The sequence below is a fragment of the Leeuwenhoekiella obamensis genome, assembly GCF_055391795.1.
In genome coordinates this window covers 1,220,072-1,335,414 of sequence record NZ_AP029251.1, presented here as the reverse complement: position 1 = coordinate 1,335,414, position 115,343 = coordinate 1,220,072, and the positions used below count along the sequence as shown (strand labels likewise).

Sequence of the window (115,343 nt, the reverse complement as noted above, 5' to 3'; positions counted from 1 at the left end):
TGTGCCAAAACCAGATTCCATTTTACTCTTTGTAGCATTTGGCAAAGTCTGACCGCTACCTTTTGAAGCGCGAAGAGGTTTTGAGATATTCGGTTTTTTTGTCTTGTTTGAGATCTTAAGCATTTGCACCTCTTCATCATCTTCTTTTGATTGAATGCTTTCTTCTTCCTCTTGCTTTTGTATCTCTTCGTCTTCTTTAGCTTGTAGCGATTCTTCGTTTTCTTCTTTTTGCTGAATCTCTTCTTCCTGCTTCATTTGAGCAGTTTCTTCCTCTTCCTGTTTTTGAAGTTCGTCGTCCTCTTTACTTTGTACAGCTTCGTCTTCAGCCTCTTTGAGTTGTACGTGTGGAGTGATCGATTGTGCGATCGATGGTTCTTGTTGCATTTGAACCGCAGGAGCCGCAGGCGTAAAGAATGAATTACTTTCTTTACCAGTGGTTTTGTTGACGACTTTTTCGGCTACGCTGTCTGCTTCAACTTCGTATTGATCTCCTTTTTGACCTGTTTTTAATTTTGCTTGAACGCCAAAAAACGGTCCATTCTCCTGACTTTTAGCCGGAGTGGATTGAGTGTTTCTATTTTTGGCGAAAGCCTGCATATACTGATCTTAGAGAATGAAAGTAACCGCTTTTGTAACGATAAGTTTGATGGCCGCATTCTTGAACATACCTATCTTGATCTTTGAAATACCCGCTTTGTACAAGCTCTCAAAAATCAAAATATCCTTCTGACTTTGAAGTAAGATCTCAAGCTCTGCCGGCGTGATCGCGCCTTGCTCCATAAGCGATGCCCAGCGTTGCAGTTTCTCTTTAGAATTGTCTAAAAACACCTCGATCTCGCTTTTGACTTTGGCGCCTTCTTGACCAAATTTCTCTTTCACAAGACTTATAATATCTTGCTTTACTTCATTAAAAAATAATTGAAAATCCATCGTCTTAATTTATTCGGTTAGTAGGTTGAGTAATGCACTTTCAGACTCCTTACTTTTCTTTGATTCATAGTCTGCCATAAGGTCAAAAATGTGTGCTATTTGTGGTTTAAATTCTTCTGTAAAGGCAGCATTCATGGTGTTTTGTTCTTGCCATAGTTGTAAGAATTTTTGCAAGCTAGACGCATCGCTTGCGAGATATTGCCACATTTTTGCACTTATCTCATTGCGTTCTCTGGCTTGTTCATAAGCGACCATTTGTGCGAGTAGATTTTGCAAATGTTTCACCTCGGTTTCATGCTCTGTGTAAGGTGAATCTGAAACATCAATAAGGGTTATCGCTTCAGTTTTTGTCTCCAGAGTTTTTGTAAAACTGTATTGATTGTAAAGCGACGTCGCACAGCTTGTGACGGCAAACATCACAACAGTAAGTAAAAGCGTAATTTTAAAAGTTCTCATAGTTACCAGGTTATATAGATTGGTTTTTTTAGCCATTTAAATCTGCAGATCGCGATGCTCCACGGCAATTTCTCGAGCAATAGATCTACCGCTCTGCGTTGTATGTTGAGTTTGATCTTGTCTTCTTGAAACTCGATTTTTCCCTCCCGCATTAAGAATTCTACTCGCAATGCGTCTATTGAAGATGACTTTAAAGAAGCCCAGTGTGCTAATACGGCTTTAAGCAATTCGTCTGCTTCTTGTTTTTCTTTTTTAGAGAGTTTGATGTCTCTGTTTACTGGTCTGTTTACCAGTATTCCACACAAAGCTTTCTCAAAAACCAGCTCGTATTCATAGGGTTTTGTTTTGGCTGTAGACAAATAAAATAGCAGATGTAAAGCATGGTCTATTTTCTCAGTTTTGATCGTGCCGTCGCTATTGAGATATTCAACAGCACTGAATAAATTTTTAAGGAAAGGATGCAGTAAGATCAAGCCTGCATGATCAACAAGAAAAGAGGAATTTTCTTCAAATTCTTGAAGCTCAATTTCAGGTTTCTCAACTTGGTTTAAACTTTGCTTTTCTGATGATTCTTTCGGGAGAAGGGCAATAGTTTTATCATTAAAAACCAAGTTTATTTCACCGCTATTTTTATGTTCAAAATCCAGTTTGATCTTGAAAATTTCAGAAAATATTATTGATGTTTTTTTGGCTGTAGCCAAAAGTTCTTTGTCTAATTCTATAACCTCATTTTGAGATTTTTGCTTATGAAAATCTGTAAAAAGTAGATGTTTGTAAACGTCAACTATTTCTGTTTGAATATTGAGTGTATTATGATTCTCTTGGGGTTTAATTAAAATTTTTAAAATATTGTATTTTAATTGTTTGTGTGATTTTGATTTAAGTTTTACTTTATTATTTGAGACAACTTTAAATAAGTCATTGATCTTCTCAACTTCAATGTTTTTTACGCAAGCTATGATTGAAAATATCAGCTTCGTTTCAGAATAAAATTGTTTTAATAATCGTGTTGTGGCAATCTCATTTTTTAATACAGACCTTAATTGATTTACAGCTTTTTTCTCCTCAATATATTTTTTAATTAAATTGATGTCAAGCGCTTCATTTTCGCCAAAAAACCAAGGAAGATTTCCTGTTTGTAAAAAGTGTAGAAAAGCTTCAATCTGTCTTTTTTCAGGTGTTAAATGATTGTCGCTTTTTAGATTGTTATAGTTTGCTTTTTCGTCAAATGTAAACTGATTTAAAACACGACTTTTCTCTGCTTTTACACTTGCTTGTTTAGCCGTAGTTTTTAGATTTTTCTTTAGTTCTTTGATGATCTTAGATCGTATAGTCATGGCATCAAAATCACCGGTTTCATTTACTTCGATCTCAAGATTTTCAAGGTGTAAATGTTGTGAAGAATCTACTTGCAGATCATCTAGCATGGCTGAGAGCTGCGGGAATATCTCATGTTTTAAAAACAGATCAATATTATCCTTAAGCTCAAGCGCTTTGTTTACAGAATTGGTATTCACATCTACCGATACCTTATGGATGATATGTTTTCGCGGAAGCGTCATTATTTAAGTAAACTCAAGATTTTAGCCGCATGTTCTTTAAGTATTGCAGAATGCGAATTTTCTGAAAGATCTCTCATCAACATTTTTAATTTCTCGCCTGCTTCAAAGTCATCTCTGAAGTTTTTAAACGAGTCTTTAAATTCATTTTCTGGATTAAAATGATCTCTTATCTTGTTGAATTCTGGCTCAAAATTGGCTAGAGCAATATCCTCAAAGCATCTCGTGAGATTGTAGAGCAAGTCAATACTTAGGCGATAAAGATCAAAGTATGCCGTTGGCTGTTTATCGCCATGTATCATCTCTATCGCAGCGTCTTTACTTGTGCTGATTTGATCAAACATTTTTGTCGGGACCTTAAGCGTTTTATCATCCCAGAATGTTTCATCCTTGAGTACGGCATTGTAAATCTCGATCAGCCTTTTTGACTCATCTTGAAGCCAACTGTCATTGCCTGCGTTTTCAAAAATCTTCATTAATTCACGCAGATTATTTTCTGTTCTGATCTTGGATGCTTCAGGACATTTTAACTCGGTTTGAATCTCGATCTTGATAGGTTCTGCGATAATTGCAGGACATGGTTTGTTGATAATGGTTAATCCCACTTCGCCGGTTTTGGCTTCAGCCAAAGAGAAAATGATCTCAGAGCCATTTGCTCCTGCGATTTTCTCACCGTTAAACGTCCACTGGTATTCTTCACCAGTTTTAAAATCTGTTGAAACTACGAGTAAACCTTTTTCCTCATTTCTTTCTTGCGATAGTGTAGCGCTGGCAGTTCTGGGCACAACGGTTACGTCTATTTTATTGCCATCTACCAGTTGTATCTCGATATTTTTTTCTGTGGCTTTCGCCGGAATAAAGAAATACTTGCCATCTATTTTGCTCACTCCATCGCCAGTGATCTCAACCTCCTTAGTTGGCGGAACGGTTATGATCTCATACTCATTACGATCATCAGAACAGAAGATCGTTTCATCCATTTCTATAATGGTGTCGTCCTGTTTTACGATCTCAATTTCGATCATTTGATTATTGATCTCTGCGCCGCAATGCTTGCCTTCTAGATGTAATGAAACTGGGAATTCATAACTGTCTTTATCATAATCTTGATCTATTTTAATAGTATGACCAGTGCGCTCGCCAGTATAATTCTCGCCATCAATTTCCCATGAGAATTTAAATCTACTAGCGTTGAAATTGTTCTCATTTTGATACGTAAACCTCATGTCTACGCTATTACCCAAAAGGCTTGTGGGCTTCTCTGGCGAATAAATGATAGAGAGTTGAGGCTTCTTATAAACAGTAAGTTTTGCATTGGTCAATTGTCCATTTACTGTAAAAGACAAAGGCACATCATAACCATTAAAATTCTGCGGATCAATCTCAAGTTGATTATCATTAATGGTAAGTCCTTTGATCGAAGTATTTGTCAAAGCGACGATAGCATTTTCTGGGCTTACAGTCATTCCCATTGGGATGACCTCAGAAACAGTTTCATCAACGCATAATTCATCATTTTCAAGAATTATGCTGCCTTGCCCCACAAGATCAGGAACGATAAATCCTATAGGAGCACAATCTGAACAGCATTGATATGGCAGGCAAAAGTCTGCAACAACCGTATTTGCGGGTATTGATTTATCTTCAGCGCTTTTTGCAACGCCAGAATAGACTAAAACAAATGTTCCGCCCATGGGTACGCCAGCTTTGTGTTCTAATCCAGGATGCTTTCTAGCGAAATTCTCAAAGATCAGTTCATCAAGAATTTTTGTTTTGCGTTCTTCAATTTCTGTAATTAAAATTTCAAGACGTTCTGCGGCGCAACAATTCTCTTGCAAGCGGTAAAGCAGCGTCATGTAAATATTCTCATAGCCCACCCATTCGTATTCTGATTCTGGAGCGTAAAAGATCGTATTCACCGTGTCGATCGCTTCTTCTACATATTCACACAGATCTGCCATCGCAGCAGTAAAGTTTTCTTTAGTAGTTTCAGAAACCTGGTTAAGCGCTGATGGAATGTAAGAAGATGCCACCTGCAGCAGTGCGATGATCTTTGCCGGGATCGTGCGTGTTACGGTTATCGTATCATTTTTAACCTCAGGCAAAACCGGGAATTTATCTTTTACCTCACGGTCAAAATCTGTAAAAATATCCAGATAATTCCCTACATAATCTTCCTTAAGCACAACATCCATGATCGTTCCCAGGTCATCAGCTTTAGTATAAAGTTCTTCTTTCACAACTTTATTTACCGGCGTTTCCTTCTTCACAGGAGCGATATATTCTATCCCGCTGTTCATGGTGACGCGGGCTGTTTTGGCTTTCGCCGAAAAGGTGTTATCTGTGGTTTTTGCGCTTGTCGGAGAGCTTTTCGCGGAAGCGAGATCAGTAAAAAGCATTTTTTCTTTAGAACTTGAAAGTAAACTAAGTCCTGGGTTTGCGGCCTTTTTTACAAGCTCTGTGTTGATCTTAAAGTTGCCTTTTGCATAATTGTGAAGTCCGGGGATCCTAAGGCTAAATCCACTGAAAAACTTCGTGATCTCTGCATTGAGGCAATCTTGCTCAGCCGTCCAAGATTTAAGACTTGTATCTAGAAACCCAAAGTGACACGCATATTCATCAATGTCAATATCCTCAAGTTTTTGATCAATGCTCACGGCTTTGACGTCAAAAGAAAGCGCGTGCTCTCGCTTTAATTTGTCTAGTTCTTTAAAAATCTCATCGTATTTCTTGCCGTGAATTCCTTCTATGCGCAGAAAATCAAATTCTGATAGATCATACGCTAACGGATCTTGAATGCAAGCTGTTTTATTCAAAGGTTTTCTGTGATAACTTAAATTGAACTTTTCGCGATAAGCGGTTGTCATATCAAAATCCCAAAAGGGTAAGAACGAGCTGTCAACCTCATAATAAAATGGAATAGAAGCCGCTTTGTACGTCACGCCGCCCTTACTCGCTAAAAGCGAAGAATACCAAGTAGAAGGCGTTATTTTAACTTCTTCCTCTAGCTTTTTTGTATATGTTGCGGCAAGTACATTAAACCGCTGCACTAAGAATTTTGCACGCTGCAAATGCTCATTTTTGGGATGCAATTCAGAATGATAAAATGTGTGACGATAGGTTTTAAAACGGTCTTTATCGTCAAGTTTACCCAGCATTATATGCTTAGGAAACGCATTAACCTGAGGGCAACATTCTACCTGAATGCGGTACAAAAGATCTTTGATCCCGGCATAGGTTAGAACAAGATCGCGCACATGGTCGTAGGCATATTGTATATCTAGCGCGGGCAGATCATTTCTTAAGTTTTTAAAGTATGCTTGCGTTTTGTTTTTGGCTTTCGCCGAAAGGTTTAAAAGCGAAGCAAATCCTTCGTGAAGGTCTTCGTAGGCATGCTCAAGTTGATTAAGTGTCGTTAGAATTAAACTTCGATAACTGGAAGCTAAAGCCGAATACGTTTCAGTATTGATCGTGGATTGAAGATTAGGTAATGTAGCAAACTTTGATAGATCGAGAAGTCCTGCTTTATTTAATAACGTTGGTGTCTTGAAGTTTGCAATTTCGCTGACAAGCAATTTGTCTGTAACGAAAGTTGATGATTCTTTTGTTCTAAAATCTGTAAATAGAGAAGGAGCTTTGAGAGTATCTACTTTCAACGGACTTTCAAAAACGATGTCTTTTCTAAAGAGATCAAGATTGATAATTTCGGTAAGATCAATCTTCGGCGGATTTTTCTTTTGTTGTATTCCTGTGGTGAGGATCAAGCGTGGCATTTTGATCTCTGGCAAAAGACTGTAAAGCGAAAGGATATTATGTCTCGTATAAACAGCATCTAAACCAGCAATATGATCGATGTTTTTTTCGCTGACAAGCAAAACTCTAAGTTGATTTACGCGACGTTCACCTTGATTATCACAATTTGTTTCTGTGCAGATGTCATCTTCTTTTGTGTAAGAGTCTAGATAAAGCAGTACTATTTTATCATTGAGGTCTAGATCAGCAAGGGATTTGTCATTGGCGTTTTGTGTTCCTTCAGGCAGAAGTTCCCAAAGCTCAATTTGTGATTCGGAGGCAGTGTCAGCATCTTTTATAAAGTGCTTATAATTGGCAGGTTTATTCTCAAACTTCTTGAAGTGTTTGTAGTTTATTTGGCCTTGAGCCAAAACAGTTTTACCCGCATCATTTGTGGTTAGCAGTTTAAGAAGGTCGCCGTCTGTAGTGATCGCGCAACCCTGAGTGATAGAAATTGTATTTGCAGATTTGCTTACCTCAAAGCCGCAAGCCAGGCCAGCGCCGGTAAGACACACGCGGGTGAGCCTGTCTTGATCTTCAAAATAGTCTATGAACTCGTTAAGTTGACCAGCGGTAAGTACCTGATCGTCTACAAATGCTCTGTAGTCTTTTGTGATATGTCTTAATACTGCTTCCATAACCTGATGGTTTTATAGTTTGCCTAAATTGGTCCTACCCAAAATGATTTTTTGTTTTTCTGAAATGTTTTCTGGCGCGTCGCTGTTTTCTGGTCTGCATCTATGCAAGAAGCCTTGATGATAGATCGTGTGTAGTGTGCTGATGGTTTTATTTAGCTTTTTAAGCTTTTGTTCATCCTGTGAATGGCCTGCGTTAGATTTGCTTATGAGCCAATCTTTATAGGCTTCTTCAAGAATTACCATTTGATTTTCTTCTGGCGGTTGTCCGTTTTCTTTAGTGTAGTTCTTGGGATAACCTATCCAGCAGATCTTTGCCATGATATGTGCCGGCAATTCTTTGCGAATGAGATTTTCTACAAATCGTCTAAAGTCGATATTACCAAAACGCTCTGTCCATCCTGGTAAAACGATGCTTACTCTAAAGCTGTAAGGATCTACCGGCTCGCATGATTCGCAATTCTCTGTACAAATGGGTAAGAATTGATCAAATGAAACAGTATCCTTTGTCACATCTGGCCTTAGCAAAATATGCTCTATTACATACATGCCTTCATTACCTTTAAGTGTTTTTACAAATTGTAGAACTTCTAGACCGGCCTTTTGCGCAGTAGACTTTGATGCATACGTAGCGATGCGGCGTGCGATAATGTAATCCTCACTTTTCTTGTCTGTCACCTCAGGATTTGTCAAGACAAAATACCATCTGAATTTTGTGCTCTCAGTTTTACTTTTTACGCGCTTAAACTCATAGTTTTTTAAGTCTAGCGCATGCTGTTTTACCAGCGAAAGTTCTTTGTACAACGCATCAAGATCTTGATAGCTTTTTGTAGCAGAGGATAATATCGTTTTGTTGCCATCCTTAATTCTCCAGCGATATTCTAGTTTATCATCATCGTCTTTTTCTTCATAGATCTCAACATAATCTTCAGAGAGATTGCGGCGGTTTATATCTGTAATTCCCAGTAAATGGTATAGTCTTTTTTGTAGTGCAGAAACATTAGGAGTGTCCCAGAGATCTTTTGGCTTTAAGCCAAAATAATTAAAACTCTTTGCTCGCTCATAGCTGGTGCTAGCATAGTTTTTTATGAAATTCGTTTTTGTTTCTATGATCGCCTTATCGGCGAAAGAGCCATAGATATTCTTCATCAAAAACGCATAATTGCCGAAGTTCTCAGCAAATCTTGCCATGAGATGATCTAGCATTTTATTGCGCTGAAGGATATCTCTTTGTTCAAAATCTGGATAGAACATTGTAGCAAGTGATTCATCAGACATTGTGGTGATGCCGGGAAGTATCTCTTCACCATTCTTGATGTCTTTTACCGTTTGCGCACTAAAGGTTTTATCAGTCTCACCAGCAACAGAAAGCATGGTGCGTACATGATCGAGATGCGCGAAGTAATTTGCCAGGAGCTGATCAAAGAATAGGAGGTAAGCTTTAAGTTGTTTTGCATTTGCTTTTTCGGCTTCTGTGGCGGTGCTTTTTATACCATAGCGGCCTATGTTATAAACCTCGGGGAAATCATTCTGTATCGTGGTTGTTTCACCCACTTGCTTGAAGTTGCCTTCAGGAAGATCAAGATCGCGGTTTGCATTTTTGATAGACACTAAGTCAACCTCATTTTTCTGCTTTAGATCTTCAAGAATCGCAGCAACTCGGTTTTTATTAATATTTAGCGGAATAAACCCTTTTGTAAAACTCCATGAACTCTTATCGCAAAGAATTGGTTTTTTGCCTTTGTCTATGCACAACAACCATAGCGGAGTTTCATTATCTACACAATTGCCAAGCGAAATATCTTTGATCACCTTGATACCGTCAATATCCATCAAGAGATAGATAATGTCAGACTGCCTGATCTGAGCTCTTAGTTGGGTTTCTCTTAATTCTTCATTATCTAAAAATCCATTTTCAAGAACTGGCCCGTTGAAGATTTCATCTGGAGTTAAACCTTTATCAAGAAGTTGCTTTAGTGTTTTCCATTTTGCGTCAGGTGAGAAGTAGTCATCGATAACTTGTAAGATCTGCGCCATAACAAGATCTTCATCAGCTTCAGGTTCTAGATCGATCTCTGCACATATCTTCACTGGTTGAGGTTGCACTTCTGTGATATTGATCAAGTCTTCGCAGAGATTTCGGTTTTCGTGATAATGCGCTCTTATCGTTGGCTCAATATCTTCTAGCGTGTGATCTTCTTCTAGATCAACGATAAGATCGTATAATCCGTTAAGTGTAAATTCCTTTTTTTGAGATGGTAAAAGCTCTTTATGATCTTCATAATTTTCAAAAGAATCATACGACAGCAAATCATCTTTACAGTTTACAAAAACCTTTTTCTCATGCTTTGTAAGCCAAGCATTTCTCACACCTGGGATATCCATAAAGATCTTTCGGTAATCAAGCGGAGTTACAGGCTTGCAGCTTAAAATGCTCTCAGCATCATGAAACTGCGAAGCAAAGCTATTTTCTTCATCTGCGAGAAGATCTTGCATAGGCAGCTCCATACGCAAACCCAGATCAGAAATCGCATAACAAAGCATCTCTAGTATGGTGATTCCCGGATCGTGAAGGTTATAATCCGTCCACAATTTGCTGCCCATACTTTCGATATATTCTATCCCTAGTTTCTTTAAATGATCAAAATCCAGATCATCCTTACTAGACACATTTTTATCAATGCTTATATGTTCTTGCCAGTTTAACATGTTGCTTTGCTTACTGTTGAGGTTGCCGTCTCACAAGGGTCTTTTGCAATGTTCACAATGTGCTGTTTGCTCGACACAAGAATTGCCTTTGGGTTTGACGGTATAATTTGATTTTTTTGTTCACCATCATGCTGCATGATCACGTTTTCTAGATAATCCACATAATCCAGATCTTCCAGATGTTTAATAAAATGGCTTTTGTGTAGGCTTACGCCAAAAACGATCGAAGATGTTTCTTCAAAAGCCCATGGTGATAGATATTTTTTAATGTCTTCTCGCAGAAGTTCTCTGTGATAATTCTCATCTAAACCTGTTTTGAACTTCACATCGAGACTGACTTTTACTTCCTCATAATCTGGATTCTTTACCTGCGGAGTAACAAAAAAGGAAGTGCGATCATTAAGAAAAGTTGCGATCTCATTGAGTTTTGCCTGACTCACACACGGCTCAAAAACATCATAGACATTTTGATTCACGATATCAGGAATGACAACAACTGTAACTTTTCCTGGCGATTTAAAACTGCAGCAAGTATGATTAAGACATTTTGCTTTATAGATCTCAGGAAACACCTGAAGAATTAAATGCTCATAATCCCACTGCGTCACCGCTCTATCCTTATGTCGCAAGCGCTCGCTCACTCTGCGGCGATAAGAAGCTGCATCTTCTTCTGGCTTACCGCCAAAACTAGAATACGGCTGAGTTATGGACTTAATTTCTGCTTTTCTTATGATCGGTTTGCTTATCGTTTTCGCCGGAAGGCCAGTCTTTAAATGCGCTAAAGAATTACCGTTATCTTCAAATTCAGTGAGAACGACTTGCGTTTTAATATCTATGAATCTTGAGACGCTGTCGTATGCTTTATTCATTTTGGCTTTAAGCCAAATAAACCCTAGCGGCATCAACGGATTATCAGTAACAGCCTCCTGCGGAATATTCACGGCCACAATGCCGCTCTTTAAGAAATTACGCGTGCTGTCTTGAGTGATGTTAGTTTTTGTAATGTCGTTCCAGCCGGTTGCCGTTAGAATTTCCCATTGTATTCTTTCATCACCGGTAAATGTTGGGCTTTCGGTGTTTTCTGTGCCTTCCAGCAGTTGGAAGAGCATAGAGATTTTTTGCAAAGGCTGGGCATCTTCAAGCGCAATAAACATTTCACCACCTTCTGCATACGCAGGAAAAATTGTTTGATTTGCTGATGAAAACCCAAACGGATGAATATGGAAAAGCTCTAGCTTTTCAACGCCATCATCTTGTTTTTGTGTGAGATTGTTGAGGTTTTGAGAGGCGACATATTGTAAGGTGACAGCTTCTAAAAACGGAGTGTAAGGCTCATTTGGGATAATAGTTGACTCAGTATTATTTGCAATTGCCAGAGAATAAATTCTAGGATACATCTCATGATAAAAAGACTGTTGTAAACTGAGTTCTAGAGCGGCATCACCGGGTTTGGTTTTGTTATTAACGTAGCTTAAAGTCGCATTGTAATTCTCTTCACTAGCATTAAAAAGTGCAAATGAAACCGCGCTATCATTGCCGTTATCACTCTCAATTTTTGCAGTTGCTTTAAAGTGATTTGCATCTTTTACTATAAGATTTATGGGATTATTATTTAGCGTAAAATTCCCACTATCAAAGCTTAATTTTTCAAGATCTAGTTTCTCAAAAAGATCCTTAAGTTGTCCCTCATCTTCTAGTGTAAGAGAGTTCTGGATGAGGTCTTTTACATTAGTAGTTGAAGCTGTGTAGATGTTCTTTTTAAACTCTGAATACGATTTAAACTTGTCTGATCTGTAAGCAAAATACAGGTCTCTAAAATCGTCTGGTGTGTTAAGCCATTTAAAATTAAGATTAAGAAGCGACCATTTTTTCTTGAACATTTCATCATAATTCACTCTAAAATTTGAGCCTTTAAACGGTCGTGTCCCAAATGGGTAAAAAGCTTTCTCAGGATTGATCGTGCCTATATCATTTTCCAGTTTTAACGCACTGATCTCAGACACAACAGTTACAACATTTGTATTGATCAGTTTTAGTTTTTGTAACTCCGCATAGAGATTATAGGCTTCTTTTTCAGCAGTATTGAGAACGATTTTAATAATAGGTTTACCGTCATTAAATTGACCTTCATGCAATTCTGAGTTATAATCTACAACAGGTTTTATGCTTTTTTCTAGGCTTAAAGCCAAAGAAAGCTTGCTATCATCTATCTGTGTTTTTAAACCAGAATCAGTCTCGTTTGTAAGATTTAGTGGCCCTATCCAACCTTTTTCTCCCGTAAGGAATACCTGAAGATGTTCAAGAATATCACCAATGTTAATTGTCGTAACTGCATTTTGAAAAGTGAGATCTATCAGAATCTCTCGCTCACCTTCTTGAAGTCTTAATACAGGTGCTGCAATAGCAAAACCTAAGGTTGCATCCTTAAGTTCTGGGCGACCATCGTAAGTTGAAGAATATCCAAATGGCCACCAACTTTTGTTCTCTTTTAATTCAGCGCCTTCACCATCAAAGCTATTCGTTGCATTGGCGATCTTTAACTTGCCATTGTCATCACTTTTATGGTGTAAAATGCTTTTAATTTGGCTTACCTGAGCTTTGTTAATTGTAGTTAGCTCATGGTTTTTATATTCTCGTATTTTACCCGTTGTGTCTTTACCACCACTGTAGGCAGTTTCAGCTTCTATTGCTGCTTCATTTATATTTTTTGCTAGCTCTATGATGAGGTGCGCTTTATCAGCAACGGCGGCTTTATGCGGTATTTGAAGAATTTCTTGATAATAAAAATCGAGATGCTTTTCAGTAAGTGTGTTGAATCTGGATTTAGAAAGATCTAGCAGTTTTATAAAGGTGATGAAAAGCGTTAGGTGAGGAGTGAGGTCTTTGTTCTTTTCCGCATCAGCGATAAATGTCTTTACAGTATCAACTTCAGCAATTGAGAAAAACTTTTGCCAATCGCCCGAAGGATTTTTGGCATCAGCCTCATCAAAATACATAACATACTGCGCAAAGTTATTTGCCAGAACTACCCAATCTTCAACAGTAATATTTTGCAATTCTAGTTGCTGAGGGTCCAGAGCAGACAGAATTCTATCAGCTTGTGATGTGCCGTTATGCTGGGTTAAAAATGTATCGTCGCAGTTTTTTGTCATGACTTTATACTTCGCTTCCTTCTTCTTTGTAGAATGGGAAAACCATGTTACCTCTAGTGTTCGTGATCCTTACACGATAATCGAGTTCTAATAAGACTTCTCCTTCTAATTCATTGCTTTTGTCTATACAGATCTTGATGACCTCAATTCGTGGTTCATAGTAGAGTATTGCTGTTTTTACAAGTTCTTTGATGTAAGTTTTAACCGTAAGATTGAGCGGTTCAAAAAGCAATTCTTCTAGATTACAGCCATATTTTGGAGCCATTATTCGCTCGCCGATCTTAGTATTAAGAAGTATTTTAAGGCTTTCGTGAATATCCTTTACACCACTAGACAAAGACACTTTGCTAGAATCTTTATTAAACTTGGGAGGAAAACTCCATCCTGTTCCTAAAAATGGTTGTTCTGTTTTCATTTTTATCCTATTAAAACCGTGGGTTCACCGGCTACAATTGTTCCGCCGTGCGCTGTTGAATCTCCCAATCTTGCAGCTGGCATACCACCTATCAAAACTGTGGAAGATCCCAACACGATAGAATCTGGAGGTCCTGCACAAGTTGCCATATCGCCTACACGAGCAGCTGGCATACCACCGATCAATACCGTAGGTTCGCCTGCCGGCAAAATGGGTCCGCCCACATGAGGACTTCCATTTGGGTTTGGCATTGGGCAAACATGCATGTCATTTATTCTTGCTGCTGGAGGCATAATTTTCTATTGTTATTAATTAATTTGAACAAGTGAACCCTTTAAAACTGCGACAGCACTTGTGCTAAGTTCTGCTCCAGAACCGCCTTCAGCCTTAAATTCTGAGTTTGCTTTAATACTCACATTTGTACCTTCTAGATTGAGATCGCCAGTGCTTTTAATATTTATATCTCCGCTGCTTTCAATCGTGATCCCGTCAGAGTTCATCAACATTGTATTAGAATCATCTGTGATCGTGATCTCTTCTGCATCATCATCAACTACCAGAGTTCTTCCGCCGGGCGTTTTTAGCGTGTAGCTTATTTTTTCATCGTTAAAGATCATTTCGATTCCGCTGCGGGTTACGAAACCTTTTTCATGATTATCATCTGTAGCGCTTAGCGGAGCAGGTTTTGCGCTGCTATTCATCATACCTAAGATTACAGGGTAATTAGGATCGTCATTTAGAAAACCTATAATAACCTCATCATCAATTTCTGGCCTGAAGAAAGACCCTCTATTTTCACCAGCATCGAGGGAGCAAACTCTAGCCCAGATTCCTTCTTCATCTTTGTTGATCACGGGCATTTTCACTAGAATACGATCTTCACCATCAGGATCGCCTTCAAGTTGCGTTACGATACCTATTTGTAATCCGCTAATTGCAGGAGTGAGACCGGCTGCGGGTTTTTGACTTACGTCAAAAGTTTCTGAGATCCATTCTGGGTTTAACCCAAATTGTGCATGACAAACCCAACTACCTTCTGAAAGTTCATGCTTAACCCCCGTGATATAAACATCACCATTGAAGCGATCGCCAACACCAGCCAATGAAAGCATAACACCTGGTTTTACGGAAGGAATTCCTTGAAACATGATCCTTCCTCTGGTTTTTGCTAATTGTTGATATTTAAACGTCGCATCACTCCATCCTTGTAAGTCAATATCTGTAAGTTGCCCGCCATGTTTCAATTGCAGATCATCAAGATCAATAACTTCTGATAGCGTTGACGGATCTAGATTTCCATTCAACTGGCAACTAGGATCGTTGCCTTCTACATCTATAATCTCTTGATCTGCAGAATTCCAAGAAGAGGCAGTGATCTTTTTGTATTGTTCTCGCGCATCGATCTCGCCATCAAAATCCATTAATGTTTCACCAAAAGAAATAGTTTCTACAGCTTCTTGAGAGGTATCAGGATCTGTAACCGTGATTTCACCATCATTAACAAAACATAGTTTGCCATTTGCTTGTACACGGGTGAGCATATAATCCCAATCTGACGATTGGTATTGTATCAACTCGGGATGTGTGTTTGAAATGGTGTCCACTTTTGGCGAAAGCCCAGCATAATTTGCGATCATGTCTTCTATGATGTCACTGTCTGTTTTTTCATAGAAATAGGCACTTTTTCTGCCTATTGTCATTCTCACGGCTTCATCTCTACATTCTATGAATAATGCCGAAGCGCCTGATCTAATTTTTAAACTGTGCTTAATTACAATTCCTTTAAAAATGGTTTCTTCTTCATTGTGGTAGCCTGCTTTGATCTCAATTTTCTTCCCGGGAATAAATAGATCTGAGTTGCTTAATTTAAATTCCTGTGTCGCAGTGTCACCGTCAAAGATTGTGATATTGGCTTTGGGAATCCTGTTTACTTCTTTTGCGACAGCGATAGATTTAACCTGATAAACAGCAGATAATTCTTCACCATCTACAAGAATGGTGAATGTGACCAGATCGGCGCTTTGCCCTGTATTTATTGTTCTGCTGTTGTTCATTGTTGGGTTATTTTGTCTTTTGAATAGGCGGGAAATAAATCTCCTGACCAGCCGTCAATTTTCTAAAGTTTGTGAGTCCGTTAGCTTTTGCCACTTGCAGATAATATTTACTGTCGCCATAAATCCTGTATGTCATAAGCGGTAAAGTGTCGCCTTCTTTCACGATTCTCACGTGAGTTAGATCTGGCGAATTATTATTTTCTTGAGCGACTCTAAGCTCTTCTTCAACCGTTTCTTTAAACTTGGTTTTTGCAATGGCTCGCAGCGGTTTACCGTCTGGCGCAAAGAGTTTGTACTCAATATTCATCGAGGTGAGCAAACCTTTAAAGAGTAGATTTCCCCAAATGATCAATAAATAATTAGGCTTGTGTTGATCGCCATCATACTCAAAAACCACGTGTTTGAAGTGATCAATATCCTCTAGGACACCTTCGCCGCTAGCATTGTTATGGCCTTTAATTACACCGCTTCTGTCAAAAAGAAATTCAAGCTCCAGATCTTGTGGTGGGATACGAACAAAATTGGGCTGCGCGGCGCTTGTACCAGAAGCCTGCTGATCACCATATTCTACAGTGTAAGACTCTGCATATTTTTCAGGATTGAGTAACGTATAGAACGTGCCATTCTCTACCTCTTCTTGAAAAGTATTGTCCTTATACGCCGTAACCTTAAGCTTGCTCAGTTCGCCAGTGCTCATTACCGTTCTTGCTTTTGTTTATGTATCGCTACCATTTCTTCAATGCAAGCCTCGATGATCTTGTCCTTTTTTTCTTCAGGTTTCGCTTTCGCGGAAGCGGACGATTGCTTGTCATCATTTACATTGATCTTGATATAGAGCTCTTTAATTTCTATAGGCATCAGGTGATGGTTTTAAAATAGTTGTATGCCAGTTCTACAGTTTCTACCACAATGCCATTTTCTTCTGCATTAAAGTCTGAAACAGACCATTTAACAGGGTAAGCATGAACCACATTCCATGTCATGAGCGGTTCATGCTCTTCATTGAGTAGTTTTACCGTAAGATCAATAGGATCAAATTGAAAATCCTCTATCGCATCCCGACACCATTTTATAAGTTCAGAATCTTTAAAAAGGCCACGTTTTAAAACCAGATTAGGAAACTTTGTTCTTACAGGAAACTTGTGTTTAAATCGGTTTTCACCACCTTCTGTGAATTCTTCGGTCTCAATATCTACAGACAAACCACTCACAGATTGAAATTCATGATCCTGTGATTTTGTGTTAATGCCTGTAAACTCAACCTTAAAGTGAAAACCTACCGGTGGATAAAACGCTGCCATGTTCTACTCGTTCTGGATGGTTAATCCCTCGTGAGCGATCTCCATAGACTCTATCGCTACTTCATTTGCATCACCCTTAAGATCTGTAGATTGAACTTTAACCGGGAAGGCGTTCTTTACCTTCCAGACGATCACCGGCTCATGCTCTTCATTAAGCAAACTGATCGTGATGTCGCGACGTTCAATAGTGTTTAATTTTACGGTGTTCCACCATGCGAAGTATTCATTATCACCTTTAAACGAACCGCGTTTTAAAGTAATGTTGCTAAACTTCTGCATGCCTGGCATTTTGATCTTGCTATATTCTGGGCTTGCGCCTTGGCGATATTCTATAAGTTCTGTTTCTACATCCAGACCAGAAACTTCAGTGAAGCCAATGTTTGTCCCAGCCCAGTCTACTGAAAAGTGGAATTTTACTAATGGATATGTTGTTGCCATGATAATGGTTTTATGATTGTGATTTTAAATGTTTTGCCTTTCGGCGAAAAGGAGTGTGGCGTAGTTTTTTTCGCGGAAGCGAAATCCTTAACCGTCTAAGATTCTTGCATTTTATGACTGAATTTCAGCACGATAAATTCTGCTGGACGAACTACCGCCATGCCGATCTCAACATTCATAACACCGTTAAGAATATCATCTGCCGTCATCGTTTGACCTAGGCCAACACGCACAAAAAATGCCTGCTCTGGTTTTGCACCGGCAAGAGCACCCGCGCGCCATTGAAGCACAAGAAAGTTCTCTATCATCGCACGAACTTTTACCCAAGTGTTTGCATCATTGCCTTCAAAAACAAATTGTTCTGTAGCTTTTTTAACTGACTCTTCAACCATATTGAAGAAACGACGTACAGAAACATAACGCCACTCGTTGTCGTTACCAGCCAGCGTGCGTGCACCCCAAACCATGATTCCTTTACCAGTGAACGGGCGTATTGCATTTATAGATTTACCTGTGGTATGGATGTTTAGGTCCTTTTGCTCATCATGAGTAACAATTTTTGTAACACCCAATGCTCCTGAAAGCGATTCATTTGCAGGTGCCTTCCAAACACCTCTATTCTCATCTACACGGCAATAGATACCAGCCATAGCAGCGCTAGGAGGAAGAGTTATGGTTTGATCTGCGACAAGTTGCTTTAACTGATTATACAGTATAAGATCAAAGTTTGGATCTGAAGTATCTGCCAGTTTATCCAGCGTTTCGTCATCAAGAGCACCGTCTGAGGTCATACTTGTTTCATCAGTTACTTCATGTACTAGACTTACATCGGCTACACTGTATGTATATGGATAAACCGTTTTTAAGAATGGGTGATAAGCTGCACCATATTTAAGTAAATCTACACCACTACCAAGTGTTGTTGCTGATCTTACATTAGATGCATCATCATTAAATGAATCCATAATTACAAATCTATCACCCAGTTTTTGAGCTTGTTGCAAAGCTTCATTCATAAGTACGTAATAGTTACCAGCCGCTGATGCTCCGGATAAGGATACAGCATCTGGAAAAACGAACAAAGTAGGCTCGTCAAACTTTTCTACTTGATTGAGACCATCAGTAAGATCTGGTTTTGAAACACTCCCGCTTGAATAATCGCCTACCGAAACTATATAACAAGGTCCGCCACCATTGTCAAAGTACATGCGCATTGCATAATACATAAGATATGGACTTGTAGTTCCCATTGTTATGGTGTTTTTTCTACTTAGTACCGTTGACGGAGCAGAAGACATTATCGTATCTGAAATGGTTATACTGATATTAACTTCGCTTTGTGCCCTTCCAAAATAGCTTTGATACTCTAGAAGAGATGTTATGCGCGTAGGTTTATCAGTAAGATCCTTACCGTTTTTCGTTGCCATTTCTGTATACCCTATAAATGCAGGTATCGCTGTTTCTACCTGAGCTACCGATGGAGGAAAGACTGAAATCTCCTCGACATAAACGCCCGGCGTTTTGTAAGCTGTTGCCATGATTATTAGTTTATTTGATTATGTATATGTTAGAAAATGTTTTTGTGATATTTCCGTTGTTGTCTTTTTCAAAACTCAATGATCTAGGGGAAGCTGCGGGGTAGTCAAAATCACCATCGCCTATGGCGACAGTACCTCTTGCGACAAGAGGTTTTAAGTGGGGTTCAGTTGAATAAATAGGAGTAGGATTGCGCCCTTCAAAATATCGCCAAAATGTCTTACGATTATTAAAAAGCACTTTAAACTGAGGTAGGGTTTGCGGCAAGTTGCCGTTAACAAGGGTGATGTTATGTGAAGAATTATCTCCTTTCATTTTTAAAGAGATAATACCAAGGATATTTTTGTATTCAAATCTTGAAAGATCCTCTTTTACAAGTTCAAAACCAGGATCAGAAATTGTGAATTGTGACGCATAAATGGTGTCGCCAGTTCTATTTATGTAATTAAAACTTTCAGGTGTTTCTGTGTAAGGCTTCTGATTACTAAAGTAATATGGAATTGAATTTATAGGTGATACTTCAGAATAAGCTTCAAAATCTGAATTAGTGATCTGTAGTAAAAAATCTAGCTGAATGTCATCGTCAAGCGTTATAAATGGCTTGTATGTATCCGGCTGCGTAGCAATTTTTTCCACTTTAAGTGCAACAATAAAACCATCTTTTAATTGATGCATTTGCATGCGAAAACCACTAAGAACAGATTGAGTTCTTTGAGATGGAATTATTTTTATAAACTTAGAAATGTCATAACCTTTAAGTTGTCTTTCGGTCGTTGCATCGTCTATATCAAATGGTGTTTCACCATCATCTAGATAGAATCTGTGATAGATATTCACCTTGAACAATGGCTGAAATAATACTGAGTACTCCATTAGTTCATGTGATTTAAAGTTCTGCCTAGCGCAGAGATTGACGTTCGAGAATCGAGTATGTGATCACGCTCTAGACTTACCAGCGTAAGTTTATAAAGAGCCGATGGATAAGATTTACCGCCAAGAGTTCCCCAGATATAATTGAGTTCTTCAAACGTTGGAGTATACAGCTCAACGGTAAACCTAAAGTCAGTAACCGCTTGCAGCGCTTCGTTACTTTTAGAGAAGATGGTGTTTGTTTGATTAAAGATCTTCTTTGCTTGAAAATATTCAATAATTCCACCCAGCGAACGCAAAGAATATGCATAATCACTCCTGTTACATATAAATAGGAGGTAAAGATTAAGATTTACAGGATTGTTTTTCTTGATCGTATTACCATTTTCAGAGTGTGAATTTTTGATATTTTTAAGCGCTGTTTCTTCCTCCATATTAAGAAGCGAAAGCACTATTTTATTATCTAGATCTTCATTGGGTTTACTAGGATTATCTACAAAATGAGCGATATTATCAAGAATCAATAAGTTATCTCCCAGACCTATATCTGCAAGGTAGTTTTCTACCTGTTCACGCAATATTTCGAGAGATTCGTATATCATTACTACATTTTGTTTCTCAAATATATATTGATTATCAATATGTTGTGAAATTAAAACCCCTCTTTTGTATCAGGAATTTCCCTGAAAAATCCTAGGGGAATTTCCCATGTAAAAAAGGGGTGTTTTCCCCCCTTTTTAGTTTGAGGCTATGTTTACCTTTCATTTTGAGCTACTTTAGTCCCAAACCAAAAACAATTAAACCATGAGAATTAACACAAAAGTTTTTTATCTGGTAGCTCTTACAGCTATCATGATAATGGGATGTAATGAGCCAAAAACTCAAGAAATGCGAGTAGCAAAAGCACCATCAGGAACAATAACCGTTGATGAAGCGATCGTACTCAATAAAGAGTATCTTAAAACTAGACAGCCACTGCTAGATAGTCTTGCAGGTAGAGGAGAAAATGTATCTTCGTGGTGGTCTTTAGAAGATCTTAAAAATTATATCGCTTACGCGGAACAAACTGCTAAGGATAAAGGATATGTAATGAGCGGTATTAGAATCTATCAAGGTGCGTATCCTGAAAATTATGAGGATAAAGAAAAAGCAGGTTATATGACTGTTTTTCTAGCGCCTACAGGAACAAAAGGTGAGCAAAAAGGAAGCTTCTTCAACCTTCAAGATGGAGATGGCGGAGACCTTGATGTGCCACCACTTAATGAAGGACACTTAGGAAATCCACCACATACAGGATATCCTACACAAGATTAATAAGAAGGCAAGCCTATGCAGGTAATGTTAAGTTCATACTCACAGTATCTTGAGTTAATCGTAGTGCTAATAGGTGCTGTGAGATATGGACACTTTAAAAATACCCAACTCAAATATGTATTTTATTTGATTTGCTACATCGCGTTAAACGAGTTTTTCGCTGGTGTATGTTATCCTTTATTTAAAATACCTAACTACATTCCTTATAACTTATACTACCTCGTTAATTATGCGTTTTTTATATGGTGGTTTATGTCTTTATTAAAATCCAGATTTAGAAAAACGATCTTAAAGGTTTTTCTAGGTATTTATATCATTTGCTGGTTTATCAACGCATTTTTTATTCAGGATTTTATAAATACTTTCTTGACTTATATTTCAATCCTGGGAGCAATATTTGTGACTGTATCAATTTGTTTTTACTTCGTTGAGATGATGGCGCGTGAAGTAATTATGAATATAACGAGATCACCTTATTTTTGGGTGGCATTCGGTCTTCTTGTTTTCTGTGTAACGTTTCTTCCGCTTAAGGTGTCTATTAATATTATGCAACGTGAGCATCCAGCTCTTTTCAGTATGATCTTATTTCTTATAAACGTTATACAGTATTGTTGCTTTTCAATAGCTTTTATCTTGGCAGATAACACTCAGAAAAAAGAACTAATTTAGATTACAATTTTTACCCCTAATGCAGCCAGATGATAAAATATTGACAGACTTTCAAGTGCTTGTTATAAGCACCAGCGTTGTACTTTTTATACTTCTAGTTACAATCGTTGTCTTATTCTTGATCTTCCAGAGAAGAAAAATTCAATTCATTCAAGAGAGAAATGCAGCAGAGAAAAAATACTTAGAGGAGGTTGCTTTAACTCAAATGGAAATTCAGGAAAACACGCTGAAGAACATCAGTTGGGAATTACATGATAACATAGGTCAGTTACTTTCTGTAGCGAACATTCAGTTAAACCGTATTGAGCCTGGCGAAATTGAATTTGATCAGGTTGACGAAGTAAGAAATCTTATCCAAACTTCATTAAAAGAACTTAGAGCGCTTTCGCGAAGCTTAAATAATGAAGTGGTTAGCACACAAGGACTTATTTCTTCAATTGAAAATGAGCTTGCAAGATTTAATAGATTGAATTTCCTTGAAACTGAATTCACAGTAAATGGTGATCCATGGAGTATTACAAAAAATAACGGATTAATACTTTACAGGATCGTTCAGGAGTTCTTTTCTAATGTAATTAAACATGCAAAAGCATCTAAACTTGAAGTGATGCTGACCTTTGATCAAGAAAGATTACAGATATTTTTAAAGGATAACGGTGTAGGTTTTGATGCAGATTCTATCAATCCCAGTTCTGGTTTGATCAACATGCAAAGTAGGGCACAATTAATTGATGCAAACATCCTATTAACCTCAAAACCAGCTAGAGGAACACAGCTGGAAATAGATTATACACAAAGATAATTTTAGTTTTCTTGCTGAATTTTAGGAAAGTACAAGATTAAATTTTTAACTTTATCCTAACAATCCAAGAAAATGACCACCTCCGTTAGTACTTCTCAGAATATTGAGCATATTACAGATATCCCTATTTACACTGTAGGAATAGTAGATGATCATGTGCTCTTTGCGCAATCGTTGCAAGGTTTAATAAACAGCTTTGAGGGTTTTCAGGTTGTTTTTATGGCTAAGAATGGTACAGATTTGATCAACAAATTAGATATCGCCACTCAAGATCCTGATATAATTCTACTTGATATTAATATGCCAGTGATGAATGGTTTTGAATCATTGCAATGGCTTAATGACAATAAATCTGATGTTAGAGTTGTAGCGCTTTCAATGGATGATAGTGAAGAGACGATTATTCAGATGTTAAAAGGCGGTAGTCGTGGGTATCTTCTTAAAGATATTCATCCAAACACGCTTAATGATGCTTTGATTGAGGTTGCCACCAAAGGACATTATTACTCAGATCATGTTACTAAGGCTCTTCTTACAGGTGTAACAAAAAAGGAAGAGAAAGAAAATCCAAATTTCACCAAACGAGAACTGCAATTTATTGAACTGGCATGCACAGATCTTACATATAAGGAGATCGCAAATAGGATGTGTTTAAGCCCTAAAACAATAGATAATTATCGTGATACGATATTTAAAAAATTAGAAGTACGCAGTCGCATAGGTTTAGTTCTACATGCAATTAAACATAATCTTATCGTTGAATAGTTCAATCACTGCTTAGTGTTGTAATTCAGCGAATTAAAAGGTAATAAAACTTTAAAAATTCTGTTCTAGAATTTTTGTTATAATAAAAAATGTTATACGTTTGATTCATGAACAAGTTGGGCCAAAACAGTATTGTAATTCTTAATATTATCGTGATTTCTTCACGCTGATAGCGGATTGCAATTGTTCAAAAAATTAAGCCTTCCGTTAACGCGGAGGGCTTTTTTATTTTATAGCTCAAAAGTTTGCGAATAATTTATCTAATTGTCTGGTTTTGATGCGATATATTGAATTTTTTAACGAAATCATTTTTTTGAAGCTTGTATATTAAAACCTTTTAAATTATTGATATTCAATATTTTGAATATTAAAAAAGCAAGTTGACTTTCGAAACAACTAATTGAGATAAATATAATGGCATTTTAGTATCACTACTTTCACAGTATTAATTAGAATAATGGATTTAAAGAAATATAGTAAAGCGGTAACGCAAGACCCATCACTTCCTGCAGCTCAGGCAATGTTACATGCCATAGGCTTAACAGACGAAGATTTACAGAAACCTCTAATAGGTATAGCAAGTACAGGTTATGAAGGTAACCCATGTAACATGCACCTTAATGATCTAGCAGTTCATGTAAAAAAAGGAGCAGATAATGCAGACCTTGTTGGTCTAATTTTCAATACTATCGGTGTAAGTGATGGTATTGCAAATGGAACTCCAGGTATGCGTTATTCATTGCCTTCTCGTGATATCATTGCAGACTCTATGGAAACTGTAATGCAAGCGATGGCGTACGATGGTCTAGTAACTGTTGTAGGTTGTGATAAGAATATGCCTGGAGCACTAATGGCACAATTAAGATTAAATAGACCTTCTATTTTGGTTTATGGTGGTACCATCGCTTCAGGATGTCATAATGGTAAGAAACTGGATATTATTTCTGCTTTTGAGGCTTATGGCCAAAAAGTAGCTGGTAATATCGACGAAACTGAATATAAAGAGGTAATTCACAAAGCTTGCCCAGGTGCGGGAGCTTGTGGCGGAATGTACACGGCAAATACAATGGCCTCGGCGATTGAAGCGCTGGGTATGTCGCTTCCGTTTAACTCTTCAAACCCTGCGGTTACAGAGGGTAACATCAAGGAGCAAGAATGTGTAAAAGCAGGTGAAGCGCTTCGTTATTTGTTAGAAAATGACATCAAACCTTCAGATATTGTGACGAAGAAATCGCTTGAAAATGCGATACGTTTAGTTACTGTCCTTGGAGGTTCTACGAATGCAGTGTTGCACTTTTTGGCTATAGCCAAAACAGCAAAAATAGATTTCACGCTTGCAGATTTCCAAAGAATCAGTGATTCTACACCGCTTCTTGCAGATTTAAAACCTAGCGGAAGATACTCTATGGAAGAATTACACGCTGTGGGCGGAGTTCCTGGAGTTTTAAAATATATGCTTGATAAAGGGATGCTTCACGGCGATTGTTTGACCGTTACCGGGAAAACGCTTTCTGAGAATCTTGCTGATGCTCCAGAACTAAAGGCTGATCAGGATGTAGTAAGAAAAGTTGAGGAGCCTATTAAAGAAACTGGTCACATCAGAATCCTTTTTGGAAATCTTGCTACAGAAGGCGCTGTCGCGAAAATCACTGGTAAAGAAGGTCTTTCATTTAGAGGAACTGCAAATGTTTTTGACAGTGAACTTGCTGTAAACGAAGGTATCAAGAACGGTGATGTGAAGAAAGGTGATGTCGTTATCATTCGTTATGAAGGTCCTAAAGGTGGACCTGGAATGCCCGAAATGCTTAAGCCAACGTCTTCAATCATGGGTGCTGGTCTGGGTAAAGATGTGGCATTGATTACAGATGGTCGATTCTCAGGTGGTTCGCACGGCTTTGTGGTTGGACACGTTGCTCCTGAAGCACAAGTAGGAGGTAATATCGCATTGGTTGAAAATGGAGATATTATCGCAATCGACGCTGTGAAGAATACGATTAACATCGAAATTTCTGATGAGGAGCTTGCTGAGCGTAAGGCAAAATGGAAAGCGCCTAAACTAAGATTTGAAAGTGGAATACTTTATAAATATGCTAAAACCGTTTCATCAGCTTCTAAAGGCTGCGTGACTGACGAATTTTAGTGCGTAAATATGTGTTTACCTAATAACTAGGACTATGGATACACAAACTATGAAACTAGAAGAAAACAAAACCGAATCGACACAAAGAATCACAGGAAAAGAAGCAGTAATCAAGTGCTTGCTTGCTGAAGGTGTTGATGTGCTTTATGGTTATCCGGGAGGAGCTATTATGCCGGTTTATGATGAATTGTATAAATATCAGCATGAGTTGCATCACGTCCTTACGCGTCACGAGCAAGGCGCTACACATGCTGCACAAGGTTATGCGCGTGTCACTGGTAAAGTGGGTGTTGCAATGGCAACTTCAGGACCAGGAGCAACAAACCTTATCACAGGTATTGCAGATGCGATGATAGATTCTACACCTATGGTGTGTATCACAGGTCAGGTTGCGTATAGTCTTCTAGGTAGCGATGCTTTTCAGGAAACTGATATTATAGGTATCTCTACACCGGTAACCAAGTGGAATTTTCAGGTAACAAAAGCTGAGGATATCCCAGAGGTTATGGCTAAGGCTTTTTATATCGCTAAGAGCGGAAGACCAGGCCCGGTGCTTGTTGATATTACTAAAAATGCACAGAACGAAGAACTTGATTTTGTGTACAAAAAATGTACTGCTATAAGAAGCTATAAACCTGTCCCAACAATTGATAAAGATAAAGTATCGGAAGCTGCTAAGCTTATCAATGAGGCTAAAAAGCCAATGATTGTTTGGGGGCAAGGTGTAGTTCTAGGTCATGCAGAAGAAGAATTTAGACAAGTAGTTGAAAAAGCTGGTATCCCAGCAGCATGGACGATTCTAGGAGCTTCTGCAATTGAGTCAAGTCATCCATTAAATGTGGGTATGGTAGGAATGCATGGTAATTATGCGCCTAACATGCTTACTAACGAATGTGATGTTTTAATCGCAATCGGGATGCGTTTTGATGACCGTGTTACTGGTGATTTAAATACGTATGCTAAGCAGGCAAAGGTTATTCATTTTGAGATTGACCCTGCTGAAGTTGATAAAAACGTAAAAACAGATGTTGCCGTTTTAGGTAATAGTAAGGAGACACTTGCTGCGCTTCTTCCTTTATTGAAAGAAAACAAGCATGAAGAATGGCATAACCGTTTTAAAGAACTTTATAAGATAGAGTATGATAAAATCATAAAAGAAGATATCACTCCGTCTAAAGAAGGTCTTACCATGGGCGAAGTTCTTGAGGGAATAAATATTTGCTCTAAAGGTGAAGCGGTTATCGTTTCAGATGTTGGTCAACATCAGATGGTGGCTTGCCGTTATGCCAAGTTCAATAATACTAGAAGTAACATCACTTCTGGTGGACTGGGAACTATGGGATTTGCGCTTCCTGCAGCAATTGGTGCAAAAATGGGTGCGATGGATAAGCCTGTTGTTGCCATAATAGGCGACGGTGGTTATCAAATGACCATTCAAGAACTGGGAACGATTTTTCAAACTAAAGTTCCTGTGAAGATTGTTGTACTGAACAATGAATTTCTTGGAATGGTGCGTCAATGGCAGCAGCTATTTTTTGATAGAAGATATGCTTCTACAGAGATGACAAACCCAGATTTCGTTACCATCGCAAAAGGCTATAGCATAGAGGCTAATCGTGTTTCTAAAAGAGAAGATTTGGCGAAAGCCATAGAAACAATGATGCAGCACGACGGACCTTACTTCCTTGAAGTTATGGTAGAAAAAGAAGATTGTGTATTCCCGATGATTCCATCTGGAGCTTCAGTAACTGATATAAGATTAGAGTAATGGGAGAGATTAAAACGTTTACGGTTTCGGTTTACACCGAAAATCAAGTAGGATTGCTGAACAGGATTTCGGCGATTTTTCAGCGCAGGCACATCAATATTGAGAGTCTTAATACTTCAATTACTGAGATTGAAGGTGTTTCTCGTTTTACTATCGTGGTGAATATCACGGAAGAAAAAATGAAAAAAATACTGGGTCAGATAGAAAAGCAAGTTGAAGTGATCAAAGCGTATTATCATACTGATGATGAGACGATTTTCTTAGAGACTTGTCTTTTTAAGATTAAGAGTGATTTGCTTTTTGAAGAGCGTCAAATACAGAATATCATTAAGGAGAGCAACGCGCGTATCGTTACTGTTAACAAAGAGTTCTTTGTGCTAGAAAAAGCAGGCCGTCGCAATGAGATAGAAATGCTTTACCGCGAGTTGAGTGCTTTTGGCATTATGCAGTTTGTGCGCTCTGGCCGTATTGCGGTGAGCAAAAGCGAAATGCCTATTTCAAAAATTTTACAAGAATTTTCTGAATCGGAATACTAAAAACCAACCATTAAAAATCAAAATAGATAAAAATGTCTAATTATTTTAATACCCTTTCGCTAAGGGAACAGCTTGAACAATTGGGTAAATGTCGTTTCATGGACAAGAGTGAATTTGTTGATGGAGTAGATGCCCTTAAAGGAAAGAAAATCGTAATCGTGGGCTGTGGTGCTCAAGGTCTTAATCAAGGTTTGAACATGCGCGACAGCGGCCTTGATATTTCTTATGCTTTGCGCCAAAGTGCTATTGACGAGAAACGTGCTTCTTACAAAAATGCTACTGATAACGGTTTTACCGTAGGTACATACGACGAGTTAGTTCCTGATGCAGATGTGGTAATTAACCTTACTCCAGACAAGCAACATACAAGCGTAGTTAATGCTGTTATGCCTTTGATGAAAAAGGGAGCAACACTTACTTATAGTCACGGTTTCAACATTGTTGAAGAAGGAACTAAGATTCGTGAAGACTTAACGGTTATCATGTGTGCGCCTAAGTCGCCAGGTTCTGAGGTACGTGAAGAATATAAAAGAGGATTTGGAGTGCCTACGCTTATTGCGGTTCACCCAGAAAATGACCCTCAAGGTAAAGGTCTTGACGAGGCTAAAGCTTATGCAGTGGGAACTGGTGGTGATAAAGCTGGTGTTCTAGAATCATCTTTTGTTGCAGAGGTTAAGAGTGACCTTATGGGTGAGCAAACCATTCTTTGTGGTGTGTTGCAAACTGGTTCTATTTTGTCTTTCGACAAAATGGTTGAAAAGGGAATTGAGCCTGCTTACGCGGCAAAATTGATTCAGTATGGTTGGGAAACTATCACCGAAGCATTGAAGCACGGTGGTATCACAAATATGATGGACCGTCTGGATAATCCTTCAAAAATCAAGGCTTTTGAACTAGCTGAAGAACTTAAAGGAATCTGGAGACCACTTTTTGAAAAACACATGGATGATATTATCTCTGGTCATTTCTCAAAAACAATGATGGAAGACTGGGCTAATGATGATGTAAATCTTCATACATGGCGTGCTGCAACCGGTGAAACTGCTTTTGAAAAAACAGATGCAGGTTCTATGGAAATCAGCGAGCAAGAATATTTTGACCACGGTGTATTGATGGTAGCTTTTGTAAAAGCTGGTGTTGAACTTGCTTTTGAAACAATGTGTGATGCAGGTATCATTGAAGAGTCTGCTTACTACGAGTCATTGCATGAAACTCCGCTTATCGCAAATACAATCGCTCGTAAGAAATTGTTTGAGATGAACCGTATAATTTCTGACACTGCAGAATATGGTTGCTACCTTTTTGACCACGCGGCAAAGCCTATGCTTACTGAGTTTATGAAAGGTATCGATACTAACGTAATCGGTAAAAAATTCTCATCTGATAATTCAGTAGATAATAAAACATTGATCGCTGTAAATGATGCGATCCGTAATCACCCTGTTGAAGAAGTAGGAGCATGGTTACGTGAGTCGATGACTGCTATGAAAGAGGTGAAAACTTCTCAAGAGGCGATTATCGCATAAATGATTCTTTGTCAGTTGGGCTTGCCGAGGTCAACTGGCAAGCCTAACTTTCAAAATTTCGATATTGTGAGCAATACAACCACGACATATTTCCCTGATTTAGAAAATGTAAAACAGGCCGCCGAAAATCTCAAAGGCGTTGCCTCGTTAACTCCGCTTTTGCCCAGCTTAAGCTATTCTAAAAAATACGATGCTAATATTATGTTGAAGAGAGAAGACCTTCAGCAAGTACGTTCGTATAAAATTCGTGGCGCTTATAATAAAATTAGCACCTTAACCGCAGCTCAGCGTAAAAACGGTATTGTTTGTGCCAGCGCCGGTAATCATGCACAAGGTGTTGCTTTCGCTTGCGCGAAATTAAAAATCAAGGGAACAATCTTCATGCCTGCGCCTACGCCAAAACAGAAAATAGAGCAGGTAAAAATGTTTGGTGAAGATTTTGTAAAAATCGTTTTGGTGGGTGACACTTTTGACGATTCGTACAAATCTGCAAAAGCCGAATGTGATTTATTGGGCAAAACCTTTGTTCATCCATTTGACGATGAAAAGATAATTGAAGGTCAGGCAACTGTAGGTTTAGAGATTTTGGAGCAATCCACAGAAGAGATAGATTATGTTTTTGTTCCTGTAGGTGGCGGCGGACTAGCCTCTGGGCTAAGCAGTGTTTTTCATTTGCTTTCGCCAAAAACTAAAGTGATAGGAGTAGAGCCAGAAGGCGCTCCATCCATGAGCACTTCTATTTTTAATAAAGAGAATACTCCGTTAAGCCAAATCGAGAAATTTGTAGATGGTGCCGCCGTGCAACGTGTGGGTGATAAAACATTCGCGATTTGCCAAGAATTCTTGACAGATATGGTTACCGTTCATGAAGGTAGAGTTTGCCAGACAATCTTGGATCTGTACAATAAAGATGCGATAGTTGTTGAGCCAGCAGGAGCGTTGACGCTTTCAGTGCTTGATGATTATGCAGATGAGATAAAAGGCAAAAATGTAGTTTGCGTGGTTAGCGGTTCTAATAATGACATCACACGTACTGCCGAAATAAAAGAACGTGCACTGCTTTATCGCGGATTAAAACATTATTTTATCATTCGTTTCCCGCAACGTGCTGGTGCCCTTCGAGAATTTTTGAACGAAGTTCTAGGGCCGGACGATGACATCACTTTCTTTGAATACAAAAAGAAAACCAGCAGGGAAGATGGTCCTGCAGTGGTAGGAATTGAGATTAAGAATCATGACGACCTCGAGCCACTTGTTCATCGTATGAAACACAAAAACTTTTACGGTGAATATCTTAACGACAAGCCAGACTTATTTGAGTTCCTTATCTAATTTCCGAGAAATCGGAAATATCTAGAAATAGGATAAGTCTATATTTCGCTTTAAGCGAAAGAATTAACCTTGAATTAATAGAGTTCCTTTACACTTTTTAGAACTTCTCGATATGTTTTAAAGGTATTTTGCCTTTAAGGCGAATCCATTTATTTGTTTAAAACAAAACCAATGTCAGAACTAAGTACAACAAAAATACCAGCGAAATTTGAGGTTTCGCCCATAGAGCAAAAAAAATACCTTGTCAATGGCAAACTTGTTCATTGGGAAGGCGAAACGAGTGATGTTTTCTCAACAATACAGACAGAAGTTGATGGAAAAACCGGCCCTACGCGTTTAGGTTCAATTCCTTATCTGGGAGAAAAAGAAGCGCTTGATGCATTGGATGCTGCGTATGCGGCTTACGACCGTGGCCAGGGAGAATGGCCTACGATGAAGGTTGCGGCGCGTATTAAATGTATGGAGACTTTCGTCGAAAAGATGAAAACCAAGCGTGAGGAAATCGTGAAATTGCTAATGTGGGAAATCTGTAAGAACCTGCCAGATTCTGAGAAGGAATTTGACCGCACGGTTGAATACATTTATGACACCATTGAGGATTACAAAAACATGGACCGTGACAGTGCGAAGTTCCATAAACATGACGGAATTCATGCGCATATTCGCCGCGGTCCGCTAGGAGTTGTGTTGTGTCTTGGGCCATACAACTATCCGCTTAACGAAACTTTTGCCTTGCTGATTCCTGCGATTATGATGGGTAATACAGCGATTTTCAAGCCGGCTAAACACGGAGTTCTTTTGATAACACCTTTACTTGAAGCATTTCAGGAGAGTTTTCCTCCGGGAGTTGTGAACATTGTTTTTGGTCGTGGTAGAGTAGTGGCGTCGCCTATTATGAAAACTGGGAAGGTGGATGTTTTGGCACTTATAGGTAATTCCGCTTCAGCGAATGCTTTACAAGCACAACATCCTAAGCAAAACAGATTAAGACTTGTTCTTGGGCTCGAGGCCAAAAATCCTGCGATAATACTTCCAGATGCTGATTTAGATTTGGCTGTAGCCGAATGTATTGCGGGAACGCTTTCTTTTAACGGTCAGCGATGTACGGCGCTGAAAGTGATTTATGTACACGAGAACATCGCAGAAACCTTCAACCGCAAATATGCCGAAGCTGTTGATGCTTTAAAATTTGGGTTACCATGGGAAGATGGCGTGAAATTAACACCGCTACCTGAACCAGATAAACCTCAATATATTCAGGAGTTGATTGACGATGCAAAGGCAAAGGGCGCTGAAATACTTAATGAAAAAGGTGGCCAGACGACTGAGAATTATATTTGGCCTGCTGTGCTTTTTCCTGTGAATAAAGAAATGCGCGTGTATCAAGAAGAGCAATTTGGTCCTGTGGTTCCTGTTTTGACATTTAAGCATATTGATGAACCATTAGACGACATGGCAGAGTCTAATTATGGTCAGCAGGTAAGTCTTTTTGGTAAAGACACAAAAACCCTTGCGCCGCTTATTGATACGCTGGTAAACCTAGTTTGTCGTGTAAACTTAAACAGTTCTTGTCAGCGAGGTCCAGACGTATATCCTTTCACCGGAAGGAAAGACAGCGCAGTAGCGACTTTAAGCGTACATGATGCCTTAAGATCGTTCTCAATTAGAACATTTGTAGCGTCAAAAGACAACGCGTACAACAATGCGATCTTAAATGAGCTGTTAGATACAAAGAAATCAAACTTTGTAAGTACAGATTATATTCTATAATTATTAGAGAATGAATAACTCAGGCTTTTATTTGTTAAAATAAAGTCTGAGTTTCTTTGTTTTTTAAAGAATTCATAAAAAACGCGGTTGTTTTTAATTTTTCTCCATAATCAAAGTCTATAATAGATCACAGTTTGTACATTTACATCAACAATGAACAAGATAGATACAAATATTAAAAAATTGATACAGGCTATACAGTCTGTGTTCAATCCGTTGTATCCGGCTAGGCAAGTGCGCCCAGTTACAATTCGTGTACGCCGCTTCCGCCGCCCCTAGGGGTGTATATATTATATGGAGCTTAGGTGAGTCCGGCTCTTTCTTAGACTCAATAATTTCTTTTTTAATTTTCAATTTCTTTAAGGATGGATATTGTTATAGCTAACAAATCCCATTCAGGCTATGCCCAGATTATTTGCGATACCATCGCAGAGTCGGCAAAAGTGCGTGGCACAGGAATCGCAAAACGCACACCTGAATACGTAATAACAAAAATGGAAAACGGCAATGCTGTTATCGCACTAGATGGCGATAAGTTTGCTGGCTTCTGTTACATTGAGGCCTGGGGTCACGGTAAATTCGTGGCAAACAGTGGTCTTATTGTGCACCCAGATTTTAGAAGTCTTGGTCTTGCTAAAAAGATCAAAGCAGTGATCTTCAAACATTCACGCAAAAAATACCCAGATGCTAAGATATTTGGTATCACAACGGGGCTTGCGGTTATGAAGATCAACTCTGAGCTTGGGTATAAACCTGTAACTTTCTCTGAATTAACAGATGATCAGAGCTTCTGGAAGGGCTGTCAAACCTGTAAGAATTATGATATTCTTCAACGCACAGAGCAACGCATGTGTCTTTGTACAGGCATGCTTTATGATCCTTCTAAAGAAGAATCTGGCAAGAAAGTAAAGGAGTCAAACCCTAAAGCTTTTCAACGCTTAAAAAGCATTAAGGAACACCTGTTTCTTAAAAAAGAAAAACAAAACCAAGAATAATTTTTATAGCCTTACGGCGAAAACCAATCAACAATGGAGAAACTTGTTTTGGCATACAGCGGTGGTCTTGACACCTCGTATTGTGCAAAATATTTATCAAAAGAAAAAGGATTTGAAGTTCACGCGATCAGCATTAATACAGGAGGATTCTCTCAAGTTGAAATTGATGAAATAGAATCTAAAGCATTAAAAATAGGTGCGAAAACATATAAGAATATTCAAGCGAAAGAGATCTTTTACAACAAGGTTGTAAAGAATCTAATTTTTGGCAATGTTCTTAAAAACAATACATATCCACTTTCAGTAAGCGCTGAGCGTATTATTCAGGCGGTTGAGATCATTAATTATGCGAAGTCTATTGGTGCAAAATATGTTGCGCATGGTAGTACTGGCGCGGGTAATGATCAGGTACGTTTTGATATGATCTTCCAGACGCTTGCTCCAGAGATCGAGATCATAACGCCTATTCGCGATATGAAGCTTTCACGTCAAGAAGAGATAGAATATCTTAAAGAAAATGGCGTGGATATGAACTGGGAAAAAGCTCAATATTCAGTAAACAAAGGACTTTGGGGAACCAGCGTAGGAGGAGCCGAAACGCTTACGTCTCACAAAGGTCTTCCAGAAGCTGCGTATCCTTCTCAGGTTTCAAAAGAAGAAAGTGAGCAGGTTACTCTTAAGTTTGAGAAAGGTGAATTAGTCGCTGTAAACGACAAAGCTGGTTCTCCTGTTGAAAATATAGAATATCTACAATCGCTATCGGCTCCGTTTGGGATTGGTCGTGATATTCACGTAGGCGATACGATTATCGGTATCAAAGGTCGTGTAGGTTTTGAAGCTGCCGCGCCTTTGATTATCATTAAAGCGCATCATTTACTTGAAAAACACACATTGACCAAGTGGCAACAACAGCACAAGGATTACCTTTCTAGCTGGTATGGCATGCATTTGCATGAAGGTCTTTATCTGGATCCGGTAATGAGAAACATGGAAGCATTTTTGGCTGATAGCCAAAAAAACGTAACCGGTGAAGTTTTTGTAACGCTTAGTCCTTACCGATTCACTCTTGAAGGTATTACCTCAGAACATGATTTGATGAATGCTTCTTTTGGCGCTTATGGCGAAATGAACAAAGGCTGGACAGCTGATGATGCTAAAGGTTTCATTAAGTTGATGGGTAACCAAAATAAGATTTACACGCACGTTAACGGAGAGTCATGATAAAAGCCGGAATCATAGGTGGAGCAGGATATACCGCTGGTGAACTCATCAGGATCTTACTGAATCACCCGCATGTTGAACTTGACTTTGTTTACAGTACTTCAAACGCCGGAAATCCGCTTTTTAAGGTTCATGAAGATTTAGTTGGCAGTACAGACTTGATTTTCTCAAGCGAAGTAAATACTGATGTTGACGTGGTTTTCTTATGTCTTGGTCATGGTAACAGTACTGCTTTTTTAGAGCAACATGATTTCACTGAAAAAACGATAATTATTGACCTTAGCAATGACTTTAGATTAAAGCCAGATGCTGATTTTCAAGGTCGCGCGTTTGTTTATGGTTTACCAGAGCTTAATAAATCTGAAATCAAACAAGCGGGTTCGATCGCAAATCCAGGATGTTTTGCGACTGCGATTCAGTTGGCTTTGCTTCCTTTGGCTGAAGCCAAATTAATCCAAGACGACGTTCACATAAATGCGGTAACGGGTGCGACTGGCGCTGGAACTTCACTTTCTGCGACTACACATTACACCTGGAGAGATAATAATTTCTCGTATTACAAGCCATTTACGCATCAGCATATGGGAGAGATCAATCAGTCAGTGGAGCAATTGCAAAACGGATTTGATAAAAAAATTCACTTCTTGCCAAACCGAGGGAATTTTTCAAGAGGGATTTTTGCGACAGCGTACACAGCTTTTGACGGAAATCTAGACGAGATGAAGAAAACCTATTCTGAATTTTATGCAGATGCTCCGTTTACATTTTTAACGGATGAGCCGTTGCACATGAAGCAGGTTGTGAATACTAATAAATGCTTAATCCACTTGCACAAACATGAAGACCAATTGCTGATATCGAGCGCGATTGACAATCTGTTGAAAGGTGCTTCGGGGCAGGCGGTGGAGAATATGAATTTAGTTTTTGGACTTCCACAAACCACAGGTTTACAGCTTAAGGGAAGTTATTTTTAAGTCGCTTTCGCGGAAGCAAATTAAACAACCACTATGAAAATAGCAATCATCGGTACAGGAAACCTAGGGCTTGCAATCGCCAAAGGTCTGATCACAAATAATGCAATTACTACTTTGTATTTAACGCGTCGCAATCCGGATTCAATTTCTGATTGGGGCGAGTACAAGAATGTTTTTGTAACCTCTGATAATGTTGAAGCGGTTCAAAAATCAGACATTATCATTTTTGCTGTTCAGCCGGCTCAGTTTGCAGGGATTTTAAATGAGATCAAAGATGAGCTGACTGAGAAACATGTTTTGATCTCTACGATCACTGGTTATCAAATTCATCAGATGGAGGCCATTGTAGGCACTGATCAATTTATCATTCGCGCGATGCCAAACACCGCGATTGCCGTAGGTGAATCGATGACCTGTCTTGCGAGTAATGAAAAAGGGATGAAGCGCATTAAGATCGCCGAAGCTATTTTCAATCGCTTGGGAAATTCCCTAATTATTCCTGAAAACTTAATGCAAGCGGCGACGGTGGTTTGCGCAAGCGGAATTGCATTTTGGATGCGATTGATCCGTGCGACGACACAGGCTGCTATTCAATTAGGTTTTGACGCGCATGATGCACAGACTTTAGCCATGCACACCTGCAATGGGGCTTCAAAACTTTTAATAGAAACTGACCATCACCCAGAAGAGGAAATTGACCGTGTTACTACGCCTCGTGGTTGTACCATTGAAGGTCTTAATGAGATGGAGCACAAGGGGTTGAGTTCGTCGTTAATTCATGGAATGGTTGCTTCCTTCAACAAAATTTCAAATATCAAAAAAGAACAACAATAATGAGTTTGTTTGATGTATATCCCTTGTATGACGTTACGCCGGTAAAGGCAAAAGACGTTCACGTTTATGACGATAAGGGCACAAAATATCTGGATTTATACGGCGGTCATGCTGTGATTTCCATTGGGCATGCACACCCCAAATATGTTGCGAATTTGAGCGACCAAGTGAGCAAACTTGGTTTCTATAGCAACGCGGTGCAAAATCCTTTGCAAAAGGAACTTGGAGATAAACTTCCAGAAGCTGCCGGTGTCCCTGATTATTCGCTTTTTATGTGTAGCACGGGGGCAGAAGCAAATGAGAATGCTATAAAATTGGCTTCTTTTAAAACGGGTCGTAAGAAGATTTTGGCTTTCGCCAATAGTTTTCACGGACGTACATCTGCAGCGGTTGCGGCAACTGATAATCCAAAAATAATTGCACCTGTAAACGCACAACAGCAGGTTACTTTTTTGCCTCTTGGCGAAATAGAAGCTGTTGAGGCAGCGTTAAAATCGGAAGAGTATTGCGCGGTGATTCTTGAGTTTATTCAAGGCGTTGGCGGTCTAGATGAAAGTACAGCTGAGTTCTACGAAACTTTGGACAAACTTTGCAAGGCTACGGGAACAATGCTTATTGCAGACGAAGTTCAGGCGGGTTTTGGTAGAACAGGAAATTTCTTTGCTTTCCAGGCATACGATGTGCAACCTGAAATCATTTCTTTGGCAAAAGGTATGGGCAACGGTTTCCCTGTAGGAGGAATTTTAATCCATCCAGGAATCGAGGCAGAATACGGAATGCTGGGAACTACTTTTGGAGGTAATCATTTGGCGTGTGCAGCAACGCTCACCGTTCTTGACGTGATGCAAGAAGAAGAATTGATGCAGAATGTAAAGGAGGTTTCTGAGCACTTTTTGGCGAAAGCCAAAGAAATCCCACAAATCAAAAAGGTAAAAGGTCGCGGATTAATGCTAGGCCTCGAATTTGATTTTGATACCGCAGCCATCCGCAAGAAATTGATTTATGACCATCATATTTTTACGGGTAGCGCAAAGAATAAAAACCTGATTCGCATTTTGCCACCGCTTACGGTGAAGAAAGAACATATTGACCAGTTCTTTGAAGCGTTGAAGCGAGAGTTGTAAAGATTTCCCCGCTTTCGCGGAAATAAATAAAATAAGACGTCAAGCTGAACTTAATTCAGCTTCTCATCATGAGATTCTGAGTCTAGCTCAGAATGACAAATAAGTTACACAGATTTTTCCGTCTAGGCGAAGAAATAAAAAATATAAAATGAAAAAATACACCGACCTCACGGACATTGATAACCTAGAGGAACTGATTAAAGAAGCCATCGAACTGAAGAAAAATCCGTTTTCTCATGAGACATTAGGGAAACATAAAACGCTGGTTATGTTGTTTTTCAACAGCAGTCTACGCACGCGTTTAAGTACGGAAAAAGCTGCCCGTAATCTGGGTATGGAAGTGACGGTGATGAACTTTAATAGTGACGCTTGGCAACTTGAGTTTGAGGACGGAACAGTGATGAATGCTGGCACGAGCGAACATATTAAAGAAGCTGCAAAAGTCATTTCGCAATATGCTGATGTGATTGCCGTGCGCGCATTTCCTACACTTACAGACAAATTAAAAGACGAGTCTGAGTACGTTATTAACAATTTTGTGAAGCACGCTACAGTGCCTATTTTAAATATGGAAAGCGCAACTGGGCATCCGCTGCAGGCTCTTGCTGATGCAATTACAATCACGGAGCAAAACCTGGATAAAAAGCCAAAAGTCGTTATGAGTTGGGCGCCACACCCAAAGGCTTTACCACAAGCAGTTCCTAATTCTTTTGCGCAGATGATGCAAAAAATGGATGTGGATTTTGTTATCACGCATCCCGAAGGTTACGAGTTGAGCAATGCAGTAACTGGCGATACAACCATTGAGTATGACCAGCAAAAAGCGCTAGAGGATGCTGACTTTGTGTATGTAAAAAACTGGAGCAGCTATAAAGAATACGGAAAGATTTTGCCTGGTGACAACTCAAGTTGGATGATGACTAAAGAAAAGTTGGGCAGCGCAAAATTCATGCACTGTTTGCCTGTGCGTCGCAACGTGATTGTGGAAGATGCAGTTTTAGATAGCGACCAGAGTTTGGTGATTGAAGAAGCAAATAACAGGACATATTCAGCGCAAGTGGTGTTGAAGAAAATCTTGCAGAGTATTTAGTGTCAGTTCGAGTGTTCGCCCATGGCGAATATATCGAGAACTAGACACTTCTCGATACAGCGCTCCTAAAGTCGCACCACTCGAAGTGACATAATGATAAGATTTCCGCCTTCGCGGAAATAAAAAAGGTAAAATGAAAAAACTAAACATCGTAAAAGTTGGCGGGAATATAATTGAGAGCGAAGACGACCTCAATGCATTCTTAGACGCTTTCGCGAAAATTACTGGTCCAAAAATCCTAATTCACGGTGGAGGAAAAGCAGCTTCGCATCTGGCAGACCGCTTAGGTCTTGAGGTAAAAATGACCCAAGGTCGTCGCATCACAGATGCCGAAACCCTTGAAGTGATTACCATGGTTTATGGCGGTAAGGTGAGCAAGAATATTGTAGCTGGTCTGCAGTCTAGAGCTTGTAACGCCATCGGACTTTCGGGTGCTGATGGAAATACGATTTTATCTGTGAAGCGCCCCGTGCGTGATGTGGATTTTGGATTTGTGGGTGACGTGATTGCGGTAAATGCAAAAACCATTGATGCCTTGCTTTCGGCTGAAATCACGCCAGTTTTTTGCGCAATCACGCATGATGGAAAAGGACAATTGCTCAACACAAACGCCGACACTATTGCTTGTGAAGTGGCGCGAGCCATGAGCAAAGCATACGAAGTAACACTTAATTACTGTTTTGAGAAAGCTGGGGTTTTGCAAGACATCAGCGATGAGAATTCGGTGATTAAAGAGATTGATAAAGAGGCTTATGCCAAATTAATTGAGAACGGTATAATCGCAGATGGAATGTTACCAAAATTGCATAACTGCTTTTATGCGTTAGATGGCGGCGTGCAACAAGTGCGCTTAGGAAAGCCAAGCATGCTTAGCGAAGCCGAAACCAATTACACAACATTACATTTATGAAAACAAGGGAAGAATTGACAAACGAGGCGATTGCCTTGTTAAAAAACTTGATTTCGACGCAATCATTTTCTTCTGAAGAGGAAGGAACTGCTGCGCATATTGAGAACTGGTTCAAAACGAACGAGATTCCCTTTCGCCGTAAGGCAAATAATATTTGGGCTACAAACAAGCATTTTGAAGAAGGGAAACCTACAATCTTACTAAATAGTCACCACGACACGGTGCAGCCTAATAACGGTTACACACGCGACCCATTTTCGCCAGATATTGAGGATGGAAAGTTGTTTGGACTGGGCAGTAATGACGCTGGCGGATGTCTCGTTTCCTTGATTGCGACATTTACACATTTTTATGCTCAGGAGAATTTGAAGTTCAATCTTGTGATTGTTGCTTCGGGAGAGGAAGAGAGTAGCGGTCCTAATGGTTTGAACAGCATGCTCGAGGTGATTCCGAATATTGATGTTGCGATTGTGGGCGAGCCTACGCAGATGCATCTGGCTGTCGCCGAAAAGGGTTTGGTGGTGTTTGATGCCAAAGTAAAAGGTACGCCATCTCACGCCGCGCATCCCAACGATAACAATGCGGTGTATAATTGCATCGAGGTGTTGCAATGGTTTAAGGATTTTAAGTTTGAAAAATCTTCTGAAGCTCTCGGCGATGTAAAGTTGACCGTAACGCAAATCAAAGGCGGAAAGCAGCATAACGCGGTTCCAGCAGATGTGGAGCTGGTGGTTGACGTGCGTGTAAATGATAAATATACTAATCAGGAAGTCGCTGAGTTGTTGCAAAGCAAGGCGCCTTGTGATGAGATTACGCCGCGGAGTTTACGCTTAAATTCGTCGTCAATTCCTATGGAACATCCATTGGTACAGGCTGGAATTGCAATGGGACGTGAAACTTATGGTTCACCAACATTGAGCGACCAAGCCGTTTTGACGTGCTCATCATTAAAGTTGGGCCCCGGCGACAGTACACGTTCGCACAGCGCGGATGAGTTTATTTATTTAAACGAAATTGAAGAAGGCATCAAGATTTACATCGAGTTGCTGACTAAAGTATTGTAGATTTTATTTCGCTTAAAGCCAAATAAAATGAGACAAGACTAAAGGGTACATGATAAAAAGTAGATTTCCGCCTTTGCGGAAATAGAAAAGCATATGTCAAGCTGAACTTGATTCAGCTTCACATCATGGGATTCCGAGTCGAGCTCGGAATGACGAAAAAACTTTTTGCGAAAGCTAGAAATATAAAACGAATAAGAAAAGATTTCCGCCTTTGCGGAAATAGAAAAGCATACGTCAAGCTGAACTTGATTCAGCTTCTCATCATGAGATTCCGAGACAATCCCGATAATTATCGGGACGGAATGACTATAAAAAACTTTTGGCGAAAGCCAAATTAATAGAAATAATAATAAAAATAGATTTCCCAGCTACGGCTAGGAAATAAATAAGAATACAATGAAACTCTGGGACAAAGGTTCAAATATAGACGATAAGATTATCAATTTTACCGTGGGTAACGACCGCGAAATCGATGTGCATATTGCAAAATTTGATGTGCAGGCGACGCGTGCGCACGTGAAGATGCTCAATAAAATAGGCATTCTTGATGATGCTGAATTAGAAAGTCTTTTGCCAGAACTTGATAAACTGGAAGAAGCCACGCAGCAAGAAGATTTTGTTATAGAGAAGGAGTTTGAGGATATCCATAGTAAGATTGAAGCTGAATTGACCAAAACTCTTGGCGACACAGGAAAAAAGGTCCATACTGCGCGTTCGCGAAATGACCAAGTTCTTGTAGCTTTACAGTTGTATTATAAGGAGAATATTCAGCAGATCAAGGCGAGAACGGTTTCCTTATTTGAGACTCTTCTTAATCTTGCCGAAACCCATCAGGATAAGCTTTTGCCGGGTTACACGCACTTGCAAGTGGCGATGCCTAGTAGCTTTGGGTTGTGGTTTTCCGCTTACGCGGAATTGCTCATCGATGATTTGATGCTGTTGCAAGCCACGCAAAAAGTAGTAGACCAAAATCCATTGGGTTCTGCGGCGGGTTATGGAAGTTCGTTTCCTATAGACCGTGAGATGACTACTAAAGAACTAGGTTTTGAAACCTTGAAATACAACGTGGTTGCTGCACAGATGAGCCGCGGAAAAAGTGAGCGTACGCTTGCATCTACTTTAGGATCACTGGCAAATACACTTTCTCGTTTTGCGATGGATGTGTGTTTGTACATGAGTCAGAATTTTGGGTTTGTGAGTTTCCCAGAGCAATTGACCACGGGAAGTAGCATCATGCCACACAAGAAGAATCCAGACGTTTTTGAGTTGATTCGTGGGAAATGTAATAAGATACAGGCGTTGAGCACAGAGATGGTGCTTATCACAAACAATTTGCCTAGCGGCTATCACCGCGATTACCAACTCCTTAAAGAAAATACCATTGACGCTATTGAAAGCATCAAGGATATTCTTGAGATTTTTGATTACAGCATCGCGCAGGTTGACGTCAAAGAAATAGACCTAAATGACGAGAAGTACAAATACCTTTTCACGGTAGATAGTATCAATGACCTGGTAATGCAAGGCAAATCTTTTAGAGAAGCCTATCAGGTAATCGGCGGACAAGTGCAAGAAGGCACGTACAAGCCAGATGCCGGTAAGAAACATTCACACTTGGGCAGTATTCATAATTTAGGATTGGATAAGATTAGGGAGAAGTTAGAGGCGGTTATTTCTTAAATAAGAATTTAGATTATAAAAACTCCTTCCCTTAGTTAAGGGAAGGTGGATTTTTGGTGATAGCCAAAAAGACGGAAGGGTTACCTTTTTTTACTTAAAAGAATCTTTTATTTCCTTTAATACAGAAGGTAAAAATTGGAAAACCATTTTATTCTCAAAGCGTAAAACCTTTATTTTTAGATTCTCTAGTTGTTTAGTTCTCCATAAATCATATTCTTGAGCTGTGTGATTCATATGAATTTCTCCATCAAGTTCAATTACCAATCTTTCAGATGGGCAGTAAAAATCTACAACAAAATTTTTAATGCTATGTTGCCGTCTAAATTTTCGTCCATCAACTTGTTTCCTTTGCAAATACTTCCATAGAAAAGCTTCAGCAGGTGTCAAATGCTTTCTAAGTTGCTTGCGTTGAATCTCTAATGCTTTGATATTGTGAATTTTTTCTTTCACAGAAACTAATATAGAATATTTATAGCAAGGAAACCACCCCGTCATGCGCCTATGGCGCATGCCACCCCTCCTTAATCAAGGAGGGGAGTTTATTATGCACAGAAAACCTTGCTGCGCTGTCGCTGATGAAATCCGGCGAGCAGAAATCCTTCCCGCAGTGTCGCTGACGGAATCTGGAGTGCAGAATTCCTTCTCGCGCTGTCGCTGATGGAATCTGGATTGTAGAATTCCTTCTCGCGCCGTCGCTGATGGAATCTGGAGAGTAGAAAACCTTCTCGCGCTGTCGCTGACGATATAAGTGGTGTCAAATTCCTTTTCGCGGAAGCGGAATACATATTACACTCAATTAAATCTATACTATCACGATATAGTTATAGTAAAATATTATGATTAAATAAAAAATATAGATTTTAGCTATTGAATCATTCTTTGTAATTTTAGATTCAAATCAAAAAAATCAAAGAAATGAGCGAAGAACACGATAAGTCACATGCAACTGGTGGCAAAGCCTGGGATGTAAACGATGGCGTATCTCAATGTCCTTATCTTAATGGACAAATGAGCCACGTAGGCGGCGGCGGAATGCGCAATGAAGATTGGTGGCCCAATGCTTTACGTCTGGATATTTTACGTCAGCACTCTGAGTTGACAAATCCGCATGATCCAGATTTTAATTATGCAGAGGAGTTTAAAAAGCTAGACCTTAAACAGGTAAAGCAAGATATTGAAGAAGTGCTTACCACTTCGCAAGACTGGTGGCCGGCAGATTACGGGCATTATGGTCCGTTTATGATTCGTATGGCGTGGCACAGTGCAGGGACCTATCGTATTCAAGATGGTCGCGGTGGAGCAGGAGCTGGCATGCAGCGTTTTGCACCGTTGAACAGTTGGCCAGATAATGCGAACCTTGATAAGGCGCGTTTGTTGCTTTGGCCTGTGAAGCAAAAATATGGTAGAGCGTTGTCTTGGGCAGACCTTATGGTGTTGACCGGTAACGTGGCTTTAGAGAGTATGGGTTTTGAGACTTTTGGTTTTGCAGGAGGCCGTGAAGACCGCTATCAGCCAGATGAAGATGTGTACTGGGGAGCAGAGAGCGAATGGCTGGGTAATGACGAGCGTTTTGCGCATGAGCATCTTGAGAATCCACTTGCGGCATCGCATATGGGATTGATCTATGTAAATCCAGAAGGACCTAATGGAAATCCTGACCCAATGGCTGCGGCAGAGCATATTCGTATCACTTTTGGCCGTATGGCGATGAATGATGAGGAAACCGTGGCGTTGATCGCTGGTGGGCATTCCTTCGGTAAAACGCATGGTGCTGCTGACCCAGAAGAATTTGTAGAAGCAGAACCAGCAGGTGCAGATATCGCCGAAATGAGCCAAGGATGGAAAAATAACTTTGGTACCGGTAACGGAAAATATACAATTACCAGTGGCCTGGAAGGCGCATGGACAAGAACTCCAGCAAAGTGGAGTCATGATTTCTTTAAGCACCTTTTTGAATATGAGTGGGAATTAGATAAAAGTCCGGCAGGAGCACACCAGTGGAAGCCAAAGGCAGGTGCTGGCGCAGGAACTGTTCCAGATGCGCATGATGCAAATGTGACACATGCACCATTTATGCTTACTACCGATCTGGCTTTAAAGACAGACCCTGCGTACGAGAAGATTTCACGTAAGTTTTATGAAAACCCAGAAGAGTTTGAGAAGGCTTTCGCCAAAGCGTGGTACAAATTAACACACCGTGATATGGGACCTATTGCTCGTTATTTAGGTGAAGAAGTGCCAAGCAAAACTTTATTATGGCAAGATCCACTTCCAAAAGCAGATTATGACCAAATAGATGATGCAGATGTGGCTGAATTAAAGAAACGCATTCTTTCTTCAGGGCATAGCGTAAGCGAACTAGTGCTTGCTGCGTGGGCTTCTGCATCTACGTTTAGAGGTTCAGATAAGCGTGGTGGTGCGAATGGTGCACGGGTGAGATTAGTTCCTCAAAGATATTGGGAAGCAAACAATCCGCCGCAATTACAGAAAGTGATCAATACCATTGAGGGCATTCAGAAAGAATTCAATGACGGCGCCGGTAGCAAGCAAGTAAGTCTTGCAGACCTTATTGTTCTAGCTGGTAGCGCTGCGGTTGAAGAAGCTGCGCGCAAAGCTGGGCATGAGGTAACCGTGCCATTTACCGCAGGTAGGGTAGATGCTACAGAAGAGCAGACGGATGCTGAAGGATTTGAGGCCCTTGAGCCACATGCTGATGGTTTTAGGAATTATCTTAAAGGTGATTTAAAACCTTCTGCAGAGGAACTATTGATTGACAAAGCACAATTGCTAACCCTTACTGCACCAGAAATGACGGTGCTTGTGGGCGGTATGCGCGCGCTGGGAGCCAACTATGACGGTTCTTCGCTAGGTGTTTTCACAAAGAACCCAGGAACGTTGAACAATGATTACTTCAAGACGATTCTTGATTTGGGCATCAAATGGCAATCTAAAACTGAAGACCAGCAAACCTTTATAGGTAAAGACCGCAAGTCTGGCGAAACCCTTTGGGAAGGTAGCCGTGTGGATTTGATCTTTGGTTCTAACTCAGAGCTTCGTGCACTCGCAGAAGTCTACGCTTTTGCTGACGCAGAAAAGAAATTTGTTAAGGATTTTGTAGCTGCCTGGACGAAGGTTATGAATCTCGACAGGTTTGATTTGGCTTAAAGCCAAAATAGTGCAGAGATATTAGTATTGAGTATTGAGAGAGCAGCCTTTGGGCTGCTTTTTTTATTTCTAGAGTATTAGCGATAAAAGGTATAAATTAAAAAGCGGCCCGTGAAGGCCGCCAGATTTGAACACTAATATTGTAAGAATCATTTATAGGTTAAACCTAAAATGGGGCCATTAGATTATCGTGCTCTGACCCATATGCACGTTCCTAAAATTTACATTCGTATCCTCTGGATGTGTGATGTAATCTGCGATAAAATCACCCACTTTAGAAGTTGGGAATGGATTATCTGGATTGATATCACCTGTAGTGATATTCAATTCAAGAGATTTTTCTACAGCTGCCTCAATAGCATCAGCTTCTTTGTGTAAATCTAAATGGCGTAACATCATCGCAGCCGATAGGATAGAAGCTAGCGGGTTTGCGATGTCTTTACCAGCACCTTGTGGAAAACTACCGTGAATAGGCTCAAAAAGCCCCACTTTGCTTCCCACGGAAGCAGAAGCTAAAAGACCGATAGAACCACCAATAACACTCGCTTCATCAGAAATAATATCCCCGAACAAGTTTTCAGTAAGGATTACATCAAACTGACTAGGATTTAAGATCATTTGCATCGCTGCATTATCTACAAAAAGAAAATCTAGCTCAACGTCTTCATATTGTTTAGCAAGCGCCGTAACCGTTTTTCTCCATAGGCGAGAAGTTTCAAGTACGTTTGCTTTATCAACTAAAGTCAGTTTCTTTCTACGATTTTGCGCTTCTTTAAACGCTAAATGTGCGATACGCTCTATTTCTTCAACTGAATAAGTACAGCCGTCACTAGCTACTTGACCGTCTTCACTCAATTCTTTAGAACCAAAGTAAATCCCACCCGTCAGTTCACGATAGATTGAAATGTCAGTTCCTGTGATGATCTCACGTTTAAGCGGTGATTTGTCAATCAGTTTTTCATAAGCCTTTACCGGGCGCACGTTACAGAAAAGTCCGAGAGACTTTCTTAAACGCAATAAACCTTGCTCCGGACGCACCTTTGCAGAAGGATCGTTATCATATTTAGGATCACCGATAGCACCAAAAAGCACAGCATCGCTTTCTTCGCAAATATCGATTGTTTCTTCAGGTAGTGGATTTCCTGTTTGATCAATAGCGATGGCACCTACTAATGCTTTGTTATATGTAAAAGTATGGTCATAAACGTCAGCAATGGCATCAAGCGCTTTCACTGCTTGAGCCGTTACTTCAGGACCAATACCGTCTCCTGATAAAAGGGCGATGTTGAATTTCATATTTATTTGTTTAGACCTCACAGGTTTTGAAAATCTGTGAGGTCTGGTTCTTTTACTTGTTTTACTTTAGTTCTTTTCGCTTTAAGCGAAAAAACAAAATATTTTAATCCTTTAAATGAGATGCTGAATCAAGTTCAGCATGACGAGAATTAATCTCTTGTCTTAAAACGCTTTCTCCTGCTCAAAGGCTTCGATCTTCTCCTTATTACTGATTAAGAAGTCAATGTCGTCATAACCGTTGATCATGCAAACCTTTTTATATGGGTCGATATCAAAAGGAATCACACCCGCTGGAGAATCCAGTGTTTGTTTTTCAAGATCGATCGTAAGTTCGGTTGATGGATTTGCTTTGATTGTAGCAAGCAATTCTTTTAAATATTCTGGAGTTACCTGAAGTGGAAGAATACCGTTGTTCAACGCGTTTCCTTTAAAGATATCAGCAAAAAAGCTGCTGATTATCACCTTAAAACCATAACCTTCAAGCGCCCAGGCAGCGTGCTCACGGCTACTCCCGCAACCAAAGTTATCGCCAGCTACAAGAATAGGTCCTTTAAAAGTTTCATCGTTTAAAACAAAATCTTCATTTACAGAACCGTCTTTATTAAATCTCCAATCTCTAAACACATTATCCCCAAAACCTTGTTTGTTTGTCGCCTTTAAAAAACGCGCCGGGATAATCTGGTCAGTATCTATATTTTCAATAGGCAATGGGATTGCCGTATCAGTAAGCTTCTTGAACTTCTCCATCAGTAAGTTGTTTTGTGATGTCTACAATTTCTCCTGCCACAGCGGTCGCGGCTGCCATTAACGGACTCGCAAGAATTGTTCTTGCGCCTTGCCCTTGTCTTCCTTCAAAGTTTCTGTTTGAAGTTGATACACAATATTCTCCTTCTGGAATTTTATCGTCGTTCATCGCAAGACAAGCAGAGCATCCTGGTTGGCGTAATGCAAATCCCGCTTCCGCGAAAATTTTATCCAGACCTTCCTCTTTTAATTGCTTAGCTACTTGTTGTGAACCAGGAACTAACCATGCATTCACATTTGAAGCTTTTTGTCTTCCTTTTACATAATCTGCTGCAATTCGGAAATCTTCAATCCTTGAGTTTGTACAACTCCCGATGAAAACGTAATTAATAGGCTTACCTATAAGCTGCTCACCTTTGGCGAAAGCCATATACTTAAGCGCTTTTTCTAAATTCTCATCTTCCTTATCTGGAATGCGACCGGTAACTTTGATTCCCATTCCTGGGTTTGTACCGTAAGTTACCATAGGTTCGATGTCTGCCGCGTCAAAGTTGTATTCTTTGTCAAACTCAGCGTCAGCATCTGTAGGAAGTGTTTTCCAGTATGCCAATTTGCGGTCCCACTCAGCACCTTCTGGAGCAAACTTGCGGCCTTTTACATATTCAAAAGTAGTTTCATCTGGCGCGATCATACCGCCACGAGCTCCCATCTCAATACTCATGTTACAAACGGTCATACGACCTTCCATGCTCATTTCTTCAAACACGCTACCCGCATATTCACAGAAATATCCTGTGCCAGCATTAGTACCGATCTGAGAAATAATATAAAGAATTACATCCTTAGGAAGTACGCCTGGTTTAAGCTTTCCATTAACGTTTACACGAAGACTTTTTGGCTTGGTTAACAATAGGCATTGCGAAGCAAAAACCTGAGCAACCTGACTTGTACCGATACCAAAAGCGATCGTACCAAAAGCTCCATGCGTAGACGTGTGGCTATCTCCACAAACCATGGTCATTCCTGGTTGCGTGATACCAAGCTCCGGCGCCATAACGTGAACAATACCATTATATTCATGGCCTAGACCATATAAGGTAATTCCGTTTTTCTCGCAGTTTTCTGAGAGTTTCTGTAGTTGATTTCGCGAAAGCGCATCACGCACAGGCAAATGTTGATCTACGGTAGGCGTGTTGTGGTCTGCCGTTGCAACGATCTGGTCTGGTCTAGCGACTGGGATTCCGCGTTCTTCAAGTTCTGCAAAAGCCTGCGGACTTGTCACCTCGTGAATAAGGTGTTTATCGATATACAAGATCTGTGGACAGTTAGTCACCGTGTCAACCACGTGTGCGTCCCAAACCTTGTCAAATAATGTTTTTCCTGACATTTTTAATGTTTTACTTTTTGGCTTTAAGCCAAAATCAGATAGCGTTATGCTACAGCTCCCGCTTCAATTTTTGTGATTTTCATGATCTCGTGGATGTCTTCATCGACGATCTCTTTTTTCCTGTCTGCAAAGTTCAGGAATTCTTCATAAACCACATCGAGTTGTTTCTTGGTAAGTTCGTAACCTACATTCTTAGCGCGGTAGGCTAGGGCAGCACGACCACTACGAGCGGTAAGTACGATCGCACTTTCAGTCACGCCAACTTCTGCAGGGTCGATGATCTCGTAAGTCTCACGATTCTTGATCACACCATCCTGATGAATACCAGAGCTGTGAGCAAAGGCATTACTACCTACGATAGCTTTGTTAGGTTGTACAGGCATACCCATTTTTTCACTCACCATGCGGCTTGTGTCATATAAAAGTTTTGAGTTGATACCTGTGTCTAGATTAAGATCTGGATGTTGACGAAGGATCATCACAACCTCTTCTAGAGAAGTGTTACCAGCGCGCTCACCTATACCGTTAATAGTACATTCTATTTGACGGGCACCATTGATCACACCCGCAATTGAGTTTGCCGTTGCTAAACCAAGGTCATTATGACAGTGGCAAGAAAGAATGGCTTTGTCAATACCTTTTACATTCTCTTTAAGGTATTTCATTTTTGCACCATATTCTTCCGGTAAGCAATATCCTGTTGTATCTGGAATATTTAAAACTGTTGCACCAGCTTTAATAACTGCCTCACAAACGCGAGCAAGGTATTCATTATCTGTACGGCCAGCATCTTCTGCATAGAACTCTACATCTTCCACAAAAGTTTTGGCGTAAGCCACAGCCTGAACAGCACGCTCTAGAATATCTTCTCTATTAGACTTAAATTTAAAATTGATGTGAGAATCACTTGTACCTATACCGGTGTGAATTCTAGGTCTAACGGCATATTTAAGAGCTTCTGCAGCAACCTCAATATCCTTTTTAACTGAACGTGTAAGACCACATACAGTTGCATTCTTAACGATCTTTGCGATCTCTTCTACAGATTTAAAATCTCCGGGGCTAGAAATAGGAAAACCAGCCTCAATGACATCTACACCCAGCTCATCCAGTCGGCGGGCTATAACTAACTTTTGTTCAGTATCTAGCTTGCAGCCTGGAACCTGCTCTCCATCTCTTAGTGTGGTGTCAAAAATCTGGACCTTGTTATCGCTCATAAAAATGTTTTTTCTCAATTTAAATTCGAATATATAAATAGATTGTACTTTTGATTTAATAAACCGGTAAAATGCTACGAAGTCAAGTTATTGCTTGATTTAATTAAATAATTGATATTTAATTATTTATGCGCAAAATCATTACAACAGCAAACGAAAATAAAGACCCCTTATTTACACTCATTAAAAGCTTGTCTAAGTCTGAAAAACGACAGTTTAAACTGTATGTTGGCAGGCTAGACGGTAATTCTGATAGTAAGTATTTGAAACTATTTGATTTACTAGACAAGATGTCTGCGTATAATGAGCGGGAGATCGTTGCAAAAGATTTTGTCAAAAAACAACAATTAAGCAACCTCAAAGCGCACTTATATAAACAGATCCTTACAAGTTTGCGGTTAACGCCTGCACATCAAAATATAAGAGTGCAAATACGTGAGCAACTTGATTTTGCAACCGTTTTATATCAAAAAGGGTTGTATCAGCAAAGTTTACGATTACTCGAAAAGGCTAAACATATGGCCATTTCTAATGACGAGAAAAACGTAGCTTATGAAATCGTAGAGTTTGAGAAGGTGATCGAAACGCAATACATAACCAGAAGTATGGATACGCGGGCTGAGTTGCTTTCGCTTGAAGCGGAAAAACTGAGCAAACAGAATATGCAAGTAAGCAAATTGAGTAATTTGTCTCTGCGATTATATGGACTCATGCTTAAAATGGGTTATGTGCGAAGCGATGAAGAGCGTCAATTTGTTACACAATATTTTAAGGAGCATTTGCCAGAGCATACACTTGCCAATATGAGCTTTGGTGAGAAATTGTGGTTATACAAAGCGCATTTGTGGTATAGTTTCTTAGTTCAGGATTTTTTGTCATGCTACCGGTATGCCAGTAGATATGTAGAATTGTTTGAAGAAGATCCTAAGATGATCGCAAACAATCCGGTTTTTTATCTTAAAGGCAATCATTATTTGTTAGAATCTCTTTTCTATTTAAAGCATCATACACAATTTGAGAATGTGCTTCATAAAATGGAAGATCGAATTACGGAATCATCTTTTCCTAAAGGTGATAATCTTGAGATCCTTGAGTTCTTATATCTATACAGCAATAAGCTCAATCTTAAGTTTATGATGGGTGACTTCACAGTAGATGACGGACTTATAGAAAAAATACTCAAAGAGCTTAAAAAGTTAGATAAAAGACTAGATGAGCACCATGTTATGGTGTTTTACTATAAGATCGCTAGTCTTTATTTTGGCGCAAGCCAACATAAAAAGTGTATAGAGTTTTTACAAAAGATCATTGAGAATAAGTCGCTAAAGATGCGAGAAGATCTTATGTGTTTTGCAAGAATTCTTAACCTTGTGGCGCATTATGAAGCCGGTATGGATTATCATTTAGAAACCTTGATCAAAGACACGTATAAGTTTCTCATTAAGATGAATGACCTACACGAGGTGCAAAAGGCGATGATCAAATTCTTGAGAAATCTGGGAGATATTTTCCCTGGTGAGCTTAAAGCGGAATTTAAAAAGCTACGCGATACATTACAGGTTTTTGAAGATGATCCTTATGAACGTAGAGCATTTTTATATCTTGACATCCTTTCTTGGCTTGATAGCCGAATACAAAATCGTCCCGTTGCTGAGATCATTAAAGAGAAGGCAGTGGTTTTAAATAGATAAATAATGAAATTTAAAAGTGTTGTCTATATACTTCTTGTTTTTCCAATATTGACTTTTGGACAGAAAAATATTAAAAAGTTCAACGATGAAACTCTTGAACTTGGTACGGAGCTTTATAGGTCAGAACTGGCCTCATGGCAATCCACTGATATTTTACTACCTAAATTGAAAGAAATGGGTAATAGTTTTGGCGGTTATCTTTCTTACGCTGTGGGCGATGTTACGAGATCAATATTTTATGATAATTCAAGTGATAATAAAATACATTATCAAGTTGATTTTAAAAATATTGATAAGCTACAAAATGTATATACCATTGACTCAACAGAGCGAATACCTACAAAAGTTGAAAAAAGATTGATGCATGGTAGAAGAGAGGCGGCGATGGCTGTAAATGTAAATAAGGATAGCCTATTTAGCTTTTATGAAAATACGAATTACAACTACATTCCATTAATTGACAATAAAAATAATCTAGTTGTTTATAGTGTAACAGGCCCTTCTGGAGGAGAAGCAGTTATAATAGGTAATGATTACAAATTTGATTTTGATAAGAAAGATAAACTAGCAGAAGTATCAAAAATTCATAATGGGATACTTGCACACCCATATAAGGTCGAAGATGGTAAAGTGCAATCCGTTTTTCATAATCATGTTATCGAAGAATACCCCATAATAACGGCAACTGACCTTTGTACTTTAATGTTGTATTCTTCATACATAGATTGGGAACAATATTATGTGATATCAGATAAGTTTGTAAGCATTTTTGATTTTGAGAATTTTAATCTTATTTCTTTGACTAGGGAGGCATGGGACAAAATCTCTAAACAATCTGAAAATAAAAAGTAAAGAAAATTGAATTCTAGTTTTTTAAAAAATATCGCCCAGTTAAACCTGGGCGTTTTGTTAGTAAGTACTTCAGGAGTTTTAGGTAGAGCTGTTACTTTGTGGCCGCCGGTAACTATAGGTATCAGAGCTTTGTTAGCAATTGGAGTTCTCTATGCTTTCTTGAAGTTTAAAAAGATCTCGCTTAAGGTTGAGAAAAAAGATAGAGGTGTTGTGCTTCTTGGCGGTATTTTAATGGGTGTGCATTGGGTTACCTATTTCATGGCATTGCAACTAAGTACAGTGGCGATCGGGATGCTTACCATTTATACGTATCCAGCAATGAGTAGCGTGCTTGAGCCGCTTATCCTTAAAACTAAATTCCAAAAAATGCATTTGTTACTTGGTGCAATTGTTCTTGTGGGACTTTATTTCTTGGTGCCAGAATTTAGTCTAGAGCATTCATACACACAGGGAATTTTATTCGGGTTGGTGTCTGCTTTAGCTTATGCGCTGCGAAATATTCTTATGAAAAATCAAGTGGAAAAATATCACGGTAGTTTACTCATGTGGTACCAAATGGTCGTGATAGGAATTTGTCTCCTTCCGGTGAGTTTTACTGTATCAATGGATGGCTTAGCAGAATTCTGGCCGCAAATCGTTGCGTTGGCAATGCTTACAACGGCAATTGGTCATACAATGTTCTTGATGATTTTAAAGCATTTTAATGTTACCACAGCAGCACTTATGAGTAGTGTGCAACCTATTTATGGCATTATCATGGGATTCATCTTTCTGGACGAAACGCCAAGATTGATGACACTTTTTGGCGGAAGCCTAATTCTCTGTACCGTAATTTTTGAGAGTGTAAGAAGTGCGCGTAATCGCAAAAAAGAACTTAAACTCGCCGAAGAATAATTACCTGCCGGTGTTGCCAGAGATTATTTCTTTTTTCTTCTCGTAAACATCATTGAGATCACGGGTAAATTTCTCAAGTTCTGTCGCCACGGTTTGTATGTAATCAGAATATTCATTCCAGACAATCTGGTTAATGGATTTTTCATCTTCCATCATGTTGATCAGCCCGACAAGATTTGTTACAGGGCGCCTCAATACATGACTTATGTCAAAAGAGATCTGCTCCATCGCCGCTTGATATTCTATATGCGCATGGATGTCTTGAAAACTACCAGACCAAACCACACTGCCATCAAGAGAGCGTTCTGGTTTTGCTTTTACCATGTGCCATTTATAGCCATTTCTGGACTTGGCGCGATATTCATGTTGCCAGATCTCAAGTGTTTTATATGATGTTTCTAGACTTTTTAAAAATTCTGGTAAATCTTCTGGATGGATGACACTATAGCCCACTTTAGGATCTTTTTGCCATTCGGCTAAATCTATTGAAGGATGTAATTTTTTTATACCGGCACTTAAGAAATCAAATTTTAGGTCACCAGCAGTATTCATTCGTAATTGAAAAATTCCGCCAGGAACATTGTCTGTCAAAACTTTAAGATTTGCCGCACTGGTTTTAATCGTTTTTTTCTGATCGTTAACCATCTTTCTCATGTTAAGATGATCCATCGTACGTTTAGCAAGAAGTTTTAAAGATTTTTTCTGGTTTTCTGTAATTTCTTTAGGCTCATGATCTATAACACATAATGTGCCTAAAACATTACCATCTGGTGTTTCTAGTGGCACACCCGCATAAAATCTCACACTAGGATCGCTAACTACTAATGGATTGTTCATAAAACGCTCATCAAGCAAAGAATCATTCACGACCATTATTTTTTTTGGCCGGGTTAGCGTATATCTGCAAAAAGAATCTTCACGAGAACTTTCACAAATAGCTAAACCTTTTTTAGCCTTAAACCATTGCCTATCTTCTTCAATCATCGTGATCAATGCAATAGGCGTATCACAAATCAATGAAGCAATTTCAACAATTTCATCCAGTTCTTCTTCAGGAAGTGTATCAATTATACTGTAAGATCTAAGATCTTGTAATCTAACGATCTCAGCGTTAAGAGAGGTGTTGTAGGTCACGAGAAACAATTCTTTTACAAGTAAACCACAACAGATAATCTGTTTTGGGACGGGTTGTACAAGTAATTTTTATTTAAAAATAGGAATTCTCTTCTAAAAACTAAACATAACTCAAGGTATATAACCAACTTTATAGGTTATTTGTTTTTAAAAATTGACGTAGGTTATTTTTTGGCTGTAGCCAAAAGAAATAGAGCGAACTTATCACACAGCGTGTTAAGTCGTTGCACAGCTCGTCCAGACATTGCAGAAAGCACTAAAGTCATTGCGCAGTGCATGCCGGAAGTTACACAGTGCGTCCAGACTCCGCAGAATGCGCTCCGGAGGTTGCACAATGCGCTAAAGTCATTGCACAGCGCGTTCCGGCATTTACACAATGCATCCAGAGTCCGCAGAATCCGTTCCGGAGGTTACACAATGTGCTAAGGCGTTGTAGAAAGCGCTAAGGCGATGCAGAGAGCGTTAAGACATTGCAGAACGCACTAAGTCTTTAATTATTCGGCACAGGCTTTCCAGATCGCGTCTTCTGCTGGCGGCGGAGCGATAACGGTGATAAGTTCTTTGCGTACGGGATGCACAAAACTCAGTTTTCTTGCGTGCAGATGTATGCTTCCATCATGATTACTGCGGTCTGCACCGTATTTAAGATCTCCCTTGATTGGGCAATTTATCCCAGATAACTGACTGCGAATTTGATGATGTCTACCTGTATGCAGATCAACTTCAAGCAGATAATAATTGTTCAATTCTTTGATCACTTCATAAGTGAGCGAAGCCTTCTTACTGTCTGGCACTTCGTTAATGTGGGCGTAAGATTTGTTCTGCTTTGGGTTACGTTTCAGGTAATGTGTAAGTGTTTCTTTACGCTTTCGCGGAAGCGATTTTACCACAGCCCAGTAGGTTTTCTGCGTTTCTTTATTGGCAAAAAGTTTGTTCATGCGGCCTAGTGCTTTGCTAGTTTTGGCGAAAGCCACAACACCAGAAGTAGGCCGGTCTAACCGATGTATCACACCCAGATACACTGCACCTGGTTTGTCATATTTCTCAGCGATGTAATCCTTAACAACATCACTTAATGGCTTATCTCCCGTTTTGTCGCCTTGCACAATATCTCCCGCTCGTTTATTTACAATGATCAGGTGATTGTCTTCAAAAAGTATTTGCAGATTATTTTTAGTAGAATGCAATGGTAGCGACTTTAATTAATACTGCTCATCCTCACTAGGGAAATCTCCAGATTTCACATCATCATGATATTGAGAGAAAGCGTTAGTCATCTCATCAAAAAGATTAAGGTATCGTCTTAAAAAGCGCGGGTGAAATTCGTGAGTCATACCCACCATATCCTGAGTAACTAATACTTGGCCATCCACACCGTTACCAGCACCAATACCTATTACAGGAATGGTAAGACTCTCTGCCACTTCTTTAGCAAGCTTCGCAGGAACTTTCTCAAGTACAACGGCAAAACATCCTGCTTTTTCAAGCATTTTTGCGTCAGCTTTTAGTTTCTCGGCTTCAGCTTCTTCTTTAGCGCGCACGGTGTACGTGCCAAATTTATAAATAGACTGTGGCGTTAAACCCAGATGTCCCATCACCGGGATGCCAGCATGAAGAATACGTTTAATAGATTCTTTGATCTCTTTACCACCTTCTAGCTTTACCGCATGAGCACCGCTTTCTTTCATGATCCTAATGGCGCTGCGTAATGCTTCTTTGGGGTCACTTTGATAAGAACCAAAAGGTAGATCAACCACCACAAGAGAACGCTGTATCGCTCTGATCACAGAAGATGCGTGGTAGATCATTTGCTCTAGCGTGATAGGCAAGGTAGTTTCATGACCAGCCATAACATTAGATGCGCTATCCCCCACAAGAATTACATCAATGCCAGCACGATCTACAATAGTTGCCATGGTATAATCATATGCAGTAAGCATAGATATTTTCTCACCATGACTTTTCATTTCGCTAAGTGATTTAACGGTAACTCTCTTGTATTCTTTTTTTGCCGTAGACATGTCGTAATTTCTTGTTTGGACAAGCAAAAGTACTAAATTGCTTATGTTAAAAATCCTTAAATCATGAAACATCTTTTTACTATCATCCTTATTGGTTTCGCTTTCGCGGAAACGATTGCGCAAACCGCAACTCCTGAAGAAACGGTAAAACAGTTTTTTACAGCAATGCATGCTAAAGACACAGCTACCTTAAAGACGCTTGTGGCAGATAAAGTTATTTTTCAAACAGTGATGACAAGAGATGATGAGTCAAAGGCGCAGATGCAGGATTTTAATAAATTTCTACAGTCAGTTGCTAGTATTCCTGAAACGATGAGTTTTGAAGAAGTGATCTTAGATTATAAAACTAGAGTAGATGGTACGATGGCAAATGTGTGGACGCCATATAATTTTATGCTTAATGAAGAACTAAGTCATTGCGGAGTAAACAGCTTTACAATGATCCTTACAGGAGGCAAGTGGAAGATCTTTCACCTTGTAGATACTAGAAGAAAAGACTGTGATTAAACAGATTTGACCAGTTGGACGGTTTCTTCAAGATAGGTGTCTGAGAATCGCTTATCTATATATTTTAAACACTTTTCGCGCCCCAGCGTATACCATACAGCGTCATTACCTAATTTGTTATAGCACACTACCAGATCAGACAAAACATTGTAAGCACCACGTGTTTTGTTATTTGAAAGTCCGGCGTATGATGGTGAAGAATAATCTGTGCAATCTATGAGATTATCTCCAGGGGCGATGTAGCTACGACCAGCAATAACCTGGCATCCCGCCGAAAAATTTACATGACCATCGCCAGACCAGTGGATGTTTATGGTAGTATTTGGTTCGTCTAGACCTTTTGAAATATCATCCTCGGTAAGAGCGTCGTCATTTACTTGATCTCTGTAGACTAACACACCTCGAGAATATGGTCGCAGCGCTTTATAGATCTTCTGAGCATTGCTTATCTTATGCCAACTCATGCGATATTTGTGCTGGCCTTCTACAAGATAAGCTTCGTCTGGTCTGCTTGTCATTTTTGAATTAGGATCAGTACTTCCCCAGAATTTAAAAACAAGACCATTAATAAGTAAAATAAAAAGATCGTTGTTCTCCTTATTATCTTCTGCGCTGTTCTCTTTACGTCTTATGCCAATTAAATGCGTTTCTTTAGCATCAAATTCCCAATCTTCAACAACTACGGTGTCACTAGCTTTAGGATAAGTTCGTACAGCATCAAAAACAATATTCTTCTTTGATTTGTAATAGCGCTTTGCAGCTTTTAAAATAGAGATCCAATATTTGAATTCTTGTGTAGGATTTTCCCAAGAATAGTCTGCCCATTCGCATTTTATATTCTCTTGCTGCCATCGCATGGTGTGCTGCCATGTTTTTGTTCCAACAATTCCATCTGGAATTCCTATACTTTTATCACCTTCATAATTCCTTACATATTCTTGAAAAAGCCTTACCGCAGCTTGCGTGCCGTAGCCAAAGATGCCAGACATCTCTGCATTAGGAAAAAAACCAGCTTCATGTAAGAATCTTTGAAGTATAGAAACTTCCTTCCCAGGAATTTCCTCGAAGCTATTCCACTTAAAGTTTGCTTCATCTCTAAACTGATCTCTATCGCGTAAATGGGTTGCCATCCAGCGGTGATAAGGTTGTAAAAATTGGCCTTTATCATACGGAATTTTGCCTTTGTCAACGATGCCTAATTTTAATACTGCCATAACTCATAATGTAAAGAATATTAGAAAGTTACGTTTTTATTTTTCACTTGTGCAAATTTTCAGGTCAAAAAGGGGGAAAACCCCTATATTTTGATATTCAGTGTTTTATGTTTTCGCTTTAAGCGAAAAGAAATTAAGCATCATTAATTGCTAATTTTGTATAAAAAAGAAGGCAGTTGAAGGAATTTTTAGAAAAGCATTGGATCAAAGTAGTACTTGCTTTGATAAGTATAATAGGAATTGTGACCGGTAAATTTTTGTTCTTGTTTTTTGCGATACCGCTGGGAGCAGGAATTTTTAATAAGAAAAAGTAAAATTGACTGTGCTAATGTGCAATTGTAGGTTAAACGCATGGTAAAAATTCCCTACATTTGCACGTAATACGACAGGATTGACCCACTATGAGCCAAAAAGTATTGCTAAACGCAAAAGAATTAGACATCATTCTACACCGGCTGGCCTGTCAACTTATTGAAAAACACCTCGATTTTAAAGATACCGTTTTAATAGGCATACAGCCTCGTGGCATTTTTGTGGCCGAAAGGATCAAAAACCTTTTGCAAAACGAATATGGCATTGCAGATATTAAAATGGGATATCTTGATATTACATTTTTTCGGGATGATTTTCGCCGCAGCGAAAAACCTCTGGAAGCAAATAGAACTAAGATCAACTTTGTTGTAGAGAACAAAAAGGTTGTTTTTATTGATGATGTGCTTTACACCGGTAGAAGTATTAATGCGGCATTGACGGCTTTGCAAAGCTTTGGGAGACCTATAGAGGTAGAACTTCTTACATTGATAGATAGACGATTCAGCAGACATTTACCTATACAACCCACATACCGTGGTCGCCAGGTAGATGCTATTAATGAAGAGAAGGTAAAGGTAAGCTGGAAAGAAAAAGATGGCGAAGACGCCGTTTTTGTGGTAAATAAATGATCAAAAAGAGATAATTAAAGGATGAGCGAACTAAGTGTAAATCACTTACTAGGTATAAAGTACATCACACGCAAGGATATTGATCTTATCTTTGAAACTGCAGATCAGTTTAAAGAAGTAATCAATAGACCTATAAAGAAAGTTCCTTCGTTGCGTGACATAACAATTGCTAATCTCTTTTTTGAAAACAGTACGCGCACGCGCCTAAGTTTTGAACTTGCTGAGAAACGATTAAGTGCTGATGTTGTGAATTTTTCGGCGGCTGCATCTTCTGTTAAAAAGGGCGAAACACTAATAGACACGGTAAACAACATTCTTTCAATGAAAGTTGATATGGTTGTTATGCGTCACCCTAATCCTGGTGCTGGTGTTTTCTTGTCTCGTAATATTAAAGCAAGTATCGTGAATGCTGGTGACGGTGCACATGAGCATCCCACACAGGCACTGCTAGATTCTTTTTCTATAAGAGAAAAGCTAGGAGATATAGGCGGTAAAAAAGTCGTGATCGTAGGTGATATTTTACACAGCCGTGTTGCATTGTCTAATATCTATGCGTTGAAATTACTGGGCGCAGAAGTAAAAGTTTGTGGACCCAAAACGCTTATCCCTAAACATATTGAAAGTTTAGGAGTAGAAGTAGAGCTAGATCTTAGAAAAGCACTAAACTGGTGTGATGTAGCAAACATGCTAAGAGTTCAAAACGAGCGTATGGACATCAGTTACTTCCCGAGTACGCGGGAATATGTGCAGCAATACGGGCTAGATAAAGAATTATTAGAATCGCTAGACAAAGAGATCGTCGTGATGCATCCGGGACCAATTAACCGCGGTGTAGAGATCACAAGTGATGTAGCAGACTCAGGCCAAGCGATCATCTTAAATCAGGTAGAAAATGGAGTAGCCATTCGTATGGCAGTGATCTACCTATTAGCTTCAAAAATTAAAGCATAATGCTAATTACAAAAGAACAGAAATATACCATTTTAGGAGACGAAGAAAACGGAATTAAAGAGTTCGCTAGTTTTCTAGATTATATTGTTCCTAAGGCTTACGCCAAAGATAATCTGGTAATAGACCTTATCAAGTATGAAGAATTAGAACTTCAGGATCTGCTTTACTTTCTTGAATTATCTAATACGCAACGTGGTAACAAAATGTCTTTTGTATTAGTGAATAATCACATCAATCCTGATACAGTGCCAGAAGAAATCATGGTAACTCCTACAATTCAGGAAGCTATTGATGTAATCGATCTTGAAGAGATTCAAAGAGATCTTGGATTTTAGCCCTTTCAGACATTCTTTTCATTTGTTCTCTTGCGTTTTCTAAGCTTTGTTCTGATGGTTCCTCAGGCATTTGCGCTGCTGCGTTTTGAGGTTCTAAACTCAACTCTGCATACGATGGGAAGTGGTCAGAACCCACATCATTACCTCTTTGCACATCTACTGCTCTAAATTCTTCTGAGATAAAAATATGATCTAGCGGCCATCTCAATAAGAAGTTGTTTGCATTGAATGTATTAAAAAATCCACGGCCATATCTTACATCTAGCGTGCGACTAACTTCTTTAAACAGTTTTGTAGTGTTAGACCAAGCCACATCATTAAAATCACCTATTACCATTGTGGGTTTATCACGATCTAGTGTCATGAATGCTGTGATCATCATTTCGGCATCGCGGTCTGTAGATGTTGGGTTATGCTGTGGCATAGGCGGTGTGGGGTGAATGGCGTGAATCTGTATCTTTTTTCCTGATCTTAAGGTCGCTACCGTATGCATTGATGGTATCGAGTCATCAACCATAAAACGTATTTGCGAATCTTCAAGAGGGAAGTTTGAATACAGAGCCATACCATATGTATTATCAAGCGGTTCTTCAAGCTTATACTCATATTGAGATGTTACAGATCGTACATCATCTAACCATCTTTGATTAACTTCACACAGGAGTAAAATATCTGGATCTTTGGCTTTTACTTCTTCGATCAGTAATTCACTTTCTTTATTCTTTTGAAGCACATTACTTATCAAAACCTTGAGATTGTCTTCTGGTTTGTGATCAACGGCTGCAAGTATGTCCTTTTCGCCGAAAGGCGTATAAGGATAGATCTTATAAAGCTGAAATATAAAACAGCCTATAAGCAGGCTTATAAATACGTAATCTTTAAACCATTTTACATCAAAGCGAATGAGGTAAGCCAATATCGCAACAAGCGTGAGAATGGTAAGCTGGATATGTGGAAAGTCAAAAACTCTGATCCACCAATAATCAACAGCTATGAAAGGAACGATGGTTAGGGTTATGGCTAGGATGCCAAAAAACTGTAGAAAGGATTTTAGTTTCAAAATATAGGGCTAGGTTAGAACCCTAAATTATTGAGTAACTAATTAACAGCAGATTAGTTTAGATAAACTTTAAGTAAAAGATGAAGATTTTTAAATAAAAAATAAGATTTGGACGTGAAATGCTGGATGTCTAGTTTTTATTAATCACGAAATTCCTTCTAGATTTCTCTAATTCAAATCTCTATTTAAACCTTCATTTAAAGATCTAATATCAATACCTGAAGGCTCTTCAAAGATCTCTAGATCAAAATAAGAAACCGAAGCAAGAATATGATCAAAAATATCTGCTTGGATATGCTCGTAATTTTCCCAACGCTTGTCGCTACTAAAGCAAAATATCTCTAGCGGAATTCCCTGTGGTGTAGGAGCGAGGTGACGCACCATCAAGAAAAGCTCTTTGTTTATTGCCGGATTTTCGTGCAATAATGCATCGATGTATTTTCTAAAAACCCCAAGATTCGTTTGATTACGACCGTTGATAAGAAGGGATTTATCTACATTTCTAGAAGAGTTGAATCTTTTTACTTCCTTTTCACGATGATCAATATACGGAGCGATAAGATCAATTTTTCTTAATCTATCAAGATCTTCTGTAGAGAGAAATTTGATGCTATTTTGTTTGATATAAATAGCCCGTTTTATTCTTCTTCCCTTACTTTCTTGCATACCTCGCCAGTTCTGAAAAGAATCTGAAATAAGCGAATATGTAGGAATCGTTGTGTAAGTGTTATCAAAATTCTGAACTCTTACCGTAGCAAGGTTGATCTCTGTCACATCACCATCTGCGCCATATTTGCTAAAGGTAATCCAGTCACCAATACGTACAATATCATTTATAGAGACTTGTATGGAAGCCACAAAACCCAAAATGGTGTCTTTAAATATTAAAAGAATCACTGCAGAAGCAGCACCTAATTGTAATGCGAATTTCCAAGCATTCTCATCAAAAGCTTCAATGATCACAAAAAACGCTCCAGAAGCCCAGAGAAAAAGCATTGTTACCTGCACATAACTCTGCAAAGGTTTGTCGTGATAAGCTTCTTTAGTTTCTAAGTAATTTTTACCAGTCCTTAAAATGCTACGTAAGATCTTAACAACAAGAATGATCACATAGATATTAAAGATCTTAATGATCCATCCCAACGCAATAGGATAATCTACAAGAAGTAGAACAATTACAGTTTTAAAAATAAGAAGTGGTACAAGATGGGCAATATATCTTGGGAACTTTGTAAGAATAAGATAATCGTCAAAAGTGCTTTTAGTCTTATTTGTAAAAGCTTTGAAAAACTCAACTACCACGCGGCGTAGCAGTCTATCAAGAAAATAGAGTAAGATCATTAACAAAGCTCCGTTTAAAGCGATCGTCAATGAGCCAGCATAATCTTTAGGCACACCATAATCTCTAAGGAGTTTTGTAAAATCAAGAAGATATTGCTCTAAACTTTCTTGCATAGATCTTAGTTGTTTTAAGATTCAAAGATAAGATTTAAGAAAGAGTCGAGCGTGAGATTTGTTTTGGCTTTAAGCCAAATAAAAACAAAAAAGACAGCCCAAATAATGAGCTGTCTCTTAAGATTCAATAATTCAATAACAATTTAACTTTGAATAAATAGTGAAGCAATTGTTTGTGCATCGCTTCCTGATAAAGTTTCATCATAGGCTTCACTAGCAGCATCTGCTGTAAATGGAGATCCACTTCCTAGAGTTGTTACATCTACACCTGCGTGTGTTACGTTGTCCTCACCTGCATATACTGCGTTTGTTGCATCTACGCCAGTTTGAGGATCATCACCTGTGATCCAACCTTTAAGACCTCTTAGTCTTCTGATCTCTGATGCGTGTCTCGCCTCTACAGAGTGAATTTGTAGACCAATAGTTAATGTTGCACCGTCAGACATTAAGTTTCCTGCTTGTCCTTTATACGCGCGTACACCAGTGTCTTCAAAAGCTTGTGCTAAGATTAAAAGTTGCTGATAAGCCACGTCTTGACTTGTACCATTTTCTGCAAATGGGTCAAATGAACCACCGGCTGTAAAGTCAAATGTAGGTGAGTCTACGCTATTTTCTCCTAGCGCTCCTTGAAGTAATGCTACGTGAGCATCCTCATGCTTAGAGATCTGCGCATAGATTCGCTCTGCTTTACCTGATGCATCCTGTGATAGAACACCAGAATCAAGAGCTTTCATGTAAAATTCTGCTTCTAGATATTCTAATGTAAGTGCAAGTTGTAAAGCGCCAACAATGTTATTTTGTTGAAACATAGGTGCAGCATTTGCTGTATTTGCAATAGAACCAAGTCCAAATGGGATCGCTGCAAGAGCTGCTTTTTTACCTACAGAATTAAAAGTGCTAAAGACTTCTCTTCTTGACGACAACTTCTTAGTGAGGTTATCGGTTGTAAATTCGTTTAAAAGTTTTATAATACTCATAATGCTTTTTTTTAAGTTGATAGATTAATTACGGTAATTGATTTGCAGTAAATGGAGTCACAAAGAATCCGCCTGCTGCTGCAATTACTTCAGATGGTTTTAATGCGCCGTCAAGACCTGTTGTAGGATCTACGATATCATCTCCAGCAAAAAGCTCAAGATCATCCATCTCGCCTCCGCGAATACTTCTAATTGCTGCGGCATGTCTTGCTTCAACCGAAACTATTTTACCTGCAATAACTAGATACGCTCCCGTTTCTATAACACTACCAGCACCGTTGTATGCTTGTACTCCTGTATCTTCTAATAATTGGGCTGTAGCCAAAACAGAATCTCTGCTTGAGAAATCTATCGAACTAAAATCAAATTCTAATGTTTCAGGAAGTACTACATCTGCATCAAAGTTTGCATTAAGAGCAGTTTTGAAGAATTCTCTGTGATTAACCTCGTGGTTATAAAGGTCTGTCATAAGAGTAACTTCTGAAGCTGCAGCGCCAGAGTACATATTTTCTACAACTCTGGTGTAGAAAGCTGCTTCTAATTGTTCTAATGCATAAGCATAATTAAGAACACCTAGATCTCCGCTTCCTAGATCAAATGTTCCTGCGGGTGGAGTAATAATATTGTCATCATCATTGTCACAAGCTAATAATAGCCCAGAACCTGCTAATGCCAATCCACTTACTTTAAGGAAATTTCTTCGGTTTTTGGCCGTTTTGACCTCTACCTTTACACGATTCTTCTTCATAATTGAATTTTTTTGGTTATTGAATTATTTCTATTAAAAGTTACGTGGGAAAGGCAGGGTGCAGTTTTGCTAAAACGTTTATTTAACATGATTTTAGGAAATAAGCAATGCTGATGCAGTTTTATTGGCAATAATTGGGAAGAATGTTTAATAAAACCTCAGAAAATGAGTGATTTGAATCTGTATTTCTTAAAACCGTTGTCAAAAAAGCATGTTAACACAGTTCTAAAACTGTTAATTTAGAACAGAAAATTGTCGTTTTCTTCTAGCAAAGACTAAAAACGGTGTAAAAAGATTACAAAATATTTAAATAAGGTGATCATTTTTTGACGTCTTCACAAGGGAAGTCAAAATCAATAATAGAGTAGGAGTAATTCTTTTTATAATTAAAATGCCACCATTCTGTGCGGATGGTTTCAAAACCGTAAAGTGTCATACCTTCTTGCAAAAGTTTACGATTCTTAAGCACTTCTTCGGGTAGATCGGTAAAATCAATATGCGCTTCTTTACCAAAGAAATCATGATCTGTACCCATATCTACCGGCGAACCATCTAGCTTCACCAGCGAAATATCTACAGCAGCACCACGATTATGAATAGATCCAGAGGTATAAGGATTAGCTACATATTGCGGATTTGGGAAAACCTTCCACATTTTCTTTTGAGCAGAAACTGGTCTGTAGCAATCATAAAGCAAGATCTTATATCCTTTTTCACAAAACCAGTCGTTTGCTAATTGCAATGCTTCGGCAACCTCTGGTCTTAAATAGCAGCTGGCACAGTCGTAAAATGGCTCTTTCAAGAAATTGTTTGAAGTTGCATATCTAATATCTGATGCAAATCGATCTTTACCTATGGTATCAATTCTTGTGAGTGTGTCCTTTTCGCCTTGAGCGAAAAAAGCAGTGGTAATAAGCAGAAAAGTGATAAGAGTGGTTATGCGCATAGGCTAAATTTAAGTAGAAGTTTTGTAGAAAATCTTTTGTAACGTTTAAATTTTTGATGCGTCATTGTTATATAACTTAAAATTATGAAAAGCACCTTTACTTTTTTATTTCTGTTAGGATTTGGGATTCTTTCTGCACAGCAAAAAACCATTACAGTAACTAATTCCACTGGCGAATCTGTGCCTTTTGCTACGATAAGTTATGGTGAGAATCAGGGGACGATCACTAATGAAGATGGACAATTTACCATAGCAAATGCCTCAGATGATGCTGTTTTAGAAATTTCGGCGCTGGGATATTCTTCTCAAATTATCGCTATTAAAGATCTTGAGACCACTGTAGTTCTAGAGAACAAATATATTGATCTGGACGAAGTTGTGGTTTTTAATAAAGATCTAGATATTAAGGAAATCATTGAAAATATTAAGGATAATCTGGCTGTGAATTATGGGATTTCGCCTTCGCGAAAAAAAATCTTCTACAGAAAAACCTACGACAGCGAGATCTCTAAGGCTGAAATTGAAGTTGAAGATTCATCGATAGAGGAGTTGAATCAAAAGCTTTTTGACAGTATTTGTAGAGAGATAAAACAGAAGTTCTCTTCTTATTCTGAAGTTGTTGCAGATGTGTATGGCGATCAGAAAAATCAGGAGCTTGATATTATAAAAGCCGCAAATCTTTTTGACCCCAGATCTACTGAAAGTGTAGAAGAACTCTTTGAACGCGTGCAAGCAATCGCCGAGAAAAACGTGAAAAAGGATTCTTATTTTAAAGTGCGCAGTGGATTGATAGGCACAAAATTAGATCAGGAAGAAATGGATCTTGCCGAAGAAGTAGAAAAAGAAAAAACTCCAGCCGAAAAACTTAAAGAAGAGCAATCTAGCAAAGAGCGTTTACATACCGGGGTGCAGGCGTATATCAATAATTTGTTGACGCAGTCTATTTACAGCGAGGATGCTAAACTAGACGTTTTAGAAAAAGACCGTAAATACGAATTTGAGATCACGGGCCACACGGTTATTGACGATGAGTTAGTTTACGTGATTAACTTTAGGCCAGATCGCTCGGCAGATTATAAGGGGACGATGTACGTAAATGCACAGGATTTTGGGGTTTTCAGAGTAGATTTTACGAATGTGCAACCTATAAAGAAGTTTAAATTATTTGGCGTTTCGCATTATGAAGATGTGTATCGAGGCAAAATGATCTACACAAAGAACACAGATGGTAAATATGATTTTTCCTATCTAGAACTCACTCACGGAGCAACTTCTGGGATTGACAGACCGCTTACAATTATTGAGAAAAATAAAAATGTAAAAGGTCGTAGAAAGCAGAACGAACTAGATATGGAGATTGATTTTAAATTCAAGCAAAGCGAAAAAACCCAGGTCGTTGTATTGAGCAATGAAGGCGATCTAAAGATCACAAACACAGCAAAAACAGACGGTTTTGAGTATCAAACGTTCAAGAAATACAATCCAGATTTTTGGCAAGGCTACAGTATAATTGAGCCTAACGCGGCTTTAAAAGCTTTTGAAATAGAAAGTCAGGATTAAGACTGCGTCTCTGGCTTTAAATATCTTGCGTCCATCCAGAATGTCCCAAACGGTATAACAGAACAAGCCAGAACTATAAGAAGCGTTTTAATGTTCCAGTTTAATTCGGCTTTCGCCAAAAAGGCCATAACAACATAAAGCAGGAACAAAACACCATGGATCATACCTATAACCATATTCGCTTGAGGCATATCAAAAATATACTTCATTGGCATGGTTATAAAAAGAATACAAAGTAAAGAAGTTCCTTCAAGAAGGCTGATAATTCTGAAAGCTTTGAGCATTACACCAAATTAAAAATTGCAAGGGCATAAAGATAAAACCTTAAAAATCTAACAAGACCGAAAAGAAGATAATTAACAAACGGATATTTAATCATCCCAGCAGCCATACTACTCATCGCAAAAGGAACTGGTAAAATAGCACCAACGATAATTAAGAATCCACCCCATTTTCTTGCGTTTTTGAGGTGCTTGGCCATTTTTACATTAAGGTAGTTATTGATAGACGGTACTTTACTAGACGCTCTTCCTAAGAAGTAAGAAACAATCCCACCACAATATGATAATAGTGCTAATAAAGAAAGATATAAAACAGGATCAGGCATTTTATCACTCCACGCAATAAAGATCTCTGGCGGTATTAATCCTAAAATAGACTCTGATGCAAAAAAAACAGCAAGGATCCAAAATGCCGGGAAAGTCTCAGTCATTTTCACTAAAAGTGAATTGATGTCGATCACAAAAAAGTGAATACACAAAAGCGCAGCTATAAATACCGCAAGAGGAGCCAGCGCTTTTTTAAGACTCTTACCTAGAAAACTATAAAACCCAGTGAATTTATAGTATTTGTGCATCAGGTACAGTCTAGAGTACTTTGATCTTTTGTTATATTTTGGCATTCAGCAACTTTTTTTCAAAAATACAACTTGATTAGACACAGCAGTTCATCTAATGCTTGAATATCTTTTATTTAATAAAACTTTATAAGATTCAGTTTAGAGTTTATAAGTCTAAAAATTAATTTTAAGGCATGACGAAAACTAAAAACAAAGTAGCGCTAATTACTGGCGGTACAAAAGGAATAGGACGAGGAGTAGCCATTGCACTTCTTGAACAAGGTTATAATGTTGCGATAACAAGTAGAACATCTACAGCGGCAAGCAAAGCAGCTACAGAAATAGGTAAGCAAGTTGATGCCGAAGCAAACATAATAGGCTTAAAAGCAGATGTAAGAGACCTTGAGTCTCAACAAGCAGCGGTAGAAGCTGTTTTAAATGAGTGGGGACAAATTGATGTTTTGGTTGCAAATGCCGGTCTTGGACATTTTGGTAATATTAAAGACATCACAAAACAACAATGGAACGAGGTTATTGAAACAAACCTTACCGGCGTTTTCTATAGCGTGAAAGCGTGTCTTAAAGCTTTACAGGATTCTAAAGGTTATATTTTCACGATCTCTAGCCTTGCAGGAACTAATTTCTTTGCAGGTGGATCTGCTTACAATGCTAGCAAATTTGGCGTTACCGGTTTTACACAAGCCATTATGTTAGACTTGAGACAAGATGATATTAAGGTTACTACAATAATGCCAGGCTCAGTTGCGACGCATTTTAATAATAACGAACCATCAGAGAAAGACGATTGGAAGATACAAATTGAAGATATAGGCGAGATGGTAGTTGATCTATTAAAAATGAATCCGCGTACCTTGCCAAGTAAAGTAGAGGTGAGACCATCCAAACCACCTGTTAAATAAAATTTAAAAAGGCTACTTGTTTAAGTAGCCTTTCTTTTTTCTTCTATTTCATTTCGCTTTAAGCGAAAAACCTAAACAGCCTTTTTCTGTTTTTCTAAGATCTTTGCTTTGCTAACCCAGCGGTCATTGCGTATTCTATCTGGGAAGAATTTGATCAATTCTGTTACAACCTCAATATCTTTTTCATTCAGTTTAGCGATCTGGCTGTAATTGTAGATGCCTATCTCGTTGAGTTTCTCTTCTGTATATGGACCTATGCCCATGATCTTTTGCAGATTATCTTTCGCGGAAGCGTCTGCATAACCTATTCTTTCAAAGTCTAGATATAAGCCGCCTTGGTGAACGGGTTTTTCTTGAACTTGTTTAGCAAAGGCTCTTCGTTTAAAATCTGCTGCGGCTAGATCGTCCTCGTATTGTTCTTCTTTTTCCGTAAGCGTTTTTGCAGGATAATTTCTAGGTTGGGCTTTAGTACTTTTTTTATCCTTTTGAGCCATGGCTTGTACCTCAAGCTTCTTGCTGTATTTTGCTTTTTGATAATAAAAAGCAAAAAGATAACCTATAAGAAAAGACACGAGCATAAACCCAAAAACCTCCAGAAATAAAACCGGAACCGCTATAGTGTCTGTATTTTCTTGTAATGTAAAAAGCGTCATTTTAAAACAACTTCAATTCTGTTATTAAGATCACTCTTAGGATCATTCTTTTGATAGATAGGCTCATTTTCACCTTTTGAGTCTATATTGATCCTTGCGGGGTCAACATTAAAGACCTCTATCATATAGTTCTTTAAACCTTTAGCGCGTTGTAAGGCGATAAGATAATTGTCATAGTTGCTACCTATGTGATCTGTGTGCCCAATAATAAGAATCTTCTTCGCAGGATTGTCTTGCAGCTTTTGCAGTATCACTTTTGCGATATTCTTATTTTTTGTGTCCTTTAAAGGTTCATTATAATAGTCAAAGCCGGGATATATAAAATCACCGATCTCTCTATTTGGGTTAGGGGGAGTATTAACGATTGAGGAAGTTTTCTTGGCTTCTTCCTTCTTTTTTAATTCAAGATCTTTTTTTCTCTGCTCTTCAACTGCGGCTTCTTCATTCTTCTTGATGGCAGAGTTCATTTCATTAACAAGAAGTTCTTGATTTGCATAACCCGTAGAATCATTGTCTACATCTTCGTTGCCTATTACTATCGTATCATCAACGGTATTAGGAGCGCCTTCTCCAGAAATTGCATCTATAGTTTCTTCAAAGTTATTATCACGTGCTGCCTTGTATTTTTCAAAGGCACCAGAATAGTGTAGATATACCAATCCTATGGTACTCCAGCAGATGAAAACTCCGAATGCTTTTATGAAGTTGAGCACTTTTTAGATCTTTCGTTGCAAATATGAGCAATTTCCTACATTTAGCTCATATAATTTTTATAAAAGTAATACACAAAATGATTATGTTTATAAAAAAAATTACATAAGTTTACATCCAGAAATGAGAAAAACTAATTTACATCATCACCATCATCACATTCTTGCTCAAGCGAGGTGATATTGGTATGTGTTTATAGTATAAATTATTCCAAAACCCGTTTGAGCAACTCAGACGGGTTTTGTTTTTCCTATGAGTGGCTCAATCAAAAAATTGAATATTTAAAATGGCAAATAAAATCAGAATTGCTGTTCAGAAATCAGGTAGATTAAACGAAGAATCCCTTAGTATTCTTAAGGATTGCGGTGTTTCAATAGACAATGGTCGCGACCAACTTAAAGCTAGTGCGCGCGATTTTCCTCTTGAGGTTTTCTATCTGCGTAACGGGGATATTCCACAATATCTAAGAGATGGAGTGGTAGATATCGCTATCGTGGGCGAGAACCTTTTGATAGAAAAAGGAGAAGATTTGGCTATAGCCCAAAAATTAGGATTCTCTAAATGTAAAGTATCGCTTGCCGTGCCTAAAAGCGTTAAATATCCTGGCGTTGATTACTTCAATGGTAAAAAGATCGCTACTTCTTATCCTAATACAGTAAAGTCTTACCTCGATAAAAACGGTATTACAGCAGATTTGCACATTATTAATGGTTCTGTTGAGATTGCGCCAAACATCGGCCTTGCAGACGCTATATGTGACATAGTATCAAGCGGTAGCACACTTTTTAAGAACAATCTTAAAGAGGTAGAAGTGATGCTAAAATCTGAGGCAGTTCTTGCAGTTTCGCCAGTAATTGATGATGAACGCAAAGAAATTCTCGATAAACTACTTTTTAGAATTCAAGCGGTGCTTAAAGGACGCGACTTTAAATATGTCCTACTAAACGCTCCTAATGAAAATGTAGACAAAATCATAAAGATCCTTCCCGGGATGAAAAGTCCTACCGTTTTACCGCTCGCCGAAGAAGGCTGGAGCAGCATTCACAGCGTGGTGAACAAAGACAGATTCTGGGAAATCATTGATGAACTTAAAGCTAATGGCGCTCAGGGAATACTTGTGAGCGACATTGAGAAAATGGTTTTATAAGGATGAACACATATTCTTTTCAATTTTTAAAAGAGGATAAAATCGCAGAGATTATCCCTTTTTTGCAACTACTTGATGATAGTATTGCGGTGCCGGTTTTAGAATCACGCTTGCGCGAAATGTTCTCAAATCGTTTCAATTGTCTTGGCGTTTTTCATGAGGATAAACTCATTGGCATCTGCGGCGTTTGGGTGCTTTATAAATATTACATCGGTAAGCACTTAGAGCTTGATGATGTGATAATTTCGGCAGACTATCGCAATAAAGGTGTTGGCAAACAGATGATGCAATTCATCGAAAATTACGCTAAAGAAAATGACTGTATGGGCTACGAACTCAATTGCTACGCACACAATGCGCCGGGCGTGAAATTTTGGGCAAACCAAAATATGATCATTAAAGGATATCACTTTCAGAAAAAATTTCAGACCAATGAATAAGATCAGCAATCCTAAAAAAGCCGACTGGCCTGAGATTCTAAAGCGCCCCACGCAAACGTATGATGCGATTGAGGGAACTGTTCTTGAGGTTTTTGAAGACATAAAGAAGAATGGCGATGCAGCCGTTTCAAAATATACAGAGAAGTTTGACGGTGTAAAACTTGATTCTATTCTTGTCGCTCAAGGCGAAATAGACGCCGCCACGACGCAGGTTTCTCAAGAATTAAAAGACGCGATAGCTTTGGCGAAAGCCAATATCGAAAAATTTCACACCGCACAACAAACCGAAAAAGTAACGATACAAACCACCGAAGGCGTGAATTGCTGGCAAGAAAAGCGCCCCATTCAAAAAGTGGGATTGTACATTCCTGGCGGAACTGCGCCATTGTTCTCAACAATTTTAATGCTTGCGGTTCCTGCTAAAATCGCAGGTTGTAGCGAGCTTGTTTTGTGCACACCTCCGGGAAAAGACGGCAAAGTGAATCCAGTGGTTTTGTACACAGCGGCACTTTGTGGGATTGACAAAATCTTTAAAGTTGGTGGAATTCAAGCCATCGGTGCAATGACTTTTGGTACAGAGACAATTCCTAATGTTTACAAACTTTTCGGTCCTGGAAATCAATTTGTAACTGTCGCAAAACAGATGGCGACAAAATATGATGTTGCGATTGATATGCCGGCCGGTCCGTCAGAATTATTGGTAGTTGCAGATGATTCTGCTGATGCTGCATTTGTTGCTTCAGATTTGTTGAGTCAGGCGGAGCACGGCGTGGATAGTCAGGTGATTTTAGTGTCAACTTCAGAGCAATTGATTGAGAAGGTTGAGCAAGAAGTAGAAAAGCAATTAAATGTGCTTCCGCGAAAAGATATTGCTGCTAAAGCCATTGAAAATAGCAAGTTAATCTATGTTGGTTCGGATTCCGAAGCATTAGATTTAATTAATGAATACGGCCCGGAGCACTTCATTATTTGTACTAAAAATGAAGATTTTTATGTTGATAATGTGATAAACGCAGGTTCTGTTTTTATAGGTAATTACACGCCCGAAAGTGCTGGCGATTACGCCTCTGGAACAAATCACACACTGCCTACAAACGGCTACGCAAAACAATACAGCGGTGTAAATCTTGATAGCTTTAAAAAGAGCATCACCTTCCAGAAAATCTCAGAAACTGGAATTCAAAAAATAGGTCCAGCCATCGAACTCATGGCAGAAGCCGAAGGTTTACAGGCGCACAAAAACGCGGTTACACTTCGCTTAAATGCTTTAAAGAAAAACTAATGAGCAAGAATTTTGACATTAATACTTTGGTTAGGCCTAACGTGGCAAAACTAACTCCGTATTCTTCTGCGCGTGATGAGTTCACCGATTTTGAGAAGGATATGGTTTTCTTAGACGCAAATGAAAATCCGTTCAACTCTGATGCAAACCGTTATCCAGACCCGCATCAGGTGAATTTAAAACAGCATTTATCATCTGTTAAGCGCGTTCCCGTTGACCAAATTCTTTTAGGAAATGGTAGCGACGAAATCCTCGATTTGATTTATCGTGCATTTCTTGAGCCTTGCGAAGATGCCATAATCACCACGCCGCCTACTTACGGTATGTATAGCGTTTTGGCAAACATCAATAACGTTGAGGATAAGAGGGTTTTATTGACTTCAGATTTTCAATTGGATGTTGATGGTATTTTGGCTACAGCCAATGAAAAAACAAAATTATTACTGTTGTGTTCGCCTAACAATCCTTCAGGAAATTTGTTAAATCAGGCCGACATCGAGCGTTTGCTCAATGAATTCAACGGTTTGGTGCTCATTGATGAAGCGTATATAGATTTCACGAAAGCGCAAAGCTGGTCAACGCGCTTACAAGATTTTCCTAATCTCATCATTTCACAAACGCTTTCTAAAGCCTATGGATTGGCGGGAATTAGACTGGGGATTTGTTACGCTTCCGCGGAAATAATCGCGGTCTTGAACAAAATCAAACCGCCGTACAACGTAAATTCGTTAACCCAAACCAGAGCTTTACAAAGAGTTTTGAAGCAAGCGGAAGTAGAGCAGGAAGTGAAAACCATTCTTGAAGAACGCGACGCTTTGATGACAGAATTGGAGAAATTGGACATTGTTTCTAAGGTTTTCCCGTCAGATTCTAATAGCATCCTATTGCGCGTGGATGATGCAAACAAGCGCTATGCAGAGTTTATTGAGCTTGGCGTGGTGGTGAGAAATAGAAGTTCGCAACCGCATTGTGAGAACTGCCTGCGTGTCACGGTGGGCACACCAGAAGAAAATAAAAAACTAATTGAAGCCTTTAAAAAACTAAGCTAATGGCGAAAAAAGTATTGTTTATAGACCGCGACGGCACCATAATTAAAGAGCCTGCAGATTATCAAGTGGATGCTTATGATAAAGTAGAATTCTACCCAAAAGCATTTACCTATTTAGGGAAAATCGCCAAAGAATTAGATTATGAGTTGGCAATGGTCACAAACCAGGATGGATTAGGAACTGATTCTTATCCTGAGGAAGATTTCTGGCCGGTGCACAACTTCATCTTAAAGGCTTTTGAAAATGAAGGTATCGTGTTTGACGAGGTTTTTATTGATAAGACTTTCGCCAAAGAAAATGCAGAAACTCGCAAGCCTAAAACTGGGCTATTGACAAAGTATTTTTCTGAAGATTATGATTTAGAAAACAGTTTTGTGATAGGTGATAGAATTACCGATATGGAACTGGCAAAAAACCTTGGCTCACGCGGATTTTTCATTCAGGATGAAGCTGGTTTGGGTGGCGATGAGATTGAGTCTGACAAAAGTGAAATTGAAAAACACATCGCTTTAACCACGACCGATTGGCAAAAAATATATGAGTTTTTAAAACTTGAAGACCGCACTGCCGAAATCACTCGTAAAACAAACGAGACTGATATTTACATTAAAGTAAATCTTGACGGCACCGGAAAAAGCAAAATCGAGACAGGTTTAGCTTTTTTTGACCACATGTTAGACCAGATTGCGCGTCACGGCTCGATGGATTTAGAGATTAAAGTGGACGGTGATTTAGAGGTTGATGAGCATCACACCATTGAAGATACGGCGATTGCGCTTGGCGAAGTTTTCAGTAAGGCGTTAGGGAATAAACTAGGCATGGAGCGCTATGGTTTCTGTCTTCCTATGGATGATTGCCTGGCGCAGGTTGCGATTGATTTTGGAGGTAGAAATTGGATTGTTTGGAAAGCAGAATTTAACCGTGAGAAAATAGGTGAAATGCCTACTGAAATGTTCTTTCATTTCTTTAAATCGTTCACAGATGGTGCGCGCGCCAATCTTAATGTAAAAGCCGAAGGCACAAACGAGCATCACAAAATTGAGGCGATTTTTAAAGCTTTCGCGAAAGCGATAAAAATGGCAGTAAAACGCGATGCAGAAAAGATGATATTACCATCTACAAAAGGGATGCTTTAGAGTTAAAGATCACGTCAAGCTGAACTTGATTCAGCTTCTCATGAGATTTGGAAATTAAAATATAAGATTCTGTGTCAAGCACAGAATAACGACAATATGAAATTAGTAATAATCGACTACGGCGCAGGGAACATCCAGAGTATCAAATTTGCTTTTGAGCGACTGGGTGTTGAAGCCATTCTTACTGATGATGCACAGACAATACGTGAGGCCGATAAAGTGATTTTTCCTGGAGTGGGTGAGGCTAGCAGCGCAATGGCAAAGCTTAAATCTACCGGTTTGCATGAAGTGATTCCACAATTGAAACAGCCAGTTCTGGGCATTTGTCTCGGCATGCAGTTGATGTGTAATCACACTACCGAAGGTGATACCAAAGGCTTAGGAATTTTTGACGTGGATTGCGTGAAATTCTCTAACGCGGTAAAAGTGCCACAAATAGGCTGGAATCAAATTTCTAACCTGCAATCTGAACTTTTTAAAGGTATCCAGGAGCAAAGTTTCATGTATCTCGTGCATAGTTTTTATGCTGAGCCTTGCGGCGAAATGATTGCTACTACAAATTACGAGAAGGATTATGCATCCGCATTACAAAAGGATAATTTCTATGGCGTTCAGTTTCATCCAGAAAAATCAGGAGAAGTGGGAGCGAGGATATTGCAGAACTTTCTTGAAATAGGAAAGTAGAAAATAGAAAGTAGAAATCTAGAAAATTTGAATTATGAGGGATATGAAGGAAAGAACAAAGCAATTTGCAATTGATTGTTGGAAGTTCTGTCAATCTATTCCACAATCTAGAGAATACAATGCTTTTGTGCGTCAGTTAATAAGATGCTCAAGTTCTGTGGGAGCAAATTGGCGGGCATCACAAAGACCGAAATCAACGGCTGACTTCATAAACAAGTTGAAAATAGTAGAAGAGGAGGCTGATGAAAGCATGTATTGGTTAGAAATATTCTTGGAGATTTTACCTGACCAAAAAGCAGAGATAAATAAATTACATAAAGAGGCGAATGAAATTGTTTCAATAGTAGTTGCTTCTATAAATAAAACAAGAAATAAGAAATAGAGAGAAACCAAATTTCGTTTTTCTACTTTCAAATTTCTAATTTGAATATATGAGAATCATTCCCGCAATAGACATCATAGACGGCAAATGTGTCCGACTTTCTAAAGGTGATTATGACACTAAAAAAGTGTATAATGAGAATCCGCTGGAAGTTGCAAAGGCGTATGAAGACCACGGAATACAGTATTTACACCTTGTGGATTTAGACGGTGCAAAAAGTAAGCACATCGTCAACCATAAAATCCTAGAGCAAATCGCTGGTAAAACAAGTTTGAAGGTTGATTTTGGTGGCGGACTCAAAACCGATGAAGACCTTAAAATCGCATTTGAGAGTGGTGCAAACCAAATCACCGGAGGAAGTATCGCTGTAAAAGATCCGGATACATTTGAGCGTTGGATTGCGAAATATGGCAGCGAGAAAATCATCCTAGGTGCTGACGCCATGAACGAGAAAATCGCGGTTTCTGGTTGGTTAGAAGATTCTGATGAGGAGTTGGTACCTTTCATCAAGAAGTATCAGGAAAAAGGCATTGAGTATGTGATTTGTACTGACATCAGCAAAGACGGAATGCTTCAAGGACCTTCTTTTAAATTGTATGAGAAGATTTTGGCTTCGTGCGGTTCGCTCGACAGGTCAAACCAAAAAGGACTGAAATTGATTGCCTCTGGCGGAATTTCAACCTTTGATGAATTACCTAGGTTAGCTGAATTAGGTTGTGAGAGAACAATAATAGGAAAGGCGATTTATGAAAATAGAATCAGCCTAAAGCAGTTGGAAAATTATATTCTGCAGAACGGGTGATTTAGAGAAAAATTGAGAATATAACTTTGATGATGGTCAGAAAGTAATGTTAGAAACGCCTGACTAAATATAAGATTAACGTCACCCTGAACTCGATTCAGGGTCGCATAAAGAGGATGAGATGCTGAATCAAGTTCAGCATGACAAGCAACGAACAACGATAAACAAACAACTATTTTGTTAACTAAAAGAATAATTCCTTGTCTCGATATTAAAAACGGTCGCACCGTAAAAGGTGTAAATTTTGTGGATTTACGCGATGCAGGTGACCCAGTAGAACTTGCTGCAAAATACGCACAGACAGGCGCTGACGAACTGGTTTTTCTGGATATTTCGGCAACTGAAGAAAAGCGCAAAACCCTAGCAGACTTGGTTCTTAGAGTGGCTAGAGAAATCAATATCCCATTTACCGTAGGCGGCGGAATCTCATCTGTAGAAGATGTGGATATTTTGCTTAAAAACGGTGCAGATAAGGTTTCCATAAACAGTTCGGCAGTTAAGAATCCTCAACTAATTAATGACCTTGCGGCGAAATTTGGTTCGCAATGTGTCGTGGTCGCTATTGATGCTAAGCAAATTGAAGGAATCTGGAAAGTGCATTTAGTGGGCGGTAAAGTCCCTACAGAAATGGATTTATTCGAGTGGGCAAAAGAAGTTGAACAACGCGGAGCTGGTGAAATTCTTTTTACCTCAATGGATCATGACGGCACAAAAGCAGGCTTTGCTAATGAGGCTTTGGCCAAAATGAGCAAACTGGTCAATATTCCGGTGATTGCTTCCGGTGGAGCAGGAGAGATGCAACATTTTAGCGATACATTTATTGACGGAAAAGCAGATGCTGCGCTCGCTGCGAGTGTTTTTCATTTTCATGAAATTTACATTCCAGAATTGAAACTAAAACTACAAGAAGATAAAATTCCCGTAAGGATATAACTATGGAAATTAAATACGACGATAAAGGCCTTGTGCCGGCGATAATTCAAGATGCTAAGACAAAAAATGTGCTCATGCTGGGCTACATGAATGAGGAAGCCTATTTGAAAACTAACGAAACCAAAAAAGTTACTTTTTACAGCCGTAGTAAACAACGCCTTTGGACAAAAGGTGAAGAAAGCGGGAACTTCCTGAATCTTGTGAGTATCAAGAATGATTGTGACAACGACACACTTTTGATCACCGTAAATCCCGTGGGACCCACGTGTCATAAAGGAACTGATAATTGCTGGGGTGAAGAGAATAAACAGACTTACGGTTTCTTCAGCGAGCTAGAAGCCACTATCGCTGAACGCGAAAAAAACGCGGATGCGGATACGAGCTATGTGGCAAGCCTATTTAAAAAAGGCATCAATAAGATCGCTCAAAAAGTAGGTGAAGAAGCTGTAGAGACCGTTATTGAGGCAAAGGATGACAATGACGATTTGTTTTTAAATGAAAGCTCAGATCTTTTATTTCACTATTTGATACTGCTTAGAGCGAAAGGTTTTCAACTATCAGACATTGAAAATGTCCTATTATACAGAAAAAAATAAGATTTTTCTTACTCGGAGTTTTTTAACTAATCGGTATCAAAACTGTGATTCTAGAAGAAATCAAAGAAACCTTCAAAAATTGACCTACGTCATTTTTTTGAATACTAAATTTTACTAAAACCCTAAAAATCTAATTTTTAGGGTTTTATGTTTTATCCTCGTATTGAATTGAATATAAAGTACTTGTAAATAATTTTTTTGTTCGAGTAGTTACTTTTCTAATAACTTAGTAATAAGCTAATAGCTTGAACATGAGAACTTTAAACCTATTAATTTTACTTGTACTTTTTGCAAGCAATCTGCATGGGCAGGTTGGTATAGGTACAACTGACCCACATAGTTCAGCCGCGCTAGATGTTAACGGTAAACTAAGAATACAAGAGCTTGAACGAGGTACAGACGGCGCTGCAAAAGACTCGCTTCTTGTCATTGATGGAAGAGGGATTATTTATAGAATCCCTACTTCAGATCTGCTTTCTAATATGGATAAATCTTTGGTTAAAGCAAGTTTTAGTGGAGGTGGAAGTTCTATAAGTTTAAGCCTTGGATCAGGAGAGACCGATGTAGTTTTCAATAATGAGCTTTTTGATATAAAAAATGAATATGATCCTGTTTCAGGAGAATTTACAGCGCAGAGCGATGGTATCTTTAGGATAGGAACACTTCTAAGATATTCGAATGTAATTTCTTTATCTACGACGAATGTACGGATATATAAAAATTCTGTTTTGATAGCCGAAGGTTTCACATCAAATGCAAATGAATATAAATTTGATTTTTTAACCTCTCTTAGCACAGGAGATATAGTTACAATTCGATTTTATAGGTCCGGACTGGCTCTAAGTCTTAATCTGTTAACAGGAGAAGAGAACGGTTATCTTGATATAGAACAAATACGTTAATCACCACCATATTACAAAATCACGATGCATATTATTATCGTGATCCATTGACCAGATAAGCTTAGATCCCTGATGATTGATTGTTTTTTGAACCCAATCTAAAATCTCCTTTTTAGGTTGCCATTTTGCCCCAGAATTCTGGATGACTGGCTTTATAACCCAGTCATTTTTTTTTGGTATATACACCCAGGGTCGCTCTTCTAGCATTTTTTCAAATTGCGATAAAGTAAGCCAATTGCCAGCAAGACAATCAGGATTACACATTCCGCCAGGGAAATTTGTCATGCCTTGAGGCAAAAAAAGTTGAGCTTTAAAACTCAGTTGCTGGTTTATTTCTTTATTCTCAATGCCTAGTGTTTGCCTTACGGCGAAAGCATCTTCGCTATGAATTAAAGGAAATTGCTTTTCTCGTAGTTTTTTAGCCTTTTTAAGTAAAGAATCTCTACGGTTATCACCTATCCAGCATTCATCAGGATCGTTAGAAATTGATGGGTCGTAGAGATAGAACTTATAAGCCATTTCCATGTGAATGGTCTTATTTGCTATTGTATTCTTAAGAATAAAATCAAGTTCGCCTACGGTTTGTTTTTTCGCTTTTATTTGTTGGCTTTTAGCCAAAATATCAAAATTTGAATTCTGCCGGAGGGCTTCTTCCATAAGGAACTCAAGCCGTTGCCCTAAGCGGTATTTATCGTCTACGAAGAAATTTCGCGGAAGCGTAAGATCACTTACCGGTAGTTGAAAAAGGTCAAAACGATTACCATTAAAAAGATCAGGAGTTTGTAAAAACCCTTGAAATTGGTCTTGTACGTTTTGCCATTCTTCGTCAGAAAACATTAGTCAAAAAGATCTGAAGAAAGATAGCGATCACCGCGATCACAAACTATCGAAACCACAATGCCAGCGTCTAAAGTTTCGCAAAGTTTAAGCGCTGCTGCGGCTGCCCCACCGCTACTCATACCAGCAAAAATGCCTTCTTCTACAGCGAGTTTTTTTGCCATTTCTCTGGCTTCTTTTTCGCTTACCTCGATCACTTGGTCAACTTTACTCGCGTTGAAAATTTTCGGCAAATATTCTTGTGGCCATTTTCTAATTCCAGGAATGCTGCTTTCATCTGTGGGTTGTACGCCCACGATCTGTATATCTTTATTTTGTTCTTTAAGATAAGTTGAAGTGCCCATTATCGTACCTGTGGTTCCCATGGCAGAGACAAAATGCGTGACTTTCTCTTCTGTATCTCGCCAAATTTCTGGTCCGGTAGTTTTGTAATGCGCTTTCCAATTGTCATCGTTAGCAAACTGGTTAAACATAAAATATCCCTCGTTTTTCACTTTCGCTTCAGCGTAATCGCGAGAACCTTCTATACCAACGTCTTTACTCGTTAAAGTGACTTTTGCTCCATAAGCCTCCATGGTTTGCACGCGCTCTTTTGTAGAATTCTCTGGCATCACAAGCTCAATATCCAAACCATACATGCCAGCGATCATAGCCAGCGCGATGCCAGTGTTTCCGCTTGTAGCTTCAATGAGTTTTGTGTTTTTATCGATCTCGCCTCTATCTAGCGCACTTTTGATCATGTTAAAAGCCGCGCGATCTTTTACACTACCGCCAGGGTTTTGACCTTCGAGCTTAAAGAGTAGTTTAACGTTAGGATTTTTATTTAAAACTGTAGACTTAACAAGTGGCGTGTTGCCTATAAGTCTTTCCAGAGAAAAGTTCATATTCTAGATTTTGTCAGATTATTTTTTGATCAGTTCTCTGATCTGAATTTCTGGCTGATGACTTACCAGAGAATGTTGAGGCACAGATTTAGTCAACCAAACATTCCCACCTATAATGCTATGTTCGCCCACAATTGTATCACCGCCCAGAATGGTAGCATTTGCATAAATAGTCACGTGACTTTCAATCGTAGGATGACGTTTAATATGCTCTAAAGCCTTATCAACACTAAGCGCACCTAGCGTTACACCTTGATACAATTTCACGTGATTTTTAATTACCGCCGTTTCACCTATTACAATACCAGTAGCGTGATCTATAAAAAAATGTTCACCGATCTGTGCTCCGGGATGAATATCTACACCCGTTAAAAAATGCGCATATTCTGTCATAAGACGTGGCACGATTGGGAAACCACTTTTGTAAAGTTCATGGCTAAATCTATACACAGCAATGGCATAAAAACCAGGATAAGAAAGATAAACCTCCTCAATGCTATGCGCAGCAGGATCATTCTCATAGATCGCTTTTGCATCATCATTAAGTTTGCGCAAAATCTCAGGAAGTTGAGCTACAAAATCATCCCAAACCTTACCACAACGTTTATCTGGCTCCCAGCAAGCGAGTTCTACAAGATCTTCAAAGACTTGTTCTAAAAGATCTAGATTAGCATCCAGATCGCTAGAATAATTAAAAAGCGTGAGAAATAACTGCTTAGTGAATTTCTCAGCATCATCTTTTAATTTAAAATTGAGATTAGCATTTTTCTTATGCTCTTTAAGCTGATCTATAATTTCCTCTTTGTTGCTCATAAATACGAGATGTATATCAAAGTTATGTATAAAGCCTTAAATGAGTCACACAAAAAGCTGCAAGCTTACATAATATAAGAAGTAATTGAAAATCCTATTTTTGACCCATGTTTGATAAGCGATATTACTACCTGCTAAAAATTCAATATCTGGGTTTTAGATTTCACGGTTGGCAAAAGCAACCAGATGTACTTACCGTAGAACGTATGATGGAGCGTACGCTGGCTTATGTCCTAGGACGTAAGAATTTTAAATACATCGCTGCAGGCCGCACAGACGCTAAAGTTTCGGTTAATTGCACATACGTGGAATTGTTTCTCAATGATGAGCCGTTAGATCTTGAAACATTTGAGACCGAATTTAACAAGAACCTACCACAAGATATTAGAATGTTGAATATTGTGGAAGTAGACGATAAACTGAATTTAATTCAACATCCTAAGATCAAGGAATACATTTATTCTTTTTCTTATGGAGAAAAAAATCATCCGTTTTGTGCGCCATTCATGGTACACATGTTTGATGATCTTGATATTGAGCTCATGCAAAAAGCCGCAAAATGCTTTGAAGGTTTTCATGATCTTAGAAATTTTTGCTATAAAGCTTCTCCAGAAACTCAAACCGAAATGGAGATCATAAGCTGTGAACTTGTAAAGAATGATCTTTTTACCGCCAGCTTTTTTCCAGAAGAATCTTATTTGCTCAAAGTGCAAGGCGCCGGATTTAAAAGACACCAAATACGGTTAATGATGGGAGCACTTTTTGAATTAGGCAAAGGCGAATTGTCTTGGGAAGATTTCAATAAAGCTTTGGATGGTAAGACGCCATTTAAATTAACGCATATCGCTCAAGCATCAGGACTAATGCTTAACGATATGCGTCTGGAGGGCTTCGATTAACACTTTTGGCGAAAGCCTTAACATAACTGCCACATTTTAAAAAAGGTTTAACCTAAACGGCGTTTTCTTTATTACTCCATTAACCCAAATGCAGGGATTCTCACGGTATCTTTGAGGTATAATTTTAAACCAAAAAATTTAACGATATGAGTAAGAGAATTGCAATATTAGCAACAGATGGATTTGAAGAAGTTGAATTTACCTCTCCCATTAAAGCCTTAAAAGAAGAAGGATTTGAAGTTGATGTGATCAGTGAAAAATCTGGAAAGATCAAAGCATGGGATAAGACCCAATGGGGAGCAGAATATGATGTAGACAAAACATTAGATCAGGTAAGTGCAAAACAGTATAACGCCTTAGTATTACCAGGCGGAGTGATGAATCCTGATACTTTGAGAACTAACGATGACGCCTTGATCTTTGTGCGTGATTTCTTTAAACAGAAAAAACCAGTAGCGGCAATTTGCCATGCGCCACAATTGTTGATCAGTGCAGATGTGGTAAAGGGACGCACATTAACTTCATACAAATCAATAAAAGATGATCTACAAAATGCAGGAGCATTATGGGTGGACAAAGAAGTTGTAGTAGACGAGGCCTTTGTGACCAGCAGAAATCCAGATGATCTACCGGCATTTAACGCAAAAATGATCGAAGAGATCAAAGAAGGAAAGCACGAATTACAGCATGCATAATGAAAATTGATTTATAAATTTACAAGCCCGCATTTAGCGGGCTTTTTTTATTTTAGAGTATTGAAAAAATAGGAGTGTGAAAAAGCTAAAGATCAAAAAGCCAAGACTTAGAAAAAGTCCATTAAAAATAAGACAGAAAAACCAAGCGCCGGGAACGCTTGTTTATACTGGGGAGAAGGCCACGCAGGATTTGCATATTGAGGTTATAGATTATGCGCCCGAGTTATATAATAGCTTTTCTACCACAAAAATTGAGGATGCTTTTAATAAAAAAGGCACTGGTCAGATCACGTGGATCAATATAAATGGTCTTAACCATATTGATCAAATCGAGATTTTGGGTAAGCATTATGATATTCACCCGCTTATTCTTGAGGATATCGTAGATACGGGTCAGCGCCCAAAAATCGATGAGTACAATGATTATTTTTTCGTGGTTCTTAAAATGCTTTATCACAATCCAGAAGGCGAGTTTGTTGCTGAACACGTCAGTTTAGTAATGGGCGAAGATTATGTGTTGACTTTTCAGGAGTCTGATGGTGATGTGTTTGATTCTATTCGTCAGCGTTTGTCAATGGCAAAAGGTCGAATTCGTCAGCGTGGATCAGATTATTTGCTTTTTGCGCTAATGGACGCCATTGTAGACGAATATTTCTCGATCGCGGATGGCTTAGGCGATAAGATCGAAGATTTTGAAGATCGTCTTTTTGTAAACAAAAATGATGACGACATCACACAAGAAATACAAGATATTAAACGCGAAATTCTAAGAATTCGCAGAGCTGTGAGTCCGTTGCGAGAGATCGTGAGCCGTTTTGAGAACACCACAAGTCCGCTGGTTGAAGAAAGTACAAAAACCTACATTCGTGACCTTGCTGATCACGTGATCCACGTAAGTGAAAATGTCGAGTTGTATCGTGAGATGTCTCGCGGACTCATGGACATGTACATGACCACCATTAGCAACAAGATGAACGAAGTCATGAAAGTGCTTACCATCATGGCGAGTATTTTTATCCCGCTTACGTTTATGGCTGGGATTTACGGGATGAACTTTGATTATATTCCAGAACTGCATTTAGAGTACGGTTATTTCTATTTGTGGGGCGCGATGATCATTGTGTTTCTTGCCTTGTTGTATTATTTTAAAAGAAAAAAGTGGTTGTAGGATAATTTGGGCGCCACCCAGAAGGGTCGGGCTTTCCGCTATATCTTAGCTCTTGTTTCGCAACAAGAACTAAGGATGCCGCTGCAATCCCTGGCGCAAACTTTTTCGCCGTAAGGCAAACCCATTTTATTACGACTATACACCTTAAAAAGCAAAATCGATTAAGCTGATCGTGATGTTATATGCGATAACGGATTTTGCAAAACGCTATTTTTGCACCTTAAAATTTCCTGATGGCCAAAAGAGATCCTTATGCCGCGCTGCGGTTTAGAGAATTCAACATTTTTCTTATTGTACGTTTTGCAATGGTTTTTGCATGGAGCATGCAATTTGTTGTGATAGAGTGGGAGGTGTACAGTATAACAAAAGATCCGTGGGCGCTAGGATTAATAGGTCTTATGGAGGTTATTCCTGCCGTGGGAATGGCCCTTTTTGCTGGTCATATTGTAGATCAACGAGAAAAACGTGGATTGCTGATCAAGTGTATTCTAGGCTTCTCAGTTGTTAGTTTGGGGCTTTTTCTCATTACTTGGGATAAGATCGTCGCTAGTTGGGATACCCAACTCATTTTATACTGCGTGTATACTTTGGTTTTTATCGGCGGGTTAGTTCGCTCATTCTTGGGACCAACTATTTTTTCACTTTTTGCTTTAATTATTCCAAAACAAGCGTATACTAACGGCGCGACGTGGAGCAGTAGCGTTTGGCAAATGGGCGCCGTTGTAGGACCAGCATTCGCAGGATTTGCTATCAACTGGATTGGCGTTCATGGTTCAATGTTTTTTATTTTCGGTTGTTCTATCGTGGCGTTAATAGCCCTATTCCAGATCAAAGTAAAACCAATATTGAATAAGAAAATTGGAGAAAATGTCTTCCAAAGTCTTAGCGAAGGCTTGTCTTTTGTATGGAATAACAAGATCATTTTAAATGCGCTGGCATTAGATATGATCGCTGTGCTATTTGGTGGTGCAGTAGCGCTTCTGCCAGTATTTGCACAAGATATTTTAGAAGTTGGGTCTCAAGGTTTCGGGGTTTTACGCGCGGCACCAGCTGTGGGAGCATTAATTATGATGTTCACTTCTGCGTATTTCCCACTAGATAAAAATGCAGGTATGAAATTACTTGCTGCGATCTTTGGTTTTGGAGTTTGTATTATCGTTTTTGGATTGAGTACTTATTTCTGGCTGTCAGTATTCGCTTTATTCTTAAGCGGAGTTTTAGACGGTATCTCAATGATCATAAGACAAACCATTCTTCAATTAAAAACACCTGATAACATGCGCGGTCGCGTAGCATCAGTTAACTCAATGTTTGTGGGAAGTAGTAATGAACTGGGCGCTTTTGAGAGTGGCCTTACGGCGAAATTAATGGGCACAGTAACCGCAGTAATTTTTGGCGGAAGCATGACACTGATCACAGTTTTTATAACAGGACTGATCTCTCCTAAATTCAGAAAACTTGACCTGCGTCAAGATGCTGATCAGGAAGCATAAAACTGTTGACAACTGCTTACAAACTGATTCGATTATTACTTTTTACAAGTACATTTTCACTAAGAATTCTTTAAGGAAGTTTAGACTATTATTAGCTATCTTTGACCAATGATTAAACCACTACCTACTGCAAACGAAGCAGAAAGATTAGACTTTTTACTTTCGCTTAATGTACTTGACACATTGCCTGAAGATGAGTTTGATGCAATTACCAAGCTTGCCTCATCTTGCTTAAAAATGCCTGTTTCTCTTATAAGTTTTGTAGAGAAGGATAGACAGTGGTTTAAAGCTAAGACGGGTACAGATATTTGTGAGACCAGTAGAGACGTTTCATTTTGTGCACATGCAATACATAATGATAACGTTATGGTTGTTGAAAACGCAGACGAAGATCCAAGGTTTGAGGACAATCCATTAGTTACAAATGCAGAGAACCCAATAAAATTTTATGCGGGTGTACCTATTATTCTTGATAAGCAATATGCGTTAGGAACTTTGTGCTTAATTGATACTAAACCACGCCAATTGAGCGATGGTGATATTGATATGATCAGGCAGTTTGGTAAACATGTAGAAAAGCTCATTGAGTTGCGCATGGCAAATCAAAAGATCAAACTGCAAAAAGAACTACTTAGCGAGCAGCATGAAAAGCTTAAAGAGTTTGCTGGTGTTATCTCTCATGATATGAAAATGCCACTGGCAAACATCATCGTTACCAGTGATATCCTTAAAGCAAAATATTCTGCTAATCTGGACGATCAAGCCTTGGTCTATCTAGCGTATCTAAAGGATAATTCACTTTCATTAAGTGATTACATCAATAATATTCTTGAATATTATCAAAGCGACAAGATCGATGCAAATGATCGTCAGGAGTTTGATGTAAATGAAATGCTTGAGAGCATTGTTGAAATTCTCAACATTGACGACAAATGTGATATAGAATTTCCACATGATAATCACATTATAAACAGCAATAGAGCTGCACTAGCGCAGATTTTTCTTAATCTGATCACAAACGCTTTAAAGTATAACGACAAAGAATTTATCGAGATCAAGATCACTTCTAAAGTGAAAAAAGATAGCGTAGAATTTTCAATCTGGGATAACGGTATGGGAATCCCCAAAGAAAAGCAAACACAGATCTTTGATCTTTATGAAACCCTAGGTAGCGCAGACCGCAAAGGCAACAAAGGCCACGGTATTGGTCTAAGTATGGTAAAGAAAATTTGTGAGAAATTGGGCGGCGGCATCACTGTGTGCAGCGAGCCTGGTGAAGGCACAAAGTTCACTTTTCATATAGCGGCATAATTCGCTATTCTTTTCCGCCTTTTACTAGAATTCTAATGCCACCGCGCTCATGATTTTCATCATCTGCAGGGTCAAAGGCTTTTCCTTTTGCTGTGATTTTATATCCGTGCTCTTCCTCAGATTTTTCATTTTTTGGCTTTAAGCCAAAAGAACTATCTGGAAGATTATTTACTATATCGGTAGGTTGTTTTTTTATCTTTTTCATGTAAATGAAATTAAAAGAATATCAATTAAGATCGTTGAAAGCAGAGCCGGTTAAGAACTCTGCTGACAACGATCTATAATTCTTGCAATACCGCGCAATGGGATCAAAACCCACTCTTTGCGGTGATTGAGTTCATAATTAAGTTCGTACACTGCTTTTTCTAACAAGAACGTATCAAGCAATGTGTTATAGTCTTCATCATTCTCTGGAACCAGATTTTCAGAACCTATATTTTCATTATAACCTTGAAGGAATAATCTTGTGATGTAGTGATGCCAAACTTCAGCCCAATCTTCAAGATCTTTTTCTTTGCGTTTATCATATTCTTGAGCTAAAATATGACTGTAAGCCGCGTAGTGAAAAGAACGGACCATACCAGCGACATCGCGCAATGGTGATCTTCTTAATCTACGCTCGCTAAACGGTCTCGCTGGTTCGCCTTCATAATTTATGATCGTAAAATCGTTACCCGTAAATAGCACTTGATTAAGATGATAATCGCCATGCGTACGGATTTTAAGCGTATCTATTTTATGAGCAAAAACACGTTTAAAACATTTGAGAACTTCGGCTCTTTTACTTAGGATCTCCTTAGCCTCTGCCTGAACTTCTTCTGGTAATGTTTTTATATTTTTCTTCAGATTATCAAAGGCGCTTCTTGTAAGACCTTGCAATGAAGAGAATAACGATCGCTGATAATGCAGGGAGAACTCTTCGTTATCAAAGTCTTTTACATCTGGTCTTGAGGCTAATGCTTTATGCAATTCTGCGCTGCGCTGACCTAGGATCTTCATGCGCTCTGGGAAGAAACTTCCCATAAGACCTTTGGTCTCATCTGGGATGTCGTCATAACGCAGAGTAGAAGTAATATCTTCAATGATCTTAGGAAGTTTGATCTCTTTATCTCTTGTTTCTACTTGCTCAAAATAGCGATGCAAAGCGTCCTGCGCGTATTGCCACCCAGTCTCGTTAGAAGACGTAAGATCTTCCATCATACCCAGAATCACACGATTATTTGCTGCGGTATGATATGATATACCGCCTACAAAAGTTGGCGAATTCTTGAACTTCACAACTTCAGATAGATATTGTGTGATCTCAAGATCTGGGTTTATTGTGCTGTCTAAGCGACGATAAAGTTTTAAGTAATATCTATTGTCATAAAAGATAGAGGTATGGCTTATTTCGCTTTCATAGACTTTAGATGATTGCGTTTCTGCATTCGCCGAAATTTTACTCTTACCTTTATAGAATTCTAAAGACTCGTCTTTACCGTTTACTTTTTTACCTTTTTTGATGTTTTCAAAAAGCTTACTTCTGTAAGGCTCAGCATATACTGCGTCGATTAGAAGTCCGGTTTCTTCACCAAGTTGAGCATCTGCTAAAATCCCTTTTGAAGGAATCTCTCTTACAAGATCTTCGCGCTCATTAGACACAAAAGCAAGTGGCAATTGATACGATTCTGGCAAGCCTTCATTGTACGTAACTTCAGCAACTATTAAAGATGAGTTTAAATCTTTGATCGATAGATCTTTAACATTAGTAACTGAAACTGATTGTATAACTCTGTTTCTTCCGCCAAACCAAGCTCTTGAGGTAAGATATTCTGGCAGAATGGTTTCAATTTTTTTCTTGTTACGCTTGTTTAAAAGCTCTGTCCAAGATTTCGCTTTAAGCGAAGGAGTAACTTTTTCTTCTTCATGACCCTTTTCGCGCTCTAGCGTAAACCAATAATAGCCATGCGGCGAAAGCGTGAATAAATAAGGATTATCTGTAATTCTAGGGAATTTATTATGACTGAAAACCTCCACAGGAATATAATCTTTAAACTCCTGAAGGTCTAGTTCTACCGCTTGCGAAAATCTACTAAGGTTAGCAAGGATCAATAAATTCTCGTCTTCATAGCTTCTTGTGTATGCGATTACCTTAGCATTTGCTGGCGATAAAAATTGGATATCTCCACGCCCAAAAGCCTTATAACGCTTGCGCATGGCAATGATACGCTTCATCCACCACAGCAGACTAGAACCATTCATTTGCTGCGCTTCAACATTTACAGCTTCGTATTTGTATTCTGGGTCTATGATAGTAGGCAAATACAATTTATGCGGATTCGCTTCACTAAAACCAGCGTTCCTGTCAGAATTCCATTGCATTGGCGTTCTTACGCCATCGCGATCTCCTAAATAGAAATTATCTCCCATTCCTATTTCGTCGCCATAATAAAGCACCGGAGTTCCTGGCAATGAGAATAACAAAACGTTCATTAATTCGATCTTATTTCTATTATTCTCAAGCAATGGAGCGAGGCGATGTCTAATCCCTACATTGATCTTAGCCTGAGGATCTTTAGTATAAACCTTATACATATAATCACGCTCTTCATCTGTCACCATTTCTAGTGTCAATTCATCATGATTACGCAAGAAAATCGCCCACTGGCAAGTCTCAGGAATATCTGGCGTTTGATCAATAATATCAATAATAGGGTAGCGGTCTTCCATTTTTACCGCCATAAACATACGCGGCATAATAGGGAAGTGATAGTTCATGTGACATTCATCACCTTCTCCAAAATAAGCCGCACTATCCTCTGGCCACATGTTGGCTTCCGCCAAAAGCATTTTGCCTTCGTATTTCTCATCCACGTAAGCTCTCAACTTTTTGAGGAAATCGTGCGTTTCAGGAAGATTTTCACAATTAGTGCCATCACGTTCAAAGAGATAAGGAACCGCATCTAGCCTAAAACCGTCTACGCCCATTTTACACCAGTGATCCATCACTTTAAAAACCTCTTCTTGAACGTTAGGGTTATCAAAATTCAAATCTGGTTGATGTGAAAAGAATCTATGCCAGAAATATGCTTTTGCCACCGGATCCCACGTCCAATTTGATGGCTCGGTATCTGTAAAAATGATACGCGCATCTTTGTATTGAGAAGGATCTTCCGTCCAAACGTAATAATCTCTATAATTAGAACCAGGTTCTGCCTTACGCGCTCTTTGAAACCACTCGTGCTGATCTGATGTGTGATTGATAACAAGTTCGGTAATAACTTTAAGTCCGCGTTTGTGCGCTTCTTTAATGAATTTTTTAAAGGTTTTTATCGTACCATAAGATGGATTGATATTATAATAATCTTGAATATCATAACCATCATCACGCAGCGGAGAAGGATAAAATGGAAGCAACCAGATCGCCGTCACACCTAGATCTTCTAAGTAGTCAAGCTTTTGCAACAAACCTTTAAAATCACCTATACCATCGCCATTACTATCAAAAAAGGCTTTGATATGCAGTTCATAAATAATGGCGTCTTTATACCAGTGTATATTAGGATCAATAGCAGATGTGTTGCTCATAATTGGTTGGTTGTTTTTTTCTTAAAACACTAAAGTTACAAGGCATTAACCTTTTGAAGAAGAGAAACCTTAAAATTTAAGGGAGTTTTAAGGTATTGTGATATTTTTTGGCTGCAGCCAAAAGATAAACCCTTCTTAAAATACACTCAACGAATTATTAAAGCTTATGGCATCGATGGTGTTTATGAGTACTTTTAGTGAAAACAAAAACAAAAAGAAAAAGAAATGCCAAAATTTAAAAGAAACGCAAAAGCACATTGGGAAGGAACCGTAAAGGAAGGAAAAGGTAAAATCACTACCCAAAGTAAAGTGCTTAATGAGCAACCATATAGTTTTAAGATCCGTTTTGAGGATGAGCCAGGAACAAATCCTGAAGAATTAATTGGTGCTGCGCATGCCGGTTGTTATACCATGCAACTTAGCGCATTTATTACTGAGGAAGGCTTCACGCCAAATGCTTTAGATACTAGTGCAGACGTACATTTTGAAGACGGTGCGATCACAACGGTAACGCTTAAAGTAGATGGAGATATTGATGGAATCGAAGAATCAAAATTCATTGAGCTAGCTGAAAAAGCAAAGAAAGAATGCCCTATTTCTAAGTCTTTAAACCCTAATATTGAGGTAAAGCTAGAGGCTTCTTTAAAATAGAATTCACACAACACTAAACTACTAAGCGCTCCATTGTGAGCGCTTTTTTTTGGCTTAAAGCCAAAATCTAAAAATTCTTGTAACATATTTTTTAATCGCTGTGTCCAAAGAATGTTAGCACTACGAAAACATTCATCTATCAAAAATCGACACAATGACAATTTTTAAAAATCACACTTTGCCAATAGCTTTAGTATTGGCTTTTATTCTTTCAATTAACTGTATTTCTGGACAAAAGAATGATGTAATCAACACAATTTCAGGAAAAACTATTACTGAAAATGAATTAAATTTTAAGATCGATAGTATTATAAAAGCTATTGAAATGCCAGGGTTATCTATCGCGATCATTAATGATTCTAGTTTAAAATATCATGGTGTTTTTGGGGTAACCCAAATGGAAGAAAAAACTCTGGTGGATGATCAAACCATATTTGAAGCTGCATCCTTAAGCAAACCCATTTTTGCATATTTCGCTTTAAAAATGGTAGATCGCGGAATTCTTGATCTTGATAAACCGCTGTATGAATATATACCGCATCCGGGCATTGCAGAAGATTCAAAGGAAGATTATAAACTAATTACCGCAAGGATGGTTTTGTCTCATCGCACGGGTTTTCCTAATCATTCTAATGGTAAACTAATTTCACTCGCTTTTAAACCTGGAACAGATTTTATGTATTCTGGCGAAGCGTTTCAATACTTGGCGGCTGTGATCGCAAAACTCAGAAATGTGGATTTAAATCATGAATTGAATATGCTTTTTCAACACGAGGTAACACAGCCTTTAAATATGATGCACAGCACATTTGTTTGGGATGATTATTTAGAAAAACATAAAGCATATGGCCATGATTCTGAGAATAAATCAACGCAAAACAATCCAAAATTTGGCGGCTGGAGTTGCAAAAGTTTTAATGCATATAGCAGTTTACATTCTGAAGCTCAGGAATATGCTCAATTTTTAATTGCGCTGTTAAAGCAACAAGGATTAAAAAGTGATACATTTAAAGATATGTTTGCAGAACATTCTCATTTTAAGGATGATAATCCATTAAAACAACAGGTTGGTCAAACTGGCTGGGGACTTGGGATGGCTCAAAAAAATACGCCATACGGTACAATGCATATGCACACGGGCAACAATCACGACTTTCAATCTTATATGATGATTTTGCCTGAGAAGAAATTTGGGATAGTTTTTTTTACAAATAGTGATAAAGCGATTCCTTTAATAACAGCGCTTAACGAAATTATAGGTCCAATTTTTTAAACTCATACATCATGGCTGAAGCTATACAAGAAGTGATCTTTGGAGTAAGTTTCTTTTTACTCATCACTGTCGTGGTTTTTATAATCGCACATTACACGTATTTGATCAGAAAAGCAATGGCAAACAACGGTTTGAAACCTTCACCGTTATTCTCAAAAAAAAGACTTCTTCACTCAGGTGGAATTTTAATTGGTCTAGGAGTAGGACTGATGATCAGCAGTATTTTCACACTATTTGAGTTGGCCGAAGACACCGCAGATCTTCTCATTTGGGGGACGATAATCCTTTTTGGAGGATTAGGATTGATCGCAGCAAATCTGTTAGAAGATAAACTTGGCAAATAGATTTCAGGATAAAGATCATGATTTGGTTTGCAAAGCTCGTGATGGCGATTTACAAGCTTTTCGGGTGTTAGTTGATCATTATAAAGACAAGGGATTGTCTTTAGCGATTTCTATTTTAAAAGATAAAACCCAAGCAGAAGATGCTCTGCAGGAGTCCTTTATAAAGGTTTACAAAAGTTTTCCAAGTTTTGCATTTCAGTCAAAATTCGCTACCTGGTTTTACAGGATCGTTGTGAATACTTCTTACAATGTCTTGCGAAAAGAAAAAAGACAAATCCATCTAGATGAAATTGAATACACCGAAAGCACAACAAAACAAGATTTACCAAATGATCTTTTAAACCAAGAAATACAAAAGGAATATATACAGCAAGCATTAACGATGATCAAAGCAGATGAAGCTATCTCTCTCCGGCTTTTTTATCTCTGCGAATGTGATCTCAAAGAAATCGAATCAATTACAGCATTTTCATCGTCTAAAATAAGAGTTGACTTGCATAGAGGTAGAAAGAATTTTAAAACGGCACTAAAAAAAATTCTAGGACCAGAAATAAACAATTTGTTATGAAAGAAGATAAATTAAAAGACTTGATAAAAAGTGTTGAACATAAAACTTCAGCAAATTTTACTGATAGCTTAATGTCAAAAATAGAGCAGGAGCAAAGCGTTGAGAAACCACTTCCTACCTTTTCAGTAATTAAACTTATTGCTGTAGTTGTAGTGCTTTCAATTGTGTCGGGAATTTTCTTGTTTCAATTATGCAGAATCAATAATTGGTCTGGAAGTATTTTAATCCCAGTGACGTGGTCGTTTTTAATATTATTTGGCTGCAGCCAAATAATAACGCTTCACAAACAGCAATTAAAATTGAAGAATTACTGATCTCATAATTCCTTAAAATCAAGTTAAACGCGCAGAATTATAATTGATTTGAGAAAGATCTGAGCGCTGATCAAAGTTCTAGCAGTAGAAATATTGATAAAATTTAGAATTATAAACTCAACAAAGTGCTATTCTCTAAGGTTTTAAGCCTTAAATGTTATTGATTTCATATTTTTTGAAAAAAAGATAGATTAATTCACTATAAATCAAATTAATAACATCACCTTTGTCATTCAATATTTTTAATTTAATTACATTACAATGAGTACAGGAACAGTAAAATTCTTCAATGATTCAAAAGGTTACGGTTTCATCACTGAAGAAGGTGCTAACAAAGACCATTTTGTTCACATTTCAGGTTTAATTGATGAAGTGAGAGAAGGTGACAGAGTGGAATACGATCTTAAAGAAGGTAATAGAGGACTTAATGCGGTTAACGTAAAAGTTATCGACTAATAATACTTTATTGTTTATTGAAAAAGCCCGTTAAATATTAGTTTAACGGGCTTTTCTTCTTTTACAATTGAGGTTACAAATTATGCTGTAACCGTTTTAAACTCTTCTTGAGCGTTTTGCTCAATAGTTTCAGACTGATTTTTAACCTTTGCCTCAAGCTCACTATACGTGTCTTTCACTTTCTGGCCAGCCTCATTCAATTTCTCTTTGATAGCATCTTTTTTCTCTTTTGGAAGGCGCTTGTAACCAAAAACGGCTAGCGCTCCTAGAGCGATACTTCCCAGTGCGATTAGACCTGCACCTTTATTTTGTTTTACTGTATTTACTACTGTTTTGCTAAGTTGCTTATTCATGATTCAATTTTTTTGTTACCCCCAAATTACACATCAAATCATACAATTATGTTATAATTATGTGATTTAGTAATACTTTAATAAATCGTGTTTTTAATATTTTGGCTGCAGCCAAAAAAAAAAAAAATCGCCCTTACAATTAAGAGCGATCTTTGAAGTTATTTTGTGTCTTGTAAGTCTATTTACCTTTTTTACCGGCTGGTTTCTTTAACTTAGGCATAGATTCCCACCAGGCAACAGCTTGCTTTGTCATTGCTTTTACCTTTTCTTGGTTTTTATCAGCCAAGTTATTTTTTTCTTCAGGATCTTTATGAATGTTATAAAGCTCTGGTCTGCCGCCATCATAATCACACAACAGTTTAAATTCTCCCTGGCGCATCGCAAGATCGGGTAGCGGTTTGTCAAAACCATTATATGTTTTTCTATCTGGCGGACGGCTGTAAAAAATAGGCGCTTGTCTAGAATCTTGGCTTTCGCCCAAAATGGTAGGAAGCACATTCTCACCATCTGTGATCTCACCCTTAGGAGTTCCTACGCCGGTAAGCTCAAGAATAGAAGGCTTAAGATCTATTGCTGAAAAATGAGTTTTCTTATTTCGTGTACCTACAGCGTCTTTATTAATGAATCCAGGTCCCCAAACGATCATTGAAGATCGAATTCCACCATCATATAAATGTCCTTTAAAACCACGAAGATTGCCTGAAGTCCCTGCACCAGGCTCAGGCCCGTTGTCAGAACAAAAAACGATCAGAGTATTCTCGCGCAATTCTTCGCTAGAATTTACATAATCAAATAATTTACCGAATTGCTTATCCATCGCCTCTAGAACAGCTAGATATAATGCGCGTTTACCATCTTCTTTTGTAAGATCATAATCTTCAAACGGTGGCCAAAACGGACTATGAACATCATCTGGCCAAACATCTACATAAAAAGGTTTTTCTGCTGCTTGGGCTCTTTTCATAAAGTCTAAAGCTTCATCTACAAAACCTGTTGTGATCTCAGAACGTTGCATCCAGCGGTAACCTTCGCCTAAGCGTTCAGCATCTTCCCAAATGCGACCCACATTACCTTCAGCATCTTTGGTAAGTGGTAAAAGTTTTGGTCCCATTCCTTCAAAGTTGGTTAAAGACTCATCAAAGCCATATTCTGTGATATAAGGAGCTTCATCCACATCGCGTTGTCCGCCCATGTGCCATTTGCCAAAATGTCCTGTAGCGTAACCAGCATTATTAAGATCACGAGCAAGAACAGGCGCTGTGGTGTCAAGCCATTGAGCCATTCCGCGGTTTTCGTTTGCTTTTCTATGCGCTAGGTAAGACGTGATATTCCAGCGTTGAGGATACGTTCCTGTTGTGATCGCAACACGAGATGGCGAACAAATAGGCGCATTTACATAAAACTGCTCAAAGGCGATACCTTGAGAAGCTAGTTTATCAATATTAGGTGTGGATGCTTCTGTATTCCCAAAGTTTGAAAGATCAGACCAACCCATATCATCGATAAATACCAAAATAACATTAGGTTTCTTTTTGTCTGATGATTTTCCATCTTTTGGCTTTGTGCCGCAAGCGGAAAAAATATTTAGTACCATAAAGAATACCAGTAAATTTTTCATAAAAAGATTTTAAGTAGTAATAGAAATCGATTGCGTTGTCAGAATAATACAATCTCAATAGTTAAATGTAAAAATTACATTTACAAAACACTGTAAATATTGTCTGAATTTAAAAACAACTTAAAATACTGTATAACAGAATTTTGAATGTATTTCAACTACATTATTTATAGCCTCGTTGTCTTCTTGCTTCAAAAATGAGAACAGCCGCAGCCACAGAAACATTCATACTATCGATCTCACCTTGCATTGGGATGATAATATTTTGAGTAGAATTTTCTCTCCAGATCTCAGTAAGGCCATGCGCTTCTGTACCAACCACAATTGCTGTTGATGAAGTGAAATTTTGAGTTTGATATGCAACCGCATCTTGAAGTATCGCGCTGTAAATTGAGATATTCTTTGCTTTGAGAAAATCGATGATCTCATTAGAAGAAGCCATTGCGATCTCTTGAGTAAAAACTCCGCCTACGCTGCTGCGAATGATATTAGGATTGTAAAGATCTGTTTTAGGGTTTGCAATGATAAATGCATCAACACCTGCAGCATCAGCGGTGCGCAACAATGCACCAATGTTTCCTGGTTTTTCAGGAGCTTCGGCTATAAGAATTAGAGGGTTTTCAGGTAAATTGAGCGTTTGTAACTCGTGCTGTTTTGATTTGGCTACAGCCAAAATACCTTCTGTAGAACCTCTGTAAGCGATCTTATTGTAAACCTCTGAAGTTACTGATGTCAGCGAAACTTCAGTAGAAAAATTATATAAAACAGAGCTATCTTGAAGAATCTCTGGGCAGCAATAAACTTCAGTGATTTGATAACCATTTCTTGCGGCTAAGAGAATTTCGCGTAAGCCTTCTATGATAAAAAGTTCTCTCTTGCGACGTTCACGAGATTTTTCCTGAAGCTGTACCAGTTGCTTGATCTGCGCGTTCTGTAAACTAGAAATTTCTTTCATCATCAGAAAATTTAAAGTAGCAGTTGACTACTTCTTATAAATAGGAATTAAATAGGTTAGCGTGTAGCCGTAACCAGTTCCAAATTTACTCGCAGTCGTGACTTTGTTAAACCCAGGAATGTATAAATTACCAAAACCATCTGGTGATTTTTCTGTGATCAATCGCTTTATCTGCAGATTAATCCCCAGATAGAAGTTAGCAAAAAGCTCTGCCTGAACGCCTGCTGTAAATTCTAGCCAAGTTGCGTTCAAACCTTTAAAAGATAAATCACCTTGACGCACATCTGGTCCAAAATATGGATTTGTAGTATAGATCGTGTATTCGCCTAACTCGCTGTTGAAACTAGAAAAACCAGCGCGTAAACCAGCATAAATGATGTTTTGCATCCCATACCAGTTTTCATAAGCGTTGTAATTAAAACCGGCTTTTAGATAACTACCAGATGTTTCTGCGGTAAATGTATTTTCTACAGAGGTGCGTGTCTCGTTACCAAGTTCTGCCGCGATGTAATAATCTTTATTATATCTATAATCTGCCGTGATCTGAAAACCACTGTAATTCTCATCTAGCGCTGTGCGTATAAACTTGCTTAGATCTACACCTATGCGCAAACCATAATCCTGTTTATAAGCATTTGCAATAGAATCTGCCGCAGGAGTAGAGACTGTTCTGCCAATTTCTTGCTCTGGTTCTATGCCTTGATCTTGCGCTTGCAGATGAAAACACGCAAGAAAAAATATACTAGTGGTATATATTAATGTGTGTAGTTTCTTCATCTGTGATGGTCTGTGATTCTATTTGTAGATCGTCTATCCAGCGAGTATCGTTACCTGGAGTATAAATAGTTGAAAGATTATCGTATGAAATTCTAAATCCGCAGGCTCTACTTATGTATAACTCCTTTGTGTCATAATTAAAAGTCACGACGTCTGTATCTTCTAATTCTCCACCTGGATTTTTAGTGAAATTAAATATCGTTTGATCTGCATCTGTGCGCAAAGGAACTTTAAGGATCGTGTCTTGAGAGTAAAACAAGGTATCTTGATTGTTTACTTCGTTTACCGCTAGCACAATACTTTTTGCCTCACTGGGATTTTCTATATCATAAAACTGTATGACCAACTGTGGAGTAGTGGGTGTAGTTGTCGCACAAATATCATCTCGCTCACAAGCGATAAGAATAAGAGCAAGAACAAAAATTCCCAAAAGCAATTTCTTTATCATAGAGTATTGAGCTTTCGCTACCTTTTTGTCAATAATACAACATTTTCTACGTGATGCGTTTGTGGAAACATATCTACAGGTCGCACACGAGCCACTTTGTACATTTCGTCAAGCAAAGCAAGATCACGCGCTTGTGTTGCACTGTTACAACTCACATAAACGATCTTTGGCGCTCCAATTTTAAGAAGTTGTTCAACAACATCTTTGTGCATCCCGTCGCGCGGTGGATCTGTAATTACAACATCTGGTTGACCATGAGTGGCAATAAATGCATCGTTAAATACATTTTTCATATCGCCCACATAGAACTCAACGTTATCAATACCGTTTAATTGCGCATTCTCTCTAGCAGCAAAGATCGCATCTGGCACAGCTTCTACACCAATTACCTTTTTTGCTTGCTTTGCTACAAATTGAGCGATCGTTCCTGTACCTGTATAAAGGTCAAAAACAGTCTCATCACCTGAAAGATCAGCAAACTCACGAGTGATTTTATACAACTCGTAAGCCTGAGCGCTATTAGTTTGATAAAAAGATTTTGCATTGATCTTAAAACGCAAACCTTCCATCTCTTCAAAGATGTGATCGTTACCAGCGTAGCAAATCACTTCCTGATCATAGATCGTATCATTTCCTTTTTGATTCACCACATAAAGTAGGGAAGTAACATCAAGAAAATTCTCTTTTACATAGTTTAAAACCAGTTCGCGTTGCGCTTTATTATCATCATAAAACTGAATAAGAACCATCACTTCACCAGTCGTAGAAGTACGGATCATCAATGTGCGCAGTAAACCTTCTTGATTTCTCGTATTAAAAAATGGTAAGTTATTCGCTTTCGCGAAATCTTTAATGCCATTTCTTATCGCATTACTAGGATCGCGCTGAAGGTGACACTTATCAATATCCAGAATTTTATCCCACATCCCAGGAATATGAAAGCCTAAAGCATTTCTATCTTTGATCTCTTCACCGCTTTGTATTTGCGCTAAAGTGAGCCATTTACTATCGCTAAATGAAAATTCCATTTTATTACGATAAAAATATTGCTCAGCGCTACCAGCGATCTTTTCAGTTTCAGGAAGTTCAATTTTTCCTAGGCGTGTAAGATTATTTAAAACCTCACGCTCTTTATATTCTAGCTGATGCTCATAAGCCATGTTTTGCCATTTGCAACCACCGCATGACTCAAAGTGCTGACATACGGGTTCAGTTCTTTTTGGCGAAAGCCTATGAAAATTTATTGCAGAACCCTCAAAATACGCCTTGCGCTTCTTTGTGGTTTGTACATCTACAATGTCACCAGGCACCGCGTTATTTAAGAATATAACTCGGCCGTCTGGCGCTTTTGCTACAGCTTTTCCTTTTGCCCCAGCGTCAACTACCTCGACCTGGGTAAATACTTTTCTTGCGTTTCTCTTTCTTGCCACGCCGCAAAAATAATGTAATTGTAAAGATTAACCGTGTCTATCCTAAAAAGTAATGGCAGATTCATTAATTTGCAGGCATAAGATGCAAAAGGATGATTTCTCTCCTTTTTTATTTGGCTTAAAGCCAAAACTCTCAAGTAGGAATCACATATTTTTCACTTAAAATTTTTATTGTCATGTTAACTTTTGAAGGGATGACTTCTTCTGAGGCCATTGCGTTAGAAGATAAATATGGAGCCCACAATTATCACCCACTTCCTGTGGTTTTAAGCAGGGGAGAAGGTGTTTATGTTTGGGATGTAGAAGGCAAACGCTACTATGACTTTTTATCTGCTTACAGTGCGGTAAATCAAGGACATTGCCACCCAAAAATTGTAGGCGCACTTACAAAACAAGCACAAACATTAACGCTTACCTCTAGAGCATTTTATAACGATATCTTGGGTAAGTATGAGCAATTTGCAACCAGTTATTTTGGTTTTGACAAATTGCTACCTATGAACACAGGTGCAGAAGCTGTTGAGACGGCGATCAAGATCGCTCGTAAATGGGCCTATGAAGAAAAAGGTGTTCATGAGGCTGAGGCCAAAATCATTGTGTGTGAGAACAACTTTCATGGTAGAACGACGACTATTATTTCGTTTTCTAATGATGAGGATGCGCGCAAGAACTTTGGTCCATATACACCTGGATTTATTAAGATCCCGTATGATGATACTGAAGCGCTAGAAAAAGCGTTGCAAGAAGAAAATGTAGCAGGATTTTTAGTAGAACCTATTCAAGGTGAAGCTGGCGTTTATGTGCCACAAGATGGATTTTTGGCTAAAGCCAAAGAACTTTGTGAAAAACACAACGCACTTTTTATAGCAGACGAAGTTCAAACAGGAATCGCGCGCACCGGTAAATTACTTGCTGTTGATCATGAGAATGTAAAACCAGATATTCTAATTCTGGGTAAAGCTATTTCTGGCGGAGTTTATCCTGTTTCGGCCGTGCTAGCAAATGATGCTGTGATGAACGTGATTAAGCCAGGTCAACATGGATCTACATTTGGCGGTAATCCACTTGCAGGAGTTGTTGCAATGGCTGCGCTAGAGGTTATCAAGGATGAAAATCTTGCCGAAAACGCTGAGAAGCTTGGGCAGTATTTTCGCGATAAGCTTAATGATTATATTGCAGAAAGCAATATCGTTAATCTTGTGCGTGGTAAAGGATTGCTTAACGCTATTGTGATCAATGATAGCGAAGATAGCAGCACAGCATGGGATATTTGTGTAGCGATGAAAGAAAATGGACTTTTAGCTAAGCCTACACACGGTAATATCATCAGATTTGCGCCACCTCTTGTTATGAACGAGGAACAGTTAGATGAGTGTATATCTATTATCACTTCTACGCTTAAGCAGTTTGAGAAATAATCTTTTCGCTGCAGCGAAAGGAAAAAAGAAAAGCGGCCGTTGAGCCGCTTTTTTATTATAGTTGAATTAGATCTATTGCCCGAAAGACTCTAGAATTGCCTCTTGAGCACCTTGAGGATCATTCATGAGAGTTTCAAGACCTACGACGCTTATTAACCAGATAACAAAGCCTAGATAGACTAAGTTTAATATAATACTTACAATCGAAATTATAAATCCTGCTTGCGCTTGGCCTTTGCCAGTATATAATTCTGGGTCTGCGTTAAATTTATTCATCGCTTTCTTACCTAAAATAAGAGAAACTATCGCTAGGATTAAACCTAAACCATAGCAAAAGCAAAGTGGTAAGGATACAATACTTAAGACGAGAGCAAGCGTTGCGTTTGGTAATTTTTGTTGTTCCATGTTAATGTGATTAGTTAGTGATTACAGGTGCAAGATATGTAAATGGTTTTTGATCTATATTTCGTAAAATACCAAAAATAATAACGATCATTAATAATATTATGGGAGTATATTTCGCGTTAATCAAATTATTGATATTGCGACCTTTATACTTATAAAATTGAACAACGATATTATAGGCGAAAATTAATAGACCTAAAGGAAAGAGAATATTATTCTTCAAAACTCCTAAAATATCAAGATGTACAAGCGCGTGAAGTGCACGCTGACTGCCACACCCGGGACAATAAAATCCTGTAATAGAGTAGAAGGGACATTTAGGAAAAAATGATTCTTCTAACGGATCAAAGTAGAAATAAAAAATACCCAGCAATACTATTATAAAAGCGATTACTGGGTAAATTAAATTTTTATTCAATGTTTAGAATTTTTCTAGAAATTGAAGACTGCTCCTGCCAAACCAAATATTATACTGATAACAATTGTTACGATACCAACACCGAAAGAAACTAATGTCCACGTTTTTGCATTTTTAGAAGCTTTCTCAGCAGCTTCATAATTTCCTGCATCATATTCTGAATTTACTTTAGAGGCAAACACAATCCCTACGATACCAAAAGGCATACAACAAAGGATAGTGGCAAGAATTGATTCAACTAGGTAGTTCTTTGGTTTGTTCATTTAATAATGCGTTAGTTTATATATGTAACTTATAAGTATAGTAAGCCCTGTAAGAATGCCAAGACTTGTTGTTATAAAAGTAGAATATTTAAACTTAACGAAATATGTAGCGATCAAGAAACCTATCAAAAAAATGAATGGATAGATAGCAGGATACATATGAAATGCATTCGCAAACTCTCCTTTAAAAATAAAAGCTAGACTTCGCTGAAAACCGCAGCCCATGCAATCAAACCCAAATAATTTTTTATTTAGGCAAGGCAGCATGTGTTCTTCCATAAATATTAGTTTTTGTTGAGAACAGAAACTTTTTTAGACACCTCTATGTTTTGCGCAGTTTTTACCTGAACGATATAAACACCATCGCTCCAGTTTGACGTAGAAACAAAAACGCGTTCATTGTCATTTTCATTGATCTTAGAAGTGATCAATTTACCAGAGATATCAAAAACAATGATCTCGCTAAGCGTTTCGCGATTAGGGTTTAGAATAGTAAGTTGTGCTTGCTTGTTATTCTGAAAAACAGCAAATGAGTTTCTAACTTCTTCAGCATCCTCAATTGCAAGGCTTTCTTTATTCTGAAAAACAACTTTAAATCTACCAGTGTAGTCACCTTTAGGAAGCGATAGATCATAAGTAGCATTTAAGATATCATGATATTCCCCTGAATTAGCATCATAGATCCAGATTCCTTCTGTGTTGAAATTGATCGAGCTTACTTTAATGCTGTATGTGTTAGAGTTGGAGTTTGCATTAATCTTTAAAGGAATCTCGTTATCGATAGACCATTGATCAAAAAAGGTTACAATAGGTAATTCTTCACTTGGAATAACAAAATTTATATCAGTAGGTAGCTCTGAGATCTGGTGTGCATCCCCAGCTTTATCAAAGCCTGCTGTCGCAATATCTTTAAATACAACCGCGTTTTCACGCACGTATGTATTGTTTATGCCAGTAAGCATTCTAAATTTAGGAGTCACAGCAAGACCAGTTTCTTCATCGTGAACAGTACGATCTGGACTAATCTTGTCTCTTTTACCATTTTTGCTAGTTACGGACTCTAATTTCTTAAAGTCAGAATAAGAAGAACTTTCTTTCACGAAAGATCGATAAGCATTTTTAAAAATAACTTTACTACCCACTGGAGCATTATCACCTACAACGAAAAATCCTTGACCAATAGGAGAATATCTTCGTTCTATAGTATTATCACCACCACCTACGTTTTGAGAGAGATCATTACCTTCACCATCATACATACTAAAAGTAGCAGCAACATACGTTCCTGAATTTATGTCACAATCACCATCGGGTGTATATGTTCCATATCCACCTTGATACTCTGCAAGGTAATGAGACTCCACAGAAGAATCCGATTCCCAAAAATAGGCTTCTCCAGTAATAACATCTTGAGATGATTTAGTCTCTGTACCTCCACAGTTTAATGTACCAAATGAGGCTCCAGAGTTTGCTAAAATAAAGTAATTTAAATCTATTGCTGAAGGATAAGGATTTCCTACAAGACTTTGGTTATCACCTTCTATAGCCACTTCAATATCTCCATTGTTTGGTCGACCTCTAAAGTCATACGTGTACGGAGTTTGATCATTATCTAGCCCTTTCATAGAGAAACCTTCACCTGGTTCTAAATTTACAGTGTGGCCTATGTATGACCAATCATTATAACTGTTTCCATTTACAAATTTGTAAAGCCAGCTATTTGATATAAAAAGATTTGAAACCCCTACAGAAGCATCGGATGTTGTATAACCATTATAATCTGTAATAAAATTAGCAAGGTTACTCAAAGTGTTATCTTTTGCATCATACAAACCTCCGCCAGAACTTACCTCGTTAAGATTAAATGGTCTATTTCCATCACTTAGAGTCCCTCCACTTGAAGGGTCATTTACCGGACTAGCCCAAAATTGATAATCATATGCATTTGTAGTTCCTACTTGATACACCGAAACAATACCTGTACCAGCGTTATCAAAATCTTTAGTAACTCCCTGCATTAATTGACCTTCGTCACGCAAATAGATATTTCCTTCTATTTGATCCGGAGAACCACCGTCAAGATTTATATCTTGCTTGACAAAAAGAATTGTTCCTTTGTTGTAGACGTATGCTTCATCGCCTCCTCCAGAGTTAATAGGTTTAACATAAAGCTGTGAAAATGAGCTAGATGTAAGAAGTAATGAAATTGCAAGTAGGTAGAGCTTTTTCATAAGGGCATAATTATATTGCAAAAATATATAATTTATTGATTCATAATTCTTTTTAACTATAATTTTACGCACATTATCGATTATTATTTGTGAAATAACTTGTAAATAATGGAATTTAAACCAGGACAGAAAATAGAATTGCTTAATGATGATCTTAGCGGAGTTATTTTGGCTGTAGCCAAAGAAAATCTCAAAATAGAAACATCAGATGGTTTTGTCTTTGAAATTGATCCTGCAGAAGCTGTGGTGGTTGAAGATATCCTTATTGATGAAATTCCTGCGCAAGTAATAAACGAAAAGATTACAATAAAAAGAAAGAAAGTCGCAAAGAAGCAAAAAGGCGAAATTCCGCCGATGGAGGTTGATCTACATATTAACCAACTTGTAAGAAACCCACGATCGATGAGTAATTATGATATGCTCACCTTACAGATCGATACAGCCCGAAAGCAACTAGAATTTGCCATTAGAAAAAGAATCCCGAAAGTGGTTTTTATTCACGGAGTGGGCGAGGGCGTTCTTAAAGCCGAACTTGAATATCTTTTTTCTAGATATGAGAATGTGAAATATTATGACGCTAATTACCAAAAATACGGTCAAGGAGCGACAGAGATCTACATTATGCAGAACGTCTAATTATTCTACAAACTCTGGCTTAATTGTGTTTTGAATACTTGCAGCCTCATAAGTCCAAACGCTAAGATTATCAGTTAAGATCGTCTCATCTGCATTTTGATTAGTGAAAGTTACATCTTGCAAGTCAATTGTCAATGTAATGTTTTTAATAGCAAATGGATTCTCTCTATATTCATTTATGTTATAATCTACAGCAACAGCAGCATTTAAATAATCTGGACCTTCAGAGTCATCTGTTACATCATTATTAGGATTAAGATCCCCATCTTTATCTTCATCTCTGGTAAGAACTCCATCACCATCATCATCAGGGTCCATGAAGTTTGGAATTCCATCACCATCTGTATCTAGCGAATTTTCATAATCAATGGATCCATCTTCTAAAAGCGCAACTCCTTCTGAAGAAGTAGGTACATTATCACCATCATCATCCCAATCATAATAATTAGGGATTCCATCGCCATCAAGGTCTTCAGAGCCATCAAGTAAAACTTCAAATTCTTCTGCGATGCCGTCGTTATCGTCAAGATCTCCTAATGTTGCGATAGTAATCGTACCGTCATTTCCTAAGAATTCTTCTATACTCACAGGACTTGCTGGTGGTATAGGATTACAGAAATATGAGTTGTCTGGCGTGCCGTCGAAACGTCTGTAAACTAACTTGTTTGTATTCCCCAATCTATAAGTGTACAATTCACTTTCAGTAGTCAGTTGGGAAAGAATAGGATCTGTTGTAGAAATTCTAAGCGCCATTGTTTCATTAGTCTCTCTGTTGATCTTATAAAAAACATAATTAATGTTATTAGGATCATTAGTAGAAGCTGTTCTACAAAGATTTACAGCAACATCATCACCCAGATCAAAACTGGTAACAATAATATCACCGTCATCACAAGAGATGAAAGAAACAACAGATAAAATAAGTATAAAAATGCGCTTCATGCGTTTAGCTCTTTTTGACAAAAATAATTGAATTGAATATTACAAACGGTTCGGTTCTTAAATAATTTTATTCTTGGTAATTTTGTGCGATTTTTAAAATGATCCATACAATGCCACAGGTATATTTTGATAATGCAGCCACAACAGCCATTCACCCGCAGGTAATAGCGCGTATGGTGCAGGTTATGCAAGAAGTTTCGGGTAATCCATCATCAACGCATGCTGAGGGCAGAAAGGCAAAAAGCCTTATCGAAAATGCGCGTAAAACCATTGCTAAAGAACTTAACGTTACTGCTGGCGAGATCATTTTTACTTCAGGAGGTACGGAGGCAGATAATCTCATAATCAATAGTTGTGTGCGTGATCTAGGCGTGAGAACTATAATCACCAGCCCAATTGAACATCATGCCGTTGTGCACAGCGTTGAACAAATGCAAGCGCAGTTTGATATAGAAATTAAACTGGTTAAAATTAAAGAATGCGGTAGTATTGATATTGATAGTCTTAAAGATCTTTTGGCTGCAGCCAAAAAACCTCTCGTAAGTTTGATGCACATTAACAATGAGGTAGGCAATATGCTAGACATAGCAGAAGTAAGCCGAATTTGTAAAGAGCATGATGCATTATTTCATAGCGATATGGTGCAAAGTGTAGGGCATTTTAAAGTTGACTTGCAAGAGACGCCAGTAGATTTTATAGCAGCGAGTGCTCATAAATTTCATGGTCCTAAAGGTGTAGGATTTGCTTTCATCAGAAAAAACTCAAAGTTGAAGCCTTTAATCTTTGGAGGAGGGCAGGAGCGTGGTGCTCGTGCAGGTACAGAGTCAGTTCACAATATTGTAGGTCTTGAAGAAGCATTTAAGATCGCTTACCAAAACCTTGAGACCGACCGTAAATATATTCTTGAGATCAAGGAATATTTTAAAGAACAATTATTGGCTCAAGTTCCCGGAGTGAAATTTAATGGTAATTGTAGCGATAGTACTTTAAGTACATATACATTGCTTAATGTGTGTCTTCCTGTGCCGCCAGAGAAGAATTTGTTACTTCTTTTTCAGTTAGACCTTAAGGGAATTGCTTGTTCTAAAGGTAGTGCTTGTCAAAGCGGTAGTGAACAAGGAAGCCATGTTCTTAATGCGTTTTTAAACGATGAGGATAAACAGAAACCTTCAGTGCGATTTAGTTTTAGCCATAATAATACTAAAGAAGAAGTAGATTATGTAGTTGAAACGATCAAGCAGTTTCTTGAAGAGCCTGTTTTCAATTAATTCTGATCTTTTTAATCTCTGCAAAAATTATTGCTCCTGTAGAATCATAGAATCCTTATGCAAAAGAAGCACTTGGTAGCTTTCTATTAGGATCTTCCAGCCTTGTTCTTGCATATATTTTATAACCATTTTTCCTTTACCACCGCCAGGAAGTTTGCAATCATCTATTAGCACGATGGTGTCTTTGTGCAGCTTATCTTGTATTGCAATAAACTCCTTTAAATGATGCTCTTGAGATGCGATCTGCATTGCTCGATCTGGAGTATAATCAAAGCTGTCTAGATAGAGCAGATCAACCTTATTGTCAAATTTCTCAAGAAACGCTACAGAATCACTAAGATGCACTTGAACATTTTCAGTGAGATTACATTTTTCAACCCATTGCTGGGCTACATCAACTGATTTTTGACTAATATCTACTGAGTGCAGTTCTGCATTATTTTCACGGGCCCATTTGCCAAAAACCAGCGTTGCTGCGCCATTGGATTTTGCACCTTTTAATCCTTCTCGTGAAGTACCAGTTTCAATAATGGTTTGGGCTTTTGTTTGTGATAAGAGTTCTAGCGTTTTTTTAAAGGTATTTCTTCGTCTTTTAAAATTGTATCGAAAGGGCATAAACGGGTAAAGCGATTTGTGCTTGATGAACTTTCCTATAAAAAATCCCAGAATGCCTAATAATAAAATTGAAATTATCCAATTAATGATATCCATACTTTTAAGTATTGTTATTACAATTTGGCGCTAAGCCTAACATTAAAAACTCTACCAGAGAGGTAATTAGGTATGGCATACTGACTTTGCGTTGATGCATTACGAACAAACGTATTTGTGATGGTATTTAACCTATCAAAAACGTTGAAGATCTCAAGACCTACAGTGAATTCTTCAAAGGCTTTAAGCCAATTTGCTTTAGACGAAATTCCTTGATTTTGATCTACTAGCGCATAATGAAATCCCGCATCTGTTCTAAAATAGAACGGTAATCGTTGTTGATAAAAGTAAGGATCTGCGTAACTAGGAGAACCACCAGGAAGCCCCGTTTGATAAACCATGTTTAAATATACTCGCATATTAGGCAATTGTTGCACATAATCCTGAAAAAGAACTCCAATTTTCATGCGCTGATCTGTGGGGCGAGGTATAAAGCCGCGATCATCAATGTTTTCTTGGGTTTGTAGAAGTCCAAGACTCACCCAACTTTCAGTTCCGGGAACGAATTCACCGTTTAATCTTAAATCCAACCCATACGCATAAGCCTCGGCATTATTTTTTGCGCGATAACGAATTCTCACATTTTCTAACGTATATGGATTTACATCTACCAGTTTCTTATAATACGCCTCACTCACTAGCGTAAAAGGACGTTCCCAAAGTTTAAATCCCCAATCATGTCCTAAAACTAGATGATATGATTTTTGAGCTTTTACATCAGGATTTATTTGTCCTAAACTATCTCTCAACTCTCGATAAAATGGTGGTTGACCGTACAAGCCTCCACTTATCCTAAAAACCATATCGCTTTTCCAATCTGGCTTTATGCTAAATTGAGCTCGGGGGCTAAAAAGTAGCTGATCAGATCTTTCATAACCTTCAGCGTTAACTTGCCAGGCGTGTGCACGTAAACCTAAGTTATAAAATGCTTCCGCATTGCCCAGTTGAAAGCGTTTACCTATTTGGGCGTAAGCCAAAAACCTATTGATAACAACACTATTAGTTGCTCTCGCTGCAGAAAATGGCTCGATAGGTGCATTATAAGGCTCATAAGGCTGCTGATTGCTATATTGAGAACCTGGCGGTCGTACCGAAAATCCAACAGAATCAATGATCTCATACTCCTGAAGTCTGTCTCTAATATCTTCACGAGCGTATTTTACACCCCATTCAAGAAGTGCGTCATTAAAACTAAGTTGGCCATCATGCTGCGCATTGAATATAAGCGCATCCAACTTATTGCGAGCATGTGTAAGTTGAGCACCAATACCTTCAGTAAATTCTACTTCGCCAATATCTTCATCACCTATGGATGAATTAGGAGTACCAATGCGATACTCAGCTAAAATATCGTAGTATTCCTGTTCTTGAGTGTGGTAAATGGATGAAGTGAAATTGAGTTTTAGATTTTTTGTAGGTGCGTAGGTCGCTTTTAAAGCGCCTAGATAAGTGTCGTATCTATCTTGTTCTTGACCTTCATAAAAAACCAAAATCGCTCGGGGATCTGCAATCGTACCAAAATTAGTTTGCCGTGTAACCGGCTGATAATCGTATTTATTCACTGCAACGCTACCCAAAAAGCCTAATTCAAACTTTTCGCTAAAGCGATAACTCAAATAAGATTGTATATCTGTAAACCTGGGTTTAAAGTTGGTTTCAGTCTGTTTTGCGCTAACCAGCAAACTGTTGTCTCTGTAACGCGCACCGATGATCGCTGAGAGTTTATCATTTTTTGATGCGGTTTCTGCGGCTAGGCTTACGCCCAAAAGGCTTGCATCTACAGAAGCAGCAAAATCCACAGGTCTGCGGTAGGTGATGTCAAGCACAGAAGACATTTTATCACCATATTTCGCCTGAAATCCGCCTGCGCTAAAATCTATATCTCTTACCAGATCTGGATTTACAAAGCTCAAACCTTCTTGTTGACCAGACCGAATGAGAAACGGGCGATACACCTGAATACCGTTTACATAAACCAAATTCTCATCATAGTTCCCACCGCGAACGGCATATTGTGTACTCAATTCATTATTAGAACTTACGCCTGGCAAAGTTTGAAGTAAATTCTCAACACCGGCATTTGCTCCCGGAATTTTCCTGACAGTTTCTGGAGAAATTGTGGTTATACCTTCTATTCTGTCTTGTTTTTCAGACGAGATAACAACAGTTCCTATTTGCTCAACATTTGTCTTTAAAACCGGATTAAACTCATAGATCGCATCCACAGGAAGCGTAATGTTAAGTTTAACAGGCTCATATCCTAGAAATGAAAAAGTGATCTCAACTTCTTCATCTGCTGGGATCTCTAAAGAATAAAATCCCGCAGTATTAGATTGTGTTCCGTTTGAGTTTTGGGTAATGTTTACATCTGCAAGCGGATTTTGCTTTGCGTTAAAAACGATGCCTTGAACTGTAGCGTTTTGGGCTTGACCCAAAAAAACAGAGCCAAGAAGCAGCATTAAAATGGTAAGCTTCTTTTTCAATCGAGTTTACTTTCTAAAGAATGTTGCAGTAAATGTAGAACTATTTCCCACATTATCAGTAACGATGAGCTTAAAGTCATTTTCTGTTTCTGTTATTGCGCCATCATCAAAATTATGTGTAAGCGTATTGTTTTTATACTCAAACTCCATCAAAATGAATTTTCCATTCACTGTAGCTCTGTAGCTTTTTATACCCGATAGATCATCAGTTATCTTGATCTTTAGTTCATCGTATTTTGACATCCATTTACCTTCAGTAAGTACTTCTGGAGAGATCTTTGGCGGCGTTGTATCGCTCATGATCTTAAAATCTCCCAGTGATCTAATTCTGGCTGAAAGCGTATTACCGTCAAGGTAAGAGCCTTCATAATAGGTGTTTCCACGAGTGCTAACGCCAGCGATATAAAGTTTTTCTCTATCGGCCTCTGCAATCGCAGAAACATCGTAGCGTAGCGTGATAGACTCATCTACAGGAATCACGTCTTCATGCAAATGCAAGATGTCATCTTTTAAAGAAACATCTAAAAAGTAGTCATCATAAAAAGCATGTTTAGGAACAAAGAAACTCCATTTACCCAGCTCAAAATTTTGATTCTCATCTGCCTGAACATAATACGGAGTTGTCTTTTCTTTCTTCGGGTTTAAGATAGAATCGTTTGCCACCTTAATAGGAACAAGGATCGATGAGCGGTTACCTTTATAATCGTAAATATTGATGTTATAAACGTAATCCATGCCATCTTCAGTAAGCATTAGCACACCTTTATCTTGTACGTTTCTATAAATACTTAGTGGATTATTTCTTTCGATAAAAAGCTTCTGAACTTTCTTCCTGCGCTTTTCATTATGTTCATAATCTATCATTCTATTTATGTAACGCGTTTCCGCGAAAGAGAATTTATCCATCACCACTTCAAAGTTAGTGTCACCGTTAAAAGAGGTTTCTATCTTATAAATTCCATTATTGTTGTTAGCCTCGTCCTGGCGATCTACTGTTGCGACCGCAAAACCAATATTCCCGAAGGCTTTAATTTTCTCTGCCTGAAAAGAACCATCTTCCAGTTGAGTGAGTCTAAGACTTTTTGGTTCTTGCGATTGATCTATCTGTGCATCATCGCTTAACGGATAAACCCTAAGTTCATTAATAATGGGTTTTTTAGAATCTGCGATATCAATGCCAAAAAGCAATCCATTCATCGGTCTTTGATGCTCGTCTCGTATTTCAAAGTGTAGGTGAGGAGCAGTGCTCCCGCCGGTATTTCCGCTGTAAGCTACCAGTTGGCCTTGCTCTACAACTAGCTCATCTTTTTTAGGGAAGATCTCGATTTCATAGGATTCATCGGCATATTGACGCTCTTTTACATACTTTTCGATCTCTGGTGAGAATTTATCTAAATGCGCGTAAACTGTTGTGTAACCGTTGGGATGTTCTATATATAATGACTTTCCATAACCGTAATGTTGGATTTTTATTCTGCTCACATATCCTTTGGCTGCAGCCAAAACATCTTGCCCAGTTCTATGCTGAGTTTTAATGTCAAGCCCACTATGAAAGTGATTGCTTCTAAGTTCGCCATACGTACCGGCAAGTACAAGAGGAATTTTTAGCGGACTTTTAAAATAGTCTTGCGGAATTTCATTTTGAGCCAAAAGAAACATTGGCGCTATAAGCAGGAGGTATACGATCTTCTTTATCATTATTGCGAAAATAGAACTTAATCAACAAACATAAATATGACTTGCATGTTGTGTGACGGTTTAAAATTTAATGAATAAGAATTATGCGTTCACTGTAAAATTAGCAAGCTGAATATCAGCAACATCAATTTATTCGGTATTTAAAACGGTTAACTATAAATTTAAATAAAAATCTTTAACAATTTATAATTCAGCATGTTGCTTGATGATTTTAAAATTAGATTCTATCCTGTTGGTTTATTAGCTAGCTAATGTTAACTTTGTGTGACTAAGTATTGCGAGAAAGGCTTTATGAGCAAACTGTTAGAACGTGTTGACTCTTTGCAGAATACCATTGATAAGCTATTGAAGAATTATCAACAGCTACAGCACAGAGTTGAGACTTTAAATAAAGAGAATAACGATCTTAAGCGAGATAATAAGAACTTGCAGGAAGAATTGAATTCTTTTGAAGCTCAATACAGTTCATTAAAAGCTGCTAATGCAATGCTGGGCAGTAAAGAATATAAAAAAGAGACCAAGCTTAAAATAAATTCTATGATTCGTGAACTTGATGCTTGTATAGCGCATCTAGCAGAATAAGAAGCATATGACAGATAAGCTTAAAATAAAGGTTTCTATTGCAGATAGGGTTTACCCGTTAACAATTAATCCCAGCCAGGAAGAAGGATTGAGAAAGGCGGCAAAGGAGATTGAGGGTATGATTAAGAAGTTTGAGCAAAGTTATGCGGTGCGCGATAAGCAAGATGTGCTTGCGATGTGTGCTTTGCAATTTGCATCTCAAACTGTGCAAAAAGACATAAATTCAGATAGAGATGTTCAAGAAGCAGCTCAAAAAATAGAAGATCTGGAAAAATTGTTAGCCGCACACTTAGCAACCTAGCGTTCTTTAAAATAGAATAATTACTGCCTACATTGGTTAATTTATTTTGATAAACTCAACACTTAATCATTTAAGAAGGGTGAGTCTGAATTGTAAAAGCGCGCCGTTACCAGTTTCTGGTACTACGGATTCTTGATCAGTTCTTTAGCCCTAATCCTGTTTAATAGGAGTTTATACAAATCACCGATCAATGTAGGCTTTTTTTATATATATAAGTTAAATGGATACAGCACTAATTATTGTCATAACAATACTAATAGCAGCAACTTTAGGCTTTCTGGTTGCTAAACTTCTTGAGCGTAACAATGCCTCTCAGGTATTAAAAAACGCTAAAAAAGAAGCTGAAAATATTATTAAGGAAGCTAAGTCTGAAGGAGAAACGATCAAAAAAGACAAGATCCTTCAAGCAAAAGAAAAGTTTATTGAACTTAAATCTGAGCATGAAAAAGTGATCATGGCCAGAGATAAAAAAATAGGCGATGCAGAGAAACGCACTCGTGATAAAGAATCTCAGGTTAGCAACGAATTAGCTAAAAATAAAAAGCTAAACAACAGCTTAGAAGATAAGATCAAAGACTACGACAGCCGCGTAGATTATATCGAGAAGAAACAAAACGATATAGATAAACTTCACCAAGGTATTGTGCAACAGCTAGAAGTTATTTCTGGCCTTCCGGCAGAAGAAGCTAAGACACAACTTATCGAGTCTTTGAGAGATCAAGCTAAAACAGACGCTATGGCTTTTATCCAGAATTCAATGGAAGAAGCTAAAATGACTGCAGAGCAAGAAGCTAGAAAGATCATTATTAACACCATTCAAAGAATAGGTACAGAAGAAACCATAGAGAATTGTGTTTCTGTATTTAATCTTGAAAGTGATGATGTTAAAGGTAGAATCATCGGTAGAGAAGGGCGTAACATTCGCGCTATTGAAGCCGCTACAGGAGTTGAGATCATTGTAGATGACACACCAGAAGCTATTATTCTTTCTTGCTTTGACAGCGTAAGACGTGAGGTTGCGAGACTTTCGCTTCACAAATTAGTGACAGATGGACGTATTCACCCAGCTCGTATTGAAGAAGTAGTAAAGAAAACACGTAGCCAGATAGAACAAGAAATTGTTGAAGTTGGTAAACGCACAGTGATAGATCTAGGTATTCATGGTCTTCAACCAGAATTGATCAAAGCTGTAGGTAGAATGA

General features: G+C 38.4%; 112 protein-coding genes and 1 other RNA gene (2 of these 113 running past the window's edge). 58 read left to right on the top strand and 55 right to left on the bottom strand.

Features of this window, described 5'->3' with window-relative positions; genetic code table 11:
• The 17 genes from ACZ5L8_RS06000 to ACZ5L8_RS05920 all read right to left on the bottom strand — a co-directional run.
• Positions 1–597 carry the start of an eCIS core domain-containing protein gene (locus ACZ5L8_RS06000; RefSeq protein WP_464440366.1) on the bottom strand. 3,846 nt of this gene lie to the left of the window's left edge, so only the first 597 of its 4,443 coding nucleotides appear in the window; it begins with the start codon at positions 595–597; its stop codon lies beyond the left edge, outside the window.
• 9 nt (positions 598–606) lie between these two features.
• Positions 607–930, bottom strand: a complete 324-nt coding sequence (locus ACZ5L8_RS05995) for a hypothetical protein (protein WP_464440365.1) — start codon at positions 928–930, stop codon at positions 607–609.
• A 9-nt stretch (positions 931–939) separates the two neighbouring features.
• The gene (locus ACZ5L8_RS05990; RefSeq protein ID WP_464440364.1) at positions 940–1,386 is read right to left on the bottom strand and encodes a hypothetical protein; all 447 of its coding nucleotides are present in this window, start codon (positions 1,384–1,386) and stop codon (positions 940–942) included.
• 2 nt (positions 1,387–1,388) lie between these two features.
• Positions 1,389–2,948 (bottom strand): contractile injection system tape measure protein, encoded by a 1,560-nt coding sequence (locus ACZ5L8_RS05985; RefSeq protein WP_464440363.1) that lies wholly within the window; start codon positions 2,946–2,948, stop codon positions 1,389–1,391.
• The gene (locus tag ACZ5L8_RS05980; RefSeq protein WP_464440362.1) at positions 2,948–7,375 is read right to left on the bottom strand and encodes a hypothetical protein; all 4,428 of its coding nucleotides are present in this window, start codon (positions 7,373–7,375) and stop codon (positions 2,948–2,950) included. Before ACZ5L8_RS05980 ends, ACZ5L8_RS05985 begins: the two co-directional genes overlap by 1 nt.
• Before the next feature lie 12 nt (positions 7,376–7,387).
• Positions 7,388–10,081 carry a hypothetical protein gene (locus ACZ5L8_RS05975; RefSeq protein WP_464440361.1) on the bottom strand — a complete coding sequence of 898 codons (2,694 nt, stop codon included), beginning with the start codon at positions 10,079–10,081 and terminating at the stop codon, positions 7,388–7,390.
• Complete coding sequence (locus ACZ5L8_RS05970) at positions 10,075–13,233, bottom strand: hypothetical protein (RefSeq protein WP_464440360.1); 3,159 nt, start codon at positions 13,231–13,233, stop codon at positions 10,075–10,077. The genes ACZ5L8_RS05975 and ACZ5L8_RS05970 overlap by 7 nt, the downstream gene beginning before the upstream one ends.
• A gap of 4 nt (positions 13,234–13,237) precedes the next feature.
• Entirely contained in the window at positions 13,238–13,648 is a 411-nt protein-coding gene (locus tag ACZ5L8_RS05965; protein WP_464440359.1) for a GPW/gp25 family protein, read from the bottom strand.
• A 2-nt stretch (positions 13,649–13,650) separates the two neighbouring features.
• A complete protein-coding gene (locus ACZ5L8_RS05960; RefSeq protein ID WP_464440358.1) occupies positions 13,651–13,941 on the bottom strand; it encodes a PAAR domain-containing protein in 291 nt (96 codons plus the stop codon).
• Positions 13,942–13,956: 15 nt separating this feature from the next.
• Positions 13,957–15,702 (bottom strand): type VI secretion system tip protein VgrG, encoded by a 1,746-nt coding sequence (gene vgrG, locus ACZ5L8_RS05955; protein WP_464440357.1) that lies wholly within the window; start codon positions 15,700–15,702, stop codon positions 13,957–13,959.
• Positions 15,703–15,709: 7 nt separating this feature from the next.
• Positions 15,710–16,399: a CIS tube protein gene (locus tag ACZ5L8_RS05950; protein WP_464440356.1), complete on the bottom strand. Its 690-nt coding sequence runs from the start codon at positions 16,397–16,399 to the stop codon at positions 15,710–15,712.
• The gene (locus tag ACZ5L8_RS05945; RefSeq protein WP_464440355.1) at positions 16,399–16,560 is read right to left on the bottom strand and encodes a DUF5908 family protein; all 162 of its coding nucleotides are present in this window, start codon (positions 16,558–16,560) and stop codon (positions 16,399–16,401) included. Before ACZ5L8_RS05945 ends, ACZ5L8_RS05950 begins: the two co-directional genes overlap by 1 nt.
• Positions 16,560–17,003: a phage tail protein gene (locus ACZ5L8_RS05940; RefSeq protein WP_464440354.1), complete on the bottom strand. Its 444-nt coding sequence runs from the start codon at positions 17,001–17,003 to the stop codon at positions 16,560–16,562. Before ACZ5L8_RS05940 ends, ACZ5L8_RS05945 begins: the two co-directional genes overlap by 1 nt.
• Positions 17,004–17,006: 3 nt before the next feature.
• Positions 17,007–17,441, bottom strand: a complete 435-nt coding sequence (locus tag ACZ5L8_RS05935; protein ID WP_462598319.1) for a phage tail protein — start codon at positions 17,439–17,441, stop codon at positions 17,007–17,009.
• A gap of 95 nt (positions 17,442–17,536) precedes the next feature.
• On the bottom strand, positions 17,537–18,979 hold the full coding sequence (locus ACZ5L8_RS05930) for a phage tail sheath family protein (RefSeq protein ID WP_464440353.1): 1,443 nt from the start codon (positions 18,977–18,979) through the stop codon (positions 17,537–17,539).
• 10 nt (positions 18,980–18,989) lie between these two features.
• Complete coding sequence (locus tag ACZ5L8_RS05925; RefSeq protein ID WP_464440352.1) at positions 18,990–19,850, bottom strand: hypothetical protein; 861 nt, start codon at positions 19,848–19,850, stop codon at positions 18,990–18,992.
• A complete protein-coding gene (locus ACZ5L8_RS05920) occupies positions 19,850–20,449 on the bottom strand; it encodes a Pvc16 family protein (RefSeq protein ID WP_464440351.1) in 600 nt (199 codons plus the stop codon). Before ACZ5L8_RS05920 ends, ACZ5L8_RS05925 begins: the two co-directional genes overlap by 1 nt.
• Positions 20,450–20,651: 202 nt before the next feature.
• Between ACZ5L8_RS05920 and ACZ5L8_RS05915 the strand changes: the two genes are divergently transcribed.
• The 18 genes from ACZ5L8_RS05915 to argH all read left to right on the top strand — a co-directional run bounded on the left by ACZ5L8_RS05915 (position 20,652) and on the right by argH (position 42,361).
• A complete protein-coding gene (locus tag ACZ5L8_RS05915) occupies positions 20,652–21,161 on the top strand; it encodes a hypothetical protein (RefSeq protein WP_464440350.1) in 510 nt (169 codons plus the stop codon).
• A 688-nt stretch (positions 21,162–21,849) separates the two neighbouring features.
• Positions 21,850–22,632, top strand: a complete 783-nt coding sequence (locus ACZ5L8_RS05910; RefSeq protein WP_464440349.1) for a sensor histidine kinase — start codon at positions 21,850–21,852, stop codon at positions 22,630–22,632.
• 72 nt (positions 22,633–22,704) lie between these two features.
• On the top strand, positions 22,705–23,397 hold the full coding sequence (locus ACZ5L8_RS05905) for a response regulator (protein ID WP_464440348.1): 693 nt from the start codon (positions 22,705–22,707) through the stop codon (positions 23,395–23,397).
• Positions 23,398–23,854: 457 nt separating this feature from the next.
• Positions 23,855–25,537 (top strand): dihydroxy-acid dehydratase, encoded by a 1,683-nt coding sequence (gene ilvD, locus ACZ5L8_RS05900; RefSeq protein ID WP_464440347.1) that lies wholly within the window; start codon positions 23,855–23,857, stop codon positions 25,535–25,537.
• 34 nt (positions 25,538–25,571) lie between these two features.
• The gene (ilvB, locus tag ACZ5L8_RS05895) at positions 25,572–27,305 is read left to right on the top strand and encodes a biosynthetic-type acetolactate synthase large subunit (RefSeq protein ID WP_464440346.1); all 1,734 of its coding nucleotides are present in this window, start codon (positions 25,572–25,574) and stop codon (positions 27,303–27,305) included.
• On the top strand, positions 27,305–27,841 hold the full coding sequence (ilvN, locus tag ACZ5L8_RS05890; protein ID WP_464440345.1) for an acetolactate synthase small subunit: 537 nt from the start codon (positions 27,305–27,307) through the stop codon (positions 27,839–27,841). Before ilvB ends, ilvN begins: the two co-directional genes overlap by 1 nt.
• Positions 27,842–27,873: 32 nt before the next feature.
• Positions 27,874–29,367: a ketol-acid reductoisomerase gene (gene ilvC, locus ACZ5L8_RS05885; protein ID WP_464440344.1), complete on the top strand. Its 1,494-nt coding sequence runs from the start codon at positions 27,874–27,876 to the stop codon at positions 29,365–29,367.
• A gap of 66 nt (positions 29,368–29,433) precedes the next feature.
• A complete protein-coding gene (gene ilvA / locus ACZ5L8_RS05880) occupies positions 29,434–30,699 on the top strand; it encodes a threonine ammonia-lyase IlvA (RefSeq protein WP_464440343.1) in 1,266 nt (421 codons plus the stop codon).
• 171 nt (positions 30,700–30,870) lie between these two features.
• On the top strand, positions 30,871–32,469 hold the full coding sequence (locus ACZ5L8_RS05875) for an NADP-dependent glyceraldehyde-3-phosphate dehydrogenase (RefSeq protein ID WP_464440342.1): 1,599 nt from the start codon (positions 30,871–30,873) through the stop codon (positions 32,467–32,469).
• Between the two features lie 365 nt (positions 32,470–32,834).
• Positions 32,835–33,464: a GNAT family N-acetyltransferase gene (locus tag ACZ5L8_RS05870; RefSeq protein WP_464440341.1), complete on the top strand. Its 630-nt coding sequence runs from the start codon at positions 32,835–32,837 to the stop codon at positions 33,462–33,464.
• A 33-nt stretch (positions 33,465–33,497) separates the two neighbouring features.
• Positions 33,498–34,685 (top strand): argininosuccinate synthase, encoded by a 1,188-nt coding sequence (gene argG / locus ACZ5L8_RS05865; protein WP_464440340.1) that lies wholly within the window; start codon positions 33,498–33,500, stop codon positions 34,683–34,685.
• The gene (argC, locus tag ACZ5L8_RS05860) at positions 34,682–35,659 is read left to right on the top strand and encodes an N-acetyl-gamma-glutamyl-phosphate reductase (RefSeq protein ID WP_464440339.1); all 978 of its coding nucleotides are present in this window, start codon (positions 34,682–34,684) and stop codon (positions 35,657–35,659) included. Before argG ends, argC begins: the two co-directional genes overlap by 4 nt.
• Positions 35,660–35,692: 33 nt before the next feature.
• Complete coding sequence (proC, locus tag ACZ5L8_RS05855) at positions 35,693–36,493, top strand: pyrroline-5-carboxylate reductase (RefSeq protein ID WP_464440338.1); 801 nt, start codon at positions 35,693–35,695, stop codon at positions 36,491–36,493.
• On the top strand, positions 36,493–37,617 hold the full coding sequence (locus tag ACZ5L8_RS05850) for an aspartate aminotransferase family protein (RefSeq protein WP_464440337.1): 1,125 nt from the start codon (positions 36,493–36,495) through the stop codon (positions 37,615–37,617). Before proC ends, ACZ5L8_RS05850 begins: the two co-directional genes overlap by 1 nt.
• Before the next feature lie 148 nt (positions 37,618–37,765).
• Positions 37,766–38,707, top strand: a complete 942-nt coding sequence (locus tag ACZ5L8_RS05845; RefSeq protein WP_464440336.1) for an N-acetylornithine carbamoyltransferase — start codon at positions 37,766–37,768, stop codon at positions 38,705–38,707.
• Between the two features lie 133 nt (positions 38,708–38,840).
• On the top strand, positions 38,841–39,617 hold the full coding sequence (argB, locus tag ACZ5L8_RS05840; RefSeq protein WP_464440335.1) for an acetylglutamate kinase: 777 nt from the start codon (positions 38,841–38,843) through the stop codon (positions 39,615–39,617).
• Positions 39,614–40,681, top strand: a complete 1,068-nt coding sequence (locus tag ACZ5L8_RS05835; RefSeq protein ID WP_464440334.1) for a M20 family metallo-hydrolase — start codon at positions 39,614–39,616, stop codon at positions 40,679–40,681. Before argB ends, ACZ5L8_RS05835 begins: the two co-directional genes overlap by 4 nt.
• 396 nt (positions 40,682–41,077) lie before the next feature.
• Positions 41,078–42,361 (top strand): argininosuccinate lyase, encoded by a 1,284-nt coding sequence (argH, locus tag ACZ5L8_RS05830; protein ID WP_464440333.1) that lies wholly within the window; start codon positions 41,078–41,080, stop codon positions 42,359–42,361.
• 90 nt (positions 42,362–42,451) lie between these two features.
• Here argH and ACZ5L8_RS05825 read toward each other — a convergent pair whose 3' ends face one another.
• On the bottom strand, positions 42,452–42,811 hold the full coding sequence (locus tag ACZ5L8_RS05825) for an endonuclease domain-containing protein (protein ID WP_464440332.1): 360 nt from the start codon (positions 42,809–42,811) through the stop codon (positions 42,452–42,454).
• Positions 42,812–43,276: 465 nt separating this feature from the next.
• Between ACZ5L8_RS05825 and katG the strand changes: the two genes are divergently transcribed.
• Positions 43,277–45,526, top strand: a complete 2,250-nt coding sequence (gene katG, locus ACZ5L8_RS05820) for a catalase/peroxidase HPI (RefSeq protein WP_464440331.1) — start codon at positions 43,277–43,279, stop codon at positions 45,524–45,526.
• A 180-nt stretch (positions 45,527–45,706) separates the two neighbouring features.
• On the opposite strand, the gene leuB is transcribed toward katG, so the two are convergent.
• From leuB to ACZ5L8_RS05800, 4 genes are all read right to left on the bottom strand, one after another.
• Positions 45,707–46,822, bottom strand: a complete 1,116-nt coding sequence (gene leuB / locus ACZ5L8_RS05815) for a 3-isopropylmalate dehydrogenase (RefSeq protein ID WP_464440330.1) — start codon at positions 46,820–46,822, stop codon at positions 45,707–45,709.
• 162 nt (positions 46,823–46,984) lie between these two features.
• Positions 46,985–47,569: a 3-isopropylmalate dehydratase small subunit gene (gene leuD, locus ACZ5L8_RS05810; RefSeq protein ID WP_464440329.1), complete on the bottom strand. Its 585-nt coding sequence runs from the start codon at positions 47,567–47,569 to the stop codon at positions 46,985–46,987.
• Complete coding sequence (gene leuC, locus ACZ5L8_RS05805) at positions 47,544–48,953, bottom strand: 3-isopropylmalate dehydratase large subunit (protein WP_464440328.1); 1,410 nt, start codon at positions 48,951–48,953, stop codon at positions 47,544–47,546. Before leuC ends, leuD begins: the two co-directional genes overlap by 26 nt.
• A 44-nt stretch (positions 48,954–48,997) precedes the next feature.
• A complete protein-coding gene (locus ACZ5L8_RS05800; protein WP_464440327.1) occupies positions 48,998–50,170 on the bottom strand; it encodes a 2-isopropylmalate synthase in 1,173 nt (390 codons plus the stop codon).
• Positions 50,171–50,298: 128 nt separating this feature from the next.
• Here ACZ5L8_RS05800 and ACZ5L8_RS05795 point away from each other — a divergent pair, with 128 nt between their 5' ends.
• Genes ACZ5L8_RS05795 through ACZ5L8_RS05785 form a run of 3 tightly spaced genes read left to right on the top strand, consistent with a single transcriptional unit; the run spans position 50,299 to position 53,607 of the window.
• Positions 50,299–51,861 (top strand): hypothetical protein, encoded by a 1,563-nt coding sequence (locus ACZ5L8_RS05795; RefSeq protein ID WP_464440326.1) that lies wholly within the window; start codon positions 50,299–50,301, stop codon positions 51,859–51,861.
• Positions 51,862–51,864: 3 nt separating this feature from the next.
• On the top strand, positions 51,865–52,713 hold the full coding sequence (locus ACZ5L8_RS05790; protein ID WP_464440325.1) for a hypothetical protein: 849 nt from the start codon (positions 51,865–51,867) through the stop codon (positions 52,711–52,713).
• Positions 52,714–52,767: 54 nt separating this feature from the next.
• Positions 52,768–53,607, top strand: coding sequence for a DMT family transporter (locus ACZ5L8_RS05785; protein ID WP_464440324.1), 840 nt, complete (start codon positions 52,768–52,770; stop codon positions 53,605–53,607).
• Here the strand turns inward: ACZ5L8_RS05785 and ACZ5L8_RS05780 are convergent, their stop codons facing one another.
• The 3 genes from ACZ5L8_RS05780 to panB form a co-directional block, all read right to left on the bottom strand.
• Positions 53,608–54,741, bottom strand: coding sequence for a GAF domain-containing protein (locus ACZ5L8_RS05780; protein ID WP_464440323.1), 1,134 nt, complete (start codon positions 54,739–54,741; stop codon positions 53,608–53,610).
• Positions 54,742–55,235: 494 nt separating this feature from the next.
• On the bottom strand, positions 55,236–55,928 hold the full coding sequence (locus tag ACZ5L8_RS05775; RefSeq protein ID WP_464440322.1) for an RluA family pseudouridine synthase: 693 nt from the start codon (positions 55,926–55,928) through the stop codon (positions 55,236–55,238).
• Between the two features lie 15 nt (positions 55,929–55,943).
• Positions 55,944–56,762, bottom strand: a complete 819-nt coding sequence (gene panB, locus ACZ5L8_RS05770) for a 3-methyl-2-oxobutanoate hydroxymethyltransferase (RefSeq protein ID WP_462598354.1) — start codon at positions 56,760–56,762, stop codon at positions 55,944–55,946.
• A gap of 63 nt (positions 56,763–56,825) precedes the next feature.
• Here panB and ACZ5L8_RS05765 point away from each other — a divergent pair, with 63 nt between their 5' ends.
• The gene (locus tag ACZ5L8_RS05765) at positions 56,826–57,269 is read left to right on the top strand and encodes a nuclear transport factor 2 family protein (protein ID WP_464440321.1); all 444 of its coding nucleotides are present in this window, start codon (positions 56,826–56,828) and stop codon (positions 57,267–57,269) included.
• Here the strand turns inward: ACZ5L8_RS05765 and ACZ5L8_RS05760 are convergent.
• Positions 57,266–58,483, bottom strand: a complete 1,218-nt coding sequence (locus ACZ5L8_RS05760; RefSeq protein ID WP_464440320.1) for a peptidoglycan-binding domain-containing protein — start codon at positions 58,481–58,483, stop codon at positions 57,266–57,268. The genes ACZ5L8_RS05765 and ACZ5L8_RS05760 overlap by 4 nt on opposite strands.
• 176 nt (positions 58,484–58,659) lie before the next feature.
• Here ACZ5L8_RS05760 and ACZ5L8_RS05755 point away from each other — a divergent pair, with 176 nt between their 5' ends.
• From ACZ5L8_RS05755 to ACZ5L8_RS05740, 4 genes are all read left to right on the top strand, one after another.
• On the top strand, positions 58,660–58,797 hold the full coding sequence (locus ACZ5L8_RS05755) for a hypothetical protein (RefSeq protein ID WP_464440319.1): 138 nt from the start codon (positions 58,660–58,662) through the stop codon (positions 58,795–58,797).
• A gap of 87 nt (positions 58,798–58,884) precedes the next feature.
• On the top strand, positions 58,885–59,424 hold the full coding sequence (pyrR, locus tag ACZ5L8_RS05750) for a bifunctional pyr operon transcriptional regulator/uracil phosphoribosyltransferase PyrR (RefSeq protein WP_464440318.1): 540 nt from the start codon (positions 58,885–58,887) through the stop codon (positions 59,422–59,424).
• Between the two features lie 21 nt (positions 59,425–59,445).
• Complete coding sequence (locus ACZ5L8_RS05745; protein ID WP_462598358.1) at positions 59,446–60,375, top strand: aspartate carbamoyltransferase catalytic subunit; 930 nt, start codon at positions 59,446–59,448, stop codon at positions 60,373–60,375.
• Positions 60,375–60,710 carry a ribonuclease Z gene (locus ACZ5L8_RS05740; RefSeq protein ID WP_464440317.1) on the top strand — a complete coding sequence of 112 codons (336 nt, stop codon included), beginning with the start codon at positions 60,375–60,377 and terminating at the stop codon, positions 60,708–60,710. Before ACZ5L8_RS05745 ends, ACZ5L8_RS05740 begins: the two co-directional genes overlap by 1 nt.
• Here ACZ5L8_RS05740 and ACZ5L8_RS05735 read toward each other — a convergent pair.
• The 5 genes from ACZ5L8_RS05735 to ACZ5L8_RS05715 form a co-directional block, all read right to left on the bottom strand.
• On the bottom strand, positions 60,661–61,770 hold the full coding sequence (locus ACZ5L8_RS05735) for an endonuclease/exonuclease/phosphatase family protein (RefSeq protein ID WP_464440316.1): 1,110 nt from the start codon (positions 61,768–61,770) through the stop codon (positions 60,661–60,663). The two genes, ACZ5L8_RS05740 and ACZ5L8_RS05735, sit on opposite strands and share 50 nt — an antisense overlap.
• A gap of 168 nt (positions 61,771–61,938) precedes the next feature.
• Complete coding sequence (locus ACZ5L8_RS05730) at positions 61,939–63,225, bottom strand: mechanosensitive ion channel family protein (RefSeq protein WP_464440315.1); 1,287 nt, start codon at positions 63,223–63,225, stop codon at positions 61,939–61,941.
• Between the two features lie 143 nt (positions 63,226–63,368).
• Positions 63,369–64,202, bottom strand: coding sequence for a ferritin-like domain-containing protein (locus ACZ5L8_RS05725; RefSeq protein ID WP_464440314.1), 834 nt, complete (start codon positions 64,200–64,202; stop codon positions 63,369–63,371).
• A gap of 28 nt (positions 64,203–64,230) precedes the next feature.
• Positions 64,231–64,950 carry a ferritin-like domain-containing protein gene (locus ACZ5L8_RS05720; protein WP_462598363.1) on the bottom strand — a complete coding sequence of 240 codons (720 nt, stop codon included), beginning with the start codon at positions 64,948–64,950 and terminating at the stop codon, positions 64,231–64,233.
• A gap of 319 nt (positions 64,951–65,269) precedes the next feature.
• Positions 65,270–65,896: a M15 family metallopeptidase gene (locus ACZ5L8_RS05715; protein ID WP_464440313.1), complete on the bottom strand. Its 627-nt coding sequence runs from the start codon at positions 65,894–65,896 to the stop codon at positions 65,270–65,272.
• A gap of 84 nt (positions 65,897–65,980) precedes the next feature.
• On the opposite strand from ACZ5L8_RS05715, the gene ACZ5L8_RS05710 reads away from it, so the two are divergent.
• Positions 65,981–67,456 carry a carboxypeptidase-like regulatory domain-containing protein gene (locus tag ACZ5L8_RS05710; protein ID WP_464440312.1) on the top strand — a complete coding sequence of 492 codons (1,476 nt, stop codon included), beginning with the start codon at positions 65,981–65,983 and terminating at the stop codon, positions 67,454–67,456.
• Here the strand turns inward: ACZ5L8_RS05710 and ACZ5L8_RS05705 are convergent.
• Positions 67,453–67,740, bottom strand: a complete 288-nt coding sequence (locus ACZ5L8_RS05705) for a DUF3817 domain-containing protein (protein ID WP_462598366.1) — start codon at positions 67,738–67,740, stop codon at positions 67,453–67,455. The two genes, ACZ5L8_RS05710 and ACZ5L8_RS05705, sit on opposite strands and share 4 nt — an antisense overlap.
• Positions 67,740–68,312 carry a YqaA family protein gene (locus ACZ5L8_RS05700; RefSeq protein ID WP_464440311.1) on the bottom strand — a complete coding sequence of 191 codons (573 nt, stop codon included), beginning with the start codon at positions 68,310–68,312 and terminating at the stop codon, positions 67,740–67,742. Before ACZ5L8_RS05700 ends, ACZ5L8_RS05705 begins: the two co-directional genes overlap by 1 nt.
• A gap of 176 nt (positions 68,313–68,488) precedes the next feature.
• Here ACZ5L8_RS05700 and ACZ5L8_RS05695 point away from each other — a divergent pair, with 176 nt between their 5' ends.
• Positions 68,489–69,214 (top strand): SDR family oxidoreductase, encoded by a 726-nt coding sequence (locus ACZ5L8_RS05695; RefSeq protein ID WP_464440310.1) that lies wholly within the window; start codon positions 68,489–68,491, stop codon positions 69,212–69,214.
• A gap of 71 nt (positions 69,215–69,285) precedes the next feature.
• On the opposite strand, the gene ACZ5L8_RS05690 is transcribed toward ACZ5L8_RS05695, so the two are convergent.
• Positions 69,286–69,867, bottom strand: a complete 582-nt coding sequence (locus ACZ5L8_RS05690) for a hypothetical protein (protein ID WP_464440309.1) — start codon at positions 69,865–69,867, stop codon at positions 69,286–69,288.
• On the bottom strand, positions 69,864–70,580 hold the full coding sequence (locus ACZ5L8_RS05685; RefSeq protein WP_464440308.1) for an OmpA family protein: 717 nt from the start codon (positions 70,578–70,580) through the stop codon (positions 69,864–69,866). The genes ACZ5L8_RS05690 and ACZ5L8_RS05685 overlap by 4 nt, the downstream gene beginning before the upstream one ends.
• Positions 70,581–70,864: 284 nt before the next feature.
• Here ACZ5L8_RS05685 and hisG point away from each other — a divergent pair, with 284 nt between their 5' ends.
• The 11 genes from hisG (at position 70,865) to ACZ5L8_RS05630 (ending at position 79,931) form a co-directional block, all read left to right on the top strand.
• The gene (gene hisG / locus ACZ5L8_RS05680; RefSeq protein WP_464440307.1) at positions 70,865–71,725 is read left to right on the top strand and encodes an ATP phosphoribosyltransferase; all 861 of its coding nucleotides are present in this window, start codon (positions 70,865–70,867) and stop codon (positions 71,723–71,725) included.
• A 2-nt stretch (positions 71,726–71,727) separates the two neighbouring features.
• Positions 71,728–72,165, top strand: a complete 438-nt coding sequence (locus ACZ5L8_RS05675) for a GNAT family N-acetyltransferase (protein ID WP_464440306.1) — start codon at positions 71,728–71,730, stop codon at positions 72,163–72,165.
• On the top strand, positions 72,158–73,447 hold the full coding sequence (gene hisD, locus ACZ5L8_RS05670; RefSeq protein WP_464440305.1) for a histidinol dehydrogenase: 1,290 nt from the start codon (positions 72,158–72,160) through the stop codon (positions 73,445–73,447). The genes ACZ5L8_RS05675 and hisD overlap by 8 nt, the downstream gene beginning before the upstream one ends.
• A complete protein-coding gene (hisC, locus tag ACZ5L8_RS05665; protein WP_464440304.1) occupies positions 73,447–74,496 on the top strand; it encodes a histidinol-phosphate transaminase in 1,050 nt (349 codons plus the stop codon). The genes hisD and hisC overlap by 1 nt, the downstream gene beginning before the upstream one ends.
• Complete coding sequence (gene hisB / locus ACZ5L8_RS05660) at positions 74,496–75,632, top strand: bifunctional histidinol-phosphatase/imidazoleglycerol-phosphate dehydratase HisB (RefSeq protein ID WP_464440303.1); 1,137 nt, start codon at positions 74,496–74,498, stop codon at positions 75,630–75,632. Before hisC ends, hisB begins: the two co-directional genes overlap by 1 nt.
• Before the next feature lie 96 nt (positions 75,633–75,728).
• Positions 75,729–76,316, top strand: a complete 588-nt coding sequence (gene hisH / locus ACZ5L8_RS05655; protein WP_464440302.1) for an imidazole glycerol phosphate synthase subunit HisH — start codon at positions 75,729–75,731, stop codon at positions 76,314–76,316.
• A 43-nt stretch (positions 76,317–76,359) separates the two neighbouring features.
• Complete coding sequence (locus tag ACZ5L8_RS05650) at positions 76,360–76,698, top strand: four helix bundle protein (protein ID WP_464440301.1); 339 nt, start codon at positions 76,360–76,362, stop codon at positions 76,696–76,698.
• A 49-nt stretch (positions 76,699–76,747) separates the two neighbouring features.
• On the top strand, positions 76,748–77,500 hold the full coding sequence (gene hisA, locus ACZ5L8_RS05645) for a 1-(5-phosphoribosyl)-5-[(5-phosphoribosylamino)methylideneamino]imidazole-4-carboxamide isomerase (RefSeq protein ID WP_464440300.1): 753 nt from the start codon (positions 76,748–76,750) through the stop codon (positions 77,498–77,500).
• 177 nt (positions 77,501–77,677) lie between these two features.
• A complete protein-coding gene (gene hisF / locus ACZ5L8_RS05640) occupies positions 77,678–78,433 on the top strand; it encodes an imidazole glycerol phosphate synthase subunit HisF (RefSeq protein ID WP_464440299.1) in 756 nt (251 codons plus the stop codon).
• A 2-nt stretch (positions 78,434–78,435) separates the two neighbouring features.
• Positions 78,436–79,029: a bifunctional phosphoribosyl-AMP cyclohydrolase/phosphoribosyl-ATP diphosphatase HisIE gene (hisIE, locus tag ACZ5L8_RS05635; RefSeq protein ID WP_464440298.1), complete on the top strand. Its 594-nt coding sequence runs from the start codon at positions 78,436–78,438 to the stop codon at positions 79,027–79,029.
• A 251-nt stretch (positions 79,030–79,280) separates the two neighbouring features.
• Entirely contained in the window at positions 79,281–79,931 is a 651-nt protein-coding gene (locus ACZ5L8_RS05630) for a hypothetical protein (protein ID WP_464440297.1), read from the top strand.
• Here the strand turns inward: ACZ5L8_RS05630 and ACZ5L8_RS05625 are convergent, their stop codons facing one another.
• The 3 genes from ACZ5L8_RS05625 to epsC are packed head-to-tail and all read right to left on the bottom strand — an operon-like array spanning position 79,932 to position 82,465.
• A complete protein-coding gene (locus ACZ5L8_RS05625) occupies positions 79,932–80,768 on the bottom strand; it encodes a DUF1853 family protein (RefSeq protein ID WP_464440296.1) in 837 nt (278 codons plus the stop codon).
• Complete coding sequence (gene cysM / locus ACZ5L8_RS05620; protein ID WP_464440295.1) at positions 80,768–81,652, bottom strand: cysteine synthase CysM; 885 nt, start codon at positions 81,650–81,652, stop codon at positions 80,768–80,770. Before cysM ends, ACZ5L8_RS05625 begins: the two co-directional genes overlap by 1 nt.
• Before the next feature lie 18 nt (positions 81,653–81,670).
• The gene (epsC, locus tag ACZ5L8_RS05615) at positions 81,671–82,465 is read right to left on the bottom strand and encodes a serine O-acetyltransferase EpsC (protein ID WP_464440294.1); all 795 of its coding nucleotides are present in this window, start codon (positions 82,463–82,465) and stop codon (positions 81,671–81,673) included.
• A 107-nt stretch (positions 82,466–82,572) separates the two neighbouring features.
• On the opposite strand from epsC, the gene ACZ5L8_RS05610 reads away from it, so the two are divergent.
• The 5 genes from ACZ5L8_RS05610 (at position 82,573) to ACZ5L8_RS05590 (ending at position 88,031) form a co-directional block, all read left to right on the top strand.
• Positions 82,573–83,364, top strand: a complete 792-nt coding sequence (locus tag ACZ5L8_RS05610) for a tRNA pseudouridine synthase A (RefSeq protein WP_464440293.1) — start codon at positions 82,573–82,575, stop codon at positions 83,362–83,364.
• A gap of 146 nt (positions 83,365–83,510) precedes the next feature.
• Positions 83,511–84,059, top strand: a complete 549-nt coding sequence (locus ACZ5L8_RS05605) for a type 1 glutamine amidotransferase domain-containing protein (RefSeq protein ID WP_464440292.1) — start codon at positions 83,511–83,513, stop codon at positions 84,057–84,059.
• Between the two features lie 76 nt (positions 84,060–84,135).
• The gene (corA, locus tag ACZ5L8_RS05600) at positions 84,136–85,227 is read left to right on the top strand and encodes a magnesium/cobalt transporter CorA (protein WP_464440291.1); all 1,092 of its coding nucleotides are present in this window, start codon (positions 84,136–84,138) and stop codon (positions 85,225–85,227) included.
• A 233-nt stretch (positions 85,228–85,460) separates the two neighbouring features.
• Positions 85,461–86,720 carry an MFS transporter gene (locus tag ACZ5L8_RS05595; RefSeq protein WP_464440290.1) on the top strand — a complete coding sequence of 420 codons (1,260 nt, stop codon included), beginning with the start codon at positions 85,461–85,463 and terminating at the stop codon, positions 86,718–86,720.
• A 108-nt stretch (positions 86,721–86,828) separates the two neighbouring features.
• Positions 86,829–88,031, top strand: coding sequence for a sensor histidine kinase (locus tag ACZ5L8_RS05590; RefSeq protein ID WP_464440289.1), 1,203 nt, complete (start codon positions 86,829–86,831; stop codon positions 88,029–88,031).
• 4 nt (positions 88,032–88,035) lie between these two features.
• On the opposite strand, the gene ACZ5L8_RS05585 is transcribed toward ACZ5L8_RS05590, so the two are convergent.
• Together ACZ5L8_RS05585 and treS are read right to left on the bottom strand one after the other, a co-directional pair.
• Positions 88,036–88,236 (bottom strand): hypothetical protein, encoded by a 201-nt coding sequence (locus ACZ5L8_RS05585; protein WP_464440288.1) that lies wholly within the window; start codon positions 88,234–88,236, stop codon positions 88,036–88,038.
• Between the two features lie 50 nt (positions 88,237–88,286).
• Positions 88,287–91,598, bottom strand: coding sequence for a maltose alpha-D-glucosyltransferase (treS, locus tag ACZ5L8_RS05580; protein WP_464440287.1), 3,312 nt, complete (start codon positions 91,596–91,598; stop codon positions 88,287–88,289).
• Between the two features lie 225 nt (positions 91,599–91,823).
• Between treS and ACZ5L8_RS05575 the strand changes: the two genes are divergently transcribed.
• The 6 genes from ACZ5L8_RS05575 to ACZ5L8_RS05550 all read left to right on the top strand — a co-directional run bounded on the left by ACZ5L8_RS05575 (position 91,824) and on the right by ACZ5L8_RS05550 (position 95,204).
• Positions 91,824–92,249, top strand: coding sequence for an OsmC family protein (locus ACZ5L8_RS05575; RefSeq protein WP_464440286.1), 426 nt, complete (start codon positions 91,824–91,826; stop codon positions 92,247–92,249).
• 154 nt (positions 92,250–92,403) lie between these two features.
• Positions 92,404–93,522, top strand: coding sequence for a serine hydrolase domain-containing protein (locus ACZ5L8_RS05570; protein ID WP_464440285.1), 1,119 nt, complete (start codon positions 92,404–92,406; stop codon positions 93,520–93,522).
• Between the two features lie 11 nt (positions 93,523–93,533).
• Positions 93,534–93,866 (top strand): DUF6249 domain-containing protein, encoded by a 333-nt coding sequence (locus ACZ5L8_RS05565; protein ID WP_464440284.1) that lies wholly within the window; start codon positions 93,534–93,536, stop codon positions 93,864–93,866.
• Complete coding sequence (locus ACZ5L8_RS05560; RefSeq protein ID WP_464440283.1) at positions 93,856–94,434, top strand: RNA polymerase sigma factor; 579 nt, start codon at positions 93,856–93,858, stop codon at positions 94,432–94,434. Before ACZ5L8_RS05565 ends, ACZ5L8_RS05560 begins: the two co-directional genes overlap by 11 nt.
• A complete protein-coding gene (locus tag ACZ5L8_RS05555) occupies positions 94,431–94,748 on the top strand; it encodes a hypothetical protein (RefSeq protein WP_464440282.1) in 318 nt (105 codons plus the stop codon). The genes ACZ5L8_RS05560 and ACZ5L8_RS05555 overlap by 4 nt, the downstream gene beginning before the upstream one ends.
• Before the next feature lie 261 nt (positions 94,749–95,009).
• Complete coding sequence (locus tag ACZ5L8_RS05550) at positions 95,010–95,204, top strand: cold-shock protein (RefSeq protein WP_464440281.1); 195 nt, start codon at positions 95,010–95,012, stop codon at positions 95,202–95,204.
• Positions 95,205–95,284: 80 nt separating this feature from the next.
• Here ACZ5L8_RS05550 and ACZ5L8_RS05545 read toward each other — a convergent pair whose 3' ends face one another.
• The 6 genes from ACZ5L8_RS05545 to rlmD all read right to left on the bottom strand — a co-directional run bounded on the left by ACZ5L8_RS05545 (position 95,285) and on the right by rlmD (position 100,785).
• Positions 95,285–95,557, bottom strand: coding sequence for a hypothetical protein (locus ACZ5L8_RS05545; RefSeq protein WP_462598394.1), 273 nt, complete (start codon positions 95,555–95,557; stop codon positions 95,285–95,287).
• Positions 95,558–95,735: 178 nt separating this feature from the next.
• Complete coding sequence (locus ACZ5L8_RS05540; protein ID WP_464440280.1) at positions 95,736–97,175, bottom strand: sulfatase-like hydrolase/transferase; 1,440 nt, start codon at positions 97,173–97,175, stop codon at positions 95,736–95,738.
• 163 nt (positions 97,176–97,338) lie between these two features.
• On the bottom strand, positions 97,339–98,130 hold the full coding sequence (locus ACZ5L8_RS05535; RefSeq protein WP_464440924.1) for a TrmH family RNA methyltransferase: 792 nt from the start codon (positions 98,128–98,130) through the stop codon (positions 97,339–97,341).
• Between the two features lie 27 nt (positions 98,131–98,157).
• Positions 98,158–98,907: a DUF6048 family protein gene (locus ACZ5L8_RS05530; protein ID WP_464440279.1), complete on the bottom strand. Its 750-nt coding sequence runs from the start codon at positions 98,905–98,907 to the stop codon at positions 98,158–98,160.
• Positions 98,873–99,355: a DUF6452 family protein gene (locus tag ACZ5L8_RS05525; RefSeq protein ID WP_464440278.1), complete on the bottom strand. Its 483-nt coding sequence runs from the start codon at positions 99,353–99,355 to the stop codon at positions 98,873–98,875. Before ACZ5L8_RS05525 ends, ACZ5L8_RS05530 begins: the two co-directional genes overlap by 35 nt.
• A 17-nt stretch (positions 99,356–99,372) precedes the next feature.
• Positions 99,373–100,785 (bottom strand): 23S rRNA (uracil(1939)-C(5))-methyltransferase RlmD, encoded by a 1,413-nt coding sequence (rlmD, locus tag ACZ5L8_RS05520; RefSeq protein ID WP_464440277.1) that lies wholly within the window; start codon positions 100,783–100,785, stop codon positions 99,373–99,375.
• Between the two features lie 176 nt (positions 100,786–100,961).
• Here rlmD and rocD point away from each other — a divergent pair, with 176 nt between their 5' ends.
• Positions 100,962–102,203, top strand: a complete 1,242-nt coding sequence (rocD, locus tag ACZ5L8_RS05515) for an ornithine--oxo-acid transaminase (protein ID WP_464440276.1) — start codon at positions 100,962–100,964, stop codon at positions 102,201–102,203.
• 72 nt (positions 102,204–102,275) lie between these two features.
• Here the strand turns inward: rocD and ACZ5L8_RS05510 are convergent, their stop codons facing one another.
• The 5 genes from ACZ5L8_RS05510 to ACZ5L8_RS05490 are packed head-to-tail and all read right to left on the bottom strand — an operon-like array spanning position 102,276 to position 105,520.
• The gene (locus tag ACZ5L8_RS05510) at positions 102,276–102,608 is read right to left on the bottom strand and encodes a CCC motif membrane protein (RefSeq protein WP_464440275.1); all 333 of its coding nucleotides are present in this window, start codon (positions 102,606–102,608) and stop codon (positions 102,276–102,278) included.
• Between the two features lie 10 nt (positions 102,609–102,618).
• On the bottom strand, positions 102,619–103,026 hold the full coding sequence (locus tag ACZ5L8_RS05505) for a DUF2752 domain-containing protein (protein ID WP_464440274.1): 408 nt from the start codon (positions 103,024–103,026) through the stop codon (positions 102,619–102,621).
• Between the two features lie 14 nt (positions 103,027–103,040).
• Complete coding sequence (locus ACZ5L8_RS05500; RefSeq protein WP_464440273.1) at positions 103,041–103,289, bottom strand: CD225/dispanin family protein; 249 nt, start codon at positions 103,287–103,289, stop codon at positions 103,041–103,043.
• Complete coding sequence (locus tag ACZ5L8_RS05495) at positions 103,290–103,556, bottom strand: DUF2752 domain-containing protein (RefSeq protein ID WP_464440923.1); 267 nt, start codon at positions 103,554–103,556, stop codon at positions 103,290–103,292.
• Positions 103,557–103,573: 17 nt separating this feature from the next.
• Positions 103,574–105,520: a T9SS type A sorting domain-containing protein gene (locus tag ACZ5L8_RS05490; RefSeq protein ID WP_464440272.1), complete on the bottom strand. Its 1,947-nt coding sequence runs from the start codon at positions 105,518–105,520 to the stop codon at positions 103,574–103,576.
• A 108-nt stretch (positions 105,521–105,628) separates the two neighbouring features.
• On the opposite strand from ACZ5L8_RS05490, the gene ACZ5L8_RS05485 reads away from it, so the two are divergent.
• Positions 105,629–106,156 (top strand): Smr/MutS family protein, encoded by a 528-nt coding sequence (locus tag ACZ5L8_RS05485; RefSeq protein WP_464440271.1) that lies wholly within the window; start codon positions 105,629–105,631, stop codon positions 106,154–106,156.
• On the opposite strand, the gene ACZ5L8_RS05480 is transcribed toward ACZ5L8_RS05485, so the two are convergent.
• Positions 106,157–107,098, bottom strand: a complete 942-nt coding sequence (locus ACZ5L8_RS05480) for a hypothetical protein (protein WP_464440270.1) — start codon at positions 107,096–107,098, stop codon at positions 106,157–106,159.
• A gap of 110 nt (positions 107,099–107,208) precedes the next feature.
• Here ACZ5L8_RS05480 and ACZ5L8_RS05475 point away from each other — a divergent pair, with 110 nt between their 5' ends.
• Positions 107,209–108,366, top strand: a complete 1,158-nt coding sequence (locus ACZ5L8_RS05475) for a cysteine desulfurase family protein (protein WP_464440269.1) — start codon at positions 107,209–107,211, stop codon at positions 108,364–108,366.
• 27 nt (positions 108,367–108,393) lie between these two features.
• On the opposite strand, the gene ACZ5L8_RS05470 is transcribed toward ACZ5L8_RS05475, so the two are convergent.
• Genes ACZ5L8_RS05470 through ACZ5L8_RS05460 form a run of 3 tightly spaced genes read right to left on the bottom strand, consistent with a single transcriptional unit; the run spans position 108,394 to position 113,258 of the window.
• Positions 108,394–109,077: a class I SAM-dependent methyltransferase gene (locus tag ACZ5L8_RS05470; protein WP_464440268.1), complete on the bottom strand. Its 684-nt coding sequence runs from the start codon at positions 109,075–109,077 to the stop codon at positions 108,394–108,396.
• Positions 109,078–109,094: 17 nt separating this feature from the next.
• Positions 109,095–111,536, bottom strand: coding sequence for a TonB-dependent receptor (locus ACZ5L8_RS05465; RefSeq protein WP_464440922.1), 2,442 nt, complete (start codon positions 111,534–111,536; stop codon positions 109,095–109,097).
• A 30-nt stretch (positions 111,537–111,566) separates the two neighbouring features.
• On the bottom strand, positions 111,567–113,258 hold the full coding sequence (locus ACZ5L8_RS05460) for a M23 family metallopeptidase (protein ID WP_464440267.1): 1,692 nt from the start codon (positions 113,256–113,258) through the stop codon (positions 111,567–111,569).
• A 291-nt stretch (positions 113,259–113,549) separates the two neighbouring features.
• Between ACZ5L8_RS05460 and ACZ5L8_RS05455 the strand changes: the two genes are divergently transcribed.
• The 4 genes from ACZ5L8_RS05455 to rny form a co-directional block, all read left to right on the top strand.
• Entirely contained in the window at positions 113,550–113,840 is a 291-nt protein-coding gene (locus tag ACZ5L8_RS05455; RefSeq protein WP_462598411.1) for a hypothetical protein, read from the top strand.
• Positions 113,841–113,847: 7 nt separating this feature from the next.
• Positions 113,848–114,141, top strand: coding sequence for a cell division protein ZapA (locus tag ACZ5L8_RS05450; RefSeq protein WP_462598412.1), 294 nt, complete (start codon positions 113,848–113,850; stop codon positions 114,139–114,141).
• A 53-nt stretch (positions 114,142–114,194) separates the two neighbouring features.
• Positions 114,195–114,314: non-coding RNA, 6S RNA (gene ssrS, locus ACZ5L8_RS05445), on the top strand.
• A 47-nt stretch (positions 114,315–114,361) separates the two neighbouring features.
• A protein-coding gene (gene rny / locus ACZ5L8_RS05440; RefSeq protein WP_464440266.1) for a ribonuclease Y crosses the window boundary here: on the top strand, positions 114,362–115,343 show its 5' portion. Its footprint extends 584 nt past the window's final position; only the first 982 of its 1,566 coding nucleotides appear in the window; its start codon is at positions 114,362–114,364; the stop codon falls past the right edge of the window.

Bases quoted from the DNA above. Each gene is read 5' to 3' on its own strand.
- ACZ5L8_RS05915 (WP_464440350.1), top strand. From the start codon at position 20,652: ATGAGAATTAACACAAAAGTTTTTTATCTGGTAGCTCTTACAGCTATC.
- hisIE (WP_464440298.1), top strand. From the start codon at position 78,436: ATGGAAATTAAATACGACGATAAAGGCCTTGTGCCGGCGATAATTCAA.
- ACZ5L8_RS05535 (WP_464440924.1), bottom strand. From the start codon at position 98,130: ATGAAAGAAATTTCTAGTTTACAGAACGCGCAGATCAAGCAACTGGTA.
- ACZ5L8_RS05850 (WP_464440337.1), top strand. From the start codon at position 36,493: ATGAGTTTGTTTGATGTATATCCCTTGTATGACGTTACGCCGGTAAAG.
- ilvB (WP_464440346.1), top strand. From the start codon at position 25,572: ATGGATACACAAACTATGAAACTAGAAGAAAACAAAACCGAATCGACA.
- leuC (WP_464440328.1), bottom strand. From the start codon at position 48,953: ATGTCAGGAAAAACATTATTTGACAAGGTTTGGGACGCACACGTGGTT.
- ACZ5L8_RS05695 (WP_464440310.1), top strand. From the start codon at position 68,489: ATGACGAAAACTAAAAACAAAGTAGCGCTAATTACTGGCGGTACAAAA.
- proC (WP_464440338.1), top strand. From the start codon at position 35,693: ATGAAAATAGCAATCATCGGTACAGGAAACCTAGGGCTTGCAATCGCC.
- ACZ5L8_RS05975 (WP_464440361.1), bottom strand. From the start codon at position 10,081: ATGTTAAACTGGCAAGAACATATAAGCATTGATAAAAATGTGTCTAGT.
- ACZ5L8_RS05550 (WP_464440281.1), top strand. From the start codon at position 95,010: ATGAGTACAGGAACAGTAAAATTCTTCAATGATTCAAAAGGTTACGGT.
- ACZ5L8_RS05570 (WP_464440285.1), top strand. From the start codon at position 92,404: ATGACAATTTTTAAAAATCACACTTTGCCAATAGCTTTAGTATTGGCT.
- ACZ5L8_RS05510 (WP_464440275.1), bottom strand. From the start codon at position 102,608: ATGGAACAACAAAAATTACCAAACGCAACGCTTGCTCTCGTCTTAAGT.
- ACZ5L8_RS05610 (WP_464440293.1), top strand. From the start codon at position 82,573: ATGTTTGATAAGCGATATTACTACCTGCTAAAAATTCAATATCTGGGT.
- ACZ5L8_RS05845 (WP_464440336.1), top strand. From the start codon at position 37,766: ATGAAAAAATACACCGACCTCACGGACATTGATAACCTAGAGGAACTG.
- ACZ5L8_RS05970 (WP_464440360.1), bottom strand. From the start codon at position 13,233: ATGACAAAAAACTGCGACGATACATTTTTAACCCAGCATAACGGCACA.
- ACZ5L8_RS05950 (WP_464440356.1), bottom strand. From the start codon at position 16,399: ATGAGCACTGGCGAACTGAGCAAGCTTAAGGTTACGGCGTATAAGGAC.
- ACZ5L8_RS05500 (WP_464440273.1), bottom strand. From the start codon at position 103,289: ATGAACAAACCAAAGAACTACCTAGTTGAATCAATTCTTGCCACTATC.
- ACZ5L8_RS05745 (WP_462598358.1), top strand. From the start codon at position 59,446: ATGAGCGAACTAAGTGTAAATCACTTACTAGGTATAAAGTACATCACA.
- ACZ5L8_RS05870 (WP_464440341.1), top strand. From the start codon at position 32,835: ATGGATATTGTTATAGCTAACAAATCCCATTCAGGCTATGCCCAGATT.
- ACZ5L8_RS05700 (WP_464440311.1), bottom strand. From the start codon at position 68,312: ATGCACAAATACTATAAATTCACTGGGTTTTATAGTTTTCTAGGTAAG.
- ACZ5L8_RS05935 (WP_462598319.1), bottom strand. From the start codon at position 17,441: ATGGCAACAACATATCCATTAGTAAAATTCCACTTTTCAGTAGACTGG.
- ilvD (WP_464440347.1), top strand. From the start codon at position 23,855: ATGGATTTAAAGAAATATAGTAAAGCGGTAACGCAAGACCCATCACTT.
- ACZ5L8_RS05960 (WP_464440358.1), bottom strand. From the start codon at position 13,941: ATGCCTCCAGCAGCAAGAATAAATGACATGCATGTTTGCCCAATGCCA.
- ACZ5L8_RS05575 (WP_464440286.1), top strand. From the start codon at position 91,824: ATGCCAAAATTTAAAAGAAACGCAAAAGCACATTGGGAAGGAACCGTA.
- ACZ5L8_RS05470 (WP_464440268.1), bottom strand. From the start codon at position 109,077: ATGGATATCATTAATTGGATAATTTCAATTTTATTATTAGGCATTCTG.
- ACZ5L8_RS05835 (WP_464440334.1), top strand. From the start codon at position 39,614: ATGAAAACAAGGGAAGAATTGACAAACGAGGCGATTGCCTTGTTAAAA.
- ACZ5L8_RS05480 (WP_464440270.1), bottom strand. From the start codon at position 107,098: ATGAAGCGCATTTTTATACTTATTTTATCTGTTGTTTCTTTCATCTCT.
- ACZ5L8_RS05475 (WP_464440269.1), top strand. From the start codon at position 107,209: ATGCCACAGGTATATTTTGATAATGCAGCCACAACAGCCATTCACCCG.
- ACZ5L8_RS05740 (WP_464440317.1), top strand. From the start codon at position 60,375: ATGCTAATTACAAAAGAACAGAAATATACCATTTTAGGAGACGAAGAA.
- ACZ5L8_RS05800 (WP_464440327.1), bottom strand. From the start codon at position 50,170: ATGAGCGATAACAAGGTCCAGATTTTTGACACCACACTAAGAGATGGA.
- hisB (WP_464440303.1), top strand. From the start codon at position 74,496: ATGGCGAAAAAAGTATTGTTTATAGACCGCGACGGCACCATAATTAAA.
- ACZ5L8_RS05485 (WP_464440271.1), top strand. From the start codon at position 105,629: ATGGAATTTAAACCAGGACAGAAAATAGAATTGCTTAATGATGATCTT.
- ilvN (WP_464440345.1), top strand. From the start codon at position 27,305: ATGGGAGAGATTAAAACGTTTACGGTTTCGGTTTACACCGAAAATCAA.
- ACZ5L8_RS05525 (WP_464440278.1), bottom strand. From the start codon at position 99,355: ATGATAAAGAAATTGCTTTTGGGAATTTTTGTTCTTGCTCTTATTCTT.
- ACZ5L8_RS05530 (WP_464440279.1), bottom strand. From the start codon at position 98,907: ATGAAGAAACTACACACATTAATATATACCACTAGTATATTTTTTCTT.
- rocD (WP_464440276.1), top strand. From the start codon at position 100,962: ATGTTAACTTTTGAAGGGATGACTTCTTCTGAGGCCATTGCGTTAGAA.
- ACZ5L8_RS05720 (WP_462598363.1), bottom strand. From the start codon at position 64,950: ATGAAGAAGAATCGTGTAAAGGTAGAGGTCAAAACGGCCAAAAACCGA.
- hisA (WP_464440300.1), top strand. From the start codon at position 76,748: ATGAGAATCATTCCCGCAATAGACATCATAGACGGCAAATGTGTCCGA.
- leuD (WP_464440329.1), bottom strand. From the start codon at position 47,569: ATGGAGAAGTTCAAGAAGCTTACTGATACGGCAATCCCATTGCCTATT.
- vgrG (WP_464440357.1), bottom strand. From the start codon at position 15,702: ATGAACAACAGCAGAACAATAAATACAGGGCAAAGCGCCGATCTGGTC.
- ACZ5L8_RS05690 (WP_464440309.1), bottom strand. From the start codon at position 69,867: ATGACGCTTTTTACATTACAAGAAAATACAGACACTATAGCGGTTCCG.
- ACZ5L8_RS05995 (WP_464440365.1), bottom strand. From the start codon at position 930: ATGGATTTTCAATTATTTTTTAATGAAGTAAAGCAAGATATTATAAGT.
- ACZ5L8_RS05730 (WP_464440315.1), bottom strand. From the start codon at position 63,225: ATGCAAGAAAGTTTAGAGCAATATCTTCTTGATTTTACAAAACTCCTT.
- ilvC (WP_464440344.1), top strand. From the start codon at position 27,874: ATGTCTAATTATTTTAATACCCTTTCGCTAAGGGAACAGCTTGAACAA.
- ACZ5L8_RS05715 (WP_464440313.1), bottom strand. From the start codon at position 65,896: ATGCGCATAACCACTCTTATCACTTTTCTGCTTATTACCACTGCTTTT.
- ACZ5L8_RS05765 (WP_464440321.1), top strand. From the start codon at position 56,826: ATGAAACATCTTTTTACTATCATCCTTATTGGTTTCGCTTTCGCGGAA.
- ACZ5L8_RS05605 (WP_464440292.1), top strand. From the start codon at position 83,511: ATGAGTAAGAGAATTGCAATATTAGCAACAGATGGATTTGAAGAAGTT.
- ACZ5L8_RS05705 (WP_462598366.1), bottom strand. From the start codon at position 67,740: ATGCTCAAAGCTTTCAGAATTATCAGCCTTCTTGAAGGAACTTCTTTA.
- ACZ5L8_RS05565 (WP_464440284.1), top strand. From the start codon at position 93,534: ATGGCTGAAGCTATACAAGAAGTGATCTTTGGAGTAAGTTTCTTTTTA.
- ACZ5L8_RS05625 (WP_464440296.1), bottom strand. From the start codon at position 80,768: ATGTTTTCTGACGAAGAATGGCAAAACGTACAAGACCAATTTCAAGGG.
- treS (WP_464440287.1), bottom strand. From the start codon at position 91,598: ATGAGCAACACATCTGCTATTGATCCTAATATACACTGGTATAAAGAC.
- ACZ5L8_RS05875 (WP_464440342.1), top strand. From the start codon at position 30,871: ATGTCAGAACTAAGTACAACAAAAATACCAGCGAAATTTGAGGTTTCG.
- ACZ5L8_RS05980 (WP_464440362.1), bottom strand. From the start codon at position 7,375: ATGGAAGCAGTATTAAGACATATCACAAAAGACTACAGAGCATTTGTA.
- pyrR (WP_464440318.1), top strand. From the start codon at position 58,885: ATGAGCCAAAAAGTATTGCTAAACGCAAAAGAATTAGACATCATTCTA.
- ACZ5L8_RS05945 (WP_464440355.1), bottom strand. From the start codon at position 16,560: ATGCCTATAGAAATTAAAGAGCTCTATATCAAGATCAATGTAAATGAT.
- epsC (WP_464440294.1), bottom strand. From the start codon at position 82,465: ATGAGCAACAAAGAGGAAATTATAGATCAGCTTAAAGAGCATAAGAAA.
- ACZ5L8_RS05555 (WP_464440282.1), top strand. From the start codon at position 94,431: ATGAAAGAAGATAAATTAAAAGACTTGATAAAAAGTGTTGAACATAAA.
- ACZ5L8_RS05795 (WP_464440326.1), top strand. From the start codon at position 50,299: ATGCGCAAAATCATTACAACAGCAAACGAAAATAAAGACCCCTTATTT.
- ACZ5L8_RS05495 (WP_464440923.1), bottom strand. From the start codon at position 103,556: ATGCTGCCTTGCCTAAATAAAAAATTATTTGGGTTTGATTGCATGGGC.
- hisD (WP_464440305.1), top strand. From the start codon at position 72,158: ATGAATAAGATCAGCAATCCTAAAAAAGCCGACTGGCCTGAGATTCTA.
- ACZ5L8_RS05920 (WP_464440351.1), bottom strand. From the start codon at position 20,449: ATGATATACGAATCTCTCGAAATATTGCGTGAACAGGTAGAAAACTAC.
- argG (WP_464440340.1), top strand. From the start codon at position 33,498: ATGGAGAAACTTGTTTTGGCATACAGCGGTGGTCTTGACACCTCGTAT.
- ACZ5L8_RS05540 (WP_464440280.1), bottom strand. From the start codon at position 97,175: ATGAAAAATTTACTGGTATTCTTTATGGTACTAAATATTTTTTCCGCT.
- ACZ5L8_RS05760 (WP_464440320.1), bottom strand. From the start codon at position 58,483: ATGGCAGTATTAAAATTAGGCATCGTTGACAAAGGCAAAATTCCGTAT.
- ACZ5L8_RS05990 (WP_464440364.1), bottom strand. From the start codon at position 1,386: ATGAGAACTTTTAAAATTACGCTTTTACTTACTGTTGTGATGTTTGCC.
- ACZ5L8_RS05590 (WP_464440289.1), top strand. From the start codon at position 86,829: ATGATTAAACCACTACCTACTGCAAACGAAGCAGAAAGATTAGACTTT.
- ACZ5L8_RS05985 (WP_464440363.1), bottom strand. From the start codon at position 2,948: ATGACGCTTCCGCGAAAACATATCATCCATAAGGTATCGGTAGATGTG.
- ACZ5L8_RS05455 (WP_462598411.1), top strand. From the start codon at position 113,550: ATGAGCAAACTGTTAGAACGTGTTGACTCTTTGCAGAATACCATTGAT.
- ACZ5L8_RS05710 (WP_464440312.1), top strand. From the start codon at position 65,981: ATGAAAAGCACCTTTACTTTTTTATTTCTGTTAGGATTTGGGATTCTT.
- ACZ5L8_RS05925 (WP_464440352.1), bottom strand. From the start codon at position 19,850: ATGGAGTACTCAGTATTATTTCAGCCATTGTTCAAGGTGAATATCTAT.
- ACZ5L8_RS05675 (WP_464440306.1), top strand. From the start codon at position 71,728: ATGAACACATATTCTTTTCAATTTTTAAAAGAGGATAAAATCGCAGAG.
- ACZ5L8_RS05940 (WP_464440354.1), bottom strand. From the start codon at position 17,003: ATGGCAGCGTTTTATCCACCGGTAGGTTTTCACTTTAAGGTTGAGTTT.
- ACZ5L8_RS05910 (WP_464440349.1), top strand. From the start codon at position 21,850: ATGCAGCCAGATGATAAAATATTGACAGACTTTCAAGTGCTTGTTATA.
- hisG (WP_464440307.1), top strand. From the start codon at position 70,865: ATGGCAAATAAAATCAGAATTGCTGTTCAGAAATCAGGTAGATTAAAC.
- ACZ5L8_RS05965 (WP_464440359.1), bottom strand. From the start codon at position 13,648: ATGAAAACAGAACAACCATTTTTAGGAACAGGATGGAGTTTTCCTCCC.
- ACZ5L8_RS05790 (WP_464440325.1), top strand. From the start codon at position 51,865: ATGAAATTTAAAAGTGTTGTCTATATACTTCTTGTTTTTCCAATATTG.
- argC (WP_464440339.1), top strand. From the start codon at position 34,682: ATGATAAAAGCCGGAATCATAGGTGGAGCAGGATATACCGCTGGTGAA.
- ACZ5L8_RS05595 (WP_464440290.1), top strand. From the start codon at position 85,461: ATGGCCAAAAGAGATCCTTATGCCGCGCTGCGGTTTAGAGAATTCAAC.
- argH (WP_464440333.1), top strand. From the start codon at position 41,078: ATGAAACTCTGGGACAAAGGTTCAAATATAGACGATAAGATTATCAAT.
- cysM (WP_464440295.1), bottom strand. From the start codon at position 81,652: ATGAACTTTTCTCTGGAAAGACTTATAGGCAACACGCCACTTGTTAAG.
- ACZ5L8_RS05585 (WP_464440288.1), bottom strand. From the start codon at position 88,236: ATGAAAAAGATAAAAAAACAACCTACCGATATAGTAAATAATCTTCCA.
- ACZ5L8_RS05545 (WP_462598394.1), bottom strand. From the start codon at position 95,557: ATGAATAAGCAACTTAGCAAAACAGTAGTAAATACAGTAAAACAAAAT.
- ACZ5L8_RS05490 (WP_464440272.1), bottom strand. From the start codon at position 105,520: ATGAAAAAGCTCTACCTACTTGCAATTTCATTACTTCTTACATCTAGC.
- ACZ5L8_RS05725 (WP_464440314.1), bottom strand. From the start codon at position 64,202: ATGAGTATTATAAAACTTTTAAACGAATTTACAACCGATAACCTCACT.
- panB (WP_462598354.1), bottom strand. From the start codon at position 56,762: ATGTCTACGGCAAAAAAAGAATACAAGAGAGTTACCGTTAAATCACTT.
- ACZ5L8_RS05630 (WP_464440297.1), top strand. From the start codon at position 79,281: ATGAGAACTTTAAACCTATTAATTTTACTTGTACTTTTTGCAAGCAAT.
- ACZ5L8_RS05650 (WP_464440301.1), top strand. From the start codon at position 76,360: ATGAAGGAAAGAACAAAGCAATTTGCAATTGATTGTTGGAAGTTCTGT.
- argB (WP_464440335.1), top strand. From the start codon at position 38,841: ATGAAAAAACTAAACATCGTAAAAGTTGGCGGGAATATAATTGAGAGC.
- ACZ5L8_RS05460 (WP_464440267.1), bottom strand. From the start codon at position 113,258: ATGATAAAGAAGATCGTATACCTCCTGCTTATAGCGCCAATGTTTCTT.
- ACZ5L8_RS05465 (WP_464440922.1), bottom strand. From the start codon at position 111,536: ATGCTGCTTCTTGGCTCTGTTTTTTTGGGTCAAGCCCAAAACGCTACA.
- hisH (WP_464440302.1), top strand. From the start codon at position 75,729: ATGAAATTAGTAATAATCGACTACGGCGCAGGGAACATCCAGAGTATC.
- ACZ5L8_RS05450 (WP_462598412.1), top strand. From the start codon at position 113,848: ATGACAGATAAGCTTAAAATAAAGGTTTCTATTGCAGATAGGGTTTAC.
- ACZ5L8_RS05905 (WP_464440348.1), top strand. From the start codon at position 22,705: ATGACCACCTCCGTTAGTACTTCTCAGAATATTGAGCATATTACAGAT.
- ACZ5L8_RS05930 (WP_464440353.1), bottom strand. From the start codon at position 18,979: ATGGCAACAGCTTACAAAACGCCGGGCGTTTATGTCGAGGAGATTTCA.
- hisC (WP_464440304.1), top strand. From the start codon at position 73,447: ATGAGCAAGAATTTTGACATTAATACTTTGGTTAGGCCTAACGTGGCA.
- leuB (WP_464440330.1), bottom strand. From the start codon at position 46,822: ATGAAATTCAACATCGCCCTTTTATCAGGAGACGGTATTGGTCCTGAA.
- katG (WP_464440331.1), top strand. From the start codon at position 43,277: ATGAGCGAAGAACACGATAAGTCACATGCAACTGGTGGCAAAGCCTGG.